At 60.7% G+C, this 114142-nt stretch carries 104 protein-coding genes (2 of these 104 cut by a window edge); 53 read left to right on the top strand and 51 right to left on the bottom strand.

Annotation, left to right across the window (positions count from 1 at the left end):
• Positions 1–860, bottom strand: the 5' portion of a protein-coding gene (locus IEV53_RS10190; protein ID WP_188426684.1) for a D-aminopeptidase. It extends 700 nt beyond the left edge of the window; only the first 860 of its 1560 coding nucleotides appear in the window; it begins with the start codon at positions 858–860; the stop codon falls past the left edge of the window.
• 59 nt (positions 861–919) lie between these two features.
• Here IEV53_RS10190 and IEV53_RS10195 point away from each other — a divergent pair, with 59 nt between their 5' ends.
• The 9 genes from IEV53_RS10195 (at position 920) to IEV53_RS10235 (ending at position 5910) form a co-directional block, all read left to right on the top strand.
• On the top strand, positions 920–1552 hold the full coding sequence (locus tag IEV53_RS10195; protein ID WP_188426685.1) for a regulatory protein RecX: 633 nt from the start codon (positions 920–922) through the stop codon (positions 1550–1552).
• On the top strand, positions 1549–2058 hold the full coding sequence (locus tag IEV53_RS10200; RefSeq protein WP_188426686.1) for a CHAP domain-containing protein: 510 nt from the start codon (positions 1549–1551) through the stop codon (positions 2056–2058). The genes IEV53_RS10195 and IEV53_RS10200 overlap by 4 nt, the downstream gene beginning before the upstream one ends.
• Before the next feature lie 52 nt (positions 2059–2110).
• Entirely contained in the window at positions 2111–2377 is a 267-nt protein-coding gene (locus tag IEV53_RS10205; protein ID WP_188426687.1) for a twin-arginine translocase TatA/TatE family subunit, read from the top strand.
• A gap of 7 nt (positions 2378–2384) precedes the next feature.
• Positions 2385–3002: a methylthioribulose 1-phosphate dehydratase gene (locus IEV53_RS10210; protein WP_188426688.1), complete on the top strand. Its 618-nt coding sequence runs from the start codon at positions 2385–2387 to the stop codon at positions 3000–3002.
• On the top strand, positions 2999–3556 hold the full coding sequence (locus IEV53_RS10215; protein WP_188426689.1) for a 1,2-dihydroxy-3-keto-5-methylthiopentene dioxygenase: 558 nt from the start codon (positions 2999–3001) through the stop codon (positions 3554–3556). Before IEV53_RS10210 ends, IEV53_RS10215 begins: the two co-directional genes overlap by 4 nt.
• Complete coding sequence (mtnC, locus tag IEV53_RS10220) at positions 3553–4245, top strand: acireductone synthase (protein WP_188426690.1); 693 nt, start codon at positions 3553–3555, stop codon at positions 4243–4245. Before IEV53_RS10215 ends, mtnC begins: the two co-directional genes overlap by 4 nt.
• Entirely contained in the window at positions 4242–5171 is a 930-nt protein-coding gene (locus IEV53_RS10225) for a bifunctional riboflavin kinase/FAD synthetase (protein WP_188426691.1), read from the top strand. Before mtnC ends, IEV53_RS10225 begins: the two co-directional genes overlap by 4 nt.
• Before the next feature lie 7 nt (positions 5172–5178).
• Positions 5179–5604 carry a VOC family protein gene (locus IEV53_RS10230; protein WP_188426832.1) on the top strand — a complete coding sequence of 142 codons (426 nt, stop codon included), beginning with the start codon at positions 5179–5181 and terminating at the stop codon, positions 5602–5604.
• Between the two features lie 66 nt (positions 5605–5670).
• Positions 5671–5910 (top strand): hypothetical protein, encoded by a 240-nt coding sequence (locus IEV53_RS10235; RefSeq protein WP_188426692.1) that lies wholly within the window; start codon positions 5671–5673, stop codon positions 5908–5910.
• Positions 5911–5971: 61 nt separating this feature from the next.
• On the opposite strand, the gene IEV53_RS10240 is transcribed toward IEV53_RS10235, so the two are convergent.
• Complete coding sequence (locus IEV53_RS10240) at positions 5972–6397, bottom strand: hypothetical protein (RefSeq protein ID WP_188426693.1); 426 nt, start codon at positions 6395–6397, stop codon at positions 5972–5974.
• Positions 6398–6625: 228 nt separating this feature from the next.
• Here IEV53_RS10240 and ileS point away from each other — a divergent pair, with 228 nt between their 5' ends.
• From ileS to mutL, 4 genes are read left to right on the top strand one after another with little or no spacing between them, the layout of a single operon-like run.
• Positions 6626–9514 (top strand): isoleucine--tRNA ligase, encoded by a 2889-nt coding sequence (ileS, locus tag IEV53_RS10245; protein WP_188426694.1) that lies wholly within the window; start codon positions 6626–6628, stop codon positions 9512–9514.
• On the top strand, positions 9511–10092 hold the full coding sequence (lspA, locus tag IEV53_RS10250) for a signal peptidase II (protein WP_188426695.1): 582 nt from the start codon (positions 9511–9513) through the stop codon (positions 10090–10092). The genes ileS and lspA overlap by 4 nt, the downstream gene beginning before the upstream one ends.
• A gap of 43 nt (positions 10093–10135) precedes the next feature.
• Positions 10136–10672: a DUF3035 domain-containing protein gene (locus IEV53_RS10255; protein ID WP_188426696.1), complete on the top strand. Its 537-nt coding sequence runs from the start codon at positions 10136–10138 to the stop codon at positions 10670–10672.
• A 9-nt stretch (positions 10673–10681) separates the two neighbouring features.
• Positions 10682–12526: a DNA mismatch repair endonuclease MutL gene (gene mutL, locus IEV53_RS10260; RefSeq protein WP_188426697.1), complete on the top strand. Its 1845-nt coding sequence runs from the start codon at positions 10682–10684 to the stop codon at positions 12524–12526.
• Between the two features lie 118 nt (positions 12527–12644).
• On the opposite strand, the gene IEV53_RS10265 is transcribed toward mutL, so the two are convergent.
• The 4 genes from IEV53_RS10265 to IEV53_RS10280 form a co-directional block, all read right to left on the bottom strand.
• Positions 12645–13322 (bottom strand): YfdX family protein, encoded by a 678-nt coding sequence (locus tag IEV53_RS10265; RefSeq protein WP_188426698.1) that lies wholly within the window; start codon positions 13320–13322, stop codon positions 12645–12647.
• 108 nt (positions 13323–13430) lie between these two features.
• Positions 13431–14336, bottom strand: coding sequence for an EamA family transporter (locus IEV53_RS10270; RefSeq protein ID WP_188426699.1), 906 nt, complete (start codon positions 14334–14336; stop codon positions 13431–13433).
• On the bottom strand, positions 14336–16354 hold the full coding sequence (parE, locus tag IEV53_RS10275; protein WP_188426700.1) for a DNA topoisomerase IV subunit B: 2019 nt from the start codon (positions 16352–16354) through the stop codon (positions 14336–14338). Before parE ends, IEV53_RS10270 begins: the two co-directional genes overlap by 1 nt.
• 64 nt (positions 16355–16418) lie before the next feature.
• Positions 16419–16976: a hypothetical protein gene (locus IEV53_RS10280; protein ID WP_229719819.1), complete on the bottom strand. Its 558-nt coding sequence runs from the start codon at positions 16974–16976 to the stop codon at positions 16419–16421.
• 339 nt (positions 16977–17315) lie between these two features.
• On the opposite strand from IEV53_RS10280, the gene IEV53_RS10285 reads away from it, so the two are divergent.
• Positions 17316–17849, top strand: coding sequence for a hypothetical protein (locus tag IEV53_RS10285; RefSeq protein ID WP_188426834.1), 534 nt, complete (start codon positions 17316–17318; stop codon positions 17847–17849).
• 58 nt (positions 17850–17907) lie between these two features.
• Here the strand turns inward: IEV53_RS10285 and IEV53_RS10290 are convergent, their stop codons facing one another.
• Positions 17908–18357, bottom strand: coding sequence for an RrF2 family transcriptional regulator (locus IEV53_RS10290; RefSeq protein WP_188426701.1), 450 nt, complete (start codon positions 18355–18357; stop codon positions 17908–17910).
• A gap of 111 nt (positions 18358–18468) precedes the next feature.
• On the opposite strand from IEV53_RS10290, the gene cysK reads away from it, so the two are divergent.
• A complete protein-coding gene (cysK, locus tag IEV53_RS10295; protein WP_188426702.1) occupies positions 18469–19470 on the top strand; it encodes a cysteine synthase A in 1002 nt (333 codons plus the stop codon).
• 105 nt (positions 19471–19575) lie between these two features.
• On the opposite strand, the gene IEV53_RS10300 is transcribed toward cysK, so the two are convergent.
• From IEV53_RS10300 to gltX, 9 genes are all read right to left on the bottom strand, one after another.
• Entirely contained in the window at positions 19576–20787 is a 1212-nt protein-coding gene (locus tag IEV53_RS10300) for an OmpA family protein (RefSeq protein WP_229719821.1), read from the bottom strand.
• A 232-nt stretch (positions 20788–21019) separates the two neighbouring features.
• The gene (locus tag IEV53_RS10305; protein ID WP_188426703.1) at positions 21020–21352 is read right to left on the bottom strand and encodes a DUF1491 family protein; all 333 of its coding nucleotides are present in this window, start codon (positions 21350–21352) and stop codon (positions 21020–21022) included.
• Positions 21349–22812: a S41 family peptidase gene (locus IEV53_RS10310; protein ID WP_229719822.1), complete on the bottom strand. Its 1464-nt coding sequence runs from the start codon at positions 22810–22812 to the stop codon at positions 21349–21351. Before IEV53_RS10310 ends, IEV53_RS10305 begins: the two co-directional genes overlap by 4 nt.
• Before the next feature lie 264 nt (positions 22813–23076).
• Complete coding sequence (gene topA, locus IEV53_RS10315) at positions 23077–25809, bottom strand: type I DNA topoisomerase (protein ID WP_188426704.1); 2733 nt, start codon at positions 25807–25809, stop codon at positions 23077–23079.
• A 41-nt stretch (positions 25810–25850) separates the two neighbouring features.
• Entirely contained in the window at positions 25851–26978 is a 1128-nt protein-coding gene (dprA, locus tag IEV53_RS10320) for a DNA-processing protein DprA (protein ID WP_188426705.1), read from the bottom strand.
• Positions 26979–26984: 6 nt separating this feature from the next.
• A complete protein-coding gene (plsY, locus tag IEV53_RS10325) occupies positions 26985–27635 on the bottom strand; it encodes a glycerol-3-phosphate 1-O-acyltransferase PlsY (protein WP_188426706.1) in 651 nt (216 codons plus the stop codon).
• Positions 27632–28924 (bottom strand): dihydroorotase, encoded by a 1293-nt coding sequence (locus tag IEV53_RS10330; protein WP_188426707.1) that lies wholly within the window; start codon positions 28922–28924, stop codon positions 27632–27634. Before IEV53_RS10330 ends, plsY begins: the two co-directional genes overlap by 4 nt.
• Positions 28921–29862 carry an aspartate carbamoyltransferase catalytic subunit gene (locus tag IEV53_RS10335; protein WP_188426708.1) on the bottom strand — a complete coding sequence of 314 codons (942 nt, stop codon included), beginning with the start codon at positions 29860–29862 and terminating at the stop codon, positions 28921–28923. The genes IEV53_RS10330 and IEV53_RS10335 overlap by 4 nt, the downstream gene beginning before the upstream one ends.
• Entirely contained in the window at positions 29855–31261 is a 1407-nt protein-coding gene (gene gltX / locus IEV53_RS10340) for a glutamate--tRNA ligase (protein WP_188426709.1), read from the bottom strand. Before gltX ends, IEV53_RS10335 begins: the two co-directional genes overlap by 8 nt.
• A gap of 268 nt (positions 31262–31529) precedes the next feature.
• Here gltX and IEV53_RS10345 point away from each other — a divergent pair, with 268 nt between their 5' ends.
• Positions 31530–32600 carry a purine nucleoside permease gene (locus IEV53_RS10345; protein ID WP_371869857.1) on the top strand — a complete coding sequence of 357 codons (1071 nt, stop codon included), beginning with the start codon at positions 31530–31532 and terminating at the stop codon, positions 32598–32600.
• Between the two features lie 63 nt (positions 32601–32663).
• Positions 32664–34760, top strand: a complete 2097-nt coding sequence (locus IEV53_RS10350) for a ComEC/Rec2 family competence protein (protein WP_188426710.1) — start codon at positions 32664–32666, stop codon at positions 34758–34760.
• A gap of 3 nt (positions 34761–34763) precedes the next feature.
• Here IEV53_RS10350 and IEV53_RS10355 read toward each other — a convergent pair whose 3' ends face one another.
• On the bottom strand, positions 34764–36014 hold the full coding sequence (locus IEV53_RS10355) for a cation:proton antiporter (protein ID WP_188426711.1): 1251 nt from the start codon (positions 36012–36014) through the stop codon (positions 34764–34766).
• A gap of 215 nt (positions 36015–36229) precedes the next feature.
• Between IEV53_RS10355 and IEV53_RS10360 the strand changes: the two genes are divergently transcribed.
• Positions 36230–36922: a M23 family metallopeptidase gene (locus IEV53_RS10360; RefSeq protein WP_188426712.1), complete on the top strand. Its 693-nt coding sequence runs from the start codon at positions 36230–36232 to the stop codon at positions 36920–36922.
• Between the two features lie 63 nt (positions 36923–36985).
• On the opposite strand, the gene IEV53_RS10365 is transcribed toward IEV53_RS10360, so the two are convergent.
• On the bottom strand, positions 36986–37273 hold the full coding sequence (locus IEV53_RS10365) for a DUF1330 domain-containing protein (RefSeq protein WP_188426713.1): 288 nt from the start codon (positions 37271–37273) through the stop codon (positions 36986–36988).
• Positions 37270–37956: an endonuclease III gene (nth, locus tag IEV53_RS10370; RefSeq protein ID WP_371869858.1), complete on the bottom strand. Its 687-nt coding sequence runs from the start codon at positions 37954–37956 to the stop codon at positions 37270–37272. The genes IEV53_RS10365 and nth overlap by 4 nt, the downstream gene beginning before the upstream one ends.
• A 74-nt stretch (positions 37957–38030) precedes the next feature.
• Here nth and IEV53_RS10375 point away from each other — a divergent pair, with 74 nt between their 5' ends.
• On the top strand, positions 38031–39899 hold the full coding sequence (locus IEV53_RS10375) for an ABC transporter ATP-binding protein (protein ID WP_371869860.1): 1869 nt from the start codon (positions 38031–38033) through the stop codon (positions 39897–39899).
• A 24-nt stretch (positions 39900–39923) separates the two neighbouring features.
• Here the strand turns inward: IEV53_RS10375 and IEV53_RS10380 are convergent, their stop codons facing one another.
• The 3 genes from IEV53_RS10380 to IEV53_RS10390 all read right to left on the bottom strand — a co-directional run bounded on the left by IEV53_RS10380 (position 39924) and on the right by IEV53_RS10390 (position 43789).
• Positions 39924–42059: a peptidase domain-containing ABC transporter gene (locus tag IEV53_RS10380; protein ID WP_188426715.1), complete on the bottom strand. Its 2136-nt coding sequence runs from the start codon at positions 42057–42059 to the stop codon at positions 39924–39926.
• Positions 42056–43372 (bottom strand): HlyD family efflux transporter periplasmic adaptor subunit, encoded by a 1317-nt coding sequence (locus IEV53_RS10385; RefSeq protein WP_188426716.1) that lies wholly within the window; start codon positions 43370–43372, stop codon positions 42056–42058. The genes IEV53_RS10380 and IEV53_RS10385 overlap by 4 nt, the downstream gene beginning before the upstream one ends.
• Before the next feature lie 120 nt (positions 43373–43492).
• Complete coding sequence (locus IEV53_RS10390) at positions 43493–43789, bottom strand: hypothetical protein (RefSeq protein ID WP_188426717.1); 297 nt, start codon at positions 43787–43789, stop codon at positions 43493–43495.
• Between the two features lie 367 nt (positions 43790–44156).
• Here IEV53_RS10390 and IEV53_RS10395 point away from each other — a divergent pair, with 367 nt between their 5' ends.
• Entirely contained in the window at positions 44157–44786 is a 630-nt protein-coding gene (locus IEV53_RS10395) for a LysE family translocator (RefSeq protein ID WP_188426718.1), read from the top strand.
• Here IEV53_RS10395 and IEV53_RS10400 read toward each other — a convergent pair.
• The 4 genes from IEV53_RS10400 to IEV53_RS10415 all read right to left on the bottom strand — a co-directional run bounded on the left by IEV53_RS10400 (position 44769) and on the right by IEV53_RS10415 (position 47741).
• Entirely contained in the window at positions 44769–45482 is a 714-nt protein-coding gene (locus IEV53_RS10400) for a hypothetical protein (protein ID WP_188426719.1), read from the bottom strand. The genes IEV53_RS10395 and IEV53_RS10400 overlap by 18 nt on opposite strands.
• 19 nt (positions 45483–45501) lie before the next feature.
• A complete protein-coding gene (gene rdgB / locus IEV53_RS10405) occupies positions 45502–46119 on the bottom strand; it encodes an RdgB/HAM1 family non-canonical purine NTP pyrophosphatase (RefSeq protein WP_188426720.1) in 618 nt (205 codons plus the stop codon).
• Entirely contained in the window at positions 46116–46847 is a 732-nt protein-coding gene (gene rph, locus IEV53_RS10410; protein WP_188426721.1) for a ribonuclease PH, read from the bottom strand. The genes rdgB and rph overlap by 4 nt, the downstream gene beginning before the upstream one ends.
• A 105-nt stretch (positions 46848–46952) precedes the next feature.
• Positions 46953–47741, bottom strand: coding sequence for an MOSC domain-containing protein (locus tag IEV53_RS10415; protein ID WP_188426722.1), 789 nt, complete (start codon positions 47739–47741; stop codon positions 46953–46955).
• An 80-nt stretch (positions 47742–47821) separates the two neighbouring features.
• On the opposite strand from IEV53_RS10415, the gene hrcA reads away from it, so the two are divergent.
• The gene (gene hrcA / locus IEV53_RS10420) at positions 47822–48868 is read left to right on the top strand and encodes a heat-inducible transcriptional repressor HrcA (RefSeq protein ID WP_229719823.1); all 1047 of its coding nucleotides are present in this window, start codon (positions 47822–47824) and stop codon (positions 48866–48868) included.
• A gap of 88 nt (positions 48869–48956) precedes the next feature.
• Positions 48957–49187 carry a (2Fe-2S)-binding protein gene (locus IEV53_RS10425; RefSeq protein WP_188426723.1) on the top strand — a complete coding sequence of 77 codons (231 nt, stop codon included), beginning with the start codon at positions 48957–48959 and terminating at the stop codon, positions 49185–49187.
• Between the two features lie 119 nt (positions 49188–49306).
• Here the strand turns inward: IEV53_RS10425 and bfr are convergent, their stop codons facing one another.
• Positions 49307–49798, bottom strand: a complete 492-nt coding sequence (bfr, locus tag IEV53_RS10430; protein ID WP_025885276.1) for a bacterioferritin — start codon at positions 49796–49798, stop codon at positions 49307–49309.
• 327 nt (positions 49799–50125) lie between these two features.
• Positions 50126–51973 carry a DEAD/DEAH box helicase gene (locus tag IEV53_RS10435; protein WP_188426724.1) on the bottom strand — a complete coding sequence of 616 codons (1848 nt, stop codon included), beginning with the start codon at positions 51971–51973 and terminating at the stop codon, positions 50126–50128.
• A gap of 255 nt (positions 51974–52228) precedes the next feature.
• On the opposite strand from IEV53_RS10435, the gene IEV53_RS10440 reads away from it, so the two are divergent.
• Both IEV53_RS10440 and IEV53_RS10445 read left to right on the top strand, forming a co-directional pair.
• Positions 52229–54391, top strand: a complete 2163-nt coding sequence (locus tag IEV53_RS10440) for an FUSC family protein (RefSeq protein WP_188426725.1) — start codon at positions 52229–52231, stop codon at positions 54389–54391.
• Between the two features lie 142 nt (positions 54392–54533).
• Complete coding sequence (locus IEV53_RS10445) at positions 54534–55493, top strand: sugar phosphate isomerase/epimerase family protein (RefSeq protein WP_188426726.1); 960 nt, start codon at positions 54534–54536, stop codon at positions 55491–55493.
• Between the two features lie 99 nt (positions 55494–55592).
• Here the strand turns inward: IEV53_RS10445 and IEV53_RS10450 are convergent, their stop codons facing one another.
• Both IEV53_RS10450 and IEV53_RS10455 read right to left on the bottom strand, forming a co-directional pair.
• A complete protein-coding gene (locus tag IEV53_RS10450) occupies positions 55593–56240 on the bottom strand; it encodes a class I SAM-dependent methyltransferase (protein ID WP_188426727.1) in 648 nt (215 codons plus the stop codon).
• 78 nt (positions 56241–56318) lie between these two features.
• The gene (locus tag IEV53_RS10455; protein WP_188426728.1) at positions 56319–56945 is read right to left on the bottom strand and encodes a hypothetical protein; all 627 of its coding nucleotides are present in this window, start codon (positions 56943–56945) and stop codon (positions 56319–56321) included.
• Between the two features lie 110 nt (positions 56946–57055).
• On the opposite strand from IEV53_RS10455, the gene dapF reads away from it, so the two are divergent.
• From dapF to IEV53_RS10485, 6 genes are all read left to right on the top strand, one after another.
• Positions 57056–57841: a diaminopimelate epimerase gene (gene dapF, locus IEV53_RS10460; RefSeq protein WP_188426729.1), complete on the top strand. Its 786-nt coding sequence runs from the start codon at positions 57056–57058 to the stop codon at positions 57839–57841.
• Complete coding sequence (gene mtaB, locus IEV53_RS10465; RefSeq protein ID WP_188426730.1) at positions 57838–59082, top strand: tRNA (N(6)-L-threonylcarbamoyladenosine(37)-C(2))-methylthiotransferase MtaB; 1245 nt, start codon at positions 57838–57840, stop codon at positions 59080–59082. The genes dapF and mtaB overlap by 4 nt, the downstream gene beginning before the upstream one ends.
• Position 59083: 1 nt before the next feature.
• Entirely contained in the window at positions 59084–60031 is a 948-nt protein-coding gene (ftsY, locus tag IEV53_RS10470; RefSeq protein WP_188426731.1) for a signal recognition particle-docking protein FtsY, read from the top strand.
• 427 nt (positions 60032–60458) lie between these two features.
• Entirely contained in the window at positions 60459–63206 is a 2748-nt protein-coding gene (locus IEV53_RS10475) for a TonB-dependent receptor domain-containing protein (RefSeq protein WP_371869861.1), read from the top strand.
• Between the two features lie 323 nt (positions 63207–63529).
• On the top strand, positions 63530–64303 hold the full coding sequence (locus IEV53_RS10480; protein ID WP_188426733.1) for a hypothetical protein: 774 nt from the start codon (positions 63530–63532) through the stop codon (positions 64301–64303).
• Positions 64300–66030 carry a ShlB/FhaC/HecB family hemolysin secretion/activation protein gene (locus IEV53_RS10485; protein ID WP_188426734.1) on the top strand — a complete coding sequence of 577 codons (1731 nt, stop codon included), beginning with the start codon at positions 64300–64302 and terminating at the stop codon, positions 66028–66030. The genes IEV53_RS10480 and IEV53_RS10485 overlap by 4 nt, the downstream gene beginning before the upstream one ends.
• 17 nt (positions 66031–66047) lie before the next feature.
• Here the strand turns inward: IEV53_RS10485 and IEV53_RS10490 are convergent, their stop codons facing one another.
• The 3 genes from IEV53_RS10490 to gap form a co-directional block, all read right to left on the bottom strand.
• Complete coding sequence (locus tag IEV53_RS10490; protein WP_188426735.1) at positions 66048–66485, bottom strand: hypothetical protein; 438 nt, start codon at positions 66483–66485, stop codon at positions 66048–66050.
• Between the two features lie 161 nt (positions 66486–66646).
• The gene (locus IEV53_RS10495) at positions 66647–67864 is read right to left on the bottom strand and encodes a phosphoglycerate kinase (protein ID WP_188426736.1); all 1218 of its coding nucleotides are present in this window, start codon (positions 67862–67864) and stop codon (positions 66647–66649) included.
• A gap of 26 nt (positions 67865–67890) precedes the next feature.
• Positions 67891–68910 carry a type I glyceraldehyde-3-phosphate dehydrogenase gene (gene gap, locus IEV53_RS10500; RefSeq protein ID WP_188426737.1) on the bottom strand — a complete coding sequence of 340 codons (1020 nt, stop codon included), beginning with the start codon at positions 68908–68910 and terminating at the stop codon, positions 67891–67893.
• 177 nt (positions 68911–69087) lie between these two features.
• Here gap and IEV53_RS10505 point away from each other — a divergent pair, with 177 nt between their 5' ends.
• Together IEV53_RS10505 and IEV53_RS10510 are read left to right on the top strand one after the other, a co-directional pair.
• On the top strand, positions 69088–69567 hold the full coding sequence (locus IEV53_RS10505; protein ID WP_188426738.1) for a hypothetical protein: 480 nt from the start codon (positions 69088–69090) through the stop codon (positions 69565–69567).
• Between the two features lie 107 nt (positions 69568–69674).
• Complete coding sequence (locus IEV53_RS10510; protein ID WP_229719824.1) at positions 69675–70592, top strand: glucosamine inositolphosphorylceramide transferase family protein; 918 nt, start codon at positions 69675–69677, stop codon at positions 70590–70592.
• A 16-nt stretch (positions 70593–70608) separates the two neighbouring features.
• Here IEV53_RS10510 and IEV53_RS10515 read toward each other — a convergent pair whose 3' ends face one another.
• The 3 genes from IEV53_RS10515 to IEV53_RS10525 all read right to left on the bottom strand — a co-directional run bounded on the left by IEV53_RS10515 (position 70609) and on the right by IEV53_RS10525 (position 74302).
• Positions 70609–71517, bottom strand: coding sequence for an alpha/beta fold hydrolase (locus IEV53_RS10515; protein ID WP_188426739.1), 909 nt, complete (start codon positions 71515–71517; stop codon positions 70609–70611).
• A gap of 38 nt (positions 71518–71555) precedes the next feature.
• Positions 71556–71846: a hypothetical protein gene (locus IEV53_RS10520; protein ID WP_188426740.1), complete on the bottom strand. Its 291-nt coding sequence runs from the start codon at positions 71844–71846 to the stop codon at positions 71556–71558.
• A 977-nt stretch (positions 71847–72823) separates the two neighbouring features.
• Positions 72824–74302 carry a protein adenylyltransferase SelO gene (locus IEV53_RS10525; protein WP_188426741.1) on the bottom strand — a complete coding sequence of 493 codons (1479 nt, stop codon included), beginning with the start codon at positions 74300–74302 and terminating at the stop codon, positions 72824–72826.
• A 117-nt stretch (positions 74303–74419) separates the two neighbouring features.
• On the opposite strand from IEV53_RS10525, the gene IEV53_RS10530 reads away from it, so the two are divergent.
• Positions 74420–75796, top strand: a complete 1377-nt coding sequence (locus tag IEV53_RS10530) for a lipopolysaccharide biosynthesis protein (RefSeq protein ID WP_229719825.1) — start codon at positions 74420–74422, stop codon at positions 75794–75796.
• A 10-nt stretch (positions 75797–75806) separates the two neighbouring features.
• Here the strand turns inward: IEV53_RS10530 and IEV53_RS10535 are convergent, their stop codons facing one another.
• The 7 genes from IEV53_RS10535 to IEV53_RS10565 form a co-directional block, all read right to left on the bottom strand.
• Positions 75807–77195: an NADH-quinone oxidoreductase subunit D-related protein gene (locus IEV53_RS10535; protein WP_188426742.1), complete on the bottom strand. Its 1389-nt coding sequence runs from the start codon at positions 77193–77195 to the stop codon at positions 75807–75809.
• Entirely contained in the window at positions 77192–78313 is a 1122-nt protein-coding gene (locus tag IEV53_RS10540) for a hypothetical protein (RefSeq protein WP_188426743.1), read from the bottom strand. Before IEV53_RS10540 ends, IEV53_RS10535 begins: the two co-directional genes overlap by 4 nt.
• Positions 78306–78860 (bottom strand): hypothetical protein, encoded by a 555-nt coding sequence (locus IEV53_RS10545; protein ID WP_188426744.1) that lies wholly within the window; start codon positions 78858–78860, stop codon positions 78306–78308. The genes IEV53_RS10540 and IEV53_RS10545 overlap by 8 nt, the downstream gene beginning before the upstream one ends.
• Positions 78857–79765 (bottom strand): hypothetical protein, encoded by a 909-nt coding sequence (locus IEV53_RS10550; protein ID WP_188426745.1) that lies wholly within the window; start codon positions 79763–79765, stop codon positions 78857–78859. Before IEV53_RS10550 ends, IEV53_RS10545 begins: the two co-directional genes overlap by 4 nt.
• Positions 79762–81123, bottom strand: coding sequence for a hypothetical protein (locus tag IEV53_RS10555; RefSeq protein WP_188426746.1), 1362 nt, complete (start codon positions 81121–81123; stop codon positions 79762–79764). The genes IEV53_RS10550 and IEV53_RS10555 overlap by 4 nt, the downstream gene beginning before the upstream one ends.
• 187 nt (positions 81124–81310) lie before the next feature.
• Positions 81311–81604 (bottom strand): hypothetical protein, encoded by a 294-nt coding sequence (locus tag IEV53_RS10560; RefSeq protein ID WP_188426747.1) that lies wholly within the window; start codon positions 81602–81604, stop codon positions 81311–81313.
• A 349-nt stretch (positions 81605–81953) separates the two neighbouring features.
• Positions 81954–82799, bottom strand: a complete 846-nt coding sequence (locus tag IEV53_RS10565) for an aldo/keto reductase (protein WP_188426748.1) — start codon at positions 82797–82799, stop codon at positions 81954–81956.
• A gap of 174 nt (positions 82800–82973) precedes the next feature.
• Here IEV53_RS10565 and IEV53_RS10570 point away from each other — a divergent pair, with 174 nt between their 5' ends.
• Together IEV53_RS10570 and IEV53_RS10575 are read left to right on the top strand one after the other, a co-directional pair.
• Entirely contained in the window at positions 82974–83927 is a 954-nt protein-coding gene (locus IEV53_RS10570; protein WP_188426749.1) for a cupin domain-containing protein, read from the top strand.
• A gap of 428 nt (positions 83928–84355) precedes the next feature.
• A complete protein-coding gene (locus tag IEV53_RS10575; protein WP_188426750.1) occupies positions 84356–85726 on the top strand; it encodes an L-serine ammonia-lyase in 1371 nt (456 codons plus the stop codon).
• Between the two features lie 42 nt (positions 85727–85768).
• Here the strand turns inward: IEV53_RS10575 and IEV53_RS10580 are convergent, their stop codons facing one another.
• The 3 genes from IEV53_RS10580 to IEV53_RS10590 all read right to left on the bottom strand — a co-directional run bounded on the left by IEV53_RS10580 (position 85769) and on the right by IEV53_RS10590 (position 88639).
• A complete protein-coding gene (locus tag IEV53_RS10580) occupies positions 85769–86548 on the bottom strand; it encodes an acetoin reductase (RefSeq protein WP_188426751.1) in 780 nt (259 codons plus the stop codon).
• 148 nt (positions 86549–86696) lie between these two features.
• On the bottom strand, positions 86697–87143 hold the full coding sequence (locus IEV53_RS10585; RefSeq protein ID WP_188426752.1) for a DNA polymerase III subunit chi: 447 nt from the start codon (positions 87141–87143) through the stop codon (positions 86697–86699).
• The gene (locus IEV53_RS10590; protein WP_188426753.1) at positions 87143–88639 is read right to left on the bottom strand and encodes a leucyl aminopeptidase; all 1497 of its coding nucleotides are present in this window, start codon (positions 88637–88639) and stop codon (positions 87143–87145) included. The genes IEV53_RS10585 and IEV53_RS10590 overlap by 1 nt, the downstream gene beginning before the upstream one ends.
• Before the next feature lie 187 nt (positions 88640–88826).
• On the opposite strand from IEV53_RS10590, the gene IEV53_RS10595 reads away from it, so the two are divergent.
• Positions 88827–89612: a sulfite exporter TauE/SafE family protein gene (locus tag IEV53_RS10595; protein ID WP_188426754.1), complete on the top strand. Its 786-nt coding sequence runs from the start codon at positions 88827–88829 to the stop codon at positions 89610–89612.
• 95 nt (positions 89613–89707) lie between these two features.
• On the opposite strand, the gene IEV53_RS10600 is transcribed toward IEV53_RS10595, so the two are convergent.
• From IEV53_RS10600 to IEV53_RS10620, 5 genes are read right to left on the bottom strand one after another with little or no spacing between them, the layout of a single operon-like run.
• Positions 89708–90142, bottom strand: a complete 435-nt coding sequence (locus IEV53_RS10600; protein ID WP_188426755.1) for a molybdenum cofactor biosynthesis protein MoaE — start codon at positions 90140–90142, stop codon at positions 89708–89710.
• The gene (locus IEV53_RS10605; RefSeq protein ID WP_188426756.1) at positions 90139–90381 is read right to left on the bottom strand and encodes a MoaD/ThiS family protein; all 243 of its coding nucleotides are present in this window, start codon (positions 90379–90381) and stop codon (positions 90139–90141) included. The genes IEV53_RS10600 and IEV53_RS10605 overlap by 4 nt, the downstream gene beginning before the upstream one ends.
• 1 nt (position 90382) lies before the next feature.
• On the bottom strand, positions 90383–90859 hold the full coding sequence (gene moaC / locus IEV53_RS10610; RefSeq protein ID WP_188426757.1) for a cyclic pyranopterin monophosphate synthase MoaC: 477 nt from the start codon (positions 90857–90859) through the stop codon (positions 90383–90385).
• Between the two features lies 1 nt (position 90860).
• Entirely contained in the window at positions 90861–91898 is a 1038-nt protein-coding gene (gene moaA / locus IEV53_RS10615) for a GTP 3',8-cyclase MoaA (protein WP_188426758.1), read from the bottom strand.
• Positions 91888–93087: a molybdopterin molybdotransferase MoeA gene (locus IEV53_RS10620; protein WP_188426759.1), complete on the bottom strand. Its 1200-nt coding sequence runs from the start codon at positions 93085–93087 to the stop codon at positions 91888–91890. The genes moaA and IEV53_RS10620 overlap by 11 nt, the downstream gene beginning before the upstream one ends.
• 496 nt (positions 93088–93583) lie before the next feature.
• On the opposite strand from IEV53_RS10620, the gene IEV53_RS10625 reads away from it, so the two are divergent.
• From IEV53_RS10625 to IEV53_RS10705, 17 genes are all read left to right on the top strand, one after another.
• Positions 93584–94705 carry an HlyD family secretion protein gene (locus IEV53_RS10625; RefSeq protein ID WP_188426760.1) on the top strand — a complete coding sequence of 374 codons (1122 nt, stop codon included), beginning with the start codon at positions 93584–93586 and terminating at the stop codon, positions 94703–94705.
• Complete coding sequence (locus IEV53_RS10630) at positions 94702–96285, top strand: DHA2 family efflux MFS transporter permease subunit (RefSeq protein WP_188426761.1); 1584 nt, start codon at positions 94702–94704, stop codon at positions 96283–96285. The genes IEV53_RS10625 and IEV53_RS10630 overlap by 4 nt, the downstream gene beginning before the upstream one ends.
• A 62-nt stretch (positions 96286–96347) precedes the next feature.
• Positions 96348–97901: an efflux transporter outer membrane subunit gene (locus IEV53_RS10635; RefSeq protein WP_229719836.1), complete on the top strand. Its 1554-nt coding sequence runs from the start codon at positions 96348–96350 to the stop codon at positions 97899–97901.
• A gap of 96 nt (positions 97902–97997) precedes the next feature.
• On the top strand, positions 97998–99500 hold the full coding sequence (zwf, locus tag IEV53_RS10640) for a glucose-6-phosphate dehydrogenase (RefSeq protein ID WP_188426763.1): 1503 nt from the start codon (positions 97998–98000) through the stop codon (positions 99498–99500).
• 99 nt (positions 99501–99599) lie between these two features.
• Positions 99600–101414, top strand: coding sequence for a glycoside hydrolase family 15 protein (locus IEV53_RS10645; RefSeq protein WP_188426764.1), 1815 nt, complete (start codon positions 99600–99602; stop codon positions 101412–101414).
• A gap of 266 nt (positions 101415–101680) precedes the next feature.
• Entirely contained in the window at positions 101681–102136 is a 456-nt protein-coding gene (locus IEV53_RS10650) for an NADH-quinone oxidoreductase subunit A (RefSeq protein WP_188426765.1), read from the top strand.
• 2 nt (positions 102137–102138) lie between these two features.
• Positions 102139–102780 (top strand): NADH-quinone oxidoreductase subunit B, encoded by a 642-nt coding sequence (locus IEV53_RS10655; protein WP_023979422.1) that lies wholly within the window; start codon positions 102139–102141, stop codon positions 102778–102780.
• A gap of 49 nt (positions 102781–102829) precedes the next feature.
• Positions 102830–104557, top strand: a complete 1728-nt coding sequence (nuoC, locus tag IEV53_RS10660; protein ID WP_229719837.1) for an NADH-quinone oxidoreductase subunit C/D — start codon at positions 102830–102832, stop codon at positions 104555–104557.
• Positions 104544–105053, top strand: a complete 510-nt coding sequence (nuoE, locus tag IEV53_RS10665) for an NADH-quinone oxidoreductase subunit NuoE (RefSeq protein ID WP_127101782.1) — start codon at positions 104544–104546, stop codon at positions 105051–105053. Before nuoC ends, nuoE begins: the two co-directional genes overlap by 14 nt.
• Positions 105053–106369, top strand: coding sequence for an NADH-quinone oxidoreductase subunit NuoF (gene nuoF, locus IEV53_RS10670; RefSeq protein ID WP_188426767.1), 1317 nt, complete (start codon positions 105053–105055; stop codon positions 106367–106369). The genes nuoE and nuoF overlap by 1 nt, the downstream gene beginning before the upstream one ends.
• 13 nt (positions 106370–106382) lie before the next feature.
• Positions 106383–109094 (top strand): NADH-quinone oxidoreductase subunit NuoG, encoded by a 2712-nt coding sequence (nuoG, locus tag IEV53_RS10675; protein WP_188426768.1) that lies wholly within the window; start codon positions 106383–106385, stop codon positions 109092–109094.
• Positions 109091–110053 (top strand): NADH-quinone oxidoreductase subunit NuoH, encoded by a 963-nt coding sequence (gene nuoH, locus IEV53_RS10680; protein WP_188426769.1) that lies wholly within the window; start codon positions 109091–109093, stop codon positions 110051–110053. The genes nuoG and nuoH overlap by 4 nt, the downstream gene beginning before the upstream one ends.
• A 13-nt stretch (positions 110054–110066) precedes the next feature.
• Positions 110067–110579, top strand: a complete 513-nt coding sequence (gene nuoI, locus IEV53_RS10685; protein ID WP_025824399.1) for an NADH-quinone oxidoreductase subunit NuoI — start codon at positions 110067–110069, stop codon at positions 110577–110579.
• Positions 110580–110581: 2 nt separating this feature from the next.
• On the top strand, positions 110582–111085 hold the full coding sequence (gene nuoJ / locus IEV53_RS10690) for an NADH-quinone oxidoreductase subunit J (protein WP_023979430.1): 504 nt from the start codon (positions 110582–110584) through the stop codon (positions 111083–111085).
• 1 nt (position 111086) lies between these two features.
• A complete protein-coding gene (nuoK, locus tag IEV53_RS10695) occupies positions 111087–111398 on the top strand; it encodes an NADH-quinone oxidoreductase subunit NuoK (protein WP_025840349.1) in 312 nt (103 codons plus the stop codon).
• Positions 111367–113241, top strand: coding sequence for an NADH-quinone oxidoreductase subunit L (gene nuoL / locus IEV53_RS10700; protein ID WP_188426841.1), 1875 nt, complete (start codon positions 111367–111369; stop codon positions 113239–113241). The genes nuoK and nuoL overlap by 32 nt, the downstream gene beginning before the upstream one ends.
• Positions 113238–114142, top strand: partial view of a complex I subunit 4 family protein gene (locus IEV53_RS10705; RefSeq protein WP_306414290.1) — the 5' portion only. 598 nt of this gene lie beyond the right edge of the window; 905 of the gene's 1503 nt are visible here — the first part of the coding sequence; the start codon lies at positions 113238–113240; its stop codon lies off the right edge, out of view. The genes nuoL and IEV53_RS10705 overlap by 4 nt, the downstream gene beginning before the upstream one ends.

Genomic DNA, 114142 nt, shown 5'->3' on the forward strand with positions numbered 1-114142 from the left:
GCGCCCCCATGGCCGGTCATGGCGCGCCCGAACAGCGTGCCGCGCTGCAGGCCGTGACCATAGCGGGCAGGGGTGCCGTCACGGAAGCTCACCGGGGCGGAGAGGCGATTGTAAAATCCCTGCGGGTCGTTTCTCTGCGCATCGATCGCCAGTTCCCAGGCGATCATGTCATCAAGGCTGGCACCAAGCCCTGCATCGCCAGTCCAGAAGATGTGATTGACTGCAGCCCGATAGCCCGTCGTTTCACTTCCCTCATACCCCTGCGTGCCGTCCGGCATGGCCTGTGTATCCGCAGCAAGAAACGCTGTGCTCATGCCATGGCGTTCGAACAGCTGTGTTCTGAGCAGTTCAGCAAAGCTGCGTCCCGAAAGCGCCTCGAGTGCTTCCGAAATCAGGAAGAAATTCTGGTTGACGTAGGAATAGGCGGTGCCGGGACGAAAATGCAGACTGCGTGTGCCGGAGATCACGCGATGGGCCTCTGTGGCGCCAAAAGCCGATTCCGTCGGGGCGCCATGCAACATGGCGACCGCCCAGTAATCACGCAGTCCTGACTGGTTATGCGCCAGATCCATGATGCCAGGGGGCGCCTCTTCCAGCTTCGGCAGATAGCTGGCGATGGCCGCATCGAACGGGGTCTTGTCGGCAAATTCGTCGAGTAGCGCGCAGGTGAACTGCTTTGTGATCGAGCACAGGCGAAACAGGGTCTTCGGTGTGAAGGGCAGGCGGGTTTCGGCGTTGGCGAAGCCCCAGCTATGGCGACCGATGACCTCTCCGTTCCTGATGACCGCCGCCGCGCCGCCTGGGCCCGGATAGGTCGAGGGCAGGGCCGTGAGCGCGCGTTCGAGCGATGAAAGGGTCATGAGGGAACTCCCGCGGTTTTCACCATGTTGCTGCCACGAAGTTATGGCACAATGTAGCCATGTCAGCGATTCCGGATCTGCCTCCTCCGCCGACAGCGGCAACCCTGCGCGAGACGGCCCTGCGTCATCTCGCGCGTTTTGCTGCGACCGAGCAGGGGCTGGCTCAGGTGCTGGAACGCGCGGTCATGCGATGGGCACGCAAGGCGGGCACGCAAGGCTGCGACAATGACCAGATCGAAGGGCTGGCCAGAGAAAGCCGCTCGGCTATCGCCGGGATTGTGGCCGATATGCGCAGGCTTGGTGCTCTCGACGACGCTGCCTTTGCCCGATCCCGCTCACTCAGCCTGACGCGCTCGGGGCGGTCGCGCCGGGCGGTGGCTGCGAGTCTGACCCAGAAAGGGATTGGCGCCGAGGTTCTGGGCGACGCGCTGAAAGAGGCTCTCGGGCACAGGCACGACGACAGCGCGCACGAGCATGAGCTCGGTGCTGCGCTCGTTCTCGCCCGCAAGCGTCGGCTCGGTCCTTTCAGGAGGGGCGATGAAGAAGAGGGCGACGAACAGGCGCCCCTGCGTCATCAGCGCGCTCTGGCTGTTTTTGCCCGTGCGGGGTTCGGCCGTGATGTCGCCGAGCGGGCACTGGCTCTGGATCTGATGGAAGCGGAGGATCGCGTCATGGCGCTGAAATCGTCATGAAGAGAATGGTGCTTGGGTTCAGTTTCTGTCTGAGCCTTGCTGCCTGTGGTGGCGGGCCCAGGGAATACAGCCGCGCCAGTTTCAATGGCCCGTTGCAATGCGCGCCCTATGCGCGCGCCAAGACAGGTGTCGCGCTTTATGGCGCTGCGGCTTCCTGGTGGCGCGGAGCTTCGGGTAAATACAGACGCACACAGAGCCCGGCGCAGGGCGAGATCCTTGTCTTTCGTTCGACAGGGCGGCTGCCTTCTGGCCATGTCTCTGTTGTGCGCAGCACTGTCTCGTCGCGCAAGATCCTGGTCGAACATGCCAATTGGGAGCCCGGTCGCATCGACCGGTCGGTGCCGGTCATCGACGTGTCGCGCAATAATGACTGGTCTCTGGTGCGGGTCTACTGGGCGCCGATCAAAAATCTGGGCTCGAGAGCCTATCCCACTTACGGCTTCATCGTTCCGCGTGACATCGACGATATTGCGCGCTTGCAAGAGACGCCTGATCACGCCATGTGAGGAGTGAGAAAAAGAGACGGCTGTTCGGTCCCGTCATACGAGGAGAGAGATTATGGGTAGCATGAGTCCCCTGCACTGGCTGATAGTGCTTGCCGTCGTACTCATCCTTTTTGGCGGTGGCAGCAAGATCAGCGGTCTGATGGGCGACTTCGCGAAGGGGATCAAATCCTTCAAGAAGAACATGGCAGAAGACGAATCCATGGAGCCGAAGCATGACCAGCCGAATGGTCAGATTTCGCCGCCGCCCCAGGGCAATTTTCAGCAGCCGCAATACACGCCCCCCGTATCGGGCGGTAATGTGAACAACGTCAATCACTGAGCTTTCCATGACCCAGCTTTCGGACCGGCTCTGGTCGGATGCGGTGCAGGACGTGCTGCATGCAGGCCGCAGAATGGACCACAGGGGCTGGGTGCCAGCCACGGCTGGCAATCTCAGCCGTCGACTTGACGATGGCCGTATCGCCATCACGCGCTCGGGCGGTCACAAGGGGTTTCTGACCGAGCAGGACGTCATCGAGATCGACCCTGAGGGTCGCCCGCTCGATTCCGGCCAAAGGGCCAGTGCCGAGACCCTGCTTCATACGCAGCTTTACGCATCTGACCCGACGATCGGTGCTGTACTGCATGGCCATTCGGTCGCGGCGACCGTGTTGTCGATGGCGATAAAGGCGCCCGTGCTCACTTTGGCAGGATATGAATTGCTCAAGGTGTTCGAGGGGCAATCAACCCATGACACCGCTATCGACGTGCCACTTTTTGCCAATGACCAGGATATTGCCCGTCTCGCGACAATCGTGGCGCCGTCTCTCGGGAAAATGCCCGCGGGTTATGTGATCAGAGGGCATGGTGTTTATGTCTGGGGCCGGAACATGGCCATGGCGCTGGCCCGGCTCGAAGGGCTGGAATTTCTCCTGGCCTGCGAACTCGAAAGGCTGAAATCATGAGCAGACTGACGATCTATCGCGACGACACGCCCGAAAACCTCATTCTCGACACAGAGGACGCAAGGGTCATCGCCGAGACCCTGCGCCCGCTCAATGTGCGCTTTGAACGCTGGCAGTCACCTGTAACACCCGCCAAGGATGCTGCACCGGAAGTCATTCTGGAGGCATACCGCCCCTATCTCGATGGGCTGATGGGCGAAACCGGAGCAGGCAGCGCCGATGTGGTGCGGTTTGACCGCAACACGCCGCAGATCGCCGCCATGCGTGAAAAATACCTCTCTGAGCATACTCATAGCGAAGACGAGGTGCGTTTTTTCGTGCATGGTCAGGGCGCCTTTATCCTGCATGTCGAGGGCAAGGTCTATTCGGTACTCTGCGTTCAGGGTGATCTGATTTCGGTTCCTGAAGGGACGCCTCACTGGTTCGACGCCGGGACCAATCCCGATGTGGTTGCCCTGCGGGTATTCACTGATACGACGGGGTGGGTTGCCGAATATACGGGCGACGAAATCGCCCGTCGCTTTCCTGTCGTCATTCCGGATCTTGCCGCATGAGCACTGTTCGCCTGATCCTTCTTGATATCGAAGGAACGACCCTGCCGATCTCTTTCGTCAAGGATGTGCTCTTTCCCTATTCCGACAAGGTGATGCCCGAGCTGCTGCGTGAACAGGCGGACAACCCTCTGGTCAAGGTGGCGCTGGCGGATATCGACGCGGCCAATCCCGGTTGCGATCCGCTTGCCCAGCTGCATGACTGGACGGTGCGTGACGAAAAGGTCGCGCCGCTCAAATCACTGCAGGGACTGGCCTGGAAAACGGGCTTCGAGACCGGCGCCCTCAGGGCACAGCTCTATCCCGATGTCGCCCCAGCCCTTGAAGCCTGGCACAAATCAGGGTTGCGTCTTGCCGTCTATTCCTCGGGTTCAGCCAGTGCGCAGCGCCTGCTTTATGGTTATTCCGATGCAGGTGATCTGACGTCGCTGTTCGAGGCGTTCTACGATCTCGATATTGGCGGCAAGAAAATTGCCGAGAGCTATCGCGAGATCGCTTCGCGTGCGGGTGTGGCGCCGGGCGAAATCCTGTTCCTGTCCGATATTGGCGCTGAGCTCGACGCAGCAGCAGAAGCGGGCCTCAGAACCTGCCAGCTTGTCCGGCCGGAAGACGGTACTGTCGCGCACCAAGGCGTGCGTCAGGCAGCGGATTTCCAGAGCGTCAGCCAGCAATTCGAGTTGCCCGTCTCATGACCTTGCACGAGGACTGGGCGGCAATCCCGCAAGGGGCGCACGGCGCCGCCGTAGCCCTCGGCAATTTCGATGGTGTGCATCTTGGGCATGTCCATCTTCTGAAGTCGCTGCATGCAGCACGTCCCGATCTGCCTCTGGGCGCGGTGACCTTCGAACCGCATCCTCGCGAGTTTTTCCGCCCGCAGGACCCGCCGATCCGGCTGATGCTTCCCGCTATCCGCGCACGTTTCCTGCATGAGCAGGGCGTCAAACAGATCTTCCAGCTGCCGTTCGATGCTGATTTCAGTCATCGCTCGCCCGAGCAGTTTGTCGAAGAGGTGCTGCATCGTGCGCTTGGCGTGCAGCATGTGGCGTGCGGCCCAGATTTTGCGTTTGGGCACAGACGGGCCGGCAGTATCGATTTTCTGGCACACAGGCTCGAGGCGCTTGGTATCGGCCTGACGGTTGTGCCGCCCCTTACAGATATCAGCGGGCCATTTTCCTCCTCACGCATCCGCCGTCTGCTCCAGGAAGGCTATCCCGAGCGCGCGGCAGAAGAGCTTGGTCGTCCCTGGTTCATCGCAGGTGCCGTTACGCATGGCGACAAGCGCGGACGTCTGCTGGGCTTTCCTACCGCCAATATTCCGCTGGGCCGTCATATCGAACCCGCCCGCGGCGTCTATGCCGTGACTGTCCACCATCCCGATGGGCGCATGATTCCGGGGGTGGCCAATATCGGTCGCCGTCCGACCATCAATGACGGGCAGGAAAGCCGCCTCGAAGCGCATCTGTTTGACACCAATGAAGATCTCTATGGCCAGACCCTCGAGGTCAGCCTGCACAGATTGCTGCGTGAAGAGCGTCGCTTTGACGGGCTCGATGCCCTGAAGGCCCAGATCGCCGAGGACGCGAGCCAGGCCCGCGCTGCGCTTGGCTCTTCCGTCTGAACCCTGCCTGTTGCAGGGGGTCAATCATGTCACGCTTTGCGTGACAGACCTGCCGCGGGCTCTTGCCTTCTATCAAAATCTGCTCGGCTGCCGTTTGAGCGCGCGCTGGAATCGCGGGGCATATCTTGAGGCAGGGTCGCTCTGGTTATGCCTCGAATGCGCGCCTGCTGGCATCTGTCTGCCACGGCAGGATGACACCCATCTTGCCTTCACCGTCAGCGCCGCTGCTTTTACAGTGCTGTCTGCGCGCCTTTCAAGGCAGGTGACCATATGGAAAGCGAATAAGAGCGAAGGAGACTCGCTCTATTTTCTCGATCCTGACGGCCATAAACTTGAAGTCCATGTCGGCTCCCTGGCAACGCGTCTGGCCCATTGGCGCCACAATCCCCCCGCTACCCTTCGTGATCTGACGATGCCGCCTGACAGGGCGTGACATGATCTTGCCTTGAATGTGAAGTTTTATTGTTTGTCTTCACTTTTGTAATGTTATAAATTACTCATGGTTAATAAATCGGTGGGGGCTATCATGTTTGGCGCGATGCAGATGTATCAGATGCAGGCGATGGAACAGCATATCGCCCAGAAAGAGGCGCGTCGTGAGAAGAGTGTCTCACGGCTTGTACGCCTGCGTGATTTCTTTCGACAGGATCTGACCCAGCTAGGGGAGCAGATCGACACGACGTTTGAGGCCGTCTGCACGGGCGGGCATTTTCCGCCTTCGCAAATCAGACGCTCCTGACAGCTGGCGACACAAGAGACACCCGACACCAGACACCGCTGTCTGGTGTCGGGTCGGGCGATCAGTTCACGATGGTGCAGGAGAAGGGTGTCTGAAGCACGCGGTAGAATTCTTTCTGATGCAGGGAGAAGATGAGTCGTAGCGACACATTGCCTTCCATCAGAAACTTCATGTCACCATCGCAATAGCGGTCTCTGGTAGCATCATAGAGCAGCTGTTTGAGCTTATTGACTGAAAAGGCATGGATCGCGTTATCCGCTTCTGATGTCAGAGTAATTTCTTCGACGAGTATGCGACCATCCCGGCTGGCATGTGTGATCGTCTCCATCGCATTTTCACGATTTGGTGCCTTTGCATTGAGCACGAAGATAGCCTTGTCGAGGCGATCAATCGATATCTCGGTTCCAAAATTAAAGTCGCCAGCCAGCACTGTTGAGGGAGTGTTCAGTAATGAAAAAAAGACAACTGATAGAAGCCGATAATTCATGGTGGTAACCCATTTTTTTTGGATAAATTACCATATCTGTGTTTAGAATTCCACTCAGTGTAGAAAATTCCTGCCTGACGCATGGAATGCTTCCTGCATCCCCAAAACCGGGCTGTCTCACGCCTGATGAGACGGTGTTGATGTCACCAGTCCGGTCTTGTGCTCTTGACCCAGAAGCCCGCATCTTCGCATAACTCGCGGTTCCCTGACTCCGTCGAATGATCGAAGATGCCTGATTCAAAAAGCCCCGATCCTCAGGACCGTTATCGCGACACGGTCTTTCTTCCTCGCACCAGCTTTCCCATGCGTGGCAATCTGCCGACGCGTGAGCCTGAAATTCTGGCGCGTTGGGAGTCGATGGGGCTCGATCAGAGCATTATCGAGGCAGGCAAGGGAAAGCCCGTCTTCACCCTGCATGATGGCCCGCCTTATGCGAATGGCCATCTCCACATCGGTCACGCCCTGAACAAGATCAACAAGGACGTGGTCAACCGCGCTCAGCGCATGAATGGCGCACGGGTGCGCTACGTTCCGGGTTGGGATTGCCACGGCCTGCCGATCGAATGGCGCGTCGAAGAGGAATACCGCAAGGCGGGCAAGAACAAGGATGACGTGCCGGTCCTGCAGTTCCGCGCCGAATGTCGCGACTATGCGCGCCGCTGGCTCGAAATCCAGTCCGAGGAATTCAGGCGTCTGGGTGTGCAGGGCGAGTGGAAAAACCGCTATGCCACCATGGATTTCAGCTCTGAATCAGCCATCGTAGGCGAGATCGGCAAGTTCCTGCTCAATGGCAGCCTCTATCGCGGCCTGCGCCCTGTCATGTGGAGCCCGGTCGAAAAGACGGCCCTCGCCGAGGCCGAGATCGAATATCACGACATCACCTCGACCACGATCCATGTGGCGTTCCCGATCGAGGCCGATCCGACCCCGGGTCAGGCATTGCAGGGGGCTTCAGCGGTCATCTGGACGACCACGCCCTGGACCATCCCGGCCAATCGCGCCATCGCCTATGGCCCCGAGATCGCCTATGCCGTGATCCGCGCCGATCTGATGGAAGAGAACAGCCTTGTTGCGCCGGGTTCGCGCTTCCTGATCGCTGAAGAGCGTCTGGCCGATTTCTGCAAGCAGGCAGGCATTCAGGAGCATCATGTTCTCTACACCCTGCCGGGTGAGGCGCTTGAGGGGACGCTCTGCGCCCATCCCCTGCGTGGCTGTGGCTATGAGTTCGACGTGCCCATGCTGCCGGGCGATTTCGTGACCACAGATGCCGGTACGGGCCTTGTGCATATGGCGCCGGCGCATGGTCAGGACGACTTTCTCCTGACGCGACAGTACGGCATCGAAGTGCCCGAGCTGGTGCAGGATGATGGCACCTATGCCCCCTGGGTGCCGCATTTTGCCGGTATCCATGTCTTCAAGGCGGCTGATCCTGTCTGCAGTGCCCTGACCGAAGCCGCACAGCGATGGGCCGCCAATGGCGATGCCGCTGCAGGCCTCGTGGCACGGTCGAGCATCGTGCACTCCTATCCGCATTCATGGCGCTCGCGTAAGCCGATCATCTTCCGGGCGACCCCGCAATGGTTCATCCGCATGGATGGCGATCAGGCCCTGCGACGCAAGGCGCTCGATGCGCTGGCCGATGTCACCTTCGTGCCCGAAGCCGCACGCAACCGCCTGACCTCCATGATCGAACAGCGTCCCGACTGGTGCATCAGCCGTCAGCGCGCCTGGGGCGTGCCGATTGCCGTCTTTGTCGAAAAAAGCACCGGCGAAGTGCTGCGCGATCCGGCTGTCATGCAGCGTGTTGTCGATGCAATGGCCGAGCATGGCGCCGATATCTGGTACAGCGCCGATCCGGCTGTGTTCCTCGGCGAGGGACGCGACCCGGCACAATACGAGCAGGTTTTCGACATCGTCGATGTGTGGTTCGAAAGCGGTTCGACCCATAGCTTCGTGCTGGGTCAGGATGGTCTGAACTTCCCGGCCGATCTCTATCTCGAAGGGTCGGACCAGCATCGCGGCTGGTTCCAGTCCTCGCTGCTCGAAAGCGTCGGCACGCGTGGTGTCGCGCCGATGAAGGCCATCGTCACCAACGGCTTTGTGCTCGACGAGCAGGGCCGCAAGATGTCGAAATCGCTGGGTAATGTCATTGCGCCCAAGGAAGTCACCGACAAGCTGGGCGCAGATATCCTGCGTCTGTGGGTCGTCAATTCCGACAGCAATGAAGATCTGCGTATCGGCAACGAGATCCTGAAGCAGCAGGGCGAGCTTTATCGTCGTTTGCGCAATACGCTGCGCTGGCTGCTGGGCGCGCTCGACGGCTACACGCCTGAAGAGGCCGTGCCTTACGAGCAGCTGCCGGAGCTGGAGCGTTATATTCTCCATCGCCTGACCGATCTCGGCGGGCTGCTGAAACAGGCTGTCCAGACCCATCAATGGGTTGGCGTCTATCCGATGCTGCACGGTTTCTGCACCACCGATCTGTCGGCGTTCTATTTCGACGTCCGCAAGGATGCGCTGTATTGCGATGCCCCGTCGTCCCTGCGTCGCCGTGCGGCCCGCACTGTGCTCGACATCCTGCACCGTGCGCTCGCCACCTGGCTGGCACCGGTTCTGGTCTTCTCGGCTGAGGAAGCCTGGACGGCCCGTTTCGGTGAAGAAAGTTCGGTACACCTGCAGAACTTCCTCGAGCCTGACCCGATGTGGCACGATTCCGCTCTGGGTGAGCGCTGGACGCAGATCCGTGCCCTGCGCCGCGTCATCACGACCGAACTGGAAGGCGCCCGTCGTGGCGGCGCCATCGGCTCGTCGCTCGAAGCCCGCCTTACCCTGCCGCTGACCGAGCAGGAGCAGATTGCTTTCGGCGATGTGGACTGGGCCGAACTTGCCATCGTCTCACAGGCCGATGTGCAGCTTCTGACCAATGTGCCATCGCTCTATATCAATGACGGGTCTGACCCCGAGCGCGAGGGTGTGGTTGCGGCGCATCCCGGCCCGAGCGTGACGGAAGCCGAGGGGACGAAATGCCTGCGTTGCTGGCGCGTGCTGCCTGAAGTCGGCAGCCATGCCGAGCATTCGGGCCTGTGCCTGAGGTGCAGTGACGTGGTGTCGATGTGACACGCGCGAAGCTCACCTTTTCCTTTGGGCGCCCGGCGACCCTGATCGCCGGAATCATCGCTTTCGTGATCGTGCTCTGCGCCGATCAGGCGAGCAAATGGTGGATTCTGGATGTCTTCAACCTGCCGCTTAAAGGCAGTGTGGTCATCATGCCGGGGCTGGATTTCACCATGGTGTGGAACCACGCCGTGACCTTCGGCATGCTGGGCGGGGTCGGCGCTTATGGGCCATTGATCTTCTGCACGGTGGCGCTTCTGGCCGTGCTGGCGCTGCTCTGGCAGACCCTCACCACTTCGCGCATGGTGGTTGCCATTGCCTCCGCGGCCATCGCGGGGGGCGCCGTTGGCAATGTGATCGATCGCATGCGCTTTGGCGCCGTGGTTGATTTCATTCATGCCCATGCCTTCGGCTGGAGCTGGTATGTCTTCAACGTGGCTGATTCGGCGATTGTCTGCGGTGTGATCGCCTGGGTGATCGAGTCGATCTGGTCAGACAGACGCAATGCCGGGGCAGGTAATGACGCAGGCAAGAATTCGTTGCATTCTTCCGGCTCCGCAACCGCCCCGCGTGATCATTGATCTCTTGTCGATGCCGAAACGCTCCATTAGGATTGGGACCGATATGGCTCAGCTCTCCTTCCCGTCCGTCCTCCGCGTCCTGCCGGTTCTCGGCCTGACCGCGCTCCTTCCGGCCTGCTCCGGTTCCGATGTCTCGCGGGCTTTTGGCCTCGAGCGGTCGATGCCTGACGAATATACGGTCACCACGCGGGCACCGCTTTCGATGCCGCCATCGGAGCAGCTGAGCCTGCCCGGGCAGGGTGAGCATACGGCGGATGAAAATCCCCGCACCCAGGCGCTCGAGACCCTGTCGCCGAATGCTGCGCTGCACTCGACCACGGGTAGCAACAGCGCGGGCCAGCAGGCTCTTGTCGGCCAGGTCGAGCAGGCCTCCAGAGCGCCGAACAATGCCGAACTGGGCGCTGCCGGCGCCGGTCTGACCGACGAGCTGATGTTCTGGCGCGGCGGCAACTCGGGCAGTGTGGTGGATAGCGAGGCTGAAAACCGCCGTATCCAGCGCGCCTCGGCTCTTGGCCAGAGCCCGTCAACCGGTGCCACCCCCACCAAGAAGTCGAAGAGCTCATTTCTCGGCGTCTTCTGATGCCGACCCATGAATTCTGCTGAGCGCATTCCATTACGGCCGACGCTGCGGCGTCTGTCCAATCATGTCATCGATCTGATCGCTGCTGGCGAGGTTGTCGAGAGACCCGCCGCAGCCCTCAAGGAACTGGCTGAGAACGCGCTCGATGCCGGAGCGACCCGGCTCGAGGTCTCCCTGATCAATGGTGGATGCGACCGTATCGAGGTGATCGATAATGGCTGCGGCATGTCGCCTGACGATCTGGCCATGGCTGTCGAGCGCCATTGCACCTCCAAGCTGAGCGATGAGAGCCTGACCCATATCGTCACGCTCGGCTTTCGTGGCGAGGCGCTGCCCTCCATCGGGGCGACCGCACGGCTTGGCATGATTTCGAGACAGCACGATTCCGACACAGCCTGGATGCTGCGTCTGGAAGGTGGGGTTCTAACCCCGCCAGCGCCCGCCCCCGGCGCGCCGGGCACACGTGTGGTCGTTGAGGATCTTTTCTTTGCCACGCCCGCGCGGCGCAAATTCCTGAAATCAGCGCGCGTCGAGGGCAGTCATGCCGAATCGGTCATGCGGCGTCTGGCGCTTTCGGCGCCGCATTGCGCCATGCGCTTTTCACTCGATGAGCGTCTGGTTTTCGACTTTCCTTCCCAAACTCAGCTCGAACGCGTTCAGGCCGTTCTGGGCGAAAGCGACTCCCTTATCCCGCTCGACGAGGAGCGCAATGGCCTGCATCTGACAGGCTATATCTGCGGACCCGCTGCTACGCGTGCCACAGCAGCGGCGCAGTTTCTTGTCGTCAATAACCGGCCTGTCGCTGACCCCCTGATGAAGACGGCCATACGTGTGGCATACCGTCCGGTCATCGAGCCGGGACGCCATCCGGTTCTAGCCTTGCATCTGACCCTGCCGCATGACCGGGTGGATGTGAACGTCCATCCCGCCAAGACCGAACTGCGCTTCGCCGATGAAGCCGATGTCAGAGGGCTGATGATCGGCGCCATGCAGCGGGCGCTTGGTCACGGTGCGGGTGAGGGCGGGGTACGTGTGCGTTTTGCAGCCCCTTCGCGGCAGAACATCCAGTATCCGGCCCCCGAACCGGTGCGCCAGAGCGCCGGTTTTCTCTCTTCCCATGCGACTCTTGCGGGCATCGGAACAACTGCCCCGCAGACGATTCCCGCTGCGGTCACAGGTTTCTCCGAAGGTCTTGGAGCCTTTACGCCAGCGGCCCGGCCTGTCATCCAGCCTGATGTCGAGCAACAGGCGGCTTTCCCGCTCGGTGCCCCGGTGGCACAGGTTTTCGATACATATATTCTGGCCGTCGGTCAGGACGGCGATCTCATCCTTGTCGATCAGCATGCGGCCCATGAGCGCCTGACCCATGAGAAGCTGCTCGCCCAGTATGCCTCCGGCACGCTCAAGGCGCAGCGTCTGCTTCTGCCTGAGGTGGTCGATCTGCCCCCCGGACAGGCGGGGCGTCTGCTGGAGTGGAAGACAGCTCTCGAATCGCTCGGCCTCGAAATCGAGTCGTTCGGCGGAGGCAGCGTGCTGCTACGCACCATGCCCATTCTGCTGCAAGGCGGCGATGGCGTCGCGCTTCTGCGCGACCTCTCTGAAGAACTCGCTGCCGACCCTGATCTTGTGCCGGGGGATAGCGCCGCACTCGAAAGGCGCATTGACGCTGTCATTGCCCGCATGGCCTGTCATGGCAGCATCCGGGCTGGCAGACGCCTGCAGCAGGAGGAAATGGCCGCCCTGCTACGCCAGATGGAGCAGACACCACGGGCGGGTACCTGCTCGCACGGCCGCCCGACCTGGCTGCGTCTGGGGCGTGACGAACTCGAAAAACTGTTCGGTCGCATCCGGTAGGGACTTTATTGGCTTTTCCGCGACGCAGCCCCTTTTGATTAGCATCACAGGGCTTTCGGCTGATTTCTGAGCGAGCGTGATGACCCGCTCAGGGTTGAATTTCAGAAAGCTAAAGATTTTACGACTTTTTGTGCGAAGTCTTATGGGCCGGCGCAGTCGCTGGCTGGGCAGTAACAACCACGCTGTCGGAAACGAACAGCACGCTGTCGAGGGCGTTCTGTAGCGCTTCCGTGGCCATCTTCGCATCGCCACCATCCATGAATACCGACGCGCGGTTGATGTCACCCGACACCATTTCAAGCGGTGCAAGGGCCACGACATATTGTACGTCGGTGCCCACGACCTGCAGATCCTGATTCACCAGTTTCGTGTCGCCAGTCTTCAGATGCGTATTGGCCTGGGCCAGCGCCGTCTGCTTTTCGGGGGCTAGGGCCTCGGTGACAGCATATTCGCCGCCAATCGGCAGCCAGTGGACCTCCACGCCGGTGATCACGGCGCGTTTGGGGGCGGCATGGCTCGGTGCCGGCTGCATGGCGTCCTGCGCCTTCAGGAAGGCACGGTTGTCCTTGGCGGCTTTCGTAAGTCGGATCTGGGCATCATTGATCAGCGACTGGGCCTGACCGTTCTGGTTGTTGCCCAGGGCCTGCTGTGCCTGAACGATATCGGCGAAGGCCTTTTGGCCGTCCTTGGACAGACGGGCAAAATCCTTGTCAGCCATGCGCTGCGGCGATGCGGCAAGGGCCGGAACCGCAGCGAAAGTGAAAAGGGCGGTACCGGCAATAAAGAGGCGACGCATCGACTTGCTCCCTTGATTCGTCTCCTGGCGAGACTGTTGGGAGCAGAACGGTCACGACCTGCCGATGTTGCATGACAAGGGCGTTAACACGCCCTCATGAACCGCCGATCAGGTGGGGGGAACGGTCTCGCCATCCGGCGGCGGCTTGCGGCTGGTCAGCACGTTGCCCGCCGAGGCCCCTGCAATGCAGAGTACACCCATCCAGCGTGCCACCGAAAGCGACTCGCCCAGTAGAAACAGCCCCGAAATCGAACCGAGAACCGGTTCCAGACTGAGCAGAATGCCCAGATCGCGCGGGCCAAGCTTGCGCATGGCCATCATGTCCAGAATATACGGGACGGCTGAAGAAAGAATGGCCACACCGACGGCCTGAAAACCCTGATGGGGATGGGTCACAGCCGGCATCAGGGTCGGAATCAGCCAAGGTAGCAGCAGGATACCTGCTGTCGTCATGCCAAGTGTGGTTGCCTGTGCAGCGGGCATGATACGGCCGATACGTGTGCCGGTCAGGATATAGATCACCCAGCCAACAGCGCTGATCAGGGCGGCGATGACCCCGATAGGGTCGAGATGGCCCGAGATGTGATCGGGGCGGAGCAGAAGATACAGCCCCGAAAGCACCATACCGGCCCAGACCAGATCGAGGAGACGGCGCGAGCCTATGAGCGCCAGAGACAGCGGTCCCATAAACTCGAACGCGACCACCAGTCCCAGTGGCAGGCGAACCAGCGCGATATAGAAGGCGAAATTCATGACCGCCATCGAGGCCCCGTAGGGCAACAGCAGGCGCCAGATGCCGGGTCTCAGCACCGAGGGGCCGGGCCGGATGACGGTCAGAAGAATGACGGCGGCGAGGCAGACACGCAGTCCGACCATCCCCTCCGCACCGAAGAGCGGAAAGAGGCTCTTGGCCAGCGCGGCGCCAACCTGGAAGGAGGAAATTCCCCCGATCAGAAGCGCCAGACCGCCAAGTTTGTCGAGTCGTGTCGAAGTCGGATGGTCGAGAGCAGCCATCAGACGTCGAGAAGCTCGGCCGAGCGGGCATGATCCTGAATGAACCGAAAGCGCAGCTCAGGCTTGCGCCCCATCAGGCTTTCGACGCGATCGCTGGTGAGCGCGCGGTCTTCCGGGGGGGTGACGACACGCAGCAGCGTGCGTTTGGCCGGGTCCATGGTTGTCTGTTTCAGATCCTTGACCGGCATTTCACCAAGGCCCTTGAATCGTGAAATCTCGACCTTTGCGCCCTGCTTGAAGTCACGCTTGAGGCGACGCACGCGGTCGTCGTCATCCATGGCGTAAACCGTCTTTGCCCCATGGGTCAGGCGGTAGAGCGGCGGCTGTGCCAGATAGAGATGCCCCTTGCGCACCAGTTCGGGCATTTCGCGATAGAAGAAGGTCATCAGCAGGGAGGCGATATGCGCGCCATCCACGTCAGCATCGGTCATGATGATGACGCGCCCATAACGCAGACGCGTCAGATCGAAGCTCGCCCCCGAGCCGCAGCCCAGAGCCTCGACGAGATCGCGTAGTTCCTGATTGGCCTTGAGCTTGTCTGCCGTTGCCGACGCCACGTTGAGAATCTTGCCGCGCAGGGGAAGAACGGCCTGGGTTTCGCGATCGCGTGCCTGACGCGCAGAGCCACCTGCCGAATCGCCTTCGACCAGGAAAAGCTCGGTATCGGCCGCATTTTCCCGCGTGCAGTCAGTCAGTTTACCCGGCAGGCGCAGGCGGCGCGTGGCGCTCTTGCGCGGCGTGTCCTTGCTCTCCTTGCGGCGCAAACGTTCTTCGGCACGCTCGATGATGAAGGCCAGAAGATTATCAGCCTGCGCCGGATTGCCACCCAGCCAGTGGTCCAGCCGGTCACGCAGGGCGCCCTCGACAAGGCGGCTGGCTTCCTGCGTGGTCAGTTTTTCCTTGGTCTGGCCCTGAAAATGCGGGTCGCGGATAAAGACCGAGAGCTTGGCTGAGAGCGCGCCAAGAATATCATCCGCCGTGACCGCTGCCGCGCGCTTGGTGTTGCGGCTTTCCCCCCAGGCACGGAAGCCCTTGACCAGAGCCGTGCGGAAACCGGCTTCATGCGTGCCGCCCTGGGGCGTTGGAATCGTATTGCAGTACGACGTCATGCTCGACGTGCCCTGCTCCAGAAAAGCCACGGCCCATTCGAGTTTGCCGCCCGTGCGGCCGTCGGCAGCCTGAGGCAGCTCGGCCTCGCCTGCCCAGATCGGGGCCAGCAGGGCGGGTGCGGCGCCGAGTTCGGCATTCAGACTATCAGCGAGACCATTGGGAAAATGGATCGTCGCTTCGGTCGGGATCTCGTCTCCAATCCTGATCAGAGACGGGTCGACGCTCCAGCGGATGGTGACGCCACGAAACAGCGCAGCCTTCGAGCAGCACAGGCGATAGAGGCGCTGGGGTGAGAAGCTCAGCGTTCCGAAGATTTCCGGGTCCGGCGAAAAGCGGATAGTCGTACCACGACGGTTGGGGGCATTGCCGATCTGCTGGAGCGGGGTCAGGGGCTTGCCGCGGGCATAGTCCTGACGCCAGAGCAGCTTTTCGCGCGCGACCTCGACTTCCAGTCTGTCTGACAGCGCATTGACCACTGACGAGCCCACGCCGTGCAACCCGCCCGACGTGTCATAGGCCTTGCCCGAAAACTTGCCGCCTGCATGCAGTGTGGTGAAGATCACCTCAAGCGCCGAGCGGTCCTTGAATTTGGGGTGGGCATCAACGGGAATACCACGCCCGTTATCCCGCACCATCAGCAGGTGCGGCCCCTCGAGCGCCAGATCGATGACGCTCGCATGACCCGCGACAGCCTCATCCATGGCGTTGTCGAGAATTTCGGAAGCCAGGTGGTGATAGGCGGTATCATCGGTGCCGCCGATATACATGCCCGGGCGGCGTCTGACCGGTTCGAGTCCTTCAAGGACTTCGATCTGATCGGCGCCGTAATTTTCCGGCACAGGAGCCTGCGTCGACTTGCGGGGGCGACGCGCGGGCTTTTCATCACTCTGGAAGAGGTCGTCGTTCATATTGCGTTCTTGACGGCCTCGCCGGGGCGCCGTCAAGCGCCCCGTGCAGGGTAAGGGTCAGTTTTTAGGCGCGTGTCTTGCGATGGGTCCGGCTCTTGCTCGTCGTGCGGCTGTGCGTCACGGCTTCGGGGGCCGAGCAGGTCTCGAAAGAGGCGGGCTGAACCACGTCCTTGGCATCGGCATAATGGGCCAGATCGGCGCCATCATCGAGGGCATCGACCTCGTCGAACATCGCAACGCGCTGCTGGCAGAAGATCGTGCCGGCCTTCAGGCCGCCTTCTGACTGAACATTGGCCAGCTGGGTGATGTAATCGTCATGAGCCTTCATGGCGTTACGGCCATAGGCAGACTTGAAATAGGTGTTCAGACGCTCTTCTTCAGCAGCCAGCTTCGGGCGGAATTTGGCAACGAACGAGTTGTAGCGGTCCTGGGCGCTGCAGGAGAGCGCCGTCACCATCAGTTCGCTCTTGAGCCCCTGCACATTGAAGGCTTCATGCGCCGGAGACTCGCTGCACCCGGCTGCATGAGCAACGCCGGAAACGAAAAAGGTGCTGGCGAGCAGCGTACACGCGGTCAGGCGCGCGAAGGGGCGCAGGAGGCGTTGCCGGGCTGAAAGCGACATCAAGGAACTCCACAAGGGCAGGGAACGGGATATTTCGGGCGTCGCGCCGACGGGGCGCAGGCAGGACTGAGAATGCGCCCTGATTATGTCGCAGCAATTGCGGCGAGAAAATGCCCCGAGGCAAGGAAGAACGCCAATTTTCGAAAAAAAAACCTGACTGTTCTTTTCTTTTGTTTCAGCCGCTGCTCCCCCCTTTCGGCGGGGCGCGGCTTGCGCTAGGGCCATTGACGAAATTGTCTCCACAGGCGTTGATCATGCCCGGAGACATCTGGCGTCGTGCCTGCTGCAGAGAAAAAGGCGGTATCGACTGGCGATGACAAGTGACAGGTGGAGTTGATGGTGCGACTGCGTGGTTCAGCAATTACTCTCGTTTCGGCCCTGACTCTGGCGGCCTGTGCGCAGACGCCTGTCGTGCAGCGCGTCGTACCCCCCAATCCTTTTGGCTATCAAAAGGTCTCTGCCGTCTGCAAGACGACGCCGGTCAAGACCGCCGCCGATGGCAGCATGAGTGTGGAGATGACCGTGCGCAGCGATGACGGGCTCTGTGCCCTGTCGGTGCAGAAGCCGGGCAACACCAATTATCGCTCATTCGGTGTCTCGCCTGCTCCCGAGCACGGCAAGGCGTTCATGTATAATTTTGATGACCACACCTACATCACCTACACGCCCAGCACGGCCTATTCCGGCAAGGACAGCTTCACGGCCATCCTGATCCCCGGCGGCACCGAGGCCCGCAACAAGCTGACCGTCAATGCCGTTGTCGATGCAACGGGCGTGACGATCACGGCTCCGCCTCCGGCAATCGTGGCGCCTGCCGCCAAGAAGCCTGTCGTCAAGCACACGGCGACCCGTCGCAAGACCACCAAGAAGTAAGCAGCAGAATACGTCTCTGCCCCTCAGGGGGCAGAGATGTCTCTTTGAGATCGTTCCGTCAGATCGAAAACGAGATCGGTTCGTGCACAGGGCGACGCAGCCCGGCTGCCTCGGCGCGGCGTACCATTTCCTCGAGTGTCAGTGCCGCCATCTCACTGCGCACCGTCTCATCCAGCACCTGCCAGCAGGGCTCGATTACATTGCGATAAAGCGTGCCCTGCGCCGCTTCTTCCGCCCCTGCATCCTCAGACACGACAACGCGCACGATCTCATCGAGCCCGATATCGCGCTGCGGGCGCCCCAAACGGTAGCCGCCCCGAGGACCGCGCACGCTTTCCAGCAATCCCGAGCGCGACAGCGCCTGAAGCAGGGGCTCGATACCGCGACGGGCCAGTCCCGCACGCTCGGCGATATCGCCCCCGCTGACAAGGCTCGAGCGCCCGGCATGAAAGGCTACATCGACCATGATGATCACGGCGATCATCGCCCTGTCCCTGCGGAGATACATGCAGTTTTTTCCTCAATGACAAATTATGCGCAATATAGCAGTTATTGCTGACAAATCACAGACCGGCATCGCGGGACTTGCCGCGTTGCTCATTGCACGAAGGAGAAAGCCATGACGACCCGACAGGAGAAGCTGGCAAAGAGTGGGCTGGCAACGCGATATGCGGCCCCACGCGGGCGGGTTTTCGATTCGATTCTCGAAACCATCGGAGGGACGCCTCTCGTCGCCGTGCCGCGGCTGGCCGAGGCTGACAAGCTCAAGGCGCGTCTGCTGCTCAAGCTCGAATTCTTCAATCCGCTCGGCTCGGTAAAGGACCGCATCGGCCTTGCGCTCATTCAGCAGGCCGAGGATCGTGGGGAAATTGCCCCGGGGCGTACCGTGCTGGTCGAGCCCACTTCGGGAAATACAGGTATCTCTTTGGCCTTCGCCTCAGCGGCGCTTGGCTATCGTCTGATCGTGACCATGCCCGAAAGCGCCTCGATCGAGCGCCGCAAGATGCTGCGCCTGATGGATGCCCAGCTTGAACTCACGCCAGCAGCGCGTGGTATGGCCGGCGCAATCATGCGGGCGGAAGAACTCGTCGCCTCGCTTCCCGATGCCTGGATGCCCAGCCAGTTCGACAACCCTGCCAATCCCGAGATCCACGCCCTGACAACCGCAGAAGAATTGTGGGTGGATACTGATGGCGCGGTCGATCTGGTTGTGGCTGGTGTCGGGACAGGGGGGACGCTCACCGGAATCGCGCGTACGCTCAAGCCACGCAAGCCGTCGATGCAGTTCTGGGGCGTCGAGCCTGCGGAAAGTGCTGTGCTTAACGGCGATGACCCGGGGCCGCATGGCATTCAGGGCATCGGGCCAGGCTTCTGCCCCAATACCCTCGACTCGTCCCTGCTTGATGGCGTTCTGGCCGTGTCAGAACGTGATGCCATGGCGGCTTCGCGTCGCTGCGCGCGTATAGAGGGGATTCCGATCGGGATTTCGTCTGGCGCGTCGCTTCACGCAGCCCTCGCGCTTGCACAGCGCGACGAGAATGCAGGCAAGACCATCGTCTCTATCGTGCCGTCATTTGCCGAGCGCTATCTTTCGACGTCACTTTTCAACGGACTTGTCTGAGAGCGTTTTTGCCTTCTGGCAGGCAAGGGGCGGTCTCTGCGACCGCCCGACAGGGCAGATAGACCCTGTTCAGACGGGGAGGGCGTTGCCCTCCCCGTAATCATGTCAGTGCAGGATGATTTCGACGCGACGGTTCTGCGGTTCGCGCGTGTTGGGCCCAGTCTGAACCAGCGGGTTGCTTTCGCCATAGCCCTTGGTCACGATCAGTCCGCCCGGTACACCATCGCGGATCAGCTCGGCGCGCACTGCATCGGCGCGGCGTGTCGACAGCTTCAGATTGTAGTCTGCACCGCGTGTGCCGGAATGGGCGGCACTGTTATCGGTATAGCCATTGACCTCGATACGCGTGAGCTGCGTGTGGGTCGAGTTCTGGGCCGCTGTGCCGACGATGGCGCGGGCGCGATCGGTCAGATCGGCACGGTCCCAGTCGAAGAACACCAGATAGCTGCGAGCCGGAGCCGGAGCCGGAGCCGTCATGACCGGAACGCTGCGCGGCGGCGGTGGGGCAGGGTTGAACTCGTAGCGCAGGCCGAGCAGCAGCGAATGGTTGAAATCGGTCCGTGTGACGCGATTGCCTTCCATGGCACCGGCAGGACGCGGCTGATCATAGCCACCGATGCTGCCATAGCCGGTTGCATAGTGACCGTTCGGCCCAAGCATCGTGTAGAAACGATATTCGGTCGTAAACGACAGACCGACAGCAAAGGGTACGGGGAAGGACAGACCGAAGATGCCCTGATAGGCAAAGTTGCTGGCCGTGCCGCCGATCTTCTGGTTCAGGTAGTTGCCCGGCGCACGCACCGAGGCATTCATGGCCTGCCAGCCATAGCCGACACCGGCACCGAAATACGGATAGACCCAGTTTGCGCCGACATCCATGTCGAACAGCGCATTGACCATCACGCCGTATTGCTGCTGACGCCCACCGGCTGCGGAAGGGAAATAGCTTGATTTGAACTGCTGCAGACGGTTGTTGCGGTAGTTGCCTTCCACTTCAACACGAAAGCCGTTGCCCAGACCCCAGCCGACAGAGCCAAGACCTGTCACACCGGCATCATAATGGTCGCGGCCACTCGGCAGCACCGGCGACAGACGCACGGTCTGGTCCTGATTGAAGCTCGCGCCACCAGATCCGGCTGCATAAAGCCCCTTGATGACCTGTGCCTGAGCGGGTGCCGCCAGAAGACACAGAGTGCTCAGCGCAGTAAGGCCCGGAATGCTCTTGCGGAAAAGCCGGGAGAGCGAACCGACTGCCTGCCGGACATCAGAAAACGGGCGGCAAACGGTTTCACCGCGCGTTCGGTGTTCCAGCATCATATCGTCTTCTCCATTCTTTTCACGCGGCAGACTGAGAGGAGGCCATCTGAGCAGCCGTCCGCAGCGATCTGAATGCCGTCTTTTCGCTGAACTGTCATCCCCGTGCAACGCCTGTTTCCCGTCAGGGTGCAATCGCCTTGTTGCGCTATTCTTTCTTCCTGCTCCGAGTGTGGGATGGTTGCAACACTCGCAAAACCCGGGAAAGGGGTATCCAGGCCGGAATGACAGAGCCTTATTCACTGCGGCCGGGCAGAAAAGTCTCAACTGGCGTGGCGATATCGTCGAGGGTGAATTCCAGCAGCCATAAATCGGGATCGTAGCGTTTCTGCCGCTCCAGATAGGTGTCGAGGGCTTCTGGCGTCTCCATGGGGATGCGTTCCCAGCCTGCCCCCAGGGCGGAATCACGCAACACGGCGCTGCTGCCGGTTCGATCGGTCAGAACGATCAGGACTGCTCCGGCATCGTCATCGCCGCGCTTGAGCATCATGGCCGAGCCACCCTGTGTCTCGATCAGTCGCATGAGACCGCGCGCCCATAGGCCGGATTTGAGACGGGCCTCGGTCATGGTGTGGAATCGTCCATATCATCGGGCATGGCGGCAATAGCCGCATGATAACTATCGGGCCGATGCAAAAGCAGGGCTGCCGTATCGAGATCGGCATCCGTGCCCAGTGCGGCCGGGCAGTGACGTCTGATATCGAGAATGCGCGACACAGAGACAGGGAAGCGCAGCGCGCGGCTGGCGACAACATTATCGGCATCGAGCAGCTTGCCACGGGAGAGAGAACTAAGTTGCTGATCGAGCGCCTGCGCGCCGCGCGAGGTGCAGATCTGGGGTGTCACGCCCAGCCCCTGCAACGGCCAGCCGAGGGGAGCCAAGACCCGGCTCCAGGTGACGAATAATTCGCCGCCATCGGGCATCTGCCCGACAGCCTGCACCAGTCCCTTGCCGAGTGTCGCGCTGCCGATCACCACGGCACGACGATGATCCGACAGCGCAGCCGCCATGATTTCGGCAGCACTCGCCGTCCGGCCATCGACCAGTGCGGCGATGGGCAGGCCATGGGTCATGTCGCCGCCCTGAACCGCCCAGATATGGTTCGATTTCGGATCGCGGCCCTTTGTCACGACGGCAATGCCCTGATCCAGCACAAGGGCCGTTGCCGTCACGGCCTGTTGCAACACGCCGCCGCGATCGCCCCGCAGATCGAAAATCAGACCGACCAGTTTCTTGTCTTCCAAAGCCTGATCAATGTTCTGGCTGAGCTCCTCAGCCGTGTCGGAAGAAAACGAGGTGATACGCAGCACCACGATATGATCATGCATGCTGGCAAAAACGGTCTGGGGTGGCACCACCTGACGGTCGAGCCGCATGATCGCGCCGTGATGGCCCGGATCGGCCAGAAGCAGCTTCACCTTGCTGCCCGCTGCGCCATTGAGCCAGGTTTCGACGGTTGCAGGGTCCTGATTGCGGGTCGAGCGACCGTCTACGGCCAGAAGCTTCTGGCCGATATTGGCACCAGCGGCCCAGGCGGGGCCATTGGCGTTGATGGCGCCTATGACCAGTGAAGAGCCGTCGCGCACGAGCGAGAGACCGACCCCTGCCAGATCACCGGTCCGGTTCGCCCGGTCATTACCGGCAGGGGTGGGGGCGACATAGCGCGAATACGGATCGAGATGATTGAACAGCTCGTCGAAGAAGCTCTGAAGCAGGGCGTCGCGACCTGCAGCACGCAGCGAGGTCGATCCATGCCATGCCGCATCCATGCTCGAAACGATGAGTTTGACCCAGTTGAGCGTATCGTTCTCACCGGGCTCGCGAAACTCCGAGATGATCTTCGGACCGATAGAGAGCCGTAATGTCGCAGGCTGCGCCGGGTCATGGGGCGGTTCGACCATGGTGATGGACGGATCAATGGCTGTCAGGCCATCGAGGCCCCACAGACTATAGGTCTTGCTGGAGTGGACCTCGAGCGTACGTGGGCTCAGAAAGCGGAAAGCGCTCGACAGGACCGAGCTCAGCAATCCTGTGTCGAGTGCGGTGCTATCTTCAGCCTTTGCCGTTCCCAGGCACAGACACAGGGAAACAGCTGCAGCCGCACCCAGGCATCGTCGGGAGAACCCGCCAGACAGGAAGAAAGGAACGTGTTTCAGAGCCAGTGACCTTGACCATCAGGAAGATGGCTTCCCCCATCGAGTTCCGCTTTAGCGACCCACTAAGTGGCGCGAAAGGGAGCCTAACAGGGGGAGCGACGTTTTTGCCACGGTCTGTGACTTCAAAAACGCAAATTATCCGACGTCTTCACCATCTGTTGTTTTGGCCTTGCGCGTTTTCCTTGCCGGCTTGGCGTCGGTTTCTGTCTTAGCTGTTTTTTTCGTCGTGGCGGCAGTCTTTTTTGCGGCTGGTTTCTTGGCGGTAGCAGCCTTGGGCGCCGCTTTTTTCTTTGGCGCCGCCTTTTCAGTGCTGTCGCTTGCCGCAGCCTTTGTGGTGGTTTTGCGCGTCGTGGCCTTGCCTTTGGCCTTCAGGGGTTTGCCCTTTTCGGCCAGAAGTGCCAGCGCGTCGTCAAAGGTCACCTCATCCATCGACTGGCCCTTGGCCAGATTGGCGACCACCTGTCCGTGCTGGACATAGGGGCCAAAGCGCCCCTTGCGTACCAGAACGGCGGTGCCATCCTTGGGATGGGCGCCGAGGGTACGGATCGAGGCCATTTTCTTGGCCAGGGAGTCGATGGCGCGATTGAGCCCGACGGTCAGCACGTCGTCATCGGCGTCAAGCGTGCCGAAAATAGCCCCCATCTTTACATAAGGTCCAAAGCGACCCAGCCCTGCTTCAATCATCTCGCCCGTCTCAGGATGCGGCCCGAGCTTGCGCGGAAGGGAGAGCAGGCCGAGCGCCTGATCGAGCGTCAGCTTGTCGCCTTCCAGCCCCTTGGGGATGGTTGTGCGCTTGGGCTTGATCTTCTTGTTTTCCGGATCGGCTTCGCCACGCTGCAGATACAGGCCGTAGGGGCCGCGACGTACCGTCACTTCCTCACCTGTTTCCGGGTCCTGGCCGAGGCTCTTCATGCCTTCCTTCAGGGTTTCGCCCTCGCCGCCATCTTCAGCCACGAGGCGACGCGTGAACTGGCAGGTCGGATAATTCGAGCAGCCGATAAAGGCGCCGAACTTGCCCAGACGCAGCCCCAGACGCCCGGTGCCGCAAGCCGTGCACTGGCGCGGATCGCCTCCGTCTTCACGTGTCGGGAAGAAATGCGAGCCGAGATCCTCATCGAGTGCATCAATGACATCCGAGATCTTCAGATCCTTGGTCTGGGCGACCGCGGCCGAGAAATCGCGCCAGAAGGCGGCCATGATGTCGTGCCAGTCGGCGCGACCATCCGAGATATCGTCGAGCTGCTCTTCAAGCGTTGCCGTGAAATCGGTGTCGACATAGCGCTCGAAGAACGAGGTCAGGAATGCCGTGACCAGACGGCCCCGGTCTTCGGGGATGAAGCGACGGGCATCGAGTCGCACATAATTGCGGTCGCGCAGCACGGTCAGAATCGAGGCATAGGTCGACGGGCGTCCGATACCGATTTCTTCCATGCGCTTGACGAGGCTTGCTTCAGAGAAGCGCGGCGGCGGCTGGGTGAAATGCTGGTCGGCCTCGACACCACGAGTCGTCAGGCGCTCGCCCTCGCTCATGGCGGGCAGCACGCGGCCTTCGTCATCATCGGTCTTGGTGTCGTCCCGCCCTTCGGTATAGAGCTTGAGAAAGCCGTCAAAAGCGATGATCGAGCCATTGGCGCGCAGCGTGGTTCTGCCGGTCGAATCGGTAAGATCGGCCACGACCTGGTCGAGTTCGGCAGATTGCATCTGCGAAGCGACGGCGCGTTTCCACACAAGTTCGTAAAGACGCATCTGCTCGCCCGAAAGATGGCGCGCCATCGATTCGGGGGTGCGGCTCACATCGGTAGGCCGGATTGCCTCATGCGCTTCCTGCGCATTCTTGGCCTTGCTCGAATAGACGCGTGGCTTTTCGGGCAGATAGGGCGCGCCGTAGCTCTCGCCGATCATGGCGCGAATGGCGGTCACGGCCTCGGCGGCCATGGTGACACCATCGGTACGCATATAGGTGATGAGACCGACCGTCTCGCCGCCCAGATCGACACCTTCATAAAGCTGCTGAGCGGTACGCATGGTGGTTTGCGCGCTCATACCGATCTTGCGCGAGGCTTCCTGCTGAAGCGTCGAGGTGGTGAACGGCGCTGGCGGGTTACGCTTGGCTTTCTTGCGCTCGACCGAACGCACCGAAAACGCGCTGCTGGCGACCAGATCGCGCGCGGCATGGGCTTTTTCTGCGTTATCGAGATCGAACTGGTCGAGTTTGCGCCCGTCGAGATGGGTTAATCGTGCCGAGAAGGCGGCATTGCGTGGCGTGGCGAAGGCGCCGGTGATCGACCAGTATTCCCGGCTCTTGAAGACTTCGATCTCGGCTTCACGCTCGCAGATCAGTCGCAGTGCTACAGATTGCACGCGACCGGCACTGCGGCTGCCGGGCAGCTTGCGCCAAAGCACGGGTGAAAGCGTGAACCCGACCAGATAATCGAGCGCGCGTCGGGCCATATAGGCATCGATCAGAGGCTGATCGAGCGCGCGCGGGTTCGCCATGGCCGTCTGCACAGCCGATTTGGTGATTTCGTTGAAAGTCACGCGCTGCACGTTCTTGCCGCGCAGCAGGTTCTTCTCTTCGAGCGCCGCACGGACATGCCAGGAGATGGCTTCGCCTTCGCGATCCGGGTCAGTGGCGAGATAGAGCGTATCGGCGTTCTTGACGGCCTTGGCGATGGTCGCGATCTGCTTGGCGCCGCGCTCATCGGTCTGCCAGTCCATGGCGAAATTCTCGTCAGGTCGCACGCTGCCGTCCTTGGGCGGCAGGTCGCGGACATGGCCGAAGGATGCCAGAACGATAAAGTTATCGCCCAGATATTTGTTGATGGTCTTTGCCTTCGCCGGGCTTTCGACCACTACGACATCAGTCATCTCTACTCCAGAACCGCTCCGGCCTGCTCGGAACCGGCGAATCAGGCTGACAGCACAACCTGACCCCCGGGAAGGAAGGTCGCTATGCCGCCAAGTTCGAGTTCTGACAGGGCGGACAGCACCATGGATACCGAGAACTGGCAGCGCGCCACGATATCGTCAACTGCCACTGGTGTTGGAGAAAGGAGATCGCGCAGCGTTTCACGCACTTCCTCGGGCGTCGGCGCAGGGGCAAAGTCAGGCTGGTCCGGCTCTGAAAACCCCGGCAGCCCGGTCCATTTAGGAGTCTTGAGCGGCTCATTGCCAGTACCGATCTGGCTGAGTACGTCCTGCGCCGTTTCCGTCAGAATCGCGCCTTGTCGCAGCAGATCATTGCCACCGCGAGAGCGCGGGTCGAGCGGTGAGCCAGGCACGGCAAACACGTCGCGGCCATAATCGAGGGCAAGGCGTGCGGTAATCAATGTGCCCGAGCGCAGGGCAGCTTCCACCAGAATGACACCAAGCGAGAGCCCGGCGATCAGCCTGTTGCGCCGTGGAAAGTGACTGGCCTGGGGAATTGTGCCGAGCGGGGCCTCTGTCACGATGCAGCCGCGTTCGGCCACGGCGCGGTAGAGACCTTCGTTTTCCGGCGGATAGAAACAGTCGAGGCCCCCTGCGGCGGCCCCGATGGTCATGCCGGGATGCAGTGCCGCCCTATGCGCCACGGAATCGATGCCCCGGGCGAGGCCGGACACAATGACACAGCCCTCAAGCGCAAGCGCGCCGCTCAGACTTTCGGCAATGCGCAGCCCCCCGGCAGAGGCATTGCGGGCGCCAACGATCCCTATGGTGCGTCCGCAAAGAAGCTCGGCCCTGCCCCATATGTTCAGCACGGGCGGGGCATCGGGAATCCGTGCCAACAGGGGGGGATAATCGGCGTCGCCGATCACCATCATCCGACCGCCGAGCCGTTCGAGCGCGACCTGTTCTTCCTGAACCGATTCGCGTGAGGGAATGCTGACGCCACCCCGTCGCCCCGCCTTGCGTGCACGCTCCGGCAGGGCGTCGATGGCAACGTCAGCCGAGCCGTGCTCGTTCAGAAGGCGTCTGAAATTGACCGGACCAATCCCGTCAGTACGTGCGAGACGCACCATGTCGATGCGTTCGTTGCCTGAAGGAGAGGGCGCCATTAGCCGTCAGATTTCCCGCTTCTTCTGCGGGGGCGGGTCGATGTTGATCCGCGATTCGCGACCCAGGATCAGGCGCCGTATATTGCTGGTATGACGCAGCAGGATGATGAGCGTCAGAATCAGCGTAGCAATAGGCAGAGGGCTATGCAGAGGCTGCTCACTGAGCGGCGGCATCAGAAAAGGCGCCACCGCAAACGCTGCGAGCGCCCCGGCAGAAGAGATGCGTGAGAGCTTGGCCACGGCAAGCCAGACGATGCAGCAGGCAATGCCTACTGGCCAGCACAGGGCAAAAAACACGCCCAGTCCGGTCGCGACACCCTTGCCGCCACGAAACTTCAGCCAGACCGGAAAGCAGTGGCCGATAACGACGCTGACACCGGCAATCGCCATGCCGGTTTGCAGATCGGCATCAAGCAGGAGCCGCACCATCAGAACGGCAAGCGCGCCCTTGAGCGCGTCGAGCAGCAGCGTGGCCGCAGCCAGACCCTTGCGTCCGGTACGCAGAACGTTGGTGGCGCCGATATTGCCCGACCCGATTTTGCGGATGTCTCCCGCGCCGCCGAGATGGCTGATCAGCAGGCCGAACGGGATACTGCCAATCAGATAGGCCAGCCCGGCGCAGAGCAGAAAAGGCGGCGTCAGCAGCGTGTGGATCATGCTGCCTCCCCGCCATAGACATGCCGTCCGGCTTTCCATGTGCCGAGAACACGGCCCCTGAGGCTGCGTCCGTCGAACGGGGTATTCTGGGCGCGGCCCGGCTGGTTGCCAGCCTCGACCACCCATTCGGCCTCGGGGTCGAACAGGCACAGATCGGCGCTGGCGCCGTCACGCAGGGTGCCGGCATCGCTGCCGAGCAGCTGCGCCGGGTTGCGCGTCATCAGGGTGATCAGTTGGGGCAGGGTCAGTGTCCCCTCATGCACGAGAGAGAGCCCGACACCGAGAAGCGTGGTCAGGCCCGTGCCGCCTGCGCTGGCCTGAGCAAAAGGCAGGCGCTTGTCATCGGCGTCCCATGGTGCGTGATCCGACGCGATGGCATCGATCGTGCCATCGGCCAGCGCCGCACAGACGGCGAGGCGATCTTCTTCCGCACGCAGGGGCGGCGAGAGCTTGGCATAGGTACGAAACGCGCCGATCGCGTCTTCATTGAGCGCGAAATAGGGGGGTGCCGTATCGCAGGTGATTGACAGGCCGCGCGCCTTGGCCTGGCGGATCAGGGCCAGACCCTCACCCGTCGAGACATGACCGAAATGCAGACGGGCGCCGGTCATTTCGGCAAGGCGGATATCACGGGCGATCAGGATGGCCTCGGCCGCTGCCGGAATCTGGGCCAGCCCCATGCGTGTCGCGAGCGCGCCAGCCGTCGCCGTGCCCCCCTTGGCGAGTGACGGATCTTCGGGATGCTGCACCACAAGGGCATCAATGCCCTTGGCATAGGCCAGAAGCTGGCGCATGCGCTTGGTGTCGGCAATGGCATGAATGCCATCTGTGAAAGCCACGGCGCCCGCTTCACGCAGCATGCCGAGTTCCGCCATTTCCTCGCCATTGCAGCCCTTGGTCAGCGCGCCATAGGGCAGGATGCTGACCAGACCCGTCTCTTCGCCACGGCCACGCAGCAGGCGCACCAGCGCAGGCTCGTCGATGGCCGGTTTGGAGTTCGGCAGGGCAGCCAGCGTGGTCACGCCGCCCGAGACAGCGGCACGGGCGCATGAGGCGATGGTTTCGCGATATTCGAAGCCCGGCTCACCGATCGCCACACGCATATCGACGAGGCCCGGAGAAAGAACGGCGCCCTTGCCGTCAATGATCTCGGCGTTCTCAGGCTTGCCCTCGGCGCCCGCCTTGTCCTGACCGGCAATGCGGCCCTCTCTGACCAGAAGGCGGCCGGAGGTGTCCGTGCCGGTTTCGGGGTCGATCAGACGAACATTTTCAAAAACAAGATCGGTCATGACGCTGTCCGCATGCGTGAAAGTCGGTCAAGAACGGCCATGCGCACGGCAACGCCCATCTCTACCTGTTCCTGAATGACGCTCTGCACCGAATCGGCCACGTCCGATGCGATCTCTACGCCACGATTCATGGGGCCCGGATGCATTACCAGCGCGCCCGGCTTGGCCAGCGCAAGGCGACGGCTGTCAACGCCATAGAAGCGGAAGAACTCGCGCGCGCTCGGCACCAGACCGGCGCCCATGCGCTCGCGCTGCAGACGCAGGGTCATCACCACATCGGCGTCCCGCAGCCCGCTTTCCATATCATGATGGATCGACACGGCCCCGAGGGAGGCCATGGCGGCAGGCACCAGGGTTGGCGGCCCGACGAGACGCACCTTGCTGCCCATGGCGGTCAGAAGATGGATGTTGGAGCGCGCCACCCGGCTATGGCCGACATCGCCGCAGATGGCGACAGTGAGGCCGCTCAGCGTGCCGAGATGGCGCTTGATGGTCAGCGCATCGAGCAGCGCCTGTGTCGGATGTTCATGCATCCCGTCACCGGCATTGACGACGCTGGCCTCGACCTTCTGCGCCAGAAGGGCCGGAGCCCCCGACTGGGCATGCCGCACCACCAGAAGGTCGCAGCGCATGGCATTCAGCGTGGCGGCCGTGTCGAGAAGCGTTTCGCCCTTGTTCACCGAAGACGTGGCCACCGTCATGTTGATGACATCGGCCCCGAGACGCTTGCCCGCCAGCTCGAAGCTGGTGCGGGTGCGGGTGCTGTCCTCGAAGAACATGTTGATCACGGTGCGGCCGCGCAGCGCATCACGGGGCGCGGTACGCGAGCGGCTCAGCAGGGCATAATTCGCCGCGAGATCGAGGAAAGGCGTGATCTCTTCGGCGCTCATGCCTTCGAGGCCGAGCAGATGGTGCTTTCGGGCGAGCGGGTCAGCCATGCGCGATCGCGGCTCCTATACGGGCCAGAACCTCGTCCCGGCCAAGGGCTTGCAGGGTCAGGTCGATACCGGGCGAGACCGTGCTGCCGGTCATGGCGGCGCGCAGGGGCTGCGCGACCTGGCCGAGCTTGATGGCCTTGTTTTCGGCAAATTCGCGAAGCGCCCCGTCGATGGCAGCAGCCTCGAAAGGCTCGACCAGAGCGAGCGCCTGAGCGACGCCGCGCAGCACGTCCTTGCCCTCTTCCGAAAGCTGCTTCTGTGCCTTGGCGTCATAGGTGAAGGGCAGGGAGCGCCCCAGAAACGCTGCGCTGTCTGCCAGTTCGGTCAGCATCTTGGCGCGTTCCTTGAGGCCCGGCATCAGCGTCAGCACCCGGGCGTGCAGGGTGTCATCGACTGTGACATCCTCGCGCTCCTTCAGGCGCTCGATCACGTCATTCGTCAGGCGGGCATCATCGGCCTCGCGCATATAGACGCCATTGAGATGGGTCAGCTTGATGTAATCCATGCGCGAAGGCGAACGACCTACGCCATCCAGATCGAACAGGCGGATCTGTTCTTCGCGGTTCAGGATCTCGGCATCGCCATGACCCCAGCCCAGACGCAGCAGGTAATTGCACAGAGCTTCGGGCAGGAAACCCTCATCGCGGAATTCCACCACCGACTGGGCGCCGTGACGCTTGGAGAGCTTGGCGCCATCAGGGCCATGGATGAGCGGCAGATGGGCGAAATGCGGCAGATTCCAGCCCATGGCACGATAGATCATTGCCTGACGGAAGGTGTTCGTCAGATGGTCGTCACCGCGAATGACATGGGTGATGGCCATATCATGATCATCGCAGACCACGGCATGGAGATAGGTCGGTGTGCCATCCGAGCGCAGGATGATCAGGTCGTCCATTTCGGCATTGGCCACGCGGACCTCGCCCTGAACCAGATCGTTGATGACGGTCTCGCCGTCGCGTGGTGCCTTGAGGCGCACAGCAAAAGGCGCGCCCTCAGGGGCTTCGGAAGGGTCGCGATCGCGCCACATGCCGTTATAGCGGGGCGGCTGGCCATTCGCGATGGCGTCTTCGCGCATCTGCTTCAGCTCATCGGCGGTGCAATAGCAGCGATAGGCCAGCCCCGTTGCCAGCAATTCCTGAGCCACTTCCGTGTGGCGCCCCTGCCGCGTGGACTGGAACACGGGTTCCTCATCCGCCGTGATTCCCATCCAGGCCAGACCTTCGAAGATCACATCGACTGCGCGCTGCGTGGAGCGCTCGCGATCCGTATCCTCGATTCTGAGCAGGAATTGCCCGCCATGGTGGCGGGCGAAGAGGAAATTGAACAGGGCCGCACGGGCATTGCCGATATGCAGCAAGCCGGTGGGAGAGGGGGCAAAGCGTGTGCGAACGGTCATGGCAGCTGCATAGCATGATTGAGGCCAGCACACTACCGGAGCGCGCTTTGTTGAGAAGCCGCTCATGCCCTGCGGCCTGCCTCTTTGGGAACCTGCGAGACGGGGGAAAGGCGCGTGCCTCTCGTGGGGGAAGCGGCCCATGGCGACCGCAGGTTCTGCCCGGCTGGCTTGAGAGGCGCCGCCCCTTGTTCTGCCAGAAAGCCCCGGCCCATCGGGAACCCGTCTGTCGGGGTTTGCATGGCGCAGTATTCGATGTCACGATATCGATATGAAAAAACCTTTTTCCCGTATGCTTCTTGCTTCTGTTGCGCTCTGTCTAGGGGGCGTAATGCCTGCTCTGGCTGAGGAGAGTGTCTCACCCAGAGTGATTATTGTCGCAGGGTGGGAAAACGGTGCCGATACGGGCGATGCGCCGGGTGAATATCAGGACTGGGTCGAGCGCGAGCATCTGACCGAACCCGTGGCCGTGCGTGGCGTGAAGGAGCCGATTCTGCGACGCAATGCGCAGGGAGTTTACGGGCTCGTTCTGCGGTCCGGGGCATCGGAGCTGATGGCACTGGCACTCGACCCGGCATTCGATCTGAAAAAGACCTACTGGATCTTCACAGGTATCTCCGGCGTCAATCCTAATGTGGCGTCTGTCGGCAGCGTGGCCTGGGCGCGCTGGGTGGTGGATGGCGATGCCCTGCGTGAGCTCGATGACCGGTCGATTCCTGCCGACTGGCCTTACGGGCTATACGCAATCGGGGCAGAGCGCCCCAATACGCTGCCTAAGGATGCCAATCATTATGGCTCGGTAACCGATGTGGCGCAGCTGACCAAGGCCTATCCGCTCAATCAGGGGCTGGCCCGCTGGGCCTATGATCTGAGCAAGGGCGTCAAACTGGCCGACGATCCCGAGATCGCCCGGCGGCGCAAGGCGTGGCCGGCAGGTTCTCCTGCCAGCAAACCGCCCATGATTCTCATGGGTGAGACATTGGGGGCGCTGCGCTACTGGCATGGCGAAGCCCGCAATAAATGGGCGCAGGACTGGGTGAAGCTCTGGACGAAAAATCAGGGCGTGTTCGTCATGACCAATGAAGAAAGCCAGACCAACCAGAAGGAAATGCGCCTTCTGGCCCAATGGGGTTATGTGGCGCCAGACCGCATCATGGTGCTGCGCTCCGGTTCGAATCCCTCCCTGCCGTCACCGGGCGTGCCGCTCACCCAGTCCATGGGTGATGAGGGCCCGGGCCAGATCATGGCTTTCGACAATAACGAGCGTGCTGGAGCCCCTGTCGTAGCGGAGCTGGTCAAACACTGGGATCGCTACCAGGATCATGTTCCCTCCGCCCCCTGACAATCCCGGGTCGGGGGACTCCAGAGGGCGTACGTCTTCTGACGGGAGGCGGGGAGAAGCCCCATGATTCCCGCACGGCTCGCAGCCTTTGTGGAATCCTGCCTGCTTGGGCAGGGCCGTGCTCTGGTTGCCTGGCTTCCCGTTGCCTGGGCTATCGGCAGCCTGCTTTACTTTCTTCCCATCCATGAGCCCGGTTACGGTCGGGCGAGCCTCTGCGGCTTTTTGGGGCTGATGCTTCTGATATTCGGCTGGCGGCGTCTCACCGCTCGCGGGATGGGCTTCGTCGTGCTGATGGTCAGTCTCGGGTTTCTGGCGGCGCGTGGTCAGGCCTGGCGCCAGCCTCCCATGCCTGCCTTGCCGTCGATCGCCGTGACAATGCACGGCGTGATTGCCGATGTCTCGAGCCATGGCGAGGAGGGGCATGTTGTTCAACGCCTGCGGCTCAGTCAGGCCGTTTTCGAAACCGGGGTCGATATCGGCATGGCCCCGCTCAGACGCGATCTGCTGCTCTTTACCCATGATGAACAGAATTACGCACCGGGCATGGTGGTGCGGCTGAACGCTGTGTTGCGGCCGCCTGACTGGCCCGATTTTCCCGGTGGTCGGGATCGCCAAAGGGAGGGCTGGTTCGATGGTCTGGCCGGAACAGGGCGCGTTCTTGGTGTGCCTGATATTGTGCAGGCCCCGCAGGGTCACGCGCTTGGGCGATGGCGTCTACATATTGCGGCGGTTATCGCTACGCATCTTTCAGGTCAGCGCGCCGCCATTGCGTCGACTTTGCTGGCCGGTCATGGCGAGGGAATCAGCCAGAAGACCCGTGACGCTTATGCTGCGTCGGGCCTTGCCCATATTCTTGCCGTTGCCGGGTTGCATCTGGGGCTGGTCATGGGAGCGGTGTTCTTCATGACGCGACAGGCGCTGGTGCTCTGGCCGTGGCTGGGTCTGCGTCTGCCCTGTCGTGAGATCGCGGCCCTCATGGCCCTGGCCTCCGGGCTGATCTATGTCGCGCTCACGGGCTTCCATCTCCCGGCCTTGCGCAGTCTTGGCATGGCAGGGCTGGCGACGCTGGCCCTTCTGACGGGGCGGCGTGTGCTGTCGATGCGGTCTCTGGCGCTCGTGGCGCTTGTGCTGCTCATGGCGTCTCCCGTGCTGGTACTGGATCTGTCTTTTCAGATGTCGTTTGCGGCCGTCATGGCCTTGATCGCCGGTTATGAGGCGCTGCGTCCGCATTTCGTCAGGCGCGCCGAACAGGGAAAGAAAAACGGGCTGGGACATCATCTCGCCTTGCTGTCTCTCACAAGTGCGCTGGCCGGGGGGGCGACGCTGCCTTTGGTCATGGCGGGATTTGGCAGTTTTCAGCCCTGGTTCATTCTGGCCAATCTCGTTGCCGTGCCGGTTGCGGCATTCTGCGTCATGCCTGCGGGGCTTCTTTCCTTGCTGCTGATGCCGTTCGGTCTGTCCGGGCTGCCGCTCTGGGTCATGGGGCAGGGGATCGGGCTGATCTCGTCGCTGGCCGAATGCGTGGCCTCTTTCCCGCTGGCCCATGTGCCTGTCCCGCATATGGGCTGGGAAGGTCTGGCGCTCTATATGGCCGGGCTGGCAGGGTTCTGTCTCTGGCGGGGGCGTGCGCGCTTCGGGTTTCTGCCCCTTCTGATGCTTGGCGTGGTGTCGCCTGTGCTTGGCGAAAGCCCTCTGGTACTGGTGTCTCCAGATGCGGGTGTAATCGCTTTTCAGCAAGACGGTTACTGGGTTGCGGGGCCGCATAATGGGCTCGCAAACCGCATTCTGGAGGCGTGGCAACGCGCCTGGCCTCTGCCTGTCATGATGTCTTCCGCAAGCCCTGCCTGCGCGGCGAGCGGCTGTACCCTGGCGCTCCCCATGTCGGTTTCACTGTGGTTTGCCTTGCCCTCGTCAGAAAGTCGGGCTGCGGCGTGTCAGCAGAGGGGCTTTATCGTCAGCGCTGTTCCCCTGCCTGAAGACTGTCGCGCTGGCGGGTTCATTGATCGTTTCACGGTCTGGCGCGACGGCGCTGTCCTGCTTCGGGTGCAGGGTAACAGCCTCAAGATCGTCTCCGATCGCTCGTGGCGGGGCGCGCGGCTCTGGGTGCCGCGCGTCGGATTTCGAGGCGTGCCGAACCTGCCCATGGCACAGACAGAGTAGAGGCTATTTGCTCTTGGGGTAGAAATGCAGCGCCACGCGCTCCATGGTCAGACCCTGAACCAGAATGGTGAATACCACGATCCCGTAGCAGATAGGCGCCAGAATATCCTTCATCGGTCCCGGGGGCAGGGTCAGGGCGAGCGAAAGCGAAATGCCGCCGCGCAGCCCGCCCCAGGTCAGCACCGCCAGCATACGGCCTCGATCCTCGCCATAGAGATGGATCGGCAGGATTGCGAGAAACACACTCAGCGCACGGGCAGCAATCGAGAGCGGAATTCCCAGAAGCAGGGCCCACAAAGCATGCATGCCCGGGATGGTAGCCAGCACCTCGAAGCCGATCATCAGGAAAAGCAGCGCGTTCAGAACCTCATCGACCAGCGTCCAAAAGCTGTTGAGTTCCTCGCGGGCGTGATCGTCCATGCTGTTTTTGGCACGTTTGCTGCCGAGGCAGAGACCCGCCACCACGACGGCGATCGGCCCGGACATACCCAGCGCATGGGCCAGGCTGAATGTGCCTGCTGCAAGGCTGAGTGAGACCAGAAGCTGAAGATGACTGTCGCGTGCGGAACGGAAGCAGAGAAGCCCGATCATGCCCGCTACAAAACCCAGGGCGCTGCCGCCGATGGCCTCGAGACCGAATGCTTCAAGCGCGTCGAACAGGGTCAGGTGATGGGCTTCGCCAGTCACAAGTGTCATGGCAAGGCCGAAGATGACGATGCTCACACCGTCATTGAACAGGCTCTCTCCTGCGAAAATGGCCTGTATGGGCCCCGGCAGGCCGAGGCGGCGCAGCATGCCCACCACCGAGACCGGATCGGTTGGCGCGAGAATGGCGCCCAGCACGACGCACCACAGAAAGGGCATCGGCAGACCGACAGCAACCATCACCCAGTACATCGCGCCACCAAGCAGGAAGACGGCAAGAATGGTCCCTACGATGGCAAGGAAGAGAACCGAGAATTTTCGCGCCATCAGCTCGCGCGTATTGACCTGCAACGCCCCGGCAAAAAGCAGAAACGACAACGCCCCGTCGAGCAGATTGCCGGGCAGATCTGCCGAGGCCAGAAGGTTCATCGGCAAGGTGTGCAGATCGACGCTTGGCAGGGCGAGGTCGAGCCCCTTCACCACAAGCGATCCGACCAGAGCAATTAGCAGGATACCGATCGTCATGGGCAGCCGCAGCAGCTTGTAATTGAGAATGCCGCAGATAGTGCAAAGCGTCAGCAGAATGGCGAACAGGCTGAGTGAGGACATGAAACCTTCGATACGTCTGGGGCCGGGCGTTCCGAGCGGGGAGATGCCGTTTTACCCCAAGAGAACGTGAACGCACCCTGTTCGTCCAGACTCTCACATTATGTCATCCTGGCAGGCATGATGACCGGCCCAGAAAGTGGCTGGACTCGCCGGAAAGCCTCTTCATGGCGCGAGTGCCTTTTATCGATGCAGTCGTTGTAAAAAGGGTGTGCTTCATGAATTCAGCCCGAAAAATAGCGCTTCTTGCTCTCTTCTCCCTGATGGGGGGCGTTTTTCAGGCGTCGGCAACGCCCAGCACCGCGTTGCTGCGCGCCTATCATGAGAAGCTCAAGGCCATGAACCTGCCGCCCGGTCTGGAAGAGATGGTGCCTGAATCGACAGTCATTCATCAGGTCACGCTGGCACCGCTTTTCGACAAACCCTTCGTCTGCGGGGAGCACCCACTGGGCCAGCTGATAACCGCCGGTGATGCGCTCGGTACGGATTGCATGATTGTCGGCGGCGCTTCGGACGCCGCAGGGTTCAACCGGCTCTACAGGGGCTCAGGAGAAAAAAACGAGGACTGGTATGGCTGGAAGGCGCCAGTCCACGCGCCTTTTGATGCGGTTGTGGTCTATGCTCATGTCAATCCGGTGGTCAATGTACCGGGGAGCATGGGCAAACCGCCTGCAAGCATGATCCTGTTCAGACGACAGGATGGGGTAGAGGTTGTCTACGCCCATGTGCAGGATATCCGGGTCAAGGCCGGTGACCATGTGAAAGCAGGCGATGTGGTGGCTGTCGACGGCAATAATGGCGTCGCACGCAACCCGCATGTGCATGTAGGTGCCTTCAGGGGTACCGAACCGTTCCAGATCCGATGGGATCTCGCCGCAATGGGAAATATCGACGCCTTGCGCGCCAACTAGACCTGTCTCCGAACCGTCTCAGGGCACGGATCGGAGAGTCCGGGTCTCAGCGCGAAAGAACGATCAGACGCCTTCGACGAGGGTGGCGCGGTATTTGGCGCCAAGAAAGCGATGCTCGCGCACCTTGCGATAGGCGTCACCGTCATACCAGGCGAGGGCTGTTTCACGGCTGGGGAATTCCACAATCACGATGCCCTCGGGCTCATTGCCTTCGAGCGCCTTCTGAGCCCCGTAAGCGACGATCGGCTTGATCGGATGACCTTCGAAAGTCTCGGCGACCAGAGAGAAATAGGTGTCGAGTTCCTTCTGATCGAGGGTCTCTTCGCGGGTGAAGACGATATACGTGCTCATGCAGGTTCTCCTTTTCTTTCGAGAATCTGGGTCTTGAGCGGGAAAAGACAAGGCGTGAAGGCAACACAGCGCCAGCATTCGGGGCTGCGTGCCTTGCAGACATAACGCCCGTGCAGGATGAGCCAGTGATGCGAAGGCCGCAGCATGTCGGGCGGAATGCGCTTGATCAGCCCGTCTTCAACAGCCCTCGTGGTCTTGCCTGGTGCCAGTCCGGTACGATTGCCAAGCCGGAAAATATGGGTATCGACCGCCATGGCGCTCTCGCCGAACATCACGTTCAGCACCACACTGGCTGTCTTGCGTCCCACCCCCGCCAGCGCCTCAAGCGCAGCCCTGTCGGCGGGAACGATCCCGTCATGCAGGGCCAGAAGCTGCTCTGAGAGCTTGAGAACATTCTTCGCCTTGGCGCGCCAGAGCCCGATGGTGCGGATATGGGCGGCGATGCCTTCCTCGCCCAGGGCCACCATTGCAGCCGGATCGGGCGCATCGGCAAACAGACCGGCCGTTACCTTGTTGACCGATTTATCCGTGGCCTGGGCGGAAAGCACGACGGCCACGAGTAGCGAAAAGGCGTCGCTGTAATCGAGTTCGCTCTCGGCATCGGGATTGGCCTCGGCGAGCGAGGTGATGAAATCGCGCGCCTGGGCGCGTGTCATGGCCCGTCTGGCCGAGGGAAGAGACATCAGAACCATTTCGTCATGTTGCATAAGAGCGTCTGAGCCCCCACAATAAGCGCTTCCCGATCAAGACTTCCAGTATGCCCGCCCGGTCGCGTCATCCGGCGGAGGAGCTTCCTTTCGTGTCCGATTCCGACCAGAGCGCCCAGAGAAAGGGCGAGAAAAAGCGCGATATTGCCTTTGTGGAGATCGTGCGCTTCGTCATGCGCCGCTGGCTGGAACACCCGGCTTTTCTGACGCGCACCCTCATGGGTATTGCGCTTGCCACGATTGCGGATGTTGCGACCCCCGTCCTTTCCGGGCGTCTGGTGACCGATATTTCTAGCCATACAGGCGGGGCGCCGCATGATGCGTCGCAGCTTGCGCTGCGAAACGATGCACTGCTGATGGTGGGGGGGCTTATTGCCCTGGGTCTTGTGGGGCTGCTGGGTCGTCGTTCGTCCTATCTGGGCATCACCCATTTGAGTCTGGCCATCATGCAGCGCGCGCTTTCCCAGGGTTTTGCCCGCGTGCAGCGTTTCTCGACCGACTGGCATGCCAATAATTTTGCAGGCTCGACCGTGCGCAAGCTGACGCGCGGCATGTGGGCAATCGACACGCTCGACGATACCCTGCTTTTGCTGATTGCTCCGGAGGTGCTGGTCCTGACCGGTACCACGCTGGTGCTGGCCTGGCATTCGCCATTCATGGGGGCGGTTCTGGCGCTCTCTGTCGTGCTGTTTACCTGGCTTTCGGTTATGCTGACCCTGCGTTACGTCGCGCCGTCCGCCCGTGCCGCCAATCGCTGGGATACGAAGGTTGGCGCAGCCATTGCCGATGCCGTGACCTGCAATGCCGTGGTCAAGGCTTTTGGCGCCGAGCATCGTGAGGAACGCCGTCTGGGCCGGGTGCTGCGCGCCTGGAGCAACCGCACCTCGCGTACCTGGATCAGAGGGACCAACAGCGCCAATCTTCAGGGCTTTGCCTCGCTGGTCATGCGTATGCTGCTGGTTGCGTTGATCGTCTGGCAGTGGTGGCAGGGCAACGCCGGCCCGGGCGATGTGGCCTATGTGCTGACCATGGTGTTTCTGGTGCAGGGTTATCTGCGCGATCTGGGGCAGCAGGTGAGCCAGGTCCAGCGTTCGGTCAACGAGATGGAAGAACTGGTCGCGATTTTTGGTGAGGCGCCGGGCGTTCAGGATCGCAAGGGGGCGAAGAAGGCGGCTTTCACCCAGGGGCGTGTGCGCTTTGAAAAAGTGACGTTTCAGTACCCCGGTCAGGATACGCCACTCTATCAGGATCTCGATGTAACCATTTCGCCCGGCTCACGCGTGGCGCTGGTAGGGCCGAGCGGCTCGGGCAAGACCACCTTCACCAAGCTCATCCAGCGGCTTTATGACACCACTGAGGGGCGGGTGCTCATCGATGATGTGAATGTGCGCGATGTCACGCAGGACTCGCTGCGCGCGCGCATTGCCATCGTCCCGCAGGAGCCGATGCTGTTTCATCGTTCGCTGGCCGAGAATATCGCCTATGCCCGCCCGGGCGCTACCCAGGCCGAAATCGAACGGGCGGCACGGCTTGCCAATGCGAGTGGCTTTATCGAGCGCCTGCCCGAGGGCTATGCCACGCTGGTGGGTGAACGCGGGGTCAAGCTCTCAGGGGGCGAGCGCCAGCGCGTGGCCATTGCCCGCGCCTTCCTGGCAGATGCGCCGCTGCTGATTTTCGATGAGGCGACATCAAGCCTCGATTCCGAATCAGAGGTGCTGGTTCAGGATGCAATGCATCGCCTCATGGCGGGTCGTACGGTGATTGTCGTGGCGCATCGTCTTTCCACGGTCATGGAGCTCGACCGTATTCTGGTCTTCAGCAAGGGTAAGCTGATGGAAGATGGCGCCCATGGCGAGCTGGTGCAGCGTGAGGGCGGCATCTATCGTCGACTGTTCGAGCTGCAATCGCTCGAAGGCTGAGTGACAGGCAGCCCATAGACTGGATCACGCCGAGCGACCCTGCGGGATATACTCCTGCAGCGCGCCGCCGGGCTGGAATACGTAAATCCGGTCGGCATGGGCAATCGTGGCCGGGCGATGGGCTACGATGATCTGGGTGATCTTCATCTCTCGCAGCGCGGCGGCGACCTGGGCCTCTGTCATTTCATCAAGATGGCTTGTGGCTTCATCCAGGAACAGGATGTCGGGTTTGCGGTACAGCGCCCGTGCCAGAATGAGGCGCTGTTTCTGCCCACCTGAAAGGCCAGCACCCATATCGCCGATAAGAGTGTCAAATCCCATCGGCATACGGTCGATATCCTGCAGAATGGCCGCATGGGCGGCGCATTGCCTGACCCAGCTCTCATCGGGGTCTTCGGCAAAACCGCTGATGTTTTCGGCAATCGAGCCCGAGAAGAGCCCGTCATCCTGGAGCACACCGGCAATCCGGTTACGATAGCCCTCCAGCGTCAGCGCCGCGATATCGTGGCCATCCAGCGCAATCTGTCCGTCTGAGACTTCCATCAATCCCATCAGCGCCTTGAGAAAGGTGGTCTTGCCGCAGCCTGACGGTCCGACGATGGCAACGATGCGGCCTGCCGGGACGTCGAGCGAAACATTCTGGAAGATCCAGGGATCATGTGCGCCATACCGCGCCGAAAGACCCGTGCAGGTCAGGGCGCCACGTATCGCATCCGGCGTCTCTGCGGCCAGAACCGGCGCTGCCTCGCATGGTTCGATTTCAGTCATGACGATATCTGACAGACGCTCGGTCTGGACGCTGAGCATGCGGATCTGGAAGGCACTGCTGATCAGACTGCCGATACGCCCGGCAAACTGATCCTTGTAGGACAGAAAAGCCACCAGCATGCCCACTGTCATGGCGCCTTTCATGACCGCCAGGGCACCAAGCACCATCATGATCAGGCGGTCAGCACCGAAAATCATCTCGGCAAGACGACCATAGATCAGGTCATAACGCTGGATACGAAGCCGCACATTGATGCTGTCGATGATGAGGTTGAGCCAGGAGGTGCGACGGCGTTCCCTCAGGCCCAGTAATTTGACGCTGGCCATGCCGCGCAATGTCTCGATGAAATGGCTCTGCTGGCGCGCATCGAAAACGATCTGTTCCTCATTGGCTTCACGATAGAGGCGATAGGTGAACAGACGCAGGCAGACATCCAGAGCGACGGCGGCAAGAGCAACGGCGCCCAGCCATCCGCCATAGATGAAGAGCATGATTCCCATGCCGATCGCCATCAATCCGTCCATGATCGTCTGGACCATGTCGGTCGTCATGGTCTTCTGGATCGAGGCAATCGCGTTGAAGCGGGAAAGAATGTCGCCCACATGCCGCTTTGCGAAATAATCGAGCGGCAGGCGCGACAGATGGTTGAACAGCCCCGCATTCCATTGCAGCCCGACCCGCGTGCCCAGGATCAGCACAGACCATTGCCGGACACAGGCAATCACCAATTGCAGGAAGAGCAGCAGCGCAACCCCTGCCGCAATGGTGCTGAGCAGTTCGTGGTCGGAAGTCACAACGACTTCGTCGATGATCACCTGCGAGACCATCGGCATGACGATGGCGATGGCCTCCAGTCCCAGAGACAGGATTCCCAACATCAGAAGCGATGAGCGCAATCCGGAGACATGGCGGAAAAGATCCCGCAGGCGCAGGGTTTCCCGGTCGTCTTCCTTGCGGAAATTCTCGTTCGGAAAAGCCTCCAGGGCGATGCCGGTAAAGTCACGCGAGACGACATCGAGGCCAAGCACACGTCGACCGAAGGCGGGATCGTGGATGGTTGCCTTCGTGCCCGAGACCTTTGTCAGGACGACAAAGTGGTTGAGGTTCCAGTGCAGGATGCAGGGCAGACGCAGGCTGGACAATTCATCCAGATCGAGGCGCACGGCACGGGTTGCAAGCCCGACCCGTTCGGCTGTTGCCATCAGGTCTTTAAGGGTACTGCCCTTGATGGACAGGGAGAAACGCCGTCTGAGTGTCGGCAGGTCGATGCGGTTGCCATGATGCCCCATGATCATGGCAAGGCAGGCCATGCCGCATTCTGCCGCCTCGACCTGCAGGATTACCGGGGTCTTGGGCTGAAAGCCGAATTCGAGTGCATTCAGCGCCTTCATTGTCCACGCACCATGCCGCCGCTGACCATGTAGATGTCGTCGCGCACGCTGATCAGAGGGTCGAACAACCACTGATAGAGTCTGCGTGTATCGATTGCGATGTCAGCCTGAACCGCCATGCCTGCCTGGAGGGGCCGTTGCCGGGAATAGGCGGTGACATAGGATTTTTCAGGCATGATCCGGATACGATAAAGGCTTTGCCCGTTGTCGCCGCCCTGTCTGCCCGGCTGCGCGGGCGGAGAAATGCCCTGGGTGCTATTGGAATCTGTCACTGTAATCGGCGCGCGGGTGACCTCAAGCACGTTGCCGCGATAGAGACCAAACCGTTGATAGGGATAGGCGTCATAGCGGAGCAGAACCGGCTCCCCTTCATGCAAAAAGCCGATCGAGGCGCTGTTGACGAACAGCATGGCTTCGAGCGTATGGCCGGCAGGCAGGAGTGTGGCGAGCGTCTGCCCTGACTGGACATGCTGGCCGCGATTGCTGCGAATGGCGGTCAGAATGCCGTCTTCAGGGGCAGTTACGACATTGCTGCGCTGGGACTCGCTTTCGATGATCTGCTGATCGACCTGCGCAATCTCCTTGTCGAGGTCGTTGAGATCGCGCATCTGCTGACTGTCGTAGCGGATCAGTTTGGCCGTCAGCTCGGCAATCTGTCCCTCGATGCCGGAGAAATTCTGCAGAAACTGGGCGTGGCTGCTGAGAAGCTGTGCGTAGGTATAGAGCTGGTTCTGAAACTGCGTTTCGGTGACGATATGCTCGGTTTTCGCTGCCTGCATACGTTTCATCGCAGACTCAACCATCGGCAGCACGTTGTTGTCGTTGTCGAGCTGGCGCCGGATTTCTTCATGCTGCTGGGTCAGAAAACGGATCTGGGTTGCGATCGAGGTCTTTTCGATCGGCCCATCTTTGATCCTGAGATCCTTCTGTTTCCTGAGGATGACACTCTGCTGGCGCAGCTGCGCCAGAACGCGTTCCTGCGTGGGGCCGGAGCTGGAGGTCGACTCGATATCGATCACATACAAGACGTCGCCCTTGTGAACATGCTGTCCTTCCATCGCATTCTGCACGGCAATCACGCCTGTGGCATTGACGGCGACGGTAATGAGACCGGAAGGCGGAGCCATGTAACCCGTGGCATGAACACGGCGCGTATAGACACCAAATGCCACATAGCAAACTGCTGCCAGGCACAAGGCGAGCGTCGCCAGAGCGACCAGGCGGAAGGAAAGGGGCTGGATAACCTGTACCCGGCCCAGCCAGGACTGGCGGCGGGAATCGAGTACCTCCTGCCTGAAAAGGTCAGAGGACATCAGAAACGGGCAGGTAAATCATAAAGACCAGGAACACGAAGACAGACGTTTGATGAGGTGATCATGCAGGAGGATGGTTGGTCTGGCAGGCTTGAAGATTTGCCTGCCAGACCAGGACATTCAGGCCTGATTGGCCTTGGCTGCCGCGATGATCTGGGAAATGCCCAGACCCATGGTCTGGACGGCCTGCGGTACGCCGCTCAGGTTATGGGAGGCGAGAGTGTCGACCACTTCGCCGATCCCGGTTCCCAGGTTGGTGGCAGCCGTCAGGGCGCTGGCATTTGGCGAATGACCGTTGATGGCCGTGCTTGCCCAGTCAACGATATTGCCGATTGCGCCACCGAGTTGCGATCCGAAATTGCTGAAGAAGCCAGCGCCGCTGACTGAGTCAATCTCGGCAATATTCAATTCACGCATGGTCTTGACCTTCTTGCTTGTTGCACTGCGGGCCTTTGGTTGGACCCTGTGCAAGAGAATGCTTTTTATTTGAAAAACACTCAAGTAATGGTCTGGTAAAAATTTCGATACCGGCATGTTGTATGAGTGATTATTAATGGAAATCCAAAATTTTTTGCAAATATCTGGTTAAAAATTAGAATAATTCGTTAATTGTTGCTCTCTCTTCGACCGATTGGCCGGATGCGTGTCTCGCTCGCTACGCGCTGAAAAAACCGTGATAGACCTTGCCGGTTCTCGAATCGTGATGCAGGGGGATGTGACAGGGTGAAGGCCTTGTTTCGCGATCTGGGCCAATATCTTGGCGTCTCTGTCGGATGAAATGATCATGACCATGCAGACCTGGTGGCTTTTCGTGGTCACTGTTTTCTTCATCTCGGCAACGCCGGGTCCGAACATGATGCATGCCTTGAGTCGCAGCGTTCAGGTCGGGTTCAGACGCAGCACGGCTGCCATGGCCGGATGCATCTCGGCGCTGTTTCTCGCTCTTGTGCTGTCGATGGTCGGTATCGGGGCGGTGCTGGCCGCCATGCCGCGTCTGTTCGATGTCATTCGTTATGCAGGCGCAGCCTATCTCGTCTATCTCGGGATCAAGGCCTGGCGTTCAAGCGACGATGCAACTGATGCGACCAGCGGCGGTGGCAGCGAGAGCCGGGCAAGTGCCTGGAGCCTTTATCGCAACGGCTTTCTGGTGGGCATCAGCAATCCAAAACTGCTGCTGTTTGCGGCGGCGTTCTTTCCGCAATTCATCGATCATCACAAGCCCGTCCTGCCGCAATTCGGCATCCTGCTTGTGACCTATCTGTTTTCGGACACGCTCTGGCTGTCCGTCTACGGTATCGGTGGCCACTCGCTTTCGCGGTTTTTGAGCCGCCGTCCGGTCAGGCGGGCTTTCAACCGCCTGACGGCCATCGTTTTCGTAGCGTTCGGTGTCGTGATCTTACGTGCGAAGGCTTGATCCGACCGTACCATGACTGGCGCTCAGTCCTGTCAGCGTAACAGTCACGGTGTCCGGCGTGGTGCCGATATCCTCAACGACATGGGCGCCCGTACGGAACACGACAGGGATGGAAAGCGCCTGACGGGTCAGATGCAACTGGCTCTGCGTTCCGTTGACGAGGGTCGTCACCTGTCCGTCTGCCTGTGTCTGAAGGGCAATATGCGCCTGATGGGTGGCGTCAATCGTGCCAACTGCTACCCCATTTGCGGGGGCATTGTCGATCATGCCGCGCAGCACCACGCGATCTCCGTCGACCACCAGCCTCAGCAGGGGGGCATTGTCATTATCGGGGCCGAGTTCGGCCAGAACGATCTGACCTGATTTCGGGAACTGGTCGATATGGAGCGCCGTGCTGAAGGCGGCCGGTGCATCCTGCACACGCCAGAGATGGCTTTCCGAGAGCTCCGTTCGCGACTGACGGGCGTGATAAGCTGTCGGCTTGCGGGCCGCGCTGCTGAGCGTGATGCCACCCGGAACCAGATGATAGGCCGGGTTGTGGGCCGAAGCGAGCGTGGCGGTCGGTTGCACCGAGATACTGAAAGGCTGTGTTTCACGCAGTTCGAAACCGGTCGGGTCGAAAAGCGGTGCAGCGAGAGCGCTCGCCATGAAGGGAGCAAGCGCACAGGCAGCGAAAAGAAACGGGCTTGTCTTCATGACGGCAACTCCAGGCGTATCAAACAGGGTCAGTGCTGACGCAGGTTTTCAGGAACCGGGTCAACGCGCGACCGCGATGACTGGTCGCATTCTTCTCATCGGATGAGAGTTCGGCAAAACTGCGGCAATCGCCTTTGGGCACGAACATCGGGTCATAGCCATGACCGTGATCGCCTCTCGGCGGCCAGCAGATCGTCCCTTCGCAGCGCCCTTCGGCGAAGCGTGTTGTGCCATCCGGCCAGGCAAGGCAGAGAACGGCGACAAAAGCAGCCTTCTTGTCTGCTGAATCGCCCATCTCGTCATGCACACGCTGCATGGCGACCATCATATCGCCACCCGGTCCGGCCCAGCGGGCTGAATAGATGCCGGGGCGTCCATTTAGCGCCGAGACACAAAAGCCGGAATCATCCGAAAGCGCGGGCAGGCCGGTGGCTCTGGCTGCTGCCAGAGCCTTGATGGCGGCATTGCCCTCAAAGCTGTCTGCTGTTTCTTCCGGCTCGGCCAGATCGAGTTCGGCAGCCGAGACAATCTCGATTCCGGTCTCGGCCAGAAGCGCACGAAATTCGACCAGCTTGCCCTTGTTATGGCTGGCGAGCACGATGCGCTCGCCACGGCTCAGGCGCCGTTCGCTGCTCATTTGACGCTCTCGAGCGCAGCACGCTGGATTTCGAACAGCCGTGCCGTGCCGGTCTTGGCCAGCGCCATGAGAGCGTTGAATTCGGCCTCGCTGAAGGGGGCGTCTTCAGCCGTGCCCTGAATCTCGACAATGCCGCCTTCGCTGGTCAGCACGAAATTTGTGTCTGCCTGAGCCGAGCTGTCTTCGACATAATCGAGATCGAGCACCGGGCCAGCCTCGGTCAGGCCGCAGGAAACGGCAGCGACCTGCGCGCGCAGCGGCGAGCGCTTGAGCGTGCCAGCCTTGATCTGCTTGTCGAGCGCGATGGCGAGTGCAACCCAGGCGCCGGTAATGGCAGCGCAGCGCGTGCCGCCATCGGCATTGAGCACGTCGCAGTCGAGCGTGATGGTCATTTCACCAAGGGCGCGCAGATCGACGCAGGCGCGCAGGGCGCGACCGATCAGACGCTGGATTTCCTGGGTGCGGCCGGACTGCTTGCCCTTGGCAGCCTCGCGGTTGCCGCGCGTGTGGGTGGCGCGGGGCAGCATGCCGTATTCAGCGGTGATCCAGCCCTGACCCTGGCCACGCAGGAAGGGCGGCACGCGGTTTTCGATCGAGGCGGCGCAGAGAACTTCGGTACCGCCGACGCGGATCAGCACCGAGCCTTCAGCATGGCGGGCGAAGCCCGGCTCGATGGAGACGACGCGGTTTTCATCGGCCTTGCGGCCGGAAGGACGGGTGCTGGACATGATGTTCTTTCTGCTTTCGGTCGTATTGACGCTATCGGAGAGCAGCCTTAGCGCGTCATGTCTCGATTGACAAAAGCGCTGAAGGCGAAAAACGTCCTTGCGGCCTCAGGCGAGGCAATCGATCCGATCGCCCAGCCTGATGGCACCGCCCCGCCGGATGATGGCGTTCTGTCCGAACATGACCCCGCCCGGCTGGTGACGGAACCCGGTCATTGTCCTGAGTGGTTCTCGCGCGACGGGGATGGTGCCTGTCTCCTGATCGATGGTCGTGACGATGCAGCGGCTGCAGGGCTTGACCAGTTCGAGTTCAACGCTGCCGATCTTCAGGATACGCCATGTGTCTTCGGCCCAGGGCGTCTCTGACTCGACCACGATATTGGGTCTGAACCGCTCCATGGGTACGGGCTGGTCGAGGCGTTCATTGAGATCGGTCAGAGAGGCCGTATTGGTCACGAGTAGCGGAAAGCCGTCGGCAAAGCTGACACTGCCGAATTCGGCTGGTCGCGCCCGCTCTGGTGCCGCCATGTAGACGAGGCGACAGGGTGTTTCGAGAAAGGTGCTGACCCATTCCGCTGCCGCATCGCCCGCATCACGTGCCTCGATGTCACGGTCTTTCCACACGCTCACAAGCGCAAGGGGCGCGTCTGGCCCCGGTGGCACAAGCATGAGAGGCGCTGCCGTACCGCCTGACAGATGAAGATTTTCGCCCTCTAGGGCCGTGATGATGCGCGCCATGGCGGGATATTGGCGCTGCGTCATGAATTTGCCTTCCGGCGAGACCACCAGCCAGCGTCGGTCACCCCTTGGTCCCCATGGTTCCAGATCAAGCGCCGCAACATCGATGCGATGCAGGCTTTTGACTGGATGGATGTATAAGGCGGCAATACGGGTCACGAATACGACTCCAGATCCGGGTGGAACGGTAACAGGACCATGGCCCTTTCAGCCGGGCAGGTCACGCGAAAGGGCTGGGCATGATCGATCTCTCAAGCCTGCCGGGTGGTATGGATGCCCGTTCGGCCAAGGTGCTGCGCGAAATCGTCGAGCATTACATGGAGACGGGTGACCCGGTGGCGAGCAAGACTCTGGCCCAGAGACTGACGCCTTCTCTTTCTTCCGCCACGATACGCAATGTCATGGCCGAACTGACCCAGGCCGGTCTCTTGTTCAGCCCCCATGTGTCGGCAGGGCGTCTGCCGACAGAAAAGGGTGTGCGTCTATTTGTCGATGGACTGCTCCAGTTCGGTGCGCTGGATGACACGGAGCGCGCGCAGATTGCCGGCAGACTTGCGCTGAAGGGGCGGTCGATGCAGGAGACGCTGGCCGAGGCATCATCGATGCTTTCCGGCCTCTCGGCTGCGGCAGGGCTCGTTCTGGCGCCGAAAGGCGATGGCGCGCTCAAGCACATCGAATTCGTGGCGCTTGGCCCGGGCAAGGCGCTCGTCATTCTCGTTGCGGCAGACGGGCAGGTCGAAAACCGCGTTATCGAGACGCCACCCGGTCTGCCGCCCTCGGCGCTGGTCGAGGCCGGTAATTATCTCAACTCCCTGCTGGGCGATGTCACGCTGGCTGCCTTGCGCCAGCGTGTGGCGGCCAATCTTCAGCAGAATCGCTCCGATCTCGATTCTCTGGCTGCGAGCGTGATCGAAAGCGGTCTGGCCATGTGGGACGAGCAGCACGGTACGCTCTATCTGCGCGGTCAGGGAAACCTCCTGACAGATATTACCGAAATCGAGAAACTCACGACCATCCAGATGCTGTTCGAGCGGCTTGAAGCGCAGGAGACCATGCTGCGGCTTTTGCAACTGGCGCAGGATTCTGACGGGGTGCGCATCTATATCGGCGCCGAGAGCGGGTTTTTCGGCATGTCCGGTGTCTCGATGGTGGTGGCGCCCGCCCGCAATGAGAACAACCGGATTGTCGGTGCAATCGGAGTGATAGGCCCGACACGGCTCAATTACGGGCGCATCGTGCCGGTTGTGGATTACACGGCGCGTGTCATCGGTCGCTTGCTGAGCTGATATTATTTTTGAAAATCACTCGCAGTTTTCAGTTGCGACTGGTTCTCAAACGCTGTTAGGGTCGGCCCGTTCTGAAGTGGAATGGCTGATGATCGTCTGTTCGTGTAACGCCCTGACCAATCATGATATCGCCGACGCCGTTCGTCGGGGCGCCTCACGGCCAAACGAGGTCTATGCATCCAAGGGCTGCAAGGCCCAGTGTGGCAATTGCGTGCCCGGTGTGGTTTGCGCGCTGCGCAGCCTCATGCGCGAGCGCAAGGAAAACGCGCATCTGTTCCAGCAGGTCGAACAGGGGGGCGCTTCCGCCGCCTTTGCCTGAGCGCGCAGCTCTGAAAAAAGACATGAAAAAACCCGGCGAGCCGCAAGGCTGCCGGGTTTTTTCGTCACTCCTTTATCGCCCTCCGAGCCATGGGCTGGGATGGTGTCGATAGAAGGGTCTTACTCTGCCGTCTGCTCGGGAGCAGGCGAGGAGTTCAGCGTGATGTAGCGCTGGATACCAACCTGCTTGATCAGATCGAACTGACGATCGATGAAGTCTTCATGCTCTTCCTCGTTGGCGAGGATGCGGATCAGCAGGTCACGCGACACATAGTCACGCACACTTTCGCAATAGGCGATGCCTTCGCGCAGATCGGCCAGAGCCTTCTCTTCGAGCTTCAGATCGCAGGCCAGAATTTCCTCGACGCTTTCGCCAATCAGGATCTGGTTCAGGCGCTGCACGTTCGGCAGGCCGCCGAGATACAGGATGCGCTCGATCAGCCAGTCGGCATGACGCATCTCTTCGATGGACTCGTCATATTCCTTCTTGCCCAGCTTGGTCACGCCCCAGTGGTTCAGGGTGCGGGCATGGAGGAAATACTGGTTGATGGCGGTCAGTTCGTTCGTCAGCTGAATGTTCAGATGCTCGACGACTTTCGGGTCTTTCAGCATGGGATGCTCCTTATCTCTGTCCTGTTGCGACGTGACGGCGCAAGTCCGCCCGTGACAGGCTGTGTGACGCTGTTCAAGCATAGAAAAAAATGCAGCGCAACATAAATAACGAAGATAATAATTCCAGTATCGAAGTTGAGAATCACTCTCTTTATTTCTACAGAGTCAATAAACGAAGTTGATTTTCAGTCGCAACAACGAAGCATATTCTGGAATATCTTTTCGCAACGAAAAACGCCCCGCAAAAGCGGGGCGTTTCAGGGGCAGTGCCCCGGTACCGGCATTTTCAGATGCGTCATCGCCTCTCGGCGACGGCGCATGGGTCAATCAGTAGCGCTTGCGCGAGGATCCTTTGCCGTTGCCGACACCGCTACTCTTGCGGAAGGCCGGACGATCGCCGCTGCGATCCCCACCGCGCTCTCCGCCACGGTCGCCCCCGCGATCTCCGCCTCTGTCGCCGCCACGATCGCCACCGCGGAAGCCGCCCTTGCCACGAGGGGCGAATCCACCCTCACGCGGGCGGCGCGGGCCGCGCGGCGGGGCAGACGGGCCGGTCGGAGCCGAAGCCGGCTCGATCTTGGCTTCGTCAGCATCGGCGCCGGCAACGCAGGAGCGGAAACGCTCGGCGCTGTCGGGCGCGATTTCGAACAGGGTATGGTCCGTATCGATATGAATCGCACCGATCTCGCTCTTGGTCACACCGCCAAGACGGCAGATCAGCGGCACCAGCCATTTCGGATCGGCACGCTCGGTGCGGCCAATCGCCAGGCTGAACCACTCACCACCCATGCGGTCGACACGGCCCGTGAATTCACGCGGTGCGCGATCGTCACGCATACCGCGTGCGGGAGCCTCGACGCTGACGGGGCGGATATTCTCGACGCTCGGCAGGCGGCTCTTGTAGAGGCGTACCAGAGCGGTTGCGAGCTGATGCGAGTCATGGGCATCGGCAAGCTGTGAAGCGAGCGCATCTTCATTGGCCTGAGACGGCGCGAAGAGCGTCTGGTCTTCCATCAGACGCTTTGCGTCCTGCTCGAGAATCGCGTCTGCCGACGGCACGCCTTCCCATTCCGCATTGCTGATCTTGGCGAAGGAGAGCAGACGCTCTGCCTTGCGGCGCTGGCTCAGCGGCACCATGATCACGCAGGTGCCCTTGCGGCCTGCACGACCCGTGCGGCCCGAACGGTGCAGCAGGGTTGCCGCCTCGCTGGGCATATTGGCGTGAATGACGAGTGACAGCGCCGGAATATCGATGCCGCGTGCCGCCACGTCGGTGGCCACGCACACACGGGCTACGCCAGAGCGCAGGGCTTCGATCGCGCGCGAACGCTCGTTCTGGCCCATTTCGCCCGAGATCGCGACCGAGGCAAACCCGCGCTCGACCAGCGCTGCCTGCACCTGCGCGACCATGGCGCGGGTGTTGCAGAACAGCATGGCCGTCGGGCTCTCGTAATAACGCAGAACGTTGACGACGCCGCGACCGATGTCATTTGGCGCTGTCAGCACGCATTTATACGTGATGTCGTCATGCTGCTTGGAGGTCGAGACGGTGTTGATCCGCTCGGCGTTCTTCTGGAAACGACGCGCCAGATTGGCGATTTCCTTGGCGATGGTCGCCGAGAAGAGCAGCGTGCGGCGCTCGACCGGTGCGGCATCGAGAAGCTGCTCCAGCTCATCGCGGAAGCCCAGATCGAGCATTTCGTCGGCTTCGTCCAGCACGACCACGCGCAGATCGGACAGGTTCAGGGCACCGCGCGACAGATGATCGCACAGGCGTCCCGGCGTGCCGACCACGATATGGGCGCCATTCGACAGGTTGCGAGCCTCGCGACGGGCATCCGTGCCGCCAATGCAGCTGACGATGCGCGCGCCAGTCTCGGCATAAAGCCACTGAAGTTCGGTCTGCACCTGCAGGGCCAGTTCGCGCGTCGGCGCAACGACCAGAGCCATCGGGCTGTTGGCGGGGGGAAGGCGCTCGCTGCCCTCGGGGATGAGGGTAGGGGCAAAGGCAAGTCCGAAAGCAACTGTCTTGCCGGATCCTGTCTGGGCGGAAACGAGCAGATCCCGTGTTTCGAGGCCCGGCTGCAGTACGGCTTCCTGCACGGCGGTCGGCGTTTCATATCCGCGTGCCGCCAGAGCGCGACTGAGAGACGGGACGGTATCGGGAAAAGGCATGCGGTTCGGACTCGATCAGGATCTTGCGAAGAGAGAACGCCGTTACAGGACTGCGCTGTGTCGAGCGTGGCTCGCGGCGTAAGGAAGGCGGTCAATAGAGAATATGCGGGCTTAAATCTAGGATTAAACGGCAGCGAGGCTGAAAACGCTTCTCTTCGAGATGTGACCCGATACTCACCCAATATATGGGAAAGCGCGCGCGATTTGAAGCGACTGCCTTCATGGCAAGTCTAAAATTCGGGTAAGACGCCGGGCATGATCGCCGATTTCCTTGCCCGTCAGAACGACGCGCTTGCGCGCCTGCGGGGTCGCTCATGGCCTTTCAAATGGCTTTACGCCCCCAGCGGGAATGCGTTCGAGTTTGCCCTGCGCAACACGATCGCCTCGCTTGTTGCTCTGGGCATCGCCTTCTGGATGGAGCTGGGCGAGCCGCAATGGGCGGCCATGACAGTCTGGATCACGGCACAGGGCTCGCGTGGCGAGAGCCTCTCCAAGGGAAGATGGCGTCTGGTCGGCACGCTGCTCGGCATGATCGGCGCTGTGGCGCTGGTTTCGGCCTTTCCGCAGGCTCCCTGGCTGTTCATCCCGGCGCTCGCTCTCTGGGCAGGTATCTGCACGGGGCTTGCGACGCTTCTGCAGAATTTTCGTGCCTATGCCTTCGTTCTGGCGGCCTATACCTGCGCCATCATCGCCACGGGTGCGCTCAGCGCCCCGGACCATGTGTTCGAAATCGCCATGGCGCGTGGCACCTATATCTTTCTGGGTGTGGTCTGCGAGATGGTGGCGGGCCTCGTCTTCTCCGCATCCCTCGCGGTCAAGGCGCGTCGCACCATGCGTGGCTGGCTGACAGAGGGTATCGGTGCCGCTTCTCTTGTGATCAGCGACGTGCTCGATGGTGCTGCGCCGCCTGAAAAAGCCATCCGCGCGGTGTTCAGTCGCACGCTCAAGCTCAATGAGCAGCTCGAATTCACGGTGGTCGAGGTGGGGCGAAGCGACCATGCGATAGCCTGCGCCTATGCCACGATCGGCATTCTCTCGAAAATCGTCTCGCGTGGCCTGGGCATGCAGGCGCGTCTTTCGACAACGCTCGTCGTTTCGGAAAAAGCCCGCTCTGCCCTGCACGAGGTGGCAGGGTTCATCAAGGAGATCGCACAGCGTCTCGATAATGCGGATAGCGTTGTCGCTCTCAGGCAGGATCTGGCGGCCCTTCAGCTACGCTATGATGCTCTCTATCGGCAGGCAGATACTACTCCTGAAGGGGGCGGCAGTTTTGCCCCTGACGACCGGATCATCCTGCATGGGTTGCGTCTCATTCTGGAAGAATACGAGACGCTTCTGATCTATTTTCAGGCCCGTCCGGCCGAGGCCACTGCGCCATCGCGTTTCAGGCTGCGCCGCGTGATGCATTTCCACGCGGCTTTTCATAATGCGATGCGTTCGGCCACGGCGATCTGTCTGGCAGGCCTGGTCTGGGAGGTGACGGCATGGCCGCAGGGGGCCTCCTTCATCTCCTTCGTCGCAGTGGTTGTCGGGCGGTTTGCCACGACCGACAACACGGTTCTGGTCAGCAACCGCTTCTTTTACGGTGCCTGCCTGGCCGCTCTGGCGTCGATCCTGCCTGTATTCTTCCTGATTCCGACCGGGTCCGGCTTCGAGGCGCTGATTGTGGCTATAGCGCCGCTGATGTTCATCGGGGGGCTTGCCGCACGCAATCCGGCAACGGCTACGGCTGCGGGCGCCTATAATACCTTTCTGCCAGCGTTGATCGGCCTCGATAATCACAGCCGCATGGATGAACTCACCTGGTTCAATTCCACGATTGCCCTGCTTCTCGGGCTTGGGGCAGGGGTGCTCGTCTTCCGCTGTATTCTGCCCTTCAATATTCATCAGGTCTGCATTCTGCTCAGGCGGCGTGCCCTGCATGGCTTGCAGCGAATCTGCGCCCCCGGGCGCCGCTTGCCAGCGGAAAACCGCTGGATCGGCCTGATCACGCAGGGCATGGAAAGGGTTATCCGCTATGCGGGCGCCAGTCTGACACCGTTCATGGAGCTCAATCTCCACGGACTGCTTTCAGTTATGACATTGGGGCGCAATCTCCTGTTTCTGCGCCGCTTCGCCTTGCGTCCGGGCCTGCCCGCCGGTTTGTCGGCCATACTGGCCAGCTTCTTCAAGGGGCTTGGGCCGCATCTCCTGCGCAGCCCGACGATGGAAGAGGCAGCCTTTGCCGCAAGGCTCGAGACGGCCATTGCGACCCTTCGCGACAAGGCTGGTGCCGCCGATGTCGCAGAACATCCTGCTTATTCGGAAGCGCTGGGCAGCCTGATGGTCGTGCAGCACGAATGGGCAAGCAATCAGTCCTGGCTGGATGACAGACATTTCCGTCACGCCCTGCAACAGGCGCGCCTCCAGCAAGGCTGAAATGTGCTGGGCGTAACGCTATCATCACAGCCATATGATAGAAAAATAACGAATAAACGTTCCGATTCGACGTTTTCCTGAGAATATAAATTCCGGCGCTGCCCGTGAGGCAGCCGGATTTCACAGGAATGGTGACCGCGTCATGAAGATCGGATTTGTTTCTGACAGTCTCGGAACTCTCTCTTTTGACCAGATGCTCGACCAGGCAGCCGCGCTTGGGGTTGGGGGCGTTGAAATCAATGCGGGGGGCTGGTCACGGGCGCCCCATCTCGACCTGTCCCGGCTCAGGCAGAGCCCTGCCGCCCGCCGGGATTTTCTTCATGCTTTCGAAAGCCGCGGGCTTGAGGTCATTGCACTCAATGTGAACGGCAATCCGCTGCATCCCGTCGATCGCAGGCAGAGTGAAGAGCTGCATGAGACCGTCAGACTGGCTGGCGATCTGGGCATCACCAGAATCTGCACCATGTCGGGCCTCCCCGAGGGACAGGAGGGTGATCGCCTGCCCAACTGGGTGATCAGTTCCTGGCCGCCTGAGGGGCAGATCGCCAAGGAGTGGCAGTTCAGGGAGAGGCTTCTGCCGTATTGGGAGAAGCTGCTCGCCATGGCTTCGCAATGCGGCGTGACGCAGTTCGCGCTTGAGCTGCATGGGGGGCAATGGGCCTATAACGTTCCGAATTTTCTGCGTCTGCGCGAGGCGCTTGGCCCGATGATCGGCGCCAATCTCGATCCATCGCACATGTTCTGGATGGGCGCAGACCCGATCGCTGCAATCGACGGGCTTGGTGAGGCGATCTTTCATGTTCATGCGAAGGATGCCGGGTTCAACGAGGCGCGGCGCGGCGTAACTTCAAATCTCGAAAACGGACCACTGGGCCACCCTGCCGACCGGGCCTGGTCATATCTCACGCTCGGCTATGGCCATGATGCGCTCTGGTGGCGGCAATTCTGCTACCGACTGCGCATGGTTGGTTATGATGGATGGCTTTCCATCGAACACGAAGATCCACTTCTCGACCCGGTCGAGGGTTTAAGCAAATCCGTCGCTTTGCTTCGTGAGGTCATGCCCGTCGCTCTTGGCGGTTTCAATCAGGCTGAGTGCTGACCGGTTTCCGACGCGAGCGGGTGGAGATGCCACCCGCTCGGTTGATCCCGGACACAGCAGAGTAGACGGGTCAGGCGCTGCGAAAGGTCCCTTTTGCGGTCAGGCGGCCAGCTTCTTGCGGGCAATGACGGCGTGCACCGTGTCGTTCCATGCCGTCAAATCCTCAGGCGGTACGACCTCACCGGTGTCGATATCGCCAAGGCCTGCGCGATCAAGCAGAAGCGTGATCAGCCGCGTGCGGTCAGCGGCATCGAGTGCCTGCCAGAGTGCAACCGCTTTCTGCGGAATGAAATTATCGGAGAAGGTGATGATGATGGGCGCGCCGGGGCGAAGAAGGCGGTTGAGTTCCTCCAGCACGGCCAGCGGATCGGTGAGATAGGCAAAGCCGTCGCACAGGCAGATGGCATCGAGCGAGTCATCGGGAAGGTCGATCTGCGGCGTTTCGTTCAGATCCTGCTCGATACGTTGTGTCAGCGCCGTATTGCTGTCGAGAGCGGCCTTGTTCACGTCAAGACCGATCACGGATTCATGGCTGGCTTCCGGCGGAATATGGCTGAGTGCACCCGCCATGAGGTCGAGAATGAGCCCGGAGGCAGGCAGCGTGGTCTGGTAAAGCGCGGTCACGGCTGTGCGGGCACCGACATCCATCTGGCTCGAGTCGCTTCTGCCAGCGTAGAACAGACGATCGGGGTCGCTATTGGCGCGGGTAAAGGCCGCAGAATGCAGCCCCGAAGGAGTTTCAGCCATTGATGGTGTCCTGTCCGTCTCAACGAGGGGTGAGGGAGGGATGCAACCGCCTCGCCTCGTCGTCAAGTCAGGCGAGGATCAGAGCGCAGCCCCGTGCCACTCGAAAGGCCCGTTGGAAATGCCGGCAACGCGGGCATGAGTATCCGCCGGAATGGCCTGCTGACGCAGAAGCGGCAGCAGAATCTCGCTTACATTCCGGTAAGGCGCCCGGTGGCTGGGGGCGGTCAGGATGACGTCGTACAGGCCAAGCTTGCGGTAATCATTCAGGCGAAGCGCGATTTCCTGGGGTGTGCCGATCAGGGCCGAGGCGGCAATCTGCGATGGCAGTCCTTCTGCGATCAGTGTTTCTGCGTCGTCCCAGGCTTCTTCCGTGTTTTCGCTGAGAACAATATCGAGAGCGACAACGGAACGGGGCGGATGATCGGCGATCTGCGACGGAAGGCAATGTTCGTAAAGCGCCATGGTCTCGGCGACACTGCCATCGGGGCGCAGGCGCTCGATCCCGGCATCGCTCCTGCACAGAAGGTTGTGACGCGTGGCACCAAGGCGCAGCCAGTCGAGGTCAGCCTGATCGATGAGCAGGTTCGACCCGGGCGGGATCTGTGACAGGCAGGCTTCGATTTCCTCTCGACCCATACCCAGACACGACCAGATCAGACGCAGATGGCGTGAAGCGGCGGGGGTGTCATAGGGCGCAATGAACATGGATCTCGAATTCCTGCGTCTTCTCGATAGACGCATCGGCATGAAATTTTACGGGAGAAAACCGGAGGTTTCCCGTGCCGCAGAGGCGCGGACCCTCTATAACAACGGGCATGATGATCCGGTTCCATAAGATGCAGGGCCTCGGTAATGACTTCGTCATCATCGACAGGCGCCACGGGCCTTTCGAGGCAACATTACATACTATGTCGCAGATCTGTGACAGGCGCTTTGGCGTTGGCTGCGATCAGCTCGTGTTGCTCGATCCCCCCGATCTCGAGGGCGCCGATGTGAAGGTGCGGTTTTTCAATCCTGACGGGTCCGAGGCCGGCGCCTGCGGCAATGCCTCACGCTGTGTGGCAGCCCTGGTCGGTGGCGCACCGGTGCTTCAGACCCGTGCCGGTCTGCTGCCGAGTTTCGTGACGGCAGAGGGCGAGATCGGTGTCGATATGGGGCGCCCCGTGCTCGACTGGCAGAATGTGCCGCTGGCACGGGAGATGGAAACACTCGAGCTGCCTCTGCCCGGCGGCCCGGCGGCCTGTTCCATGGGCAACCCCCATGCGACGTTCTTCGACGGTGTGGAGCGCGCCGGGCGCGATGGCGCCGCCCTTGAGCGTGATCCGCTTTTTCCCGAGCGGGCCAATATCGGTTGTGTCGATATCCTGTCGCGTAATGCTATCACACTACGCGTCTGGGAACGTGGCGCCGGGCTGACCCTCGCCTGCGGGTCCGGGGCCTGTGCGGCAGTCGTCAATGGCGTGCGTCGCGGTTTGCTCGACCGGCAGTGCAAGGTGACCATGGATGGCGGCAGCCTGCATATCCATTGGCGGGAGGCAGATGATCATGTGCTGATGATCGGCCCCGCCACCCATGTTTTCGAAGGCCAGTTCCCCGTATGAGCGGTGCGGAGCTTCTGACCTTCGGCTGTCGTCTCAACCTGCATGAAAGCGAACGCATGCAGGCCCTGACCGGACATCTGGACGATGTAGTGGTGGTCAATACCTGCGCCGTCACGACAAGTGCGGAGCGCCAGGCGCGTCAGGCTATCAGACGCGCGCATCGTGAAGACCCCTCGCGTCGTATCGTCGTGACAGGCTGCGCTGCCCAGATTGCGCCGCAGAACTGGCGCAGCCTGCCGGGTGTGGCTCAGGTAATGGGCAATGCCGAAAAGCTCGATGCGGCCAGCTGGTCGGAGCACGCCCTCAAACAGGAAAGCAGGGTTGCCGATATTCTCTCGGCCCCGCCTGCGCCGGCATCGCCCGTTGCCGAGACCGGTGGCCATGTGCGGGCCCTGCTTCAGGTGCAGCAGGGCTGCGATCATCGCTGCACTTTCTGCATTATTCCCTATGGGCGCGGGGCGTCGCGCTCGGTGCCGGTTGCGGATGTTATCGCTCGTGCGCGCCAGCTCGTCGCGGCAGGACATCATGAGATCGTCCTGACAGGGGTGGATATCGCTTCGTGGGGGCGCGACCTTGATGGCACACCCGCACTGGGCACGCTTTGTCGCGCTGTGCTTGAGGCCGTACCCGATCTGCCACGCCTGCGCCTGTCCTCTCTCGATCCGGCTTCCGTCGATCGTGATCTGTGGTTCCTTCTGGCTGAAGAGCCGCGCTTTCTGCCTCATCTGCATCTGTCGCTGCAGGCAGCAAGTGACATGGTGCTCAAGCGCATGAAGCGGCGGCATTCTGTACGCGATGCGGCCGCTCTGATCGAAAAAGCCCGGGTGTTGCGCCCTGATATCGCGATCGGGGCCGATCTGATTGCCGGTTTCCCTACCGAGACCGAGGCGCAGGCGCAGGAGACGCTCGATTTCGTCACGCGTTACAAACTGCCTTACCTGCATGTCTTTCCCTATAGTGAACGCCCTGGTACGCCAGCCGCGCGCATGCCGAGCGTTCCAAACGCGCAGCGTCAGGCGCGGGCTGCGGCCCTGCGTGAGGCGGGAGAGGCCAATCGCCTTGCTTACTGGCAGGGCATGGTCGGGCGTGATCTCGATGTTCTGATGGAAGGTGCAGAGCGTGGGCACTCGGCCCATTTCGTGCCGGTGCGCCTCTCAAAAGGGCGGGCCGAACGTGGCACGCGTCTTGCGCTGAGGGCCCATACCCTTGACGAAGCCGGGCTGGTAGCAGAGATCAACTGACATGGCTGGATTTTTCTCACGTCTCAAACAGGGGCTGACGCGTTCGACGCAGAAGCTCAATGCGGCTCTTACCCATCGCTATCTCGACGAGACGGCGCTGGAGGAACTCGAAGACGAGCTGATTGCTGCCGATCTGGGCCCCGCTGTTGCAGGGCGCGTGATCGAGGAGTTTCGTAACTCGCGCTTCGGGCGCAATGTCACGACCGAGGAAATCCAGGAAGCACTGGCGACCGAAATTGCCCGCGTGCTCGAGCCCGTGGCTCAGCCTTTCGAACTCAAGACCGAACACAAGCCGCATGTCGTGCTGGTTGTGGGCGTCAATGGCGTGGGCAAGACTACGACAATCGGCAAGATGGCCAAGTGGTTCCGCGATCAGGGGCGCTCGGTCATGATGGTGGCGGGCGACACCTTCCGTGCTGCGGCTGTCGAGCAATTGCAGGTCTGGGGTGAGCGTACGGGCGCACCTGTTATCGCTGGCAAGCCGGGCGGCGATGCGGCAGGGCTTGCCTATGAGGGCATCAAGCAGGCTCGCGAGGCTGGCACAGACTTGCTTTTCGTCGATACGGCGGGACGCCTGCACAACAAGGGCGCTCTCATGGAAGAGCTCGCCAAGATCATCCGTGTGATGAAGAAATTCGACGAGACGGCACCCCATTCGGTCCTGCTGGTGCTCGATGCCACCACAGGGCAGAACGCCATGGAGCAGGTGCGTGTCTTCCGCGAACTCGTCAATGTAACAGGGCTCATTGTAACAAAGCTCGATGGCTCGGCCCGTGGTGGCATTGTGGTGGCCCTCGCTGATGCCTTCAAGCTGCCGGTGCATCTGGTTGGCGTTGGCGAGCAGGTCGAGGATCTGCGGCCGTTCTCGGCGCAGGACTATGCCCGTGGGCTGGTGGGCGGTTCAGGGGCTGATCTGACCAGTCATCTGGTCGAGGATTCGTCAGACTAACCTGCGGAAATCCGCCAGATAACCTTGCTCGTACAGAGGATTCAAAAGGCGTCAGAATCGGTTTCTGACGCCTTTGATGTATCCGGAGGTCGGGGGTGTTCCACGACCGCCGAGGCGGTCGAGAGCCCTATGAACGGCGTATTATTATTGTTACTGAAGTCAGGAATCGTGTCTTTTTCGCAACGAGAAAACGTCGCGAAAGCGGATCAATATCGATAAATTAACGAAAATGCGTTGTTTCAAAATATTTTTAAAGTTCGATACATTCTAGACATATTTCGTCGCACTTCTCTAACGCTCGTTATGCCAGCGTTACGTTTCGATTGATTGTCGTTACGTATGGAGCGTGTGACCTATGGCGTTGAGCCTGCGCAGATCTTTTCTTTTGACATTTACGGCAATAGCCGGGCTTTCGACTTCCGCAGCTATGGCAGCAACCGTTCCGGTTGATGCGACAGCGACCAAGAAGAAGACGCTGGTCAAGACCAAACCGGCTGCAGCCAAAGCCGAGACGATCATGGTTACCGGCTCGTATCTGCGTAGTTCGAACAACAGTTCGGCCAATCCGGTTCAGGTCATTACTGCAAAACAGATCCAGCAGACTTCGGCGACTTCGCTTGGGGATTACCTGCAGCGCCTGCCTTCCGTCGGTTCGTCTGGCACGCCCAATCAGCAGACCAACGGCGGCGGCGGTGTAAGCTGCACCGATATCCGCAATTTCGGTTCCAAGCGGGTTTTGATCCTGATTGACGGGAAGCGCACAGCGATCAACGCGGCCACGTCCTGCGTCGATCTGAATACGATCCCCATTGAGGAAATCGCCAGCGTCGAAATGCTCAAGGATGGCGGTTCGGAGCTTTATGGCGCAGATGCTGTGTCCGGCGTGATCAATATCAAGCTGCGTCATGATGTGACCAAGGCCACCATCACCATGCGTGGCGGTATTTCGCAGTACGGCGACGCCAAGACCGGTCTGCTTTCGGCCATGAAGGGGTTCAACTTCGATCACGGCCGAGGCAACGTAACTTTGTTCGGGCAGTACAACACGTCCGGCGGCATCATGAGTCAGGACCGCGCCTGGGCGGCCAATCCGCAGCAGACCAACCCTGTCAGCGGCACGCCCGTCTATGGCTCATCGATCGTGCCAGCAGGCCGTGTGACCAATCCGATAACGGGCGCCAACCTTGTCTCCAATGGTGATGGCACGTTCCATCGCTACAGCAACGCCGATCGTTATAATTTTGCCAAAGATACGATGGTGCAGAATTATAACCAGAACTCGGCACTGTCCGGTGATGCGCATTACGACGTCGACAGCCATTTCAAGCCGTATGCCAACGTGCGTTACAGCCATACGACCACGGCACGTCAAATGGCAGCTTCGCCGGTATCGGGTGGTATCAAGCCGTCTCCATTGCTCTCTTCGTGGACCATCCCTGCAGGTAGCCCTTATAATATCTGGGGCAAGGATGCAGTCATGTCGCGTCGCATGAACGATCTTGGCCCGCGCAAGATGGACTATGCTACTGATACCTGGACCGTTATTGGCGGAGCCAAGGGCAAGATCTGGCGCGGCTGGGAATATGACGCGTCCATGACCTATGGTCAGAGCCGTTGGACCGCCAACACACAGAATATGGGGAATTATCGTCATCTCTTGCAGATGACCGGTGTGCGTCAGCTTGACCCCACCAGCCCAAGCAGCAAAATTGTTTACGACCCAACGGTCTGCACCAGCCAGCCCGGCTGCGTATTGTCCAACCCCCTGGCACCACTCTCTCCCGAGGCTGCGGCCTATGGAAAATTCACCCAGCACGACCACGCTGAATACCAGTTGCGCGACTTCAACCTGCGCATCAATAACAGCGAGCTGGTCAAGATGCCCTACGAGCACGGTGGCAAGGTCGGTATTGCCTTCGGTATGGAGCATCGCAGCGAACAGCTGAGCAGCAAGCCTGATCCTATCGTGGTCAGCGGTGACTCGACGGGCAATGCCTCAAGCTATAGTGGCGGCGGCTTCAACGTGAATGAAGTCTATGCCGAAGGGCAGATTCCTCTGCTTCAAAACGCATTTCTCGCGAAGGATCTGACAATCGACGGCCAGGGCCGCTGGTCCGATTACAATACCTTTGGTTCCACCAAGAACTGGAAAGTGTCGATCAACTGGGCTCCGGTGCGCGATATCCGCTTCCGCGCAACGCTGGGTACGTCCTATCGTCAGCCCAACGTTTACGAGCTTTACGGTGGTCAAAGCCTTGGCTACCCCTCGGCCTATGATCCTTGCAGCGCTGTGTCGAGCTATGGCGCACAAGCGGCTGCGGTGCAGGCACGTTGTGCTGGCGAAGGCATCAACACAGCAAGTTTCGTGCCGCAGAACACCGGACAGGTGCCGACCATCTCTGGTGGCAACGCCAAGTTGCAGCCCGAAAGCGGTCGTACCTACACAATCGGTACAGTCGTAACGCCGCGCTGGGTGCCGGGTCTTTCGGCTTCCGTGACCTACTGGCATTACTCGCTGAACAATACGATTGGCACGCTGGGCACACAGTATATTCTTGATCAGTGCTATACTGGTGCAGATACAAGCAACTGCAGTGCCATTGCAGCGCGCTCATCGTCGCAGCAGCTGACCTCGGTCAATGCATTTTATCAGAACCTCGGTGGAATTCGTACAAGTGGTATCGATTTCGACCTCGACTATCACATGCGTCTGACGGCACATGACTCGCTGAATGTTTCCAACAACATGCAGCAGCTGGTCAGCTATCTACAGCAGAATGTGCCCAACGGCCAATGGTACAACTATACGGGTCGTCTGTTCTATGCTGGCGGCAGCGGTCAGCCGCGCGTGAGTGATTATGCGCAGGCAACCTGGCAGCATGACGATTTCAGCTTTACTTACATGATGCGCTATATCGGCGGCATGGTGTGGAATAATGGCGTGACAGATCTGACGGCAAAGACGTCCGGCCAGTACAAGACGCCTGGTATCTTCACCCACGATATCACGCTGGGCTATCGCCTGAACCGCTGGAACTTTGAAGCAGGTGTCAGCAACCTGTTCGACAAGAAGCCTCCTTTTGTGATGGATGCGGCGACAAATACCAACATCTATCAGTATGGCAGCCTTATCGTCGGCCGCTATGCCTTTGTGCAGGCTGGCGTAAGCTTCTGATTGCGAAGATTTTTCAATCCTGAGGCGCTCTCATGAGCGCCTCAGTCTGGTTGGGTCATTTATGACGTCAGGTGCGAGCGCAAGCGGACGCAGTACCGAGGCCTTGTCGACGTCCTAGTCAGGCGAGCAATGAATGTCATGACTCTGATCGTTTTCCGGCAGGTCAGCGATCCGGAAGGGCTCCTCTTGCAGGGGGCCTTTTTGTCTGTGGCGTAAAATTTGAGCTCATGTCCCCTCAATGAAGTGGGAAGATACGCAGGAATGAAGTGTGTTATTCACGCTTTAGTGATAGGCCGGTCCGGCGTTTCTCCGTTCGGGATATCATGACCTGTCTTTCGCAATCACGCCTCGCTGCGTCTGGCCGCTATTTCCTGCTGCTGGTCAGCGCTCTGCCCTTTCTCGCGGCGTTGTCATGCCATGCCCAGCAAACCCAGAGTGTGCAATCCGCTGGTGGCTTTGCGCCGGGCGCGCGTGCGTCGGCTTCAGCTAATGCGACGCTCGATAGTGTGGTGGGCAATCGCCCGTCTCCTGTCAAAAAAGCCCTCGGGCTGGGTGGCAGCGTCTATCGTGTCACCCCGCAAGCCGTCGTGATCGGCCCTGACGGGCGCGCGGTTTCAGGCGGGTGTCCGGCACCTTCTACCGTGACGACAGGGCAGTTTGTCGCAGGCGGTGCCCCTGCCGAACCCGCGCTGAGCGGGAGTGCGGGTGCCGGAACAGGGGCGACCAAAAGCGAAACGGTCATGATCGGTGTGAGTGACCAGCGCCCTGCTGGCGCAGCCGGGGCAGGGGCCTCACCCGTCCTGCGCCCTGCGGCCACGATGAATGCGTCTTTCGGGCCTTCAGGCGTTTATGTGCTGCCTGTTCCCTGCCGCGTCAGCGGAACCGACAAGCGTGCCATGATCCATGACGCGGCTGCGACACTGGCCTCTGCCGGTGGCAATGCCTTCGCACTGGCAGGCAATCGCGATGGAATGCGAGAAGCCAATCGGGTCACGCTGCTGAAGGATGGGGATATCGAACTGACGGTCGGACAGCCTGACCATGCCGAGCCAGGCCTGACCTCGCGCGCCCCAGATGGCGGCAGCAAAGCGCGATGAAACGTTTTCTCTTTTGCCTTGCTCTGGCGTTCTGGCCCCTCTGTGCGACGGCGCAATCACTCATCAAACCCGGCGCTGGCAGCGGTATGGCGGCGCTACCCGATCGGGCTGCGCCGGCGGTGAAAACACCCGGACTGGCGCCCAAAGCCCTGAAATCGACAGCGCAGGTGCTGCCGCTTTTGCGCGCTGTCGTGTTTCAACCTGCGGGCACGATCGCGAGCCAGACGGAGTTACGCGCGCTGAGCACAGAAGGGCTTCCTCTGCTTGCCGACCCCGCTTTTACCCGGATCATCATGCCGTTTATCGGCCATGCCCTGAGTTTTGGTGAGATGCAGATACTGGTCGATCGGGTGGTCGGCTATTACCGCATGAAAGCCCACGCCTTTGTGACGGTCAGCGTGCCGCCCCAGCGCGTGCACCAGGGTGTGTTGCATCTGGACGTGATGGAATATCGGGTGGGGACGATTCATGTCGTGGGCAATCGCTGGTTTTCGGCGCGCACCATCCGCAACCAGAGCGGTCTGGCGCCGGGGCAGACATTGTCGCTCGACTCGCTGCAAACCGATCTGAGCTGGCTCAACACCAACCCGTTTCGGACCGTTGATATGGTCTATCGCCCCGGTCAGACGTCTGGTCTTACCGATGTCGATCTGAAAGTGGCCGATCGCCTGCCTCTCTATGTTTATGGCGCCTATAACAACCAGCTCGATCCGACACTGGGGCGTCTCAACTGGGATCTTGGCATATCATGGGGCAATGGCTTCAATCTGGGGCATATCCTTACCTATCAGTTGCAGCGCAGCGTTTCAGGGCGCTTCACCGGGCATAATGCCAGTTGGGAAATACCCCTGACGTCACGTGATGCGTTGCTGATCTACGGCAATTATTCGGTCTCCTATCCTGTCGCCGATCAGCCCCTCACCAATAAAGGCGTGTCGGGTCAGGCCTCGCTGCGCTGGCTGCATATGCTGCCGCACTGGGCATTGGGGGCGCAATTCGGGCTTGATGGTACCGTGCAGGCCGGGTTCGACTGGAAATCGACCATCTCGGATCAGTTCAGCGCTGCGGTGCCGCTCATTCTGGCCAATGCCGAGACCAATCAGTTTGTGCTGGGTTTTATCGGGTCTCTGCAGGACCCGTGGGGCAAGACCGAGATCAATAACCAGATCGTCTATGGCCCTCCGGGTATCTCGGCCTATAACAAACGCGGCTGGTATGAGACGATCTTTCCTAACGCCAAGCCGAACTATGTCTATGACCGCCTGATGCTCAATCGTGCGCTTTCCTTGCCGGGAAAGTTCAAGGCAAACAGCAAATTGTCGTGGCAGGGTGCGACCCATAACCTGCTCTATAGCGAGCAGCTCATGATTGGAGGCATGGGCACGGTAAGGGGCTATTACGTCAATACGTCCTTCGGGAGTCGTGCCTTTACCTTCAGCGAAGAAATCACGACGCCGGGTTTTTCACTGGGCAAGACGATGGGGTTCGGTGCCCTTGAAGACAGCAATACAGCCGGAGCATTTTGGGACTGGGGCGATAATTCGCAGGTTCACCCTGCCGGAATTGGCCCGCGCGTTGTGACGCTGGCTAGCGTAGGGGCTGATCTGAACAGCAAGATCAACAGGGCACTCAACGTGACAGTCGATGCGGGCTGGCGTCTCAGACGTGCAGCAAGTCGTGGGAGCCGAGGGGTATTCTGCGACTTCAATCTGATCGCGGGGTTCTGAAAAAGCGTTTCGACGGATCAGTTCATCGGGATGGCAAGGGCGACACCTGCTGCCATCGACCCATGGCCACGCCTCTGGTCATTGGCTCCAGCACCGCCAGCGAGCGCATCGCCGACCTGATGGTGGTTGCGCTGGAAGAAATCAGCTCGCAGGCGCGCATCGTCATCGCTGTTGCGCGAAGAGGGGGCTTCCAGCTCGTCATCTGGCAGAGGTGCCTGACTGAAACCGTCCTTGCTTGCAGCAATGGGGGCTTTCACTGTCAGAGAGGCCTGACGGATAAGGGGTTCCTCGGCAGTAGCCGGCTCCAAGGAAAAGGAAGAGGCGGTATTCAGCCCAGAGCTGGCCGGGCTGGTGTGCCGGATAGCTGTATTACGGGTTGATGGGCTGTTGTCAGCAGCCTGTGCAGTATTCAGACCAATACTGGCAAGAACAGTAAGGACAAGGCAGGCGCGCAAGGAAGCGTTCCTTTTTTCCGGTTCAAGTGGAATTTCAGCAAGAACCGGAACTGCTGCCGGCTTCGAATACTGTATCCATTCGGGAAAAAGGAATGCAACCCTGACGAACCGATTGTATCACGCAGATACGAAACGTGATGCAACCGGCCCGTCTGATAAGCTCAGATCGGGAAGGCGTTATGCGCGGCGTCGGTCAGGACCGCGATCCCGGGCAGAAGCTTGCCTTCGAGCCATTCGAGGAAAGCGCCGCCTGCGGTCGAGACATAGCTCATCTTGTCGGCAGCATCGGCGTGACGCAGGGCAGAGACGGTGTCACCACCGCCAGCAATGGTCTTGAGCTTGCCAGCTTCGGTGAGGGCCGCGGCCTTCTGGGCAACGGCAACTGTCGCCTTGTCGAAGGGCTTGATCTCGAAGGCGCCCAGAGGGCCGTTCCAGACCAGGGTTTTCAGCCCTTCGAGCTTGGCTTCGATCAGGGCGACCGTCTTCGGGCCGGCATCGAGAATCATGGCATCATCAGGTACCTGATGAATGTCGCAGACTTCCGAAGGGGCACCTTCACGGAACTCGCGCGCGATCACCGCATCGACGGGCAGGATGATTTCGCACTTGCCGTCATTGGCTTGGGCGAGAATCTTGCGCGCCGTCTCGTGCATGTCGGCTTCCTGCAGCGACTTGCCGACAGAAACGCCCTGGGCGGCCAGGAAGGTGTTGGCCATGGCGCCGCCGATGAACAGCACGTCAACCTTGCCCAGCACGTTGCCGATGAGATCGAGCTTGGTCGAGATCTTCGCGCCACCGATCAGTGCACCGACCGGGCGTTCCGGCAGTTCGAGAGCGGCTGTCAGCGCGTTTAGTTCGGCTTCCATCAGACGGCCGGCAAAGGCAGGCAGATGATGGGCCAGGCCTTCGGTCGAGGCATGGGCACGATGGGCGGCAGAGAAGGCGTCATTCACATAGACGTCGCCAAGTTTGGCGAGCATGTCGGTGAAAGCCGGGTCGTTCTTCTCTTCACCAGCGTGAAAGCGCGTATTTTCAAGGACGCAGATCTCGCCGTCCTTGAGTTTGGCGACCGCCTCTTCCGCATTGGGGCCGACGCAGTCGGAGACGAAATAGACCTTATGCTGGATTTTCGATTCCAGCATTTCGGCGACAGGGGCGAGCGACATACTTGGCACGACCTGACCCTTGGGGCGGTCGAAATGGCTCAGAATGATCACGCGTGCGCCCTTGTCGGCGAGTTCGCAGATCGTGGGGATGACGCGATCGATACGCGTCGTGTCCGTGATGGCGCCATCACGAACCGGCACATTGAGGTCAGCGCGCAGAAGAACGCGCTTACCCTCAGGAGACAGGTCGTCGAGCGTATGGAAGCTGGCCATGCTCTTTTCTCCCGTTCTTGGTTTTCTTAGAGGCTGCCGAACAGGGCTGCCGTGTCGGACATGCGGTTCGAGAAGCCCCATTCATTGTCGTACCAGGCGCAGACGCGCACCAGCTTGCCGCCATTGATGACCGCCGTCTGGGTGGCATCGAAGGTGGACGACGTATAGGAATGGTTGAAATCGGTGCTGACCAGCGGCGCTTCGTTGTAGTCAAGCACGCCCTTCAGTTCGCCTGCAGCAGCAGCGCGCAGGGCGTCATTGACAGCCTGGGCCGAGGCGGGAGCGCGAGCCGGGATGAAGTCGAGCGAAACGACCGAGACATTCGGCGTCGGCACGCGGATGGAGGTGCCATCCAGACGGCCCTTGAGGTGCGGCAGAACCAGACCGATGGCCTTGGCCGCGCCCGTCGAGGTCGGGATCATGTTCAGCGCAGCAGCGCGGGCGCGGCGCGGGTCGCGGTGATGCGTGTCGACCGTGCGCTGGTCACCCGTATAGGAGTGGATCGTGACCATGTAGCCGCAATCGATGCCGAAGGCCTCGTCCAGCACCTTGGCGACAGGCGCCAGACAGTTGGTGGTGCAGGATGCGTTGGAAATGACCGTCATGTCCTTCGTCAGCATCGCGTTGTTCACGCCATAGACGATGGTGGCATCGACATCGGTGCCCGGTGCAGAGATCAGAACCTTGCGTGCGCCAGCGGTGATCAGAGCCGAAGCCTTCTCCTTGCTGGTGAACAGGCCGGTGCATTCCATGGCGACATCGACGCCTTCGAACGGCACCTTGGTGGGGTCACGCTCGGCAGACACGCGGATCGGCCCGTAGGTGCGGCCATTGGCTTCGATGATCAGGTTGTTGCCATCGACGCGTACCGTGCCCGGGAAACGGCCATGAACGCTGTCATAAGCCAGCAGATGGGCGTTTTCTTCAACTGAGCCGAGGTCGTTGATGGCGACCGGCACAACATCCGTACGTCCGCTTTCGATGATACCGCGCAGCACCAGACGTCCGATACGTCCAAAACCGTTGATTGCGATTTTCACAGCCATTGTAGTCTCCCGGCCAGTAGGCGGTTTCGTTATAAGAGGTGAAACCATAGCACCCTTGGAAGACGAGACGAGGGGGGGCGCTCAAAAAACTTACCGATATTTTCGTGAAAACTGGTCTTTCTGTTCCCGCTCTCTTGCTTGTGTCCGCTCTACCTGCAAGTTCTCAAGGTCATGACGATGACGAATGCTACAAATTGTGGTTTCCTGAAGTTTCGCTTTCTGACCGGTATCAGCCTATGCCTGATTTCCGGGGTGCTGGCGGCCTGTACGCCGCCTGACCAGCGCCTGTTCAACCCCGATGCAGGCAAGCCCCCCAAGCCGCATTATCCGCCTGCGCCGCCCTCAAAGCCGCCGCCAGCGCCCTTTCTGCAGATCGTCGCGGGAACGCCAAAGGAGCAATGGGCGCCTGCTGTCGATCGCAGCGTTAAGCTTGCCCTCGCGCGCAGGCCGACCATCATGTTTGTCGTCTCTGTTCTGTCTCCTGAAGCAGGCAGTCCCGCCGCGCAGGTCAAGGCGCTGGAAACGCTTTCCGAACAGGACGGCAAGGCTGTAGCAGACCAGATCGTGGCTTCCGGCGCGCCGGTCAATCAGGTGCAGATCGAAGCCAGAACCGATACGTCCTCTCCAAAAGGGCGAATCCGCATTGATCTGCGCTGAATGGCGCTGCAGCATCGATCATTCCGGGCGAAGCCTGTCGCGTGGCCTGTTTTGGAAAGCGCGGGGAGATGGTAATCCCTGCGCCGTCTTGAACGGGGGAGGGCATCATGAGCTTGCGCAAGGATATCTGGCGATCGGGCATTCTCGAGGCGCCTCTGGCCAGCCTGTTGAGTCATACTGACTGGTCGCAGATTCCGTGCCATTTCCTGCCTGATATGCCGCGTGCCTTCCAGTTTCGTGCCGACCCGTTTGGTGTCTGGCACGAGGACAGGCTGCATGTCTTTCTCGAGATCTACGACTATCGCAATCGTATCGGCGAGATTGAGCTGTTCGTTTATGACCGGGCATGGCGGCTGATCAGAAACGAGATCGTGCTGCGTGAGCCCTGGCATCTGTCCTACCCGCAAATCATCGAGGCCGAAGGTGCGTTCTGGATGCTGCCCGAGGCGCATCGTTCTGGCACACAGATCCTCTATCGCGCCGAGCGCTTTCCCGATCAGTGGGTTCCGGCCTGTCAGATCGATCTGGGGGGCGAGATCGCGGTCGATGCCACGCTCTGTTTTCGCGATAATCTGTGGTGGTTGATCTACACCCCGGTCGAGGCGGCCAAAAAGGCACCGAGCCGTCTTCATCTGGCCTATGCGGAAACCCTCAGCGGCCCATGGACCCGCCACAGACAGAACCCGGTCCGCCTCGACCCTTCGAGCGCCCGGGCGGGTGGAACCCCGGTCGAGATCGATGGTAAGCTCATGCTGCCAGTGCAGGATTGCGCTCACACCTATGGCGGTGCCGTGCGCCCGCTCTGGTTCGATGTCCTGACCCCCGAGCGGGTCGTGACCCATACAGGTCCGGCTTTGCCAATAGCGCCCCGCTTCGCCCCTTTCACCGAAGGCATGCATACGCTTTCGGCGGTGGGAGATGTCACTCTTTTCGATATCAAGAAAACCGTTCTGTCCCCTCATGGCCTCATGATCGAGGCCGGAAGGGAGATCCGCAAAGCGCGCAGGCGCTTCGGGTTCACCTGACACTCCCGGCTGCCCCTCAGTGACTGGGCCTGAGAGCAGCCTCTACAGCACGGCCGAATTTCTCCGGCTGGTCAATCATAATGAAATGATAGCTGTCATCGATACGCGTGAAGTGCACATGAGCTGTCCCGGTATAGCTCGTGCGATAAACCTTATCGATTGCGGTGGCAGGGACACCGAAAACAGGGTCATAGGCATAGATGACGGTGACGGGAGCCGTGATTTTCGAAAGTGCCGGTCGCAGATCGGTTGTCATGTCGTCATAGAGGGCGTTGGCAATCGTTTTCCTGTCGGATTTCAACCCGGCCTCCACCAGAGCGGGACGTGCCGAGGGGGTCTTGACCATGCTGGCGATCGTCTGTTGCTGGCTCGCTCTGCGCTGGCTTTCGGGTGTCTCCTGCAACAGCGCCTGCCTTAGTGCTGTTGCATGCGGCAATGCCGTCTCGCGTGTCGCCATTGGGTTGAAAACAAGTGGATAGAATGGCAGCGCGTCGACGACGATGACGGCGCCGACTTCATCAGGCGTCTCACTGGCTACCATGAGAGCAAGTTCGCCACCTATCGAATGTCCTATCACCGTTGGCTTACGCAGATGCGCTGTCTCGATATAGCGCGACAGAGCTGTCGCAACCGGCTGCATGACCTGCTCTGGAGCCTCTTTCTGTACGGGCTCCCCTGCAAATCCGGCAATCTGCACCAGATGCAGCCGGTAATGCGCCTTGAGCTTCGTGGCGAGGTCACTCCAGACGGAGCGCGGCGAGGCAAGGCCCGGTATCAGAATGACGTCCGGCCCACTGCCCTCAACCACTACGGAGAAAGGCTGTGCAGCCGTCTGTATCGCCGTGTCTTCTGCGGCTTGCGAGAGCGTGGGCGCAAATGCGAGGGAAGCTACCAGCAAGGCCGGAAGGAAAAATCTCGGGTTCATGATTCGGCTTGTTGCAAGGGTGACGAAAACGAACTGGCTCAGCGGCCAGTCAGGAATTCCAGCACACGACGCCAGAAACGGGCCTCGGCCACGATGAGGCGTGCGACAAATCGTGGGACGCCCTGATCTTCAAGGAGGCGTGGGTCGCATTCGCGACCGAAGAGCACACGTAAAAGCGCAATCAGTGCTGCGCCTTCGCAGACAAGAGCGAGGCTGACACCTAACGCACGCAGCCAGCCTGTACGACCCGCCAGTCCGGATGACACACCCGGCAGAGTGGCTTGCGCTAGCCATAACGCCGAGCCTCCCAGCGATAGGCTGCGTATCACCCCCTGTCGCAGCGAACGTGGACGATAGCAACAGAAGAAACTGGCCAGGAGCGAGCCAACCCATAAGCAGACAAGCCCCGGTCGTGCCATCTGTGGAGGCGATGCTGGAATTATTCGCGAAAACCAGAGGAAAAGGAAGAAGTAGGATGATAATCCGTAAAGATAGCACCAGTTTTCACGAATAGATGGCATCGTTGGAGCGCTCCATTTCGATGTCGCATCATACGGAACAAAGCGATTTTGGCGACTGCCTGGGCGTTCAAAGCAATGTGAAGTTTTTTGGCAAGCGACGTGCTTTTCCTCAGAGTTTCCAGAGGATGCCGCTATTCTTCAGGGACGTGTCTTTTGAGAAAGGTACAATTCACAAAGAAATCGACAGAGAACAGTCTCGGCTTCAAGTCACGAAAGACAGGTCCTCAAGCGCCAGAACAGGGACGCTAGCTCATCGATTGATGGCTCTATGGGCTGCTGACAGCGCTTCCTCGTAATCCGAAGAAAAGGGCGCGGCGCGCACTGATGCCAGGCCGTTTTCGATATCCACAAGCAACGAGCGCGCCGCCTGGTCAGCGAAAAGACGATCGTCGCCCCACTGATTTCTCTCCCATTTGCGTGAGAGCTATTCGAATGGAAAAAGGGCTTCATCATCAGATAAAGCCAGAGAGATGCCCCTATCTGTTTTCTGCACGCGGCTCATGAGACTTCCTTTGCAGGCGATCAGGGCAGAATTCTCTTCGACTCGACATCTTGGATTCTTTTCTGGACGCGTTATCCTGATTGGAGTGCCGGAACCTCTTTTACCGTCCCGGGAAAGTCTGCCGCGGTCCTCTTATTCCGCTAAGGAGTGTCGTATCCAGGCAGAAGCCTCGGTTCAAAGCTTTCTGAGTTCTGCTGTCTGCTTTCCAGCGCCCGGATCCTGCCTCATCGTGCAGGCAGGAAAGCTCTGGGTTTGATGCTGGAATCTTCGAATGGGTCCGACTTTACGTTCCACAGAAAGTCGCGTGGACGATCTGCTCCGGTGACGGAGGCTTTTCGTAAGCGTTATCGCTTTCAAAGGGGTGGCGCAGACATTGCAGAAGGGCTTCGAAAACCGAAAAATCGCCTGTTTCGGCAGCGGCGATGGCTTCGGCCACGCGGTGATTACGGGCGATCACGGCGGGGTTGCTCCGCTGCATCAGGGCATTTTGCTCTTCTGTCGAGGCAGGCTCGGACGCGCGTCGTGCTTCCCAATCGGTCTTCCAGCGTTCAAGCGCTTCGGAAGCTGGGCCATCCGTCAGAGGTTCATTTCTGGTGAGACGACGGAAGGTGAGCGTCCAGTCCAGTGCCTCTTTTTCCATCAACTGTAGTAAGGCGTCGATCAGCGCCCTATCCTGAATGCTTTCTACGGTCAGGCCCAGCTTGGAGCGCATCCGGGCCAGCCAGGCGTGTTCGTAGAGGCTCTGGAAGCGACCGAGTGCGTCCTGCGCCCAGGCGAGGGCACGCTCTTCATCAGGGTCGAAAAATGGCAGCAATGTCTCGGCCAGACGGGCGAGGTTCCACCCGGCCAGACGCGGCTGATTGCCATAGGCATAGCGTCCGTTGCGATCGATGGAGCTGAATACCTTGTCGTGACGATAGACATCGAGAAAGGCGCAGGGGCCATAATCGATGGTCTCGCCTGACAGCGCCATGTTGTCCGTATTCATCACGCCATGCACGAAGCCGACGCTCATCCAATCCGCGACGAGCCGGGCCTGTCTGGCGACGACCGTCTCATAAAGCGCGCGAACGGGATTTTCGGCTTCACGGGCTGCTGGGTCATGGCGGTCTATGGCGAGATCGCAGAGGAAAGCCAGAGCCTCACGGTTCTCGCGCGCGGCGAAATACTGGAATGTGCCAACGCGCAGATGGCTTGAGGCGATGCGCGTCAGAATGGCGCCGGGTTGCGGCTTGTCACGCCAGATCGTCTCGCCGGTCGTGACGGCTGCAAGCGCGCGCGTGGTGGGCACACCGAGCGCTGCCATGGCCTCGCTCACCAGATATTCGCGCAGAACCGGGCCAAGCGCCGCCAGTCCATCCCCCCGCCGGGAAAAGGGAGTCGGCCCCGAGCCCTTGAGCTGCATATCGCGAACCTGGCCCTGATCGTCAGTTACGATACCAAGAAGATGGGCGCGCCCATCCCCGAGCTGCGGCACGAACTGGCCGAATTGATGACCGGCATAAGCCTGTGCCACCGCAGGCACCCCGTCGATGCGCGCCTGACCGCTCAGCAGCGCGACGCCTTCGCGGGATTTGAGCCATTCGGCTGAAAAACCGAGCGTTTCTGCCAAGGGCTCATTCAGGGCGACGAGGCGCGGTGTGGCGAAAGAGGCAGGGTCCGCCTCGACTGCCATGGAGGCCGGAAAAGGCGCGCGGCGGAGAGGAAGATGCATGATACCTCGGGGGTGCAGGCCGAACAGGGCGGTCAGAGGACCGGACATGCCCTCGTGTGAGTCAGAGATAACGCCCGTCTGGGCAGGCGCAAGGTCGGGCAGGCAGGAAAGCAGTCAGGTTTTTTTGCCCTTCCCATTTCAGAACGGGGCGTCCAAAACCCCTGCATGTCGAAACACCCCTCAGCCGCCAGACGGATCGTTCATAATGTCAGCTTTCTGACATTGGGGCGTATCGCAACAGCGCTTTGCAGTTTTGCCTATATCGCTTTCGCGGTCCGGGCTTTGGGGCTGGGGCAGTTCGGTCTGCTGATCCTGATCCATTCTCTGGGCATCATGGCCTCGACCTTTTCGCGCATGCAGTCATGGCAGACGCTTATCCGCTTCGGCAATGAGCCCTATGCCAGACGCGATCTTGACCTGCTGCGCCAGATTCTGGGCTTCTGCATCAGGCTCGACCTGCTCTCGGCGGTTGTTGCCGTGTCGATCGGGGTCATCAGCGTCACCCTGTATAGCCATATTGCGCATTGGACTCCCTGGGTCACATCGCTCGCCTATGGCTACGCCCTGATCAGCCCTTTCATGTATACTGGCTGGAGCAACGGCGTTCTGCGTCTGACCGACCGGTTTCATCTCGTGCCGATCAGCGATACGGTGACTGCTGTTTTCCGTACGGCGGGAACGGCGCTCGGTCTCGTCCTGCATCTGCATCTCGGTTTCTTTGTCCTGATCTGGGCAGGGGCGGTGTTGCTCGATTACGGGCTCTTCCTGTTCTTTGCCCTCACCACCCTGCGCCAGAAAATCGGTCTGCGTCTGCGGTGGCGCGATGTGTTGACGCAATGGCGGTGGCAGGTGCCGGGCATGTGGGCCTTCACGCGATCGACCAGCATCAATCAGACACTCGGTGCGGTTTCAGGCCATATCAGCACGCTGGTCGTCGGCTCGCTTCTCGGCTCTGCCGAGGCCGCGGTGTTTCGCATCTGCCGTCAGATTGCCGATGGCATCGTCACCCCGGCGCAGATGCTGTCTCCAGTGCTCTATCCCGAACTGGTCAAGATGCGTGACCGTCAGGACTGGCGTGGCCTCAAGCGCCTGACATGGAAGATCTTTGCCATGCTCTGCGGCGTCTCGGTTGCGCTTTTGCTCGTCTCGGCGTTTTTCGGGGGGCGGATATTTGCGCTGATGCTGCATATCCATTTGCATGGTACGACCTATTACATCTCGATCATGCTGGTTTCGGCGGTGCTGACCCTGCTCGTCGTTCCGCTTGAGCCGCTTCTGACGGTGATGGGGCAGATCGGTTACCTGATGGCCAACCGTACCTGGATTACCCTTGCCTATTTTCCGATACTTTACGGTCTGACGGCAACATGGTCGCTCAAGGGCGCCTGCTACGCGACGGTTTTCAGCAGTTTTGCAATGTTCGTGACAAGGCTCTGGCGCGCCATCATCTGCTCGTTGCGCCCGGCGAAAGAACCCGCCAGCCCCTCTGCCGTCGCACAGGTATCGGGGCCGGCAGAAGACAAGATTCCCGTCGAGGCCTGATCTTCCGGCGCTATTGCTCTGCCCCGCCGGGATCGAAACCGAGAGACGCGAGAACAAGCCTGTCCTCCCAGCGATCATGCATGAGAGATGGTAGAACAGAGAGCGTTGCCAGCGCCGGATCGCGCAGCATGATGCTGTCGAGACGCGCCTCTTTCAGCCTCACCCAGCACCATAGATCGCCATGCGGCCCCTCGGCGGCGCCTATGCCCTCGCCAGAGCCTGTCGGGACGGGCGGGGGCATGGGCAGGGGCGCACCGAATTGCGTTGCAATACGCTCGATGCGGCGCAAGGCATCGCGTATCTCATCCAGACGCAGGCACTGACGCGCCCAGCCGTCTCCGGCAAGACGCGATCCGGCGCGTCCGGGTACATGGCGCATGTCGTCCTCAAGCTGGCGCAGGTCGAAAGAGCGTCCCGAGGCGCGACCGATCAGCCCGCCGAGACAGAAGCGCTCTGCCGTTGAGGCCGTAATGACCCCGAGCCCTTCAAGGATTTCCGCCATCTGGTCATGTAGCCCCTCAAGGACCGGCAGGCGTGGCATCAATGCGTCATGAACGGCATGGGCAAGCGCGCAGATATCGATCCCGGCAGCGATGCCGTCTGGTGCGATCGCATCCATCAGGCGTCGTGAGGCACCATGCTGGGCACAAAGCGCGGCGCAGAGATCTTCGGCAAGGGCGGCATGGGTGGCGAGCAGCGCAAACCCTGTCAGCCGTGCCATCAGTGCGATATCGCGACAATGCACGGTGATACGCTCAATTTCTGCCAGAAGCGTCCGGGCATCGCGTACGGCGTCTGACGGCACGAGCCCGAGCGCCTGTTCGATGGCGCGGGAATAGGCCAGGGGTGCCGCCACGAAGCCTGCCGAGACGCTGCGCCCGATCAGACGTAGTGCCTCTTCAGGCTTGCGGCCCTGAACCTGCTGCATCAGCCCGATATGCGCCGCCCCCGGTGTGATCTGCCTGTTCCCCCATGCGAAAGGCGCCATGTCGGTATGCGCGGCCTCCCGGAAACCGGGGTCCGGAGGGCTATGATCTGACGCAACGGAGCGCTGCGAGAGCGGCCAGACGCTCGCCCAGCCGCCGCGATCGAGCGCGGGCTCGGTATCGGCAGCCCCCAGGGGCAGACTGCCCCAGAGATCCTGTGCAATGCGCTCTGGCCAGGAGGCTGCCGGGATCGATGCGGAAAGGGCGAAATACCGCCCGTCTATGAGCGGCGTGCTGGCCATGAGCGGTGTTTCCTGATCGAGAAACAGCGCATAGGCGCGGCTGTCGTCACACCAATGGGCAATGAACCAGCCCGGTCTGGCGTCGATCATGGCGCGCCATTGCGGCTCGTCCAGAGCGTAGTGGAAAGGCGCCAGGCGCTCGCCTCTCCTGATATGCTGCGCCATGCTCATGGGGCTCTCCAGTGCAGGGCCCAGACAGAGTCAGGCAGGGTCAGAAGAAAAGGCGAGGCGAGACCAAGGGCCAGCAGGGCGCCGATCACGATCCTGTCCTGCCACGGTGAGGGAAGGATAACGTCCAGACGCGCCCGGCTCGCCAGCAGGCCGAGAGCCGCAAGGCACAGCAAGGCCGGGATCATGCCGGTTGCCGCCAGCCCGCCCACAATTCCGAAACCTGCGGTAAAGCCTGGCCAGGGGGGCAGACTGCCCAGTATCCAGAAACGCGCTGATCGGTCGAGGGCAGGAATGGCGGCCAGAGCCAGCCCGCTGCTCAGAAGCAGCAGGACGGGTAAGACGCCGTGGGGCAGGGTGGCGGCAAGAATGGCCAGCGCCACAATCGGGCGGGCATTGTCCTGCCGGGTCATGACGCACAGCCAGAGCCCGGCCAATCCGGCGAGAACCAGCACGATATGGGTGATGTCGCGTTCAGGCAGACGCAGCATCAAGGCCACGACACTCAGGCAAAGGAGCATGTCCAGCAGAGCAGTACCTCGCTCTTCTGTGGCGGCATGAGCCTGTGTCGTCATGGGTGCGCCGAGACCGGCCATGAGGCACAGCCCGACAGAGAGAAACAGATCGCCGAGGCGCAATGTGGCCGGGTCCGGGGTCAGGGTCGTCAGACTTGTGCCCAGCAGGGCCAGAACCACTCCTGCCAGCCGCAGGCGCATCGACTCCCAGGCCTGTCTCGCCCGCGTCGTAACCAGGGTTTCGCGCAGGGCGAGAATCAGCGCAGTGAAGGCGGTCAGGCAGGTGACGGGCAGCAGCGTATGCACGCTGAGTGCCAGCATGATCGCAGAACTCGCCAGAAGATTGAGGCAGAGAGCGAGGCGCTTTTCGTGTGCGTGCCAGGAGAGAAAAGGCACGCAGCCAGCCAGAAGACAGGCCCAGCGGGCGAGAATATCCTGACCGGGAAGAAGCGGATCGAGCAGGGCCGTCAACACAAGCCCGGCAAGAGTGAAATGACGTGCCGAACGGGTGGCCTGTGCCTCGGGCATGAGCGCCAGAAGACAGGCGGCCAGAAGCGGCCATGTCGGAACCAGAAAAACGGCAATCTGGTGCAAAGTCTCAGCCATGATGCCGCCCCTCCAGGCGCAGCCAGGCGAGTTTTGGCATCAGCCAGCCTCCCAGCGCCAGCAAGCCGACCCAGACCAGTGCCGTGCCCAGAATGAGGGGCCAGCTCTCGGTGTGGCCGCCGAGCAGCAGCAGCCCATTCAGTCCGCAAAGCAAACCGATCAGTTGGAGCAAAGGCACTGGCAGGGCAGCGGCGCAGAGGCCGGAAAGAACGATACCGATGCAGATCAGCACAGGCAGACCCGGTGTGGCGGCCAGTGCGGTGAGAAGCACGAGCCCGATGGCGGCGCACAGGGCAATGCCTGCCGCCTGCTGGGTGGCGCGTCGCTCGCGCAGATCCCCCGACCGCCAGGCGATATGGGTGCGCAGAACAATCCACCCGGCACCGTTGAGCACGGGCAGCAGAATGAGCGCAGCCATGGCAGGTGCGCCATGGCCAATGACCGACATGCAGGCGGCAGCGCATGTGCCATGAAAGGGCAGGATGCGCGCGTCACGCCCGATCGCGCCAAGGGCGATCAGCAGGGCAAGGCCAAGAAGAACCGTCACGCCGCCAGCCTCCCCGCAAGAACGAGCAGGATCGCGGCGCCGCTCAGAACGAGAGCGAGGCGTGACGCAGGGAGTGGCCGACAGGCGCGCCAGCCTGCGGCCAGGGCAACCACCAGGGCGAGTTTGGCCGGAGCCGCGACGCACCAGAGCACGACCAGCGTACCGAGAGGACGAGTGCCTGCAGCAATCGAATCAGGCCAGACAAGATCGGCGATCAGCAGATACCAGCAACAGGCAGAAAGATCATGGCTGTAGCGCAGCAGAGCGCGATGGCGCCCCTCGGCTGATGCGATCAGTTCCTCATGCCAGCTATCGGACAGGAAGCGGCGGTTCAGCACCAGAAGCAGGGCGGCTGCGACAAACACCAGCCCGCCGATCAGGGTAGGGGCCGGTTGCAAAAGCCGCTGCTGCAGCAGACCAATGAGCGTTCCGGCGCCGGGCAGACCAATGGTGATCAGTGTGCCGGTCAGGGCGAGAAGTGGCACCAGAAACAGCAGATCACGTCCAAGCTGGCCCACGGAACTGCGCAGGCGAAGGGCGATCAGCCGGGTCGGTGGTTTCTGCAGTGCCTGCATCCAGGCAGGTAGGCAGGACAGGATCAGCAGGACCCCGCAGGCGAGCGGTTCCGAGAGAAAGCCGAACAGCGATCGCGCAGAGGCATAGGGAATGCCCGTCATGGCAAGAAAAACGGCGCACAGGCCAAGCCAGGAAAGGGCAGGAACAGCGCGGCGCTGCGCCCAGCCACGGCGTATCTGGCGCCAGCGCCATCCAGGGGCGATGCTGCTGCGCCCGGCACCGAGGCCCTGCAAGCTGTGCTCGAGATCGGTCAGAAACGGGGCAATTACAGACAGGCAGGCTATCTGGCCGAGTGTCGTGGCCAGAGCGAGGGCGAATAATCCGATCATGCGGACCAGCCAAGCCAGGCCAGAGCGGCGGCAAGCAGAAACAGCCAGAGCGATAATGTCTGACGTGCCAGAGCCGAGCCGGTCTTGCGAAACACGGGCGCCCGGTCGAAGGCAACGCCCTGCGTCACAGGACGCCACCCATTGCGCAGCGTCTGCCAGCGGGCGCGCAGGAGTGCGAGCGCGCGCCGCACGCCCCAAGGCAGGCGTAGCCTGATTTCGGGCGAGGGCCAGTCTGGCAGGGCATTCGCCACTGACGGCAGATGGGTCATGACGGCAGGAATGATCAGGGCCGGGATCAGGAAAACGAACGCCGGATACCAGAAGGCGCCGTCACCTCCAGCAACGGACCAGATGGGCCAGGCACGCCAGATATCCTGACCGGCGCCAGCCAGATCGAGCGCGGAAACATGCAAAAGCCCAAGCAGCAGACCGGGGCAGATCGAGAGGCATAGGCCAAGGGTGAGTGCTGTTGGCAATCCGTCATGATGCAATGTGGAAACCCGGGTCAGCGAACGCCACGAAGACAGCCAGCCCCGCACCATCAGCACCCCGATCAGAAGGCTGAGCATGACCGCTCCTGCGGTCCAGGCGGGGGAGAGCCCGCTTAGCCCGTTGACCACATGCAACCCCAGCCAGAAAGGCAGGAATCCGGCCAGAGGCGGCAGCGGTGTCTGGAACAGGAAAGCCCTGTTGCCGAGCCCTTGCAGCGCCAGAGCAAGGATCATCGCCTCACTGCCGGCCAGAGCCGTGTCGGCCAGCCCGCCTTCCCTTGCGCAGAGCGTCAATCCGAGCAGCAGAAGGGGCCAGTAATTTAAGGCCTTGTCGATGCGCAGGCAAAGACAGAGACCCGCCCCCAGCAGCACCAGACTGACCGGCCAGAAAAAACCATGCGTCTGCAGAAGCGGTGGTACGAAAAGCGCGTAGGAGAGGAGGGGCATCTCTGCAAAGGCAGGCAAGGTGGCGAGGCCTGCTGCCGGGGCCAGGCAGACAAGCGCAGGAAAACCCGAAAGAATAGCGAGCGCGCATCCTGAAGGGGCCAGCAGGCCCAGCCGCCAGGCGCGCAACCTTTGCCCGTCCTGTGCTGCCTCGGCCCTATGGGCGGCCTCGGCCAGACAAGGCAGAAAGCAAAAGAGCGACAGCGCCGCGTTGTGGCAGAGCAGGCCGATGCTGCCGAGTGCCTCGCCTATCGGGCCCGGATATCGACGGGGTGTGACGAGCGACAGGGTCCAGAGTACGATCCAGCACGCGCTGAGCGGGTCGAGCGTCAAAGGGCCAAGCCGAGCCTCATGGCTCGCCAGGGCGCCCCAGCACCCCACCGCGCCCTGAATGCCCAGGGTAGTCGCGCGCAGCAGGGGCATGAGCGGTCCGCGACGCCATGATGTCGCGAGGCGCAGCAGGAGGCAGCTCAGCAGCAGGGCAAGGGGAAGGGCTGAAAACAGGGAGGCATCCTGACTTGGCGTAAACGGACAGGTTTTCCTTACCGCAGTTTCAGCCCCGACCCAATTCCTCTCACCCTGCTTTCAGGCCGGGATAGATGCTGGGTTTTTAAAGCGCCAATGGCAGGCGTTGGAGGTCGAGGTCTCCGGCGCGCTCATGGGCCAGTTCGATCAGCTCGTTTTCGCTGTTGCCGGGCGCCTGCGGGTCGTAAAAGACGAATTCGAGCTCAGGCTCCATCTGGGTACACACCAGAGAGCACCCAACGGCCTCGCCGAGATAATCGGTGAAGCTCCTGATCTGGACGCTCGGGAGATGCGAGATCCAGATCCGGCGTTCCTGTGCAAAGGGAGTCAGCAGATGCGGGTGAGCGGCAAGATAGCGCTCGAATTCGGCTTGAGTCATGGACAATCCATTTGTGAGTTCTGGAACTATTTATGTTTCTTCTAAATATATTTAAGAATAAATATAATTATCCCTTCTGATAAAAATCAATCCCGAATAAATTTGATCTTTATTTCATGCGTTTTTCTGCGTCTTGCAGCCCTGCTGCCTAGCGGGGCAGGAAACAGGAGAATTTTTCCCGACGCGACTGGCAAGCAGATCTCTGTTTGCCATCCGGGCCCTGACCTTGTCGGGTATTTTATTTCGGCTCGCGGAAGTATTCGCGTTTGCCGGAAAGAAATGCCGCAAACCAGAGGCCGAGAGCCGGACCTGATCAAGCCTCGCTACAGGAGGGGGCGTTCGGCCCTTGTCAGATCATTTCCAGCGGGGTCTTGCTGCGTGGTGGCGCAAAATGCGCGTCGAGGCGCGTCTGATCCTCTTTGCTCAGAACCAGATCAAGCGCTGCGATGTTTTCGCGCATATGCACACGGGAGCCCGCCTTCGGAATAGCGAGCAGGTTGGGCTGACGAAGCACCCAGGCCAGGGCGATCTGGGCCGGGCTCGCCGGCCCTTTCGTCGTTTCATGGCTTTTCGCGATATCGATCAGAACAGGGTCATCAAGCAACGTACCGCCCTGGCCGAGAGGAGAATAGGCAATCGAAACAATGCCTGCCGCCTTGTCGCGTGCCAGCAGATCGAATTCCACGCCGCGTGCCTCGAGGTTGTAGAGAATCTGATTTGCTGCGCAGTCAGCGCCAAGTTCATCCAGTTCCTGCATGTCCTCGGTGTCGAAATTGGAAACACCCCAGCGTCGGATCATCCCCCGATTTTGCAGGTGCGTCAGAGCTTCGACAGTTTCCTCCAGCGGTACGCCACCACGCCAGTGCAGCAGGTAAAGATCGAGGTGATCGGTGCCCAGCCTGTCGAGAGAGGCCTCGCAACTGCGAAGGGTTTTCTCGTAACTCGCATTCGACGGCAGCACCTTGCTGATCAGAAAGACGTCGTCGCGTCGGCCGCGTATCGCCTCACCGACGAGGCGTTCGGAGCGACCGCTACCATACATTTCTGCTGTATCGACGACGCTAAGACCGGCGTCGAGACCTGCGTGAAGACTGGCGATCTCCTCGGCGCGCGTCGCTGTCGCGTCCCCTACATTCCAGCTCCCCATACCGAGTGCCGGAATGGTGTGGCCATCGCGAAAACTAACCGTTTTCATGAAAACTTCCTTTTCAATCTGCAGGCCGAAGCGTCAGATCTGGTTCGGCGTTCGATAATGGTAGCCAATCGACAATCACGAATACGTGAGAAGTACCCCCCCGAGGGCCGAGCGGCGTTAGGCTGGTGGCAAGAGCCTGAGGCGCGGCTTCTGCTTTCAAAAAGGAGGCTGAAAATGGTGTCTTTCGATCATCGCGTTTTCCAGCGCCTTTTCGGCGGAACGAAAACAAGCAGGTCAGCGGCCTTCATGAAGCGGCGCGAACGCGCCTCTGGCCTGGCTGCCCGATTGTGGGCCGCCCAAGGGTTCGGTGAGACCGACGCTGAGGGCATGTGGCCGAAGCGAAAGAACGTCCGGGAGTGCAGTGAGGTCGAGGTCAGGCGTCACGATCTGGGTCAGGGTGCCGAAGGCGCTGTCATGCGCTGTGACGCGACGGGCTGGGGTATGGTTGTTTCTGGCAGCGCCAGACTCGAAATGTGCTCCGAGACGGGGGCGGCGCTTTATCACGACATGCTCCACGAAGGTGACGTGTGGAGCGTACCAGTTTCCGCTTCAGCGTGGTTGCATTGCCGCGACAATGAGCACGCGAGTGTCGTCGTGTTTGTCGGCGGCAGGGAAACAGAGTCTGACGTCTCAGCTGACGACTGGTGCTGGGCCGACCAGCGGCCCACGCCTGGCCCGTTCCATCATACCTTGCTCGACCAGACCGCAGAGACCACTCTCTGGGGCAGCATACGTGTTCTCGAAGCCGATGCCTTTGCTGACCCCGATGCGCTTTCTGCGGCACTCGTCGAGATCAGTCCCGGTCGCTGCACTGACCTTCATTGGCACCTCAACACATCTGTCTGGCAGATCTGCCTTGAAGGGGCGGGTGTCGTTACCTGTGTTCCGGCCGGTCAGGCCCGGCAGGAAAGGCGCGTCTGCACCGGGATGATCGGCCATGTGCCGAAGGCAGAAGGGTATTTCATCCGCAATGACGGCAATGTGCCGCTCAGGGTGCTCCAGATATTCAGGTCCGATCACTATCACGACCTTTCGCTTTCCCAATGGCTCGCCGCATCCTCCCCCGAAATGATTGCCGCTCACCTCTGTGTTGATGTGGCCACGATCTCGAGCCTCTCCCGGCTCTGAGAAGCAGCCGGGCCCAGTAACTGGTAGCTGGATATCCAATCCGGGCGTTTGAGCGCGTGCCCTTTGTGCTTAATCAGTTTCTCAGGGTTCGGGGTCTGGATGTGAGTAGTCGCAAAATCCGGTCCTAACCGGTCGTTCCAGATTGGAAGGCGTTGGCCGCCCCTGGTCGGGCAGCAGCGGTGAACAGCGGAAAATACCCTGCCAGGCCTGCGAGAGTTCGTGCGAAGCTGTGAAGGCAATCGCCGTGGCTGGGTCGGTGCATGAGGGGTGGTAGGCGCCGCCTGACAGTGTCCCGACACGGCGCGATGAGGCGGAAGAGTTGCTTTCGAGGTGGAAACGTTTCAGACCTCTGAGACCTGTTTTTCATCTTTCTGCCATGGCAGAGGCCGACCGTTCCGGTTCTGCCCGAGTGTGACGACGAGACGCGCATGATCAGCCTGTTCGATCTTTTCAAAATCGGTATCGGTCCGTCATCATCCCATACGGTGGGGCCGATGCGGGCGGCGCAGCGTTTCATGACGTCGCTCACCGATTTCGACAGCATCATGCGTCTGCGTGTCACGCTTTACGGGTCTCTGGCATGGACAGCCCAGGGTCACGCGACCGACAAGGCGGTAATTCTCGGTCTGTGCGGCGAATTGCCGCAGACAGTCGATCCGGATGCAGCAGACGGTATCGTGGCGCAGGTCGAGTCGAACAGACACATCGTGTTCGATGGCAAGGTACTGCCTTTCGACCCGGTTCACGATCTGGTTCTGGACAAGCAGAGCGTGCCTCCCGTTCATCCGAATACGCTGCAATTCGAGGCGCTGAACGCTGAAGGTGAGGCGCTTGAAACGGCACGTTTCTGCTCGGTGGGCGGTGGTTTCATCGTTCCTGAGAAAGCGACCGAAACAGCAGGTTATGCCCAGCCCAGCGTGCCTTACCCGTTCACCAGTGGCGCCGAATTGCTGCATCAGGCGAGATTGCATGATCTGAGTATTGCGGCCCTCGTCATGGAGAATGAATGCGCCCTGCGCCCCAGAGACGAGATTATTGCCTATCTCGACGAGATCATCGCGGTCATGATGGCCTGTATTGCGCGCGGAATGGAGCAAAGCGGCATTTTGCCGGGGCGTCTGAAAGTGCGCCGCAGGGCGCGCGCCCTGCATGAAAAGCTTCGGGAGCGGGAGCGCGCCAATACGCGCTCGGCCCATGGTATCATGGACTGGATCAGCCTTTTCGCTATTGCCGTGAATGAGGAGAATGCTGCCGGTGGTCGCGTGGTCACGGCGCCGACCAATGGTGCCGCCGGAATCATTCCTTCGGTTCTGCGCTATTACCGCGATTATTGCCCGCCTCTCCCGCCTGCCACGGCGCAGCAGGGCATGCGCGATTTTCTGCTGACCGCTGGCGCCATCGGGGGGCTTTTCAAGCTCAATGCGTCGATTTCAGGGGCTGAAGTGGGTTGTCAGGGCGAGGTCGGCGTCGCTTCATCCATGGCGGCGGCCGGGCTGGCGGCGGCACTGGGTGGCACGCCCGAGCAGATCGAGGATGCTGCAGAAATAGGCATGGAGCATCATCTGGGTATGACCTGTGACCCTGTGGCGGGGCTTGTGCAGATACCCTGCATCGAACGCAACGCCTTTGGGGCAGTAAAGGCAATCAATGCCGCCTCGCTCGCACTCAATGGCGATGGTGCTCATATGGTCTCGCTCGATCAGGTCATCCGCACCATGGCTGAGACGGGACGCGACATGAACCACCGCTACAAGGAAACGTCTCTGGGCGGTCTTGCCGTCAATCTGCCGGAATGCTGATCGAACCGATGGAAGGCCTCTTTCAAAGCCTCCCGTGAAGGCTCAGCGATAGACGATACCGCCATCGGTCAGGATGGCCTGACCTGTGATGTAGTCGGAGTCCGGCCCGGACAGGAAGGCAACGAGTGCTGCCACGTCATCGGGTGTCTGGGCACGACCGAGCGCAATGCCCTCGACGAATTTCTTGTAGGTTTCGCCTTTTTCCGAGCCGGTCATCTCGGCAAAGCGCTCATCGATCTCGACCCACATATCCGTGCCTACGATACCGGGGCAGTAGGCGTTTACGGTGATGCCCGCGCTCGCATATTCCCTGGCCGCTGACTGGGTGAGAGCGCGCACCGCGAATTTCGTGGCGGAATAGACGCCAAGCATCGCAAATCCATCATGCCCTGCGATCGAGGAGGCGTTGATGATCTTGCCCTTCTGATTGCGTGCCTTGAACTTGGCGGCGGCAGCCTGAATGCCCCAGAGCACACCCTGGATATTGATGCGCAGAATACGCTCGACCTCTTCTGGCATGACATCGGCAATCGGATTGACCTGCGCGATGCCGGCATTGTTGATCATGACATCAAACCCGCCCAGCTCGGCTTCGGCGTGGTCAATTGCCCCATAGACAGCGTCACGATCGCTCACATCGGCGGCAAAAACGCTGGCCTTGCGGCCCAGCGCCTCGATCTCGCTTTTCACGCTGTGCAGCTTGTCCGTCTTGAGATCGACCAGAGCAATATCAGCACCGTCTTTCGCCAGACGGAGGGCGATGCCGCGACCGATACCCTGTGCAGCGCCGGTAACGAGGATGACTTTTCCGTTGAGTGACATGATCGCTCTTTCCTGAAGCGAACCGGCGCCTTTCCTTCAGGCGGCGCTGCGGTCCCGATGCATGATCAGTAAACGGAACAGTATAGAGTCGGATCGTTCGGATAATCGCTTTGTGATAAAAGCGATATACTGTGTCAGAGGCGAGGGTTTACCCGGCTTTCTGCCATCCGCGTTCCTGCTGCTGCCAATAGGCCAGACTGTGCCCGGCCTGTTTCACCTGTTTCCAAAGCGTGCGGGCGCGTGAGACGGCCTGCGGATCATTACCGTCGAACAGGGTGAAGATACGGTCGAACTGCTCCAGGCCCTGTTCGACACCGCCATCCAGCAGAAACAGAAACCGGGCATCATTGGGCACGTCATCGCCCTTCGTCAGCCAGATGGGCTGACGAGGACCATGCCCCATGCTCTGACTGCCATGGGGAAGCCAGAGCGGGTTTTTGGCCTTCCAGAGCGCTTCATCAAGCTGCTTGACCTGTGCCGCATCGCGACAGCGAATGACTGCGCGCTGCCCGGCATCGAGGGTACGACCCAAGAGCGCGGGCAGGGCGTCTTCCAGCGTGGTGCGGGTCAGGTGATAGAAGCCGATTTCGCTCATCAGGCGTTTGCGGTTTCCGGCTCGTGATGGCGCACCAGCGCGTCGAGCAGACGCACGCCGAAGCCGGTTGCGCCCTTCGGGCATTGCGGTGCGGCATCTGAGCGCCAGGCAACGCCAGCGATATCGAGATGGGCCCACGGCGTGTCGCCCACGAAGCGCGCCAAAAACTGCGCCGCCGTGATCGAACTGCCAGGGCGGCCCGTGATGTTCTTCATATCGGCGATATCGGAACGAAGCTGACGGTCATAGGCCTTGCCCATGGGCATGCGCCAGACAGCTTCGCCCGTCTGCTCGCCCGCCTCGAAAAGTGCATTGGCGAGGGCATCGTCATTGCTGAAAAGACCGGCGCGTATATGACCGAGGCTCACCACGATGGCGCCTGTCAGCGTGGCCAGATCGACCATCAGGCGGGGCTGGAAGCGCTCCTTGGCATAGGCCAGCACATCGGCCAGAACGAGGCGCCCTTCGGCATCGGTATTCAGCACTTCGATGGTCTTGCCAGCATAGCTGCGCACCACGTCGCCGGGGCGCTGGGCATTGCCAGAGAGCATGTTCTCGACAAGTCCCACCACGCCGATCACATGGGTCTTTGCCTTGCGACGGGCCACGGCTTCCATCGCACCGACAACGGCCGCAGCACCGCCCATATCGGTCTTCATTTCATCCATGCCAGCCGCAGGCTTGATGGAAATACCGCCGGAATCGAAGGTCACGCCCTTGCCGATAAAGGCAAGCGGTGCCTCTTCCGAGCCGCGATAGCGCATAATCGCCACACGGGCTTCCTGATCGCTGCCCTGCGCCACGCCGAGCAATGCACCAAAGCCCAGCTCTGCCAGTTTGGCGGAATCGAGAATCTCGACCTCAACGCCCAGATCGCGAAGACCCTCGATGCGTCGGGCAAATTCGGGCGGGGTCAGGACATTGGGCGGCTCGCTGACCAGGTCACGCGCCCGGAACACGCCCTGGGCCACGGCACGCAGGCTTTCCCACTCGGCACGTACGCTGTCGGGGTTTTCGACCCCGATATGCAGGCGCTGCAGCTGCGGTGCGTTTTCTTGCTCGTCAGTATGATACAGGTCGAAGCTGTAGCGCCCCAGAGCCGCTCCATACGCAGCGTGAGCGGCGAAGTCGGCACAACGCCCGGCCAGGGCGAGATCGGCATGGGTGGTGTCGCGCACGGCTTTTGCCGCCTGTCCGCCAGCCGCTTCCATGGTCGGGATGTCCAGCTCGTCAGCCGGACCGCAGCCGATCAGGACGATCCGCGCAAAGGCAGCACAGGGGGCCAGCAGCACGCAGCTCTGGTCGCGCTGCCCCTTGAAGCGCGAAATGGCGGTGGCACGACGCAGCGCCCCGCCCGTCGCGGCGTCGAGATGGGCAAACGGGCCGTTGGCGACATCGAAATCCGGCCCGGTCAGCAGGACGAGTGTCTGCTCCGATTCCGGGGCTCCCTTGCCTTGCAGGATGGGAAACGGTGCCTGGATCTGGATGTCGAGCATGATCTTTCCGGTCAATACGATGAGGGAGCGCCACTATCGTCATCGCGTTGGAAGATGGCAAGGCAGGATAGGATTAATAACGATGGTGGATCGTTCATTAAATTCAAACCACTATGAGCGTTGATTAATGTCGTGAAGTATGGCCTAGTCGCGCCTCGTTCCCCAAGAAGCGCATCAAGGCTCCGACATGTCACTGCTTGCCGATCTGAATTGGCTGTTCGTTCTCTCCGGTCTCGGCGTCGGCTTTCTGGTCGGTATGACCGGAGTCGGCGGTGGCTCCCTGATGACCCCTCTGCTTATCCTGCTGTTCAAGGTGCATCCCCAGGCCGCCGTTGGTACCGATCTGCTCTATGCGGCAATCACGAAATCGGTCGGGACCCTGGTGCATGGTCATCGCGGGGCGGTCGAATGGCGCGTCGTGCTGCGCATGCTGGCTGGCAGCCTGCCTGCCACGCTGATCGCTCTGCTGTTTCTGCACTGGTATGGCAGCCCGTCGCATGACACGACAAAGCTGGTGTCGACTGCACTTGGCGTGGCGCTGCTGATTACCGCGCCCAGCGTCTTTTTCCGTAAGGAGTTGCAGGCCTGGTCTCATCGCCATGCAGGCGAATTGTCGCCGCGTAGCGCGGCTATCCTGACCGTTGTTCTGGGCGCCGTTCTGGGCGTGATGGTCACGCTTTCTTCCGTAGGGGCCGGGGCGATTGGCATGACCGTGCTGATCCTGCTTTATCCGTCGCTCAGCACGGCGCGTCTTGTCGGTTCGGATATCGCCCATGCTGTTCCGCTGACGCTGATTGCAGGCATGGGTCACTGGTGGCTGGGTGCCGTCAAGATCCCGATGCTGGTCTCACTGCTCTGCGGCTCCATCCCCGGCATCATTCTTGGCAGTCTCTGCGTCGGTCAGGTCAATGAACGCGTACAACGCACCGTTCTGGCTGCCGTGCTCTTCATCGTCGGCTGGCGTCTGGTCTGAAGCGCTGCGAGGCGCTTCTCTTTCACCTCAAATTAAGGGTTTCCAAGGGGCGACGGCCCTTTGGCGGGGTATGGGGCAGAGCCCCCTGCCCATTCTCACGAAATTTCCGCTACCTCATGGCAGGCAATCCATTCGGAATGCCCATCGGCATAGCGCTCGCGTTTCCAGATCGGCACGCGTCGCTTGATCTCGTCGATAACAAAGCGGCAGGCAGTAAACGCCGCATCGCGATGCGGGGCTGAGACACCAATCCAGACTGCCATGTCTCCAATGGCCAGAGTGCCGATGCGATGAATGCAGGAGGCGGCCAGAATGTCGAAGCGCGTTTCCGCCTCGGCAAGGACGGCAAGCGCTTCGGCTTCAGCGAGGGGCAGATAGGCCTGGTAATCGAGGCCGAGCACGGCCTGTCCGTCGCTGTTGTTGCGCACCCAGCCTTCGAAACTGCAATAGCCCCCGGCTTCGTCACGGCGCAGGGCTGATGCGTAGGCGTTCGGGTCGATCGGGGAGTCGGTCAGAAGGAACGTGCTCATCCGCCGGATACCGGGGGGATGAAAACGACATGATCTCCTTCTGCCGGGCGATGATCCCAGTTGGCAAAGGCCGCGTTGACGGCGACACGCAGACGCTTCGCCGGGAGGGTAAAGCCGTGACGATGCGTCAGTTCGTCATAAAGCATGGCGAGACTGGTCGCGCTGGTGTCGATTTCTTCCTGCGGGCAACCGGCTTCATCGCGCAGGAGGGCGAAATATTCGAGAGTCAGGCGCGGCATGTCAGGGTGTGCCGAAATCGCGCTTGCCACCGGTCTTGCCCATCAGGCGCACGTCCTGAATGACCATGTCATGGCTGAGCGCCTTGCACATGTCGTAAAGCGTGAGTGCGGCCACGGTAGCACCGGTCAGGGCCTCCATTTCAACGCCGGTCTTGCCTTCGCATTTGACGCGGCAATCGATGAGGGCATCGCATCCTTCGATGGCAATTTCTACCTTGCAGCCAGTGAGGGAGAGGGGGTGGCAGAGCGGGATGAGCTGCGCCGTCGCCTTGGTGCCCATGATACCCGCGAGCTGCGCCACAGTCAGGACGGCGCCCTTGCTGGTCATATAGCCTGACTCGGCAAGGGACTGGGCGACTTCGAGCGGAAAGCGAAGCGTCGCGCGGGCATGAGCCTCGCGGCGGGTCACACTTTTATCGCCGATCTCGACCATATGGGGGCGTTGTCCGGTTTCATCCACATGGGTCAGCGACACCATCTCAGCCTCCGATATAATACATTTCGATCCGCTCGCCTGAAGCACGCTGCGGGTCTGGATTGCGTATTTCACTATAACGATCCGCGCGGCCTCGCCAGATGCGACGGAGCAGCGTTTCGAGCGCTGCATCATCGGTGTCAGCGAGGGCGGGGCGCAGATCGGTCCCGGTCTTTGCGAAGAGGCAGGTATAGATCTGCCCCTCTGAAGAAAGACGCGCCCGCGAACAATCGCCGCAGAACGGCGCCGTGACCGAGGAAATGAAACCGATCTCGCCGCTGCCGTCGGCAAGACGGTAACGTTGCGCCACTTCGCCGCGATAGAGGGGTTCGAGCGGTTCGAGCGGATAGACAGCCCCGATGCGTTCCAGAAGGGTCGCAGAGGGCACGACAGCGCTTTCGGACCAGTGATTGCGCGTGCCGACATCCATGAATTCAATGAAGCGAAGGGTGATGCCCGTGTGGCGAAACCGGCTCACCAGGGGCAGGATATCCTGCTCGTTGATGCCGCGCTGCACGACAGTGTTGATCTTGATGCCACCGGGAAAGCCTCGTGAGGCGGCTTTGTCGATAGCGCTCAGCACCGTATCCAGCGCGTCGCGACCACCGCTCAGGTGGCTGAAAACAGCAGGGTCAAGACTGTCGAGACTGATCGTCAGGCGAGAGAGCCCGGCGTGATAGAGCGCGTCGAGATGGCGGTCGAGCAGAACGCCATTGGTGGTCAGGGCTACATCGTCGATACCAGGCAGGGCGACGAGCCGCGCGACCAGCGTGTCGAGCCGGGGGCGCAGCAATGGCTCGCCACCGGTCAGGCGCAGCTTGCTGACGCCAAGCCGCGCCGAAATGCGGGCGATACGCTCTATTGTCGTGAAATCCAGACGCTGTGCCGGTTCGAGAAAGGCGAAATCGTCGTGGAACACCGATTGCGGCATGCAATAAGGGCAGCGAAAATTGCAGCGATCCATGACCGAAATGCGCAGATCGTGCCATGGCCGTGCCAGCAGGTCTTTCGGCTGTTCGGGTGCTGAACTCTCACCATTCATGAAAAAGAACGCTCGCACTCGGCGTCAGGGGGGCAGTGCCGGGGGGAAGGGTGACGAGCCCCTGTGTCATGCCGAGACGATTGAAATCGCCCGAGGTCGGCATGGGATGAGGTATGGCCGTGGCAACACCATCGGCACCATGCACAAGCTGCACCGGCACAAGGCGGGTCATGGAGGGAAGGGGAGACAGGGTCTCCCCAAGACGCACCGGAATGGCCTCCTGCACGAGGCCTTGAGCGCGCAAAAGGGCTGGCACAACGTGGCGGCTGCAACAAGCCAATGCCGAAACAGGATTGCCAGGCAAGGCGAAAACCGGCTGCTCCTTGGCGGAGAGCCCGAACCAGAAGGGTTTGCCGGGGCGTTGCGCTATCTTGTGAAAGATTTTCCTTACCCCGAGGGACGTGAGCGCCTGAGGCACGAAATCGAACTGCCCCATCGATACTCCACCGCTCAGAACCAGCACGTCATGCTGTTCCAGAAGCGTCGCAAGGTGGTCGGTCGTCAGGGCCAGATCGTCCGGCAGCACGGCAAAGGCCTGACGGGTGAAGCCCTTGCGTGAGAGCGAGGCGGCAATGGCAAATTCGTTCGAGCGACGGATCTGCCAGTCCTGAACGGGAGCATCGGAGGCGACCAGCTCATCACCAGTCGAGATAATGGCAATAGAGGGAATAACCGAGACCTCGGGGTGAGAGATGCCGTTGGCGGCCAGAATAGCCATCTCGGGTGGTGTCAGCCTCAGACCGGGCGAAAGCAGGGCCGCACCCTGCGCACAATCCGCCCCTTTGGGATGGACATGCTGGTTTTTGCGTGGCGTGACGTCTGCGCGTAGCGAAACAAGATCGCCCTGAATGTCGAAATCTTCTCGCGGAATGATCGTGTCGGCCCCTGATGGCAGCACTGACCCGGTCATGACAGCAATTGCCTGACCGGTTCCGTCTGGCATGGCGAGTGGCGGCCGACCGGCTGGCTGCGTGGCGACAAGACGGAAATCACGCTGGCCGTCACACCAGGCCACGGCGATGCCATCGAGAATGACCCGGTCATAGGGCGGCAGGGCGCGCTCTGCGGTGACATTCTGACGCAGGATGCGACCGGCAGCCTGACCGAGCGGGATGGTCTCGGTCGGAAAAGGCCTCAGGGCCTCTCCGATAAGGGTCTCGGCAGCGTCGATGGTCAGAAGGTCGTTCATGAAGACCTTTGTTGGCGAGGCAAGGGGGGGAAGGCAACTGAATATGTGCCCCGCTGGACAAGTTTGCCGGGTCTGCTCCTGCAAGAATGCGCGCTTTGCCCGACAGGTTCTGGCCGGTAGTCCATGAGGCGATCAATCGCCATGAAATCTGCTTGGTGTATCGGCAGCAGGCGCGTTCCGGGCAACGCCTACAGGGGGCATGCGCGGTCTGGTTGTGGCTTTTCCGTAACATGCGCGAGGCGGGTTGGTTGCGAGCGTAATTTCACGCAACCGTGAGGGCGCCCACAGGTTGAAGGCCGGGCAGCGTCGAGCGCGCCAGGGAAGGCTCACAAGGGCAAGACATTCTATGAAACAGATGATTGAAGCCCCCAAATAGCTATGCTAGTCCATGACCGAACCGAACGGTCATTTTCAGATCAGACGATGAGACGTTGGGTCGAGAGACCCGGAAACCGAGTTGCCCCCGCAAAGAGGGGGTAACGGCGAGAGGATGCACATGGCGCAGGGCGACGATCAGGATAATCGCGCATCGCAGGGTGATGACGAGCAGAAGAACGATGCGGGTGGCAAGAAGGGCGGCAAGAAGAGCAGCCCTCTCAAGCGTATCATTCTGATTGCGGTCGTTATCGTTATTGCGATTGCCTGGCTGGGATACTGGCTGCTGACAAAAAACCAGATCGAGACGGACGATGCCTATACGGCGGGGCGCAAGATTTCTGTAGCACCGCATGTAAACGGCTATGTCACGCAGCTTCTGGTGAACGACAACCAGTTCGTTCATGCGGGCCAACTGCTGGTCAAGATCGATGATCGCGACTACATCGCCTCGCTGCATAAGGCAGAAGCGAGCATTGCCCAGGCTCAGGCCAATTTTGCGGCAGCCACGCAGATGGTCATGGTGGCCAAGCAGAACTTCCCCGGTCGTCTGATCGCGGCAAAGGGTGCGCTGGCTTCGGCCCAGGCCCAGCTTTTCAAGGCCGAGACGGATTACCGCCGTCAGCACAGCGTCTCGCGTGCAGCAACCACCCAGCAGGATATCGATTATTCGAAGGCCGCGCTCGATCAGGCCCATGCTGAAGTAATGCGCGCAGAAGGTGAGCTGCAGCAGGCAACCCCCGTCCAGCCGAACATCGAGAATCAGGAAGCGACCATGAAGCAGCAGAACGCTGCGCTCAAGGCTGCCGAGGCTGACCTCGTTCAGGCCCAGTTGAATTACGGCTGGACCGAAGTACGCGCACCGCATGATGGCTGGATCTCGCAGCGTAACGTCGAGCAGGGCGATTTCGTCCAGACCGGCCAGAAGCTTTTCTCGGTCGTCGAGCCTGAAGTCTGGGTGGTGGCGAACTACAAGGAAACGCAGATCACCAAGATGCGTCCCGGCCATAAGGTCGAGATCGAGGTCGATGCCTATCCGAACCTCACACTGCACGGTCATGTCGACTCGATTCAGCTCGGTGCCGGTGCAGCGTTCAGCGCCTTCCCGCCAGAGAACGCAACGGGCAACTTCGTGAAGATCGTTCAGCGCGTGCCGGTCAAGATCCTGATCGATAGCGGGCTCGATCCGAATGTGCCCCTGCCTCTGGGCGTTTCTGTCGTGCCGACGGTGACGATTCCATGAGCGATGCGTCCAGCGACAACAAGGACCACTCCAGCTGGAAGCCCAAAGCGAACCCCTGGCTGATTGCTGTGGTGGTGACGCTGGGCGCTTTCATGGAGGTGCTCGACACCACCATCATCAACGTGGCGCTCCCGCATATCTCGGGTGCGCTCGGCAGTTCCTATGATGATGCCACCTGGGCGCTCACCTCCTATCTGGTGGCGAATGGTATCGTGCTGACCATCTCGGCATGGTTCGGCAAGCTGCTGGGGCGCAAGCGCTATTTCCTTATCTGTATTGCCATGTTCACGGTCTCGTCCTTCCTGTGTGGATTGTCGACGAGCCTGCCCATGCTGATCATCTTCCGTCTGATGCAGGGTTTCTTCGGGGGTGGTCTGCAGCCGAACCAGCAATCGATCATTCTCGATACCTTCCCGCCGGAAAAACGGGGTGCGGCTTTTGGCCTGACGGCCATCGCGACCATTGTGGCACCTATTCTCGGTCCGCTGCTTGGCGGCTATCTGGTCGATAACTATTCCTGGCGCTGGATCTTCTACGTCAATGTGCCCTTCGGCATCCTGACGCTGATCGGTGTTTCCGCCCTGGTGGAAGATCCGCCATGGGAAAAGCAGAAGCGCGAGAAGGTTGACGTGATCGGCATCTGCCTGATCTCGCTCGGTCTGGGTTGCCTCGAAATCATGGCCGATCGTGGCGAGGATGACGACTGGTTCGGCTCGCCCTTTATCATCACCATGGCCGCACTGGGTGTGGCGGGTGTGGTCGGTGCCGTCATCTGGCTGCTTCGGGCCAAGAATCCGCTCCTGAACCTTGCCATTTTCAAGGACCGCAACTTTGCCGTTGGCACGTTCCTGATGGCCATGGTCGGTGGACTGCTCTACGCCTCGGCCATTATCGTGCCCCAGTTCGCCCAGCAGGTTCTTGGCTATACGGCCACGATCTCAGGCGAAGTGCTGGCGCCGGGCGGGGCAGTGATCATCTGTCTCATTCCCATTGTCGGCAAGCTGATGGGTTTTGTGCAGGTACGTAACCTGATTGCCTTCGGGTTCTTCCTGATGGGGCTCGCGATGTTCTACTCGGCCCATCTCGTGCCGACGACGAGCTACGCCCATCTGGTGGAGTATCGAATTTTCCAGACCTCGGCTCTGGCCTTTCTGTTCGTGCCGATCTCGACCATTGCCTATTCCACCCTGCCAAAAGAGCTGAATTCCGACGCATCGGCCATGTTCAGCATGTCGCGAAACTATATCGGCTCGCTTGCCATTTCTCTCGCGACGGCTGCCATTACCGAAACCAAGCAGATCAGGCAGAGCCTGATGGCCCATTGGTCTTCGGACTATAACGCCAATGGTCAGGACTATCTCAACACGGTGCAGAAGGTGGCGACCGATGCGGGCATGACCTCATCATCGGCGCATCAATTCGCCATACACAGCTATTATCAGAGCTTCATGCAGCAGGTTTCCATGGTGGCCTATAACCAGACCTTCATGGTGATCGGGATCATGGCGTTCTGCGTCGTGCCGTTCTGCTTCCTGCTCTCCCCTGTGGCCAAGAAAGGTCCGGCCGGAGGTGCCCATTAATGACTAATCTCATGCTTTTCTGGAGCCACGCCTTGAAGACAGGCCGTTCCCCGCGCGCGCTGATGCTGAGCGGCGCTTCGCTCGCCATGGCGCTTACCCTGCCAGGCTGTGTCGGGCCGAAATATCAGAAGCCCGATCTGTGGTCGCCCAGCCAGTATGACATGCATGCCCGTTCGGGGCAGGCTGGCAGCCAGACCACGGCGGATGCGCCCGATCCGAACTGGTGGAAGATCTTCAACGATCCGACCCTGACCTCGCTCGAAACCCGTCTGGCAACCCAGAACCTCGATATCCAGCGTGCGGCAGCGCAGCTCGCACAGAGCCGCGCCCAGCTCATGATGGCAGGCGCCGAGCGTTTTCCGGGTCTTTCGGCAAGCGGCTCGTATACGCGCTCGCAATACAGCACCAAGTCGCTGCAGCGTATTCTCTCCGGGGTGGCAAAGGATAACAGCGCGGCTCTCGGTCAACAGCGCGCGACCCTGCTCGATCAGAGCGTTGGTGACGCCACGATTCCTCTGCTTAACCAGTGGAAATATTCCATCGACGCGCAATATGAGGTCGATCTCTGGGGACGTGTGGCGCGTCAGTATGAAGCCGCCAAGGCCGATCTGCAGGCGACCGACGAAGAGCGTCGTGGTATTCTGATCGCGCAGCAGGCCGATATGGCCAATGACTATCTGACGCTGCGCGGGCTTCAGGAGCAGCTGCGTATCACCAAAGCCAATCGGGATACGCAGGCCCAGACACTCTCCCTCGCAAAGGAGCGTCAGAAAACCGGTCTCGTGACCGAGCTGGATGTCACCAGCGCAGAGTCGCAGCTTGACTCTACCACGGCGCAGATTGCCCAGACCGAGCAGCGCATCGAGCAGCAGATCAATGCCATCAGCCTGTTGCTGGGGGCCCCTCCCGGCACGCTCAATGACGAGCTGACACGGACGGCCGGTATTCCGGTTGTGCCGCCTCGCGTGCCGGTCGGTGTACCTTCGGAACTGGCGCAGCGTCGCCCAGATATCCGTCAGGCCGAGGCGCAGCTTCATGCAGCTGTGGCCAATGTGGCCGAGGCAGAAGCCGAGTTCTATCCCAAGATCACGCTCAATGCCGATTTCGGGCTGCAATCGCTGTCTTTCCGCGATCTCGGTTTCTGGAATGCACGCGCGTGGAATATCGGCCCGTCCATCTCCCTGCCGATCTTTCAGGGTGGGCGTCTGCGCGGTCAGCTGATGCTCAATCGCTATGCCCAGAAGGCAGCGGCCATTACCTATCGTCAGACCGTGCTGGGTGCGTGGCGTGATGTCGATAATGCGCTGATTGCCTATCGTGACGAGCAGCGTCGCCGGGATGGGCTGCAGGGTGCCGTGAACGCAGGGCAGCGCGCCCTGCATCTGGCGCAGGAGCAGTATCGCAGCGGCCTGACCACCTATCTGAACGTGCTCTCGGCGCAGCGTGACCTGCTTTCGGCACAATTGCAGCTTGCTGACAGCACCACGACGATCGCGAGCAATCTGGCGCATCTGTATAATGCCCTGGGTGGCGGCTGGGAAACGCAGTTCCCGCAAGACAAACCCGAAGATGCAACAATCCGGCAGCATGGCGGTGACAGTCTCCGCCATGCCTGATCACAATATTGTTTGAGATATGTAAAATAATTCGGTGATCTATTTGCCGTGATAGGCTTTCTCCCTCCTGCTCATTGAGTCAGAGGGAGAAACGTCATGTCGACCACTACTGAACAGCTTGGCAATGCTCTGGGAAATGCGTCCGAGCCACAGCCCTGCAAGCTGGTCATCTTCGGCGCCGGTGGCGATCTGACCCGGCGTCTGCTTCTTCCCTCTCTCTATGATCTTGCTGTGGCTGGCGCACTGCCCGCCGATTTCCAGATCATCGCCGTCGATCGTGCCGAGCAGACCGGGAAGGACTGGGCCGCAAAACTGTTCTCACTGGCCGAGCAGGATGCAAAAGACCCTTCCGCAGAGTTCTCATGCCCCCATCTCGACCGGGCGGTCTGGGATCGTGTGACGTCTGGCGCGCTTTATCTGTCGGGCGATTTCACCCAGGCAGACATCTACACCACGTTGCGTGAAACGCTTGGTGCCGGGAATGTCATCTTCTACCTCGCCGTTGCGTCGCGCTTCTTCGCTCGCATCGCGACCGGGCTGGGGCAGGGCGGCCTGCTGAAGGAGGGGCGCGGCTTCCGTCGTCTCATTGTCGAGAAGCCCTTCGGTCGCGATCTCGCCTCGGCACGTGAACTGGATGGTGTGCTGCGCGCCCAGGCCGATGAAAGCCAGATCTACCGGATCGATCATTTTCTCGGCAAGGAAGCCAATCAGGGCATCATGATTGCCCGCTTCTCGAATGTGTTGTTCGAGCCGATCTGGCGCCGTGAGTATATCGATCACGTGCAGATCACCGCCGCCGAGACGATTGGCGTCGAGCAGCGCGGGGCGTTTTACGAACATACGGGCGCGTTGCGCGACATGGTGCCCAATCATCTTTTTGTCCTGCTGAGCCTGATCGCGATGGAGCCGCCGTCGTCGCTCTCGGCTGATGCTGTGAGGCAGGAAAAGACGCGGCTTCTGCAGGCCATACGCCCGATACGGGATGAGGATTATGTGCCGGGGCAATATGCTGCGGGTCAGATCGAGGGGAGATCGGTGCCCGGCTATCGCAGCGAGCCCGGTGTCGCAGCTGACAGCCAGACCGAGACTTTTGCTGCCATGAAGCTGTTCATCGATAACTGGCGCTGGGGCGGTGTGCCTTTCTATCTGCGTACCGGCAAGCGCATGTCAGGCCGACGCACTGAAATCAATGTTGTCTTCAAAAAGCCACCTTATGCCCTGTTCAATCAGAACATGGACGACCCGCGTATCGGCAATGTCATCCGTTTTCTGCTCGACCCGGTGCGGGGTGTCTCGATCGATTTCGATGCCAAGCAGCCCGGTCTGGAAGAAGAGATTGCGCCGGTAAGCAGTCGGTTTCTGTATGACGACTTCTTCAGGAAGGCTCCCAATGTCGGCTACGAGGCATTGCTGCATGACTGCATGGCGGGCAATCAGATGCTCTTTCAGAGTGCCGAGACCATCGAGGCGGCCTGGAGGGCGATTGATGCGATCGTCACACCTGAGGCGCCGTATCCCTATAAGGCTGGCTCTGAAGGGCCCGACGAGGCGATGGCCCTGCTTGAGCGTGACGGAAGACGCTGGATTCCGGTCAAATAATCCTGTGCTTTTATTGCCCGGCAGGTAAGAATGCCGGGTCGATAAGCCTGTTTTCAAAACAAGGTCTCCGTAAAAGGGCCTCGGTCGAAAGAACTGACGATGAGTATGGCAATCGAAAATCATGCCGTGATCGGCGATCTGCGTACGACCGCTCTGGTCGCGCTCAACGGTTCGATCGATTTCATGTGCTGGCCGCGTTTTGATTCCCCGAGCGTTTTCGCTTCGCTTCTCGAGCCGAGTGCGGGGTTCTTCGAACTCGCACCTGTGCTTGAAGGGGGCAGGTTCCGCCAGTTCTACGTGCCTGACACCAATGTTCTGCTGACACGCGTACTCTCGCCCGAAGGTGTGAGTGAGATCTCCGATTTCATGACGCTGGCTCCCGATTATCCCGAACAGCGCGTGATCCGGCGGGTGAAAGCGATACGTGGTACGCTGAAATTCCGGCTGCACTGCGCCCCGCGCTTTGATTATGCCCGCGTCGGGCACAAGGCCCGCGTGCTGAATGACCGCGTGATCCTGTTCGAGCCGATGCGCGACGACCTGCCGACCCTGCGCATAAGTTCGACCATTCCCATGACGGTGGTCGAGGGCGATGCCTGCGCCGAGTTCGTGCTGCAGCTGAACGAAACAGCGACGTTCATGCTAGACAGCCTCACGACCGACGAAAATCTCTGCCTCGAAGACCACTGGACCTCTACTGCGTTCAAGGCGACGGCCAATTACTGGATCGATTGGGTGGCACGTGCGAGCTATCACGGTCGCTGGCACGACCAGATCACGCGCTCGACCCTGGCGCTCAAGCTGCTGACCTCGGCAGAGCATGGCTCGATGGTCGCTGCTGCGACGTTCGGTCTGCCGGAAGACCCCGGTGGCATACGCAACTGGGACTACCGTTACTGCTGGGTCCGCGACTCGTCTTTCATGGTCTATGCCTTCATGAAAACGGGCCATACCGAAGAGGCCACCGCCTTCATTCGCTGGTTGCACCAGCGTCGCCTCGAGGCTCAGCCCGGCGAAGCACGTCTGAAGGTCATGTATGCCATTGATGGCAAGGCTTTCGTGCCCGAGACGGATCTGACCCATTTCAGAGGCTTCCGTAATTCGCGCCCTGTGCGCATCGGTAACGGGGCGGAAGACCAGCTTCAGCTCGATATCATCGGTGAGATGATGGACGCCGTTTATCATGCCGATCGTCATTGTGAGCGGCTGAGCTGGAAAGCATGGGAGTCGATTGCCGAAGGTATTGACTGGCTGTGCCTCAACTGGAATCAGCCAGACGAAAGTATATGGGAAGTAAGGGGTGGGAAAAAACATTTCCTTTTTTCGCGTATCATGTGCTGGGTTGCACTGGACCGGGCCATTCGTCTGTCGGAAGAGCGCGGATTTCCTGCCAGGATTGCCGTCTGGGTGCGCGAGCGCAATGCCATCTACATGGATGTCCAGAATAATTTCTGGAGCGAGGAACTGGGATATTTCGTCCAGTACAAGGGAGGCACGGCGATTGACGCCTCATGCCTGCTGATGCCGCTCATGGGTTTCATTGGCGATCATGATCCGCGATGGGCCTCGACTCTGCGCGCCGTAGGTGACCAGTTGCTCGATGACAGTCATGTCTTTCGTTACCATGTGGCCGAAGGCAATAATGATGACGGGCTGGAAGGGCGTGAGGGCACGTTCACCATGTGCTCCTTTTGGTACATTGAATGTCTGGCCCGCTCGGGCGACCTGCTGATGGCGCGTTTCCTTTTCGACAAGACGCTGTCTTACGCCAACCATGTCGGCCTGTTTTCAGAGGAAATCGGCCCGGCAGGCGAGCATCTGGGTAATTTCCCCCAGGCTTTCACCCATCTGGCGCTGATCAGGGCCGGTCAATATCTGGATCAGGTAATATATCGCGACAAAGGTTTCAGTTGAGAATCAGTATCAAATAAGTGTCGATACTTCTCAAAAAATCGGCACAGAAGTTGATAATCAGTATCAACAAAAAGAGGACCACACCAATACCTAATTGATCACGGCTTCGTGTGTTCTCGGTCAGGTGATAGGCAGGCACTTGATGTGATGCTAGGCAATGGCGCAGAAAAAACCTCTCGACCATTGGCTTTTTAGTTCCGTTCGGGCGTTTCGGCGCTCTGGTGGACTTTGGCCATTGGTCCCGTCGGGAATAGGTGGTTGCGCCAGTGTCTCAGTTTCTCGCAGATCATGCTTTAGCGATCTACGTGGCCTTTACGGTCATTTTCCTTTGCATCGTGGTGGCGCTGTCTGCTGCTCTTGGGCCTCGCCGTGTCGGTGCTGCACGCGGGCGGTCGATGAGTCTGCCCTACGAGTCAGGTATCCTCTCAACAGGATCAGCGCGTATCCGTCTGCCGGTTCAGTACTATCTGCTGGCCGTGTTCTTCGTGATTTTCGACGTTGAAAGCGTGTTCATCTACTCATGGGCCTCCGTGGTGGTCGAGGCAGGCTGGGCCGCCTTCATCTCGGTTGCGACCTTTGTCGTCTTTCTGACGCTCGCTCTGATCTATCTCTGGCGCAGTGGTGCTCTTGAATGGGGCCCCAAGCATCGCCGCATGCCGGTCAAGGTGCCGCCCAACTCCCCCGTCGAACTTGTCAAAATCCCCGAGCGCGAGGTCGTATAACGATGACTTGGACTCTTACCTCCGCCGTCGGCGAACCCCGTCTGCAGTCACCTGAAGAATTGCTGGCGCACGAGGACGTGCGTCGCAATCTTGTGGTCGGCAAGCTGCAGGATTTCATTTCCTGGGGTCAGAAGAACTCGGTCTGGCCGTTCAATTTCGGCCTTTCCTGCTGTTACGTGGAAATGGCGACGGCCTTCACCAGCCGCTACGATATTGCCCGCTTCGGCTCCGAAGTGCTGCGTGCGACACCGCGTGAAGCCGATCTGATCGTGATCGCCGGCACGGTGTTCCGCAAGATGGCCCCCATCGTGAAGTATCTCTACGACCAGATGCTCGAGCCGCGCTGGGTCATTTCCATGGGTTCCTGCGCCAATTCGGGCGGCATGTATGACATCTACAGTGTTGTTCAGGGCGTCGACAGCTTCCTCCCCGTCGATGTGTATGTGCCTGGCTGCCCTCCGCGCCCCGATGCACTGCTCGAAGGGCTGATGCTGCTTCAGGACTCCATCGGCAAGCAGCGCCGTCCGCTCAGTTGGATGGTTGGTGATCAGGGCGTGACCAAGGTGACCCCGGCCAGCATGCGCGACCTCAAGCGTGAAGAACGCATGGCGGTCACCAAGCTGCGCACCCCGGACACGATCTGAGGAGCGGACAGCAATGAGCGAAGTTTTCGAAAAAACCCGTTCCGGCGTCATGGGCGCCGCCGTGGCTGCCTTCCCCCCGCACATGATCATCATGGAAGAGTCGACGCGCGATGGCGTGCCGACCTTCTGGGTCTCGCGTGGCCAGATCCGCGCCGTGCTGCAGGCGGTGAAGGCCGGCGGCATGCTGCGCATGCTGCTCGACCTTACCTGCGTGGATGAGCGTCAGCGCATTCACCGTGATGGTCTTCCGGCTTCTGATTTCACGGTTGTCTATCACATCCAGTCCTTCAACGGTCCGATCGACGAAGTGCGCTTCAAGGTGCCGCTCTCGGTCGATGATCCGAATATCGGGACCATTTCCGATATCTGGCCGAATGCGAACTGGCTGGAGCGTGAAGCCTGGGATCTGTTCGGCGTCGTGTTCGAGGGGCATCCGCATCTCTCGCGCATCCTGACCCCGCCCACCTGGGTCGGGCATCCGCTGCGCAAGGACCATTACGCCCGTGCGACCGAGCGTCCGCCCTATACGCTCTCCGAAGACCAGGTTTTCGACGAGCAGGAAGCGCTGAAATTCGACCCCGAATCCTGGGGTATGAAGCGTCATTCCGACAACAGCGATTTCATGTTCCTCAATCTCGGCCCGAACCATCCTTCGGTCCATGGCGTGTTCCGCGTCGTGCTGCAGCTCGAGGGCGAGTTCATTGTCGATGCGGTGCCCGATATCGGCTTCCACCATCGCGGCGCCGAGAAAATGGCCGAGCGCCAGACTTGGCACAGCTACATCCCCTATACCGATCGTATCGACTATGTCGGCGGGGTGATGAACAACTTCCCCTATGTGATGGGTGTCGAGAAGCTGGCAGGCATCACCGTGCCGCCGCGCGCTCAGCTCATTCGCATCATGCTGGCCGAGTTCTTCCGTATCTCCAGCCATCTCGTGTTCTACGGAACGATGGTGCAGGATCTGGGCCAGCTCTCGCCGGTTTTCTACATCTTCACCGACCGCGAGCGCGTTTTCGAGATCATCGAAAAGATCTGCGGCTTCCGCATGCATCCGGCCTTCTTCCGCATCGGCGGCGTGGCGATGGATCTGCCGCAGGGCTGGGATGGCGAGGTTCGCGCCTTCCTCGATTATCTGCCCAAGCGTCTGGACGAGTACAACGAACTCGTCATGAAGAACCCGATCTTCAAGGCCCGCACCAAGGGCGTTGGCGTCTACAATACCGAAGAGGCAGTGGATTGGGGTGTGACGGGGCCGGGGCTGCGTGCCACGGGTCTGGAATGGGATTATCGTCGTAAGGCTCCCTATTCGGGTTATGACCAGATCGACTTCGATATTCCGACGGCCGTCAACGGCGATTGCTATGATCGCGCTGCGGTGCATATCGAAGAGATCCGCCAGAGCCTGCGCATCATCCGCTACTGCCTCGATAACATGCCGGGCGGGGCCTATAAGGCCGAGCATCCCCTGGCCATGCCGCCGCCGAAGCCGCGCACGATGCATGACATCGAGACGCTCATCCATCACTTCGTGGGCGTCAGCTGGGGGCCGGTCATTCCGCAGGGCGAAGTGCGCTCCTGCATCGAGGCGACCAAGGGTCTCAACCAGTATTACCTCGTGAGCGATGGCGGCACGATGTCCTACCGGACGCGTATCCGCACACCGTCGTTCATTCATCTGCAACAGCTTCCGATGCTGTCACGCGGCACCATGATTGCCGATCTGATCGCTATTATCGGAAGCATCGATTTTGTGATGGCCGATGTCGACCGCTGAACTTACGGCGCAGGACGCCGAACTCCCTCAGGATCTCGTCGATACGTTCATCGACATGGCCGCCCACGAGCATCACCCTCGTGGCGCCGCCATCGAGGCGCTGCGCCTCGTGCAGGAGCGTTTCGGCTGGATCAACGACGCGCATCTCGCCCATACGGCACGCATCCTGGGCATGTCCCAGGCCGATCTCGACGGGATTGCCACCTATTTCAACCTGCTGTTCCGCAAGCCGGTCGGCAAGAACGTGGTCATGCTCTGTGACTCCGTCTCCTGCTACATCATGGGCGCTGAACAGACACGCGAACGCCTGTGCAAGAAGCTGGGCGTGAAAATGGGCGAGACGACGCCGGATGGTGAATTCACCGTTCTGCCCATCGTCTGCCTCGGTCACTGCGACCACGCCCCGGCCATGCTGGTCGGCAAGGATCTGTTCGGTCCTGTCCGCCCGGAAGACATTGACGGCATCATTGACGACATTCGGGCGAGGAAGAAGTGATGACTGGTCTGAACCCCGAAAAGCAGCCGCTTCTGGCGCTTGTGGATCGCGAGACGCCGCTCGATCCGGCAGGCTATGACAAAAAGGGCGGCTGGCGCGGCCTGCGTCGCGCCCTCGGCATGAGCCCCGCCGAGATCATTACCGAGGTGACGGATTCCAAGCTGCGCGGACGCGGCGGCGCCGGTTTCAGCACCGGCATGAAATGGAGCTTCGTTCCCAAGGAATCCTCGAAGGACCGCCTCAAATATATCGTCGCCAATGGTGACGAGATGGAGCCGGGCACCTTCAAGGATCGCATCCTTGTCGAAGGCAATCCGCTTCAGCTCATCGAAGGCATGATCATCTCGGCCTATGCCATCCAGGCACGGCACGGCATCATCTTCCTGCGTGGTGAATATCATCTGGGTCTGGAGCGCCTTCAGCAGGCGGTCATCCAGGCGCGCGAGGCCGGGTTCCTTGGCGAGAACATTCTCGGCTCGGGCTTCGATTTCGATCTTCACGTCCATCCCTCTGCCGGGCGCTATATCTGCGGTGAGGAAACGGCCCTGATCACGGCGCTGGAAGGCCGTCGCGCCAACCCGCGCGCCAAGCCGCCTTTCCCGCAGATCGGTGGTCTGTGGGGCGCGCCGACGGTCGTGAACAATATCGAGACCTTCAGCAACATCCCGCATATTCTGGCCAATGGCACAGAGTGGTATCTGGGGCTGAGCGCCTGCGTCGATGGCGGCACCAAGCTTTACGGTGTCAGTGGTCGTGCCAAGCGTCCGGGTGTGTTCGAGCTGCCTCTGGGCACGTCGCTCGGCGTGATCCTGAATGAGTGTGCAGGCGGCATGCAGGACGGCTACAAGCTGCGCGCCTTCCTGCCCGGTGGTGCCTCGACCGCATTCCTTGGGGCCGAGCACGCCGACATCATCATGGACTACCCGACGCCGGAAAAGGCGGGCAGCCGCCTCGGTACGGGTCTGGCCATCCTGCTCGATGACCGGACCAGCCCGATCGGGATGATCCGCAATCTCGAGCATTTCTTTGCGCAGGAATCCTGTGGCTGGTGCACGCCCTGTCGTGACGGCCTGCCCTGGGTCGAGCGTCTTCTGATTGCCATTGAGGAAGGGCGCGGCACGCCGGAGGATATCGATCGCCTCCATGACGCAGCCCGCCTGATCGGCCCGATGGGGCGCACTTTCTGTGCCCATGCACCGGGTGCGATCGCGCCTCTGGCCAGCGGTCTGAAGATGTTCGCCGAGGATTTCCAGCGAATGGTTAGCAAGCCCGCCTCCGGCACCGCAGAGAGCGGCGCCGCAGGGCAGGCGGCGTAGGAGGAACGGCCCGATGGCAAAAATCGTAATCGACGGCCGCGAGGTTGAAGCACGTTCAGACGTGAACCTTCTGCAGGCCTGTCTCGAGGCAGGGGAAGACCTGCCCTATTTCTGCTGGCACCCGGAACTCGGGTCTGTCGGTGCGTGCCGTCAGTGCGCGGTCAAGCAATATGCCAATGCCGACGACACACGCGGTCGTATCGTCATGGCCTGCATGACGCCGGTGACTGAAGGCGCGATCATCTCGGTTGAAGACCCTGAAGCCAAGGAATTCCGCGGCGAGGTGGTCGAGTGGCTGATGACGAACCACCCGCATGACTGCCCGGTCTGTGAAGAAGGTGGTGAATGTCATCTTCAGGACATGACCGTCATGACCGGTCATCGCGAGCGTCGCTATCGCTTCGACAAGCGCACCCACAACAATCAGGAACTCGGTCCTTTCGTGAAGCACGAAATGAACCGTTGCATCGCCTGCTATCGTTGCGTGCGCTTCTATCGTGACTATGCGGGCGGCCAGGATCTGGGCGTGTTTGCCTCGCATAACAACGTCTATTTCGGACGCCATGAGAGCGGCACGCTGGAGAGCCCCTTCTCCGGCAACCTCATCGAGGTCTGCCCGACCGGCGTGTTCACCGACAAGCCGTTCTCGAAGATGTACAGCCGCAAATGGGACATGCGCGGCGCCCCGTCCGTCTGCTCCAACTGCGCAACAGGCTGCAACACCATCATCAATGAGCGCGCCGGCAAGGTTCGCCGTACGCTCAACCGCTATAATGATGAGGTGAACCGCTACTTCCTGTGCGATCGCGGTCGCTTCGGTCATGGCTGGGTCAATGCCCCGACGCGCCTGCGTTCGGCTGGTTATGTGATCAATGGCGACATGACACCGGTACCGGCCCAGGCCGCGTTGGATCATTTCGGCAAGATCGCGGCTTCGGGCAAGCTGGTGGGCATCGGCTCGCCGCGCGCCTCGCTGGAATCCAACTACGCCCTGCGCAAGCTCGTCGGTGCCGAGAACTTCTCGACCGGCATGGCCGAGCCGCAGCACAGCCTGGTCAAGCTGGCCGTGTCGCTTCTGGCCGCTGGCCCGGCGCGCATCGCCACCATGCATGAGATGGAAACCGCTGACGGCGCCCTGATCCTGGGTGAGGATGTCTCGGCAACCTCACCACGCATGAGCCTGGCGCTGCGCCAGATCAAGCGCACGGCCTTCAACAAGGCAGCTGATCAGGCCCGTGTCCCTCACTGGATGGACGCCTCGGTGCGTACGCTGGGTCAGGACACGATCTCGCCGCTCTTCGTGGTATCGCCCACCGTGACCGATCTGGATGGTTTTGCGCAGGATGCCATCCGCGCCATGCCGGAAGATGCCGCGCGTCTCGGCTTTGCCATTGCGCATCGCATCGACACGTCGGCTCCCGATGTGGCCGGTCTCACCGAGGCCGAGGCGGCTTCCGCTTCGCTTATTGCTGAAGCCCTGCTGGCCTCCGAAAAGCCCTTGCTGGTCTCGGGCCTGCAATACGCTTCCGCAGCCCTGCTTCAGGCAACGGCGAACATCGCCTCTGCCCTGGCCGCCAAGGGCAAGACGCCGCTCATCAGCTTCGTCCTGCCGGAAGCCAACTCCATGGGCCTCGCGCTTATGGACGGGCTCTCGCTCGACACGATCGCTGCCCGCTCTGCCGATGCCACGCTGATCGTTCTCGAAAACGATCTGAGCCGCCGCCTCGATGGCGCGCAGTTCGATGCGCTGGTTGAAAGTGCCGCCAATCTGGTGGTGCTCGATCACTCGGTTACGCCAACGGCCATTCGTTCACAGGTTACCTTCCCCTCGGCAGCCTATTCCGAAACGGATGGCACGCTGGTCAGTGCCGAAGGTCGCGCCCAGCGCTTCTTCCAGGTTGTCTATCCTGATGCGCCGCTTCAGGCAGGCTGGCGCTGGATTGCCGACATGGCGCAGGCCGCTGGTCTCAGCCATGTAAAGCCCTGGGGCAAGCTGGATGATCTGATCGCTGAAATCGCGACGACGATGCCGGTTTTCGCCCGCATCCCCGAGGCAGCACCGGGTTCGGACTATGAGCTCGAGGGCACACCGCTGCGCAGCCAGACGCATCGCGTCAGCGGGCGCACGGCCATCCGTGCCAATATCAGTGTTCGCGATATTCCGCCCCCGAGCTCGCCCGACACACCGCTGCATTCCACCATGGAAGGCTCCTACAGCACTGACATGCCCGGCACGCTTGTGCCGTTCTATCAGGTACCTGGCTGGAACTCCGAGCAGTCGCTGAACCGCTTCCAGCAGGAAATCGGCGGCAAGATGCGCGGTGGCGATTGCGGTGTGCGTCTGGTGGAAGGGGTGGCCAACGCGGCTGGTTCCTACGCCATGGACGTGCCATCGGCTTTCGCTCCTCGCGCCGGTCAGTTCATGCTTCTGCCGGAAGCCCGTGTATTTGGTACGGATGAAATGAGCATGATGGCCCAGCCAATCGTCGAGCGCGCCGCCCCTGCGGTGGTGCGTATCGGTGGGGCCGTGGCCAAGGGCGCCCAGGTACGTCTGTCGCTGAATGGCGAGGTCTTCACGGTCGATGCCGTGTCTGATCCTTCTCTGCCCGAAGGTGTCGCCACATGCCCGCCGCATATGGTGTCCCGCTCCTGGTCGGCACCGGGCTGGGTTTCTCTTGAAATCACGGCGCCTGCCGAGCGTATTGGAACGGAGAGCGCGGTATGATGCCCATCGTGTGGCCAATTCTTGTGATCGTCGTGACCGTCTTTGGCGTTCTCGGCGTCGCAGCGGTCTCGACCATGCTGGAGCGTCGCCTGCTAGGCGTGTTCCAGGATCGCCCCGGCCCCAACCGCGTCGGCCCGTTCGGCCTTTTTCAGGTCATCGCCGATGCGATGAAGATGCTGTTCAAGCAGGACTGGATTCCGCCTTTTGCGGACAAGCCGGTCTTTCTTGTCGCACCGATCATCGGCTTTCTGGCCGTTCTGCTCTGCTTTGGCGTCGTGCCCATTACCCCTATCTGGGGTGTGGCGGGTGAGCTGAATGTCGGCCTGCTCTTTATCTTCGGCATGCTGGGTCTTGGCGTCTATTCGGTGGTTCTCGCCGGATGGTCGTCCAACAATAAATACGCCCTGCTCGGCGGCATGCGTGCCGCCGCCCAGATGATCTCCTATGAAGTGTTCATGGGTCTCTCGGTCATGGGCGTAGTCATGGCGGCCGGTTCGTTCAGCATTCGTGATATCGTCGAAGCGCAGACCAATTGCTGGTTCATCATCCCGCAATGCCTCGGTGCGGTGATCTTTCTGCTGGCCGGTATTGCTGAAACGCATCGTCTGCCTTTCGATTTCCCTGAAGGCGAAAACGAAATCGGCGCCGGTTTTCATACCGAATATTCGGGCATGAAATTCGGCATGTTCTATCTGGCTGAATATGCCGGTGTTGCGCTCAGCTCGGCTCTGATCACCACGCTCTATCTCGGTGGCTGGCATGGCCCGTTCCTGCCGCCATTCCTATGGTTTGCGATCAAGGTCTTCCTGCTGATCTGCTTTTACATTCTCCTGCGTGCAGCACTCCCCCGTCCGCGTTACGACCAGCTGATGTCCTTCGGCTGGAAGGTGCTGCTGCCGCTGTCTCTTCTTAACATTCTGGTCACCGGCGCGGTCATTCTGCTGCGCGCGGGCGTCTGAGAGGGGGCGCGCCATGCTCGGTATTCTCCGCACTATATGGATGACGTTCCTGCACATGTTTCATCGCAATGAAACGGTGCAGTATCCGGACGTCAAACCCTACCTGTCCCCCCGCTATCGCGGCCGTATCGTTCTCACCCGCGACCCCAGCGGTGAAGAGCGCTGCGTGGCCTGCAATCTTTGCGCCGCGGCCTGCCCGGTGGATTGCATCAGCCTGCAGAAAGGCGAGAAGGAAGGGCGCTGGTATCCGGAATTCTTCCAGATCAATTTCTCACGCTGCATTTTCTGCGGTTTCTGTGAGGAAGCCTGCCCGACCTATGCCATCCAGCTCACGCCCGATTTCGAGATGAGCGAATATGTGCGCCAGAACCTGGTTTACGAGAAGGAAGACCTCCTGATCAGCGGACCCGGCAAGGTACATGATTACAGCTTCTATAATGTTTCGGGGCTCAAGATCCCGGGCAAGAATAAAGGTGAAGCCGAAAATGAAGCCAAGCCTGTCGACATTCATGCGCTGATGCCCTGATCATGAATATCATGCTTGAACTCTATGGGTTGATCGCCATCGGCGCGACTGCGTTGGCGATTACCCGCACCATCCCCGTTCACGGCCTGCTTTATCTCGTCGTGTCGCTTCTGGCTCTGGCCTGCATGTTCGAAGAGCTGGGCGCGCCTTTCGCGGCCATGCTCGAGATCATCGTCTATGCCGGCGCGATCATGGTCCTGTTCGTTTTCGTGGTCATGATGATCAATCTCGGCCAGCCCGATCAGCTTCGTGAAAAAGGCTGGTTTGCAGGCGGCGCCTGGATCGGCCCAAGCGTGATCTCGCTGCTGCTGATGGGTCTGCTGGTTTATGGCGTCAGCCATAACACCATGGCCGTTGGTACGGTGGGTGCGCCAATCGGCCCCAAGGCGGTCGGTCTGACGCTGTATGGCCCCTATATCCTGACCGTCGAGCTTTCCTCGTTCCTGCTTCTGGCAGGTCTCGTGAGCGCCTATCACATCGGCCGCCGGATCGGAGGGAAATCCTGATATGACTGCTGCCGACCCCAATGGCGCGCTCATTGTCGCTGTCATTCTCTTTTCACTCGGAGCGTTGGGCGTCCTCGTGCGCCGCAACCTGCTCTTCATGCTGATGTCGACCGAAATCATGCTCAATGCCGCATGCCTCGCGTTTATCGCGGCGGGCAATCGCTGGCATATGGCGGATGGCCAGGTCATGTTCATGATGGTCGTGGCCTTTGCCGCAGCGGAATCCGCTGTCGGTCTGGCCATCATCCTGCGCATGCATGCTGCCGGACGCTCCACGCTTGATGCCGATACCGGCAACCGTCTGGGGGGTTAGTCTCGTGGCTTCGCTGCTTCCGCTCGTTATTTTCTGCCCCCTTGCGGTCTCCATCATCCTGATGCTGACCGGGGGCAAGCTGCCCGCACGGGCCACGACGCTGCTCGTTGGCGCCGGAATGGGGCTTTGCGCCCTGTTTGCCGTGGTGTCGGCCTACAGCTTTCTCTCCGGCCCGAATTCGCTCGGTTCGCTGCACGTCGTGCTGTGGAACTGGATGAATGTTGGCTCCTTCAACGCCCAGATCGCACTGACTCTCGACCGGCTTTCGCTGGTCATGATGCTGGTCGTCTCCTGCGTTGGCTTCCTCATTCTCGTCTATGCCTGCGCCTATATGTATGACGACGAGGATATCGCGCGCTTCTTCACCTACATGACGCTCTTCGTGGCCTCCATGCTTCTGCTGGTTCTGGCTTCCGATCTGCTGGGCGTCTTCATCGGGTGGGAAGGCGTGGGGCTGTGCTCCTATCTCCTCATCGGCTTCTGGTATGGCGAACAGGCCAATGCCATCGCAGCGCGCAAGGCCTTCGTGGTCACGCGTGTCGGTGATGCGCTGTTCCTGCTGGGCATGCTGCTGATGGCGACCGCCGTTGGCTCGCTGGATATTCCGACGCTTCTGGCTGTCGGCCCCCATGCCGCTCCGCGCACCCTGACGCTGGGCATGTTCCTGCTGCTGGGTGGTGCCATGGCCAAATCGGCACAGGTGCCGCTCCAGACCTGGCTGCCTGACGCCATGGCAGGCCCGACGCCTGTTTCGGCGCTCATCCATGCTGCAACAATGGTCACGGCAGGTGTCTATCTTCTGGCCCGACTGCATGGTCTGTTCGTGATGACGCCGCTGGCCATGCTGGCCTGCGCAATCGTCGGCTTCGTGACCATTCTGCTCGCCGCTGGCAGCGCGCTGGTCCAGACGGACATCAAGCGTATCCTCGCTTATTCCACCATGAGCCAGCTTGGCTACATGTATCTGGCGCTCGGTTGCGGCGCCTGGCATGCAGCCATGTTCCATCTCGTGACCCACGCCTTCTTCAAGGCGCTGCTCTTCATGGCGGCAGGATCGATCATTCTGCGTGTCCATCACGAGCAGGACATCTTCAAGATGGGTGGTCTGCGCAAGGACATGCCCTGGGTGTTTGCTGCGTTCCTTGCCGGATCGGCCGCTTTGGCTGGTCTGCCGCTCATCACGGCCGGGTATTTCTCCAAGGAGCTCATTCTGGGCAGCGCCTATGATCTGAGCCCGATCTTCTGGGCGGGTGCGCTGTTTGGCGCCTTCCTGACCTCCATCTATATCTTCCGCTGCGTGTTCATCGTGTTCTGGGGCACTCATCGCACCCATGCTCATGGCAAGTCAGGTCTGGCGATGGCACTCCCGATGGCAATCCTGTCAGTTCTGGCCATCGGCGGTGGCTGGATGGAAATGCCGGATGCCATTGCAAACGTGCATATCTTCTCCAACCTGCTGGCGCCTGTTCTGGGCGCACTGCCTGAAGAGCATAATACCAGCCTGCTCATTCTCGGCTCGCTCGTGCCGATCGCCGGTGTGACCATCGCCTGGACGCTGTGGCGCCCCAAGGGCGAAGCACCGGTTGCTGCCGAAAGCCCTGCCATCGCGACGCTGCGCGCCGACTGGGGTTTCGACACGCTGTATGACTGGGTCTTCGTGCGGCCGTTCATGGTGCTTGGGCGCCTGAACCGTCGTGATTTCATCGATCGTTTCTATGATCTGGTTGCAGCCCTGACGCAGGGCAGCGGACATGCTGTTGCGAAGCTGCAGAGCGGCCAGGTGCGTCGCTATGCCGGCTGGATCGCAGCAGGAACGGTTGCAGCTCTTTGTCTGGCGGTATGATGATGTTTGCACTTCCCGCTCTCGTACTTATCCCCTTCATCGGGGGTCTCGCAGCCTGGCTTGTCGGGCTACGGGGCGCTTCACGCGCCGCCTGGGTATCTTCCCTGATTACCCTTGTCCTCATGGTGGTGCTCCTTGCCCAGATCACGATCAGCAGCTTTGCTGCTGGCGCCGGGGCGGGAGGATGGTTCGCCCATTTCTCCATGGCCTGGGTACCGATGCTCGGTATCAACGTACGGTTCGATCTCGACGGGCTGAGCCTCGTCATGCTCTGGCTGAACGCGGTGATCGCACTGCCTTGCGTGCTGCTCAGCGCGCGGAACGTGGCCGATCGCGCCGGGCTGTTCCACTGCCTGCTTCTGGCCACCGTGGCCGGGATCAACGGCGTGTTCATGGCGACCGATCTGTTCCTGTTCTTCTTCTTCTGGGAACTGATGCTGCTGCCGCTGTTCGGCCTCATCCTGATCTGGGGTGATGCCGGTCGTCAGCGCGCCGTGCTGAAGTTCTTCCTGTTCACGCAGGGCAGTGGTCTGCTGATGCTTCTGGCCATCCTTGGCCTGGTCATCGTCAACCAGCAGCGCACGGGCGTGATCACCTTCGATTACTTCGCCCTGTCGCAGACCGCCCTCATCGCACCGATCGCACCGGTTCTGATGCTTGGCTTCTTCATCGCCTTTGCGGTGAAGCTGCCAATGGTGCCCTTCCACGCCTGGCTGCCTGACACCTATGCGGCCTCTCCGGCTGCGGTGAGCATCCTGCTTGCCGGTGTGCTGGCCAAGACGGGTGGCTACGGTCTGATCCGGTTTGTGGTCATGCTGTTCCCGCAGGCATCGGCGCATATCGCACCGCTCGCCATGACGCTTGGCGTTGTCGGTATTCTCTACTGCGCATGGCTTGCTGT

Source organism: Asaia siamensis (assembly GCF_014635085.1).
Taxonomy (GTDB): Bacteria; Pseudomonadota; Alphaproteobacteria; order Acetobacterales; family Acetobacteraceae; genus Asaia; species Asaia siamensis.

What these genes read in the sequence shown, in the direction of transcription:
- IEV53_RS10195 (WP_188426685.1), top strand. Translation starts at nt 920, where the DNA reads ATGTCAGCGATTCCGGATCTGCCTCCTCCGCCGACAGCGGCAACCCTG.
- IEV53_RS10200 (WP_188426686.1), top strand. Translation starts at nt 1,549, where the DNA reads ATGAAGAGAATGGTGCTTGGGTTCAGTTTCTGTCTGAGCCTTGCTGCC.
- IEV53_RS10205 (WP_188426687.1), top strand. Translation starts at nt 2,111, where the DNA reads ATGGGTAGCATGAGTCCCCTGCACTGGCTGATAGTGCTTGCCGTCGTA.
- IEV53_RS10210 (WP_188426688.1), top strand. Translation starts at nt 2,385, where the DNA reads ATGACCCAGCTTTCGGACCGGCTCTGGTCGGATGCGGTGCAGGACGTG.
- IEV53_RS10215 (WP_188426689.1), top strand. Translation starts at nt 2,999, where the DNA reads ATGAGCAGACTGACGATCTATCGCGACGACACGCCCGAAAACCTCATT.
- mtnC (WP_188426690.1), top strand. Translation starts at nt 3,553, where the DNA reads ATGAGCACTGTTCGCCTGATCCTTCTTGATATCGAAGGAACGACCCTG.
- IEV53_RS10225 (WP_188426691.1), top strand. Translation starts at nt 4,242, where the DNA reads ATGACCTTGCACGAGGACTGGGCGGCAATCCCGCAAGGGGCGCACGGC.
- IEV53_RS10235 (WP_188426692.1), top strand. Translation starts at nt 5,671, where the DNA reads ATGGTTAATAAATCGGTGGGGGCTATCATGTTTGGCGCGATGCAGATG.
- IEV53_RS10240 (WP_188426693.1), bottom strand. Translation starts at nt 6,397, where the DNA reads ATGAATTATCGGCTTCTATCAGTTGTCTTTTTTTCATTACTGAACACT.
- ileS (WP_188426694.1), top strand. Translation starts at nt 6,626, where the DNA reads ATGCCTGATTCAAAAAGCCCCGATCCTCAGGACCGTTATCGCGACACG.
- IEV53_RS10255 (WP_188426696.1), top strand. Translation starts at nt 10,136, where the DNA reads ATGGCTCAGCTCTCCTTCCCGTCCGTCCTCCGCGTCCTGCCGGTTCTC.
- mutL (WP_188426697.1), top strand. Translation starts at nt 10,682, where the DNA reads ATGAATTCTGCTGAGCGCATTCCATTACGGCCGACGCTGCGGCGTCTG.
- IEV53_RS10265 (WP_188426698.1), bottom strand. Translation starts at nt 13,322, where the DNA reads ATGCGTCGCCTCTTTATTGCCGGTACCGCCCTTTTCACTTTCGCTGCG.
- IEV53_RS10270 (WP_188426699.1), bottom strand. Translation starts at nt 14,336, where the DNA reads ATGGCTGCTCTCGACCATCCGACTTCGACACGACTCGACAAACTTGGC.
- parE (WP_188426700.1), bottom strand. Translation starts at nt 16,354, where the DNA reads ATGAACGACGACCTCTTCCAGAGTGATGAAAAGCCCGCGCGTCGCCCC.
- IEV53_RS10280 (WP_229719819.1), bottom strand. Translation starts at nt 16,976, where the DNA reads ATGTCGCTTTCAGCCCGGCAACGCCTCCTGCGCCCCTTCGCGCGCCTG.
- IEV53_RS10290 (WP_188426701.1), bottom strand. Translation starts at nt 18,357, where the DNA reads ATGTATCTCCGCAGGGACAGGGCGATGATCGCCGTGATCATCATGGTC.
- cysK (WP_188426702.1), top strand. Translation starts at nt 18,469, where the DNA reads ATGACGACCCGACAGGAGAAGCTGGCAAAGAGTGGGCTGGCAACGCGA.
- IEV53_RS10300 (WP_229719821.1), bottom strand. Translation starts at nt 20,787, where the DNA reads ATGATGCTGGAACACCGAACGCGCGGTGAAACCGTTTGCCGCCCGTTT.
- IEV53_RS10305 (WP_188426703.1), bottom strand. Translation starts at nt 21,352, where the DNA reads ATGACCGAGGCCCGTCTCAAATCCGGCCTATGGGCGCGCGGTCTCATG.
- topA (WP_188426704.1), bottom strand. Translation starts at nt 25,809, where the DNA reads ATGACTGATGTCGTAGTGGTCGAAAGCCCGGCGAAGGCAAAGACCATC.
- dprA (WP_188426705.1), bottom strand. Translation starts at nt 26,978, where the DNA reads ATGGCGCCCTCTCCTTCAGGCAACGAACGCATCGACATGGTGCGTCTC.
- plsY (WP_188426706.1), bottom strand. Translation starts at nt 27,635, where the DNA reads ATGATCCACACGCTGCTGACGCCGCCTTTTCTGCTCTGCGCCGGGCTG.
- IEV53_RS10330 (WP_188426707.1), bottom strand. Translation starts at nt 28,924, where the DNA reads ATGACCGATCTTGTTTTTGAAAATGTTCGTCTGATCGACCCCGAAACC.
- IEV53_RS10335 (WP_188426708.1), bottom strand. Translation starts at nt 29,862, where the DNA reads ATGGCTGACCCGCTCGCCCGAAAGCACCATCTGCTCGGCCTCGAAGGC.
- gltX (WP_188426709.1), bottom strand. Translation starts at nt 31,261, where the DNA reads ATGACCGTTCGCACACGCTTTGCCCCCTCTCCCACCGGCTTGCTGCAT.
- IEV53_RS10345 (WP_371869857.1), top strand. Translation starts at nt 31,530, where the DNA reads ATGAAAAAACCTTTTTCCCGTATGCTTCTTGCTTCTGTTGCGCTCTGT.
- IEV53_RS10350 (WP_188426710.1), top strand. Translation starts at nt 32,664, where the DNA reads ATGATTCCCGCACGGCTCGCAGCCTTTGTGGAATCCTGCCTGCTTGGG.
- IEV53_RS10355 (WP_188426711.1), bottom strand. Translation starts at nt 36,014, where the DNA reads ATGTCCTCACTCAGCCTGTTCGCCATTCTGCTGACGCTTTGCACTATC.
- IEV53_RS10360 (WP_188426712.1), top strand. Translation starts at nt 36,230, where the DNA reads ATGAATTCAGCCCGAAAAATAGCGCTTCTTGCTCTCTTCTCCCTGATG.
- IEV53_RS10365 (WP_188426713.1), bottom strand. Translation starts at nt 37,273, where the DNA reads ATGAGCACGTATATCGTCTTCACCCGCGAAGAGACCCTCGATCAGAAG.
- nth (WP_371869858.1), bottom strand. Translation starts at nt 37,956, where the DNA reads ATGTCTCTTCCCTCGGCCAGACGGGCCATGACACGCGCCCAGGCGCGC.
- IEV53_RS10375 (WP_371869860.1), top strand. Translation starts at nt 38,031, where the DNA reads ATGCCCGCCCGGTCGCGTCATCCGGCGGAGGAGCTTCCTTTCGTGTCC.
- IEV53_RS10380 (WP_188426715.1), bottom strand. Translation starts at nt 42,059, where the DNA reads ATGAAGGCGCTGAATGCACTCGAATTCGGCTTTCAGCCCAAGACCCCG.
- IEV53_RS10385 (WP_188426716.1), bottom strand. Translation starts at nt 43,372, where the DNA reads ATGTCCTCTGACCTTTTCAGGCAGGAGGTACTCGATTCCCGCCGCCAG.
- IEV53_RS10390 (WP_188426717.1), bottom strand. Translation starts at nt 43,789, where the DNA reads ATGCGTGAATTGAATATTGCCGAGATTGACTCAGTCAGCGGCGCTGGC.
- IEV53_RS10395 (WP_188426718.1), top strand. Translation starts at nt 44,157, where the DNA reads ATGACCATGCAGACCTGGTGGCTTTTCGTGGTCACTGTTTTCTTCATC.
- IEV53_RS10400 (WP_188426719.1), bottom strand. Translation starts at nt 45,482, where the DNA reads ATGAAGACAAGCCCGTTTCTTTTCGCTGCCTGTGCGCTTGCTCCCTTC.
- rdgB (WP_188426720.1), bottom strand. Translation starts at nt 46,119, where the DNA reads ATGAGCAGCGAACGGCGCCTGAGCCGTGGCGAGCGCATCGTGCTCGCC.
- rph (WP_188426721.1), bottom strand. Translation starts at nt 46,847, where the DNA reads ATGTCCAGCACCCGTCCTTCCGGCCGCAAGGCCGATGAAAACCGCGTC.
- hrcA (WP_229719823.1), top strand. Translation starts at nt 47,822, where the DNA reads ATGATCGATCTCTCAAGCCTGCCGGGTGGTATGGATGCCCGTTCGGCC.
- IEV53_RS10425 (WP_188426723.1), top strand. Translation starts at nt 48,957, where the DNA reads ATGATCGTCTGTTCGTGTAACGCCCTGACCAATCATGATATCGCCGAC.
- bfr (WP_025885276.1), bottom strand. Translation starts at nt 49,798, where the DNA reads ATGCTGAAAGACCCGAAAGTCGTCGAGCATCTGAACATTCAGCTGACG.
- IEV53_RS10435 (WP_188426724.1), bottom strand. Translation starts at nt 51,973, where the DNA reads ATGCCTTTTCCCGATACCGTCCCGTCTCTCAGTCGCGCTCTGGCGGCA.
- IEV53_RS10440 (WP_188426725.1), top strand. Translation starts at nt 52,229, where the DNA reads ATGATCGCCGATTTCCTTGCCCGTCAGAACGACGCGCTTGCGCGCCTG.
- IEV53_RS10445 (WP_188426726.1), top strand. Translation starts at nt 54,534, where the DNA reads ATGAAGATCGGATTTGTTTCTGACAGTCTCGGAACTCTCTCTTTTGAC.
- IEV53_RS10450 (WP_188426727.1), bottom strand. Translation starts at nt 56,240, where the DNA reads ATGGCTGAAACTCCTTCGGGGCTGCATTCTGCGGCCTTTACCCGCGCC.
- IEV53_RS10455 (WP_188426728.1), bottom strand. Translation starts at nt 56,945, where the DNA reads ATGTTCATTGCGCCCTATGACACCCCCGCCGCTTCACGCCATCTGCGT.
- dapF (WP_188426729.1), top strand. Translation starts at nt 57,056, where the DNA reads ATGATGATCCGGTTCCATAAGATGCAGGGCCTCGGTAATGACTTCGTC.
- mtaB (WP_188426730.1), top strand. Translation starts at nt 57,838, where the DNA reads ATGAGCGGTGCGGAGCTTCTGACCTTCGGCTGTCGTCTCAACCTGCAT.
- ftsY (WP_188426731.1), top strand. Translation starts at nt 59,084, where the DNA reads ATGGCTGGATTTTTCTCACGTCTCAAACAGGGGCTGACGCGTTCGACG.
- IEV53_RS10475 (WP_371869861.1), top strand. Translation starts at nt 60,459, where the DNA reads ATGGCAGCAACCGTTCCGGTTGATGCGACAGCGACCAAGAAGAAGACG.
- IEV53_RS10480 (WP_188426733.1), top strand. Translation starts at nt 63,530, where the DNA reads ATGACCTGTCTTTCGCAATCACGCCTCGCTGCGTCTGGCCGCTATTTC.
- IEV53_RS10485 (WP_188426734.1), top strand. Translation starts at nt 64,300, where the DNA reads ATGAAACGTTTTCTCTTTTGCCTTGCTCTGGCGTTCTGGCCCCTCTGT.
- IEV53_RS10495 (WP_188426736.1), bottom strand. Translation starts at nt 67,864, where the DNA reads ATGGCCAGCTTCCATACGCTCGACGACCTGTCTCCTGAGGGTAAGCGC.
- gap (WP_188426737.1), bottom strand. Translation starts at nt 68,910, where the DNA reads ATGGCTGTGAAAATCGCAATCAACGGTTTTGGACGTATCGGACGTCTG.
- IEV53_RS10505 (WP_188426738.1), top strand. Translation starts at nt 69,088, where the DNA reads ATGACGAATGCTACAAATTGTGGTTTCCTGAAGTTTCGCTTTCTGACC.
- IEV53_RS10510 (WP_229719824.1), top strand. Translation starts at nt 69,675, where the DNA reads ATGAGCTTGCGCAAGGATATCTGGCGATCGGGCATTCTCGAGGCGCCT.
- IEV53_RS10515 (WP_188426739.1), bottom strand. Translation starts at nt 71,517, where the DNA reads ATGAACCCGAGATTTTTCCTTCCGGCCTTGCTGGTAGCTTCCCTCGCA.
- IEV53_RS10525 (WP_188426741.1), bottom strand. Translation starts at nt 74,302, where the DNA reads ATGTCCGGTCCTCTGACCGCCCTGTTCGGCCTGCACCCCCGAGGTATC.
- IEV53_RS10530 (WP_229719825.1), top strand. Translation starts at nt 74,420, where the DNA reads ATGTCGAAACACCCCTCAGCCGCCAGACGGATCGTTCATAATGTCAGC.
- IEV53_RS10535 (WP_188426742.1), bottom strand. Translation starts at nt 77,195, where the DNA reads ATGAGCATGGCGCAGCATATCAGGAGAGGCGAGCGCCTGGCGCCTTTC.
- IEV53_RS10540 (WP_188426743.1), bottom strand. Translation starts at nt 78,313, where the DNA reads ATGGCTGAGACTTTGCACCAGATTGCCGTTTTTCTGGTTCCGACATGG.
- IEV53_RS10550 (WP_188426745.1), bottom strand. Translation starts at nt 79,765, where the DNA reads ATGATCGGATTATTCGCCCTCGCTCTGGCCACGACACTCGGCCAGATA.
- IEV53_RS10555 (WP_188426746.1), bottom strand. Translation starts at nt 81,123, where the DNA reads ATGCCCCTGCTGCGCGCGACTACCCTGGGCATTCAGGGCGCGGTGGGG.
- IEV53_RS10560 (WP_188426747.1), bottom strand. Translation starts at nt 81,604, where the DNA reads ATGACTCAAGCCGAATTCGAGCGCTATCTTGCCGCTCACCCGCATCTG.
- IEV53_RS10565 (WP_188426748.1), bottom strand. Translation starts at nt 82,799, where the DNA reads ATGAAAACGGTTAGTTTTCGCGATGGCCACACCATTCCGGCACTCGGT.
- IEV53_RS10570 (WP_188426749.1), top strand. Translation starts at nt 82,974, where the DNA reads ATGGTGTCTTTCGATCATCGCGTTTTCCAGCGCCTTTTCGGCGGAACG.
- IEV53_RS10575 (WP_188426750.1), top strand. Translation starts at nt 84,356, where the DNA reads ATGATCAGCCTGTTCGATCTTTTCAAAATCGGTATCGGTCCGTCATCA.
- IEV53_RS10580 (WP_188426751.1), bottom strand. Translation starts at nt 86,548, where the DNA reads ATGTCACTCAACGGAAAAGTCATCCTCGTTACCGGCGCTGCACAGGGT.
- IEV53_RS10585 (WP_188426752.1), bottom strand. Translation starts at nt 87,143, where the DNA reads ATGAGCGAAATCGGCTTCTATCACCTGACCCGCACCACGCTGGAAGAC.
- IEV53_RS10590 (WP_188426753.1), bottom strand. Translation starts at nt 88,639, where the DNA reads ATGCTCGACATCCAGATCCAGGCACCGTTTCCCATCCTGCAAGGCAAG.
- IEV53_RS10595 (WP_188426754.1), top strand. Translation starts at nt 88,827, where the DNA reads ATGTCACTGCTTGCCGATCTGAATTGGCTGTTCGTTCTCTCCGGTCTC.
- IEV53_RS10600 (WP_188426755.1), bottom strand. Translation starts at nt 90,142, where the DNA reads ATGAGCACGTTCCTTCTGACCGACTCCCCGATCGACCCGAACGCCTAC.
- IEV53_RS10605 (WP_188426756.1), bottom strand. Translation starts at nt 90,381, where the DNA reads ATGCCGCGCCTGACTCTCGAATATTTCGCCCTCCTGCGCGATGAAGCC.
- moaC (WP_188426757.1), bottom strand. Translation starts at nt 90,859, where the DNA reads ATGGTGTCGCTGACCCATGTGGATGAAACCGGACAACGCCCCCATATG.
- moaA (WP_188426758.1), bottom strand. Translation starts at nt 91,898, where the DNA reads ATGAATGGTGAGAGTTCAGCACCCGAACAGCCGAAAGACCTGCTGGCA.
- IEV53_RS10620 (WP_188426759.1), bottom strand. Translation starts at nt 93,087, where the DNA reads ATGAACGACCTTCTGACCATCGACGCTGCCGAGACCCTTATCGGAGAG.
- IEV53_RS10625 (WP_188426760.1), top strand. Translation starts at nt 93,584, where the DNA reads ATGGCGCAGGGCGACGATCAGGATAATCGCGCATCGCAGGGTGATGAC.
- IEV53_RS10630 (WP_188426761.1), top strand. Translation starts at nt 94,702, where the DNA reads ATGAGCGATGCGTCCAGCGACAACAAGGACCACTCCAGCTGGAAGCCC.
- IEV53_RS10635 (WP_229719836.1), top strand. Translation starts at nt 96,348, where the DNA reads ATGCTGAGCGGCGCTTCGCTCGCCATGGCGCTTACCCTGCCAGGCTGT.
- zwf (WP_188426763.1), top strand. Translation starts at nt 97,998, where the DNA reads ATGTCGACCACTACTGAACAGCTTGGCAATGCTCTGGGAAATGCGTCC.
- IEV53_RS10645 (WP_188426764.1), top strand. Translation starts at nt 99,600, where the DNA reads ATGAGTATGGCAATCGAAAATCATGCCGTGATCGGCGATCTGCGTACG.
- IEV53_RS10655 (WP_023979422.1), top strand. Translation starts at nt 102,139, where the DNA reads ATGACTTGGACTCTTACCTCCGCCGTCGGCGAACCCCGTCTGCAGTCA.
- nuoC (WP_229719837.1), top strand. Translation starts at nt 102,830, where the DNA reads ATGGGCGCCGCCGTGGCTGCCTTCCCCCCGCACATGATCATCATGGAA.
- nuoE (WP_127101782.1), top strand. Translation starts at nt 104,544, where the DNA reads ATGTCGACCGCTGAACTTACGGCGCAGGACGCCGAACTCCCTCAGGAT.
- nuoF (WP_188426767.1), top strand. Translation starts at nt 105,053, where the DNA reads ATGACTGGTCTGAACCCCGAAAAGCAGCCGCTTCTGGCGCTTGTGGAT.
- nuoG (WP_188426768.1), top strand. Translation starts at nt 106,383, where the DNA reads ATGGCAAAAATCGTAATCGACGGCCGCGAGGTTGAAGCACGTTCAGAC.
- nuoH (WP_188426769.1), top strand. Translation starts at nt 109,091, where the DNA reads ATGATGCCCATCGTGTGGCCAATTCTTGTGATCGTCGTGACCGTCTTT.
- nuoI (WP_025824399.1), top strand. Translation starts at nt 110,067, where the DNA reads ATGCTCGGTATTCTCCGCACTATATGGATGACGTTCCTGCACATGTTT.
- nuoJ (WP_023979430.1), top strand. Translation starts at nt 110,582, where the DNA reads ATGAATATCATGCTTGAACTCTATGGGTTGATCGCCATCGGCGCGACT.
- nuoK (WP_025840349.1), top strand. Translation starts at nt 111,087, where the DNA reads ATGACTGCTGCCGACCCCAATGGCGCGCTCATTGTCGCTGTCATTCTC.
- nuoL (WP_188426841.1), top strand. Translation starts at nt 111,367, where the DNA reads ATGCCGATACCGGCAACCGTCTGGGGGGTTAGTCTCGTGGCTTCGCTG.